This window comes from Streptomyces sp. RB17, assembly GCF_009604455.1.
Lineage (GTDB): Bacteria > Actinomycetota > Actinomycetes > Streptomycetales > Streptomycetaceae > Streptomyces.
Genome location: NZ_WEGL01000004.1, coordinates 400,712 through 516,054, shown reverse-complemented (window position 1 = coordinate 516,054; position 115,343 = coordinate 400,712). Strand labels below are relative to the sequence as shown.

Annotated in this window: 101 protein-coding genes, 1 tRNA gene and 4 pseudogenes (2 of these 106 running past the window's edge); 62 read left to right on the top strand and 44 right to left on the bottom strand. The window is 71.8% G+C overall.

Features of this window, described 5'->3' with window-relative positions; all coding sequences use genetic code 11:
• The 4 genes from dnaJ to SRB17_RS20210 form a co-directional block, all read right to left on the bottom strand.
• On the bottom strand, positions 1-315 hold the 5' end (the start) of the coding sequence (dnaJ, locus tag SRB17_RS20225) for a molecular chaperone DnaJ (RefSeq protein WP_153540599.1). The gene continues 858 nt to the left of window position 1, outside the view; the window shows 315 of its 1,173 coding nt (coding positions 1-315); the start codon lies at positions 313-315; its stop codon lies beyond the left edge, outside the window.
• A 36-nt stretch (positions 316-351) separates the two neighbouring features.
• Positions 352-1,020: a nucleotide exchange factor GrpE gene (gene grpE, locus SRB17_RS20220; protein ID WP_323375981.1), complete on the bottom strand. Its 669-nt coding sequence runs from the start codon at positions 1,018-1,020 to the stop codon at positions 352-354.
• Positions 1,017-2,864, bottom strand: a complete 1,848-nt coding sequence (dnaK, locus tag SRB17_RS20215) for a molecular chaperone DnaK (RefSeq protein ID WP_153540597.1) — start codon at positions 2,862-2,864, stop codon at positions 1,017-1,019. Before dnaK ends, grpE begins: the two co-directional genes overlap by 4 nt.
• Positions 2,865-2,958: 94 nt before the next feature.
• Positions 2,959-4,002, bottom strand: a complete 1,044-nt coding sequence (locus SRB17_RS20210) for an MraY family glycosyltransferase (RefSeq protein WP_323375980.1) — start codon at positions 4,000-4,002, stop codon at positions 2,959-2,961.
• A gap of 189 nt (positions 4,003-4,191) precedes the next feature.
• Here SRB17_RS20210 and SRB17_RS20205 point away from each other — a divergent pair, with 189 nt between their 5' ends.
• Both SRB17_RS20205 and SRB17_RS20200 read left to right on the top strand, forming a co-directional pair.
• Positions 4,192-6,459, top strand: a complete 2,268-nt coding sequence (locus SRB17_RS20205) for a (Fe-S)-binding protein (RefSeq protein ID WP_153540595.1) — start codon at positions 4,192-4,194, stop codon at positions 6,457-6,459.
• 154 nt (positions 6,460-6,613) lie between these two features.
• Positions 6,614-7,351 (top strand): SDR family oxidoreductase, encoded by a 738-nt coding sequence (locus tag SRB17_RS20200; RefSeq protein WP_153540593.1) that lies wholly within the window; start codon positions 6,614-6,616, stop codon positions 7,349-7,351.
• 42 nt (positions 7,352-7,393) lie between these two features.
• Here the strand turns inward: SRB17_RS20200 and sigJ are convergent, their stop codons facing one another.
• A complete protein-coding gene (gene sigJ / locus SRB17_RS20195) occupies positions 7,394-8,308 on the bottom strand; it encodes an RNA polymerase sigma factor SigJ (protein WP_153540591.1) in 915 nt (304 codons plus the stop codon).
• 167 nt (positions 8,309-8,475) lie between these two features.
• Between sigJ and SRB17_RS20190 the strand changes: the two genes are divergently transcribed.
• Positions 8,476-8,976 (top strand): hypothetical protein, encoded by a 501-nt coding sequence (locus SRB17_RS20190; RefSeq protein ID WP_153540589.1) that lies wholly within the window; start codon positions 8,476-8,478, stop codon positions 8,974-8,976.
• Between the two features lie 294 nt (positions 8,977-9,270).
• Here SRB17_RS20190 and SRB17_RS20185 read toward each other — a convergent pair whose 3' ends face one another.
• Complete coding sequence (locus SRB17_RS20185) at positions 9,271-9,597, bottom strand: antibiotic biosynthesis monooxygenase family protein (RefSeq protein ID WP_153540587.1); 327 nt, start codon at positions 9,595-9,597, stop codon at positions 9,271-9,273.
• Between the two features lie 164 nt (positions 9,598-9,761).
• Positions 9,762-9,926: a hypothetical protein gene (locus SRB17_RS48085; RefSeq protein ID WP_323375979.1), complete on the bottom strand. Its 165-nt coding sequence runs from the start codon at positions 9,924-9,926 to the stop codon at positions 9,762-9,764.
• Between the two features lie 179 nt (positions 9,927-10,105).
• On the opposite strand from SRB17_RS48085, the pseudogene SRB17_RS48080 reads away from it, so the two are divergent.
• From SRB17_RS48080 to SRB17_RS45465, 6 genes and pseudogenes are all read left to right on the top strand, one after another.
• Positions 10,106-10,396, top strand: a pseudogene (locus SRB17_RS48080) (VCBS repeat-containing protein); the annotation flags it as partial.
• Positions 10,397-10,406: 10 nt separating this feature from the next.
• Positions 10,407-10,943, top strand: coding sequence for a hypothetical protein (locus SRB17_RS48075; RefSeq protein WP_323376054.1), 537 nt, complete (start codon positions 10,407-10,409; stop codon positions 10,941-10,943).
• 193 nt (positions 10,944-11,136) lie between these two features.
• Entirely contained in the window at positions 11,137-12,612 is a 1,476-nt protein-coding gene (locus SRB17_RS20175) for an FG-GAP and VCBS repeat-containing protein (protein ID WP_153540585.1), read from the top strand.
• A 136-nt stretch (positions 12,613-12,748) separates the two neighbouring features.
• Positions 12,749-12,877: a hypothetical protein gene (locus SRB17_RS47605; protein ID WP_267133439.1), complete on the top strand. Its 129-nt coding sequence runs from the start codon at positions 12,749-12,751 to the stop codon at positions 12,875-12,877.
• A 65-nt stretch (positions 12,878-12,942) separates the two neighbouring features.
• The gene (locus SRB17_RS20170) at positions 12,943-14,037 is read left to right on the top strand and encodes a Yip1 family protein (protein ID WP_153540583.1); all 1,095 of its coding nucleotides are present in this window, start codon (positions 12,943-12,945) and stop codon (positions 14,035-14,037) included.
• 245 nt (positions 14,038-14,282) lie between these two features.
• A complete protein-coding gene (locus SRB17_RS45465) occupies positions 14,283-14,723 on the top strand; it encodes a hypothetical protein (protein ID WP_194294067.1) in 441 nt (146 codons plus the stop codon).
• A 72-nt stretch (positions 14,724-14,795) separates the two neighbouring features.
• Here the strand turns inward: SRB17_RS45465 and SRB17_RS20160 are convergent, their stop codons facing one another.
• Positions 14,796-15,533 carry a hypothetical protein gene (locus tag SRB17_RS20160; RefSeq protein ID WP_153540581.1) on the bottom strand — a complete coding sequence of 246 codons (738 nt, stop codon included), beginning with the start codon at positions 15,531-15,533 and terminating at the stop codon, positions 14,796-14,798.
• Positions 15,534-15,917: 384 nt separating this feature from the next.
• Here SRB17_RS20160 and SRB17_RS20155 point away from each other — a divergent pair, with 384 nt between their 5' ends.
• Both SRB17_RS20155 and SRB17_RS20150 read left to right on the top strand, forming a co-directional pair.
• Entirely contained in the window at positions 15,918-18,506 is a 2,589-nt protein-coding gene (locus SRB17_RS20155) for an ATP-binding protein (protein WP_153540579.1), read from the top strand.
• Positions 18,507-18,569: 63 nt separating this feature from the next.
• A complete protein-coding gene (locus SRB17_RS20150; protein WP_153540577.1) occupies positions 18,570-18,893 on the top strand; it encodes a hypothetical protein in 324 nt (107 codons plus the stop codon).
• A 10-nt stretch (positions 18,894-18,903) separates the two neighbouring features.
• On the opposite strand, the gene SRB17_RS20145 is transcribed toward SRB17_RS20150, so the two are convergent.
• From SRB17_RS20145 to SRB17_RS45460, 3 genes are all read right to left on the bottom strand, one after another.
• Entirely contained in the window at positions 18,904-19,401 is a 498-nt protein-coding gene (locus SRB17_RS20145; protein WP_153540575.1) for a phosphoribosyltransferase, read from the bottom strand.
• Between the two features lie 13 nt (positions 19,402-19,414).
• The gene (dcd, locus tag SRB17_RS20140; protein WP_323375978.1) at positions 19,415-19,990 is read right to left on the bottom strand and encodes a dCTP deaminase; all 576 of its coding nucleotides are present in this window, start codon (positions 19,988-19,990) and stop codon (positions 19,415-19,417) included.
• A gap of 88 nt (positions 19,991-20,078) precedes the next feature.
• Complete coding sequence (locus SRB17_RS45460; RefSeq protein WP_194294066.1) at positions 20,079-20,237, bottom strand: hypothetical protein; 159 nt, start codon at positions 20,235-20,237, stop codon at positions 20,079-20,081.
• A 280-nt stretch (positions 20,238-20,517) separates the two neighbouring features.
• Here SRB17_RS45460 and SRB17_RS20135 point away from each other — a divergent pair.
• Positions 20,518-20,591: transfer RNA gene (locus SRB17_RS20135), tRNA-Gly, on the top strand.
• Positions 20,592-21,274: 683 nt separating this feature from the next.
• On the opposite strand, the gene SRB17_RS20130 is transcribed toward SRB17_RS20135, so the two are convergent.
• The 4 genes from SRB17_RS20130 to SRB17_RS20115 are packed head-to-tail and all read right to left on the bottom strand — an operon-like array spanning position 21,275 to position 23,902.
• The gene (locus tag SRB17_RS20130) at positions 21,275-21,673 is read right to left on the bottom strand and encodes a PIN domain-containing protein (RefSeq protein ID WP_323375977.1); all 399 of its coding nucleotides are present in this window, start codon (positions 21,671-21,673) and stop codon (positions 21,275-21,277) included.
• A complete protein-coding gene (locus SRB17_RS20125) occupies positions 21,670-21,957 on the bottom strand; it encodes a hypothetical protein (protein ID WP_153540573.1) in 288 nt (95 codons plus the stop codon). The genes SRB17_RS20130 and SRB17_RS20125 overlap by 4 nt, the downstream gene beginning before the upstream one ends.
• Positions 21,958-22,001: 44 nt before the next feature.
• Positions 22,002-22,676 carry a response regulator transcription factor gene (locus SRB17_RS20120; RefSeq protein ID WP_323375976.1) on the bottom strand — a complete coding sequence of 225 codons (675 nt, stop codon included), beginning with the start codon at positions 22,674-22,676 and terminating at the stop codon, positions 22,002-22,004.
• Positions 22,673-23,902, bottom strand: coding sequence for a sensor histidine kinase (locus tag SRB17_RS20115; RefSeq protein ID WP_194294065.1), 1,230 nt, complete (start codon positions 23,900-23,902; stop codon positions 22,673-22,675). Before SRB17_RS20115 ends, SRB17_RS20120 begins: the two co-directional genes overlap by 4 nt.
• A 275-nt stretch (positions 23,903-24,177) precedes the next feature.
• On the opposite strand from SRB17_RS20115, the gene SRB17_RS20110 reads away from it, so the two are divergent.
• Both SRB17_RS20110 and SRB17_RS20105 read left to right on the top strand, forming a co-directional pair.
• Positions 24,178-24,933 (top strand): ABC transporter ATP-binding protein, encoded by a 756-nt coding sequence (locus SRB17_RS20110; protein ID WP_153540569.1) that lies wholly within the window; start codon positions 24,178-24,180, stop codon positions 24,931-24,933.
• A gap of 18 nt (positions 24,934-24,951) precedes the next feature.
• Positions 24,952-25,692 carry an ABC transporter permease subunit gene (locus tag SRB17_RS20105; protein ID WP_153540567.1) on the top strand — a complete coding sequence of 247 codons (741 nt, stop codon included), beginning with the start codon at positions 24,952-24,954 and terminating at the stop codon, positions 25,690-25,692.
• A 136-nt stretch (positions 25,693-25,828) separates the two neighbouring features.
• On the opposite strand, the gene SRB17_RS20100 is transcribed toward SRB17_RS20105, so the two are convergent.
• From SRB17_RS20100 to SRB17_RS20090, 3 genes are all read right to left on the bottom strand, one after another.
• A complete protein-coding gene (locus SRB17_RS20100) occupies positions 25,829-26,977 on the bottom strand; it encodes a tyrosine-type recombinase/integrase (protein WP_153540565.1) in 1,149 nt (382 codons plus the stop codon).
• Complete coding sequence (locus SRB17_RS20095) at positions 26,977-27,189, bottom strand: helix-turn-helix domain-containing protein (RefSeq protein ID WP_153540563.1); 213 nt, start codon at positions 27,187-27,189, stop codon at positions 26,977-26,979. Before SRB17_RS20095 ends, SRB17_RS20100 begins: the two co-directional genes overlap by 1 nt.
• A 131-nt stretch (positions 27,190-27,320) precedes the next feature.
• The gene (locus SRB17_RS20090; protein WP_153540561.1) at positions 27,321-27,578 is read right to left on the bottom strand and encodes a helix-turn-helix domain-containing protein; all 258 of its coding nucleotides are present in this window, start codon (positions 27,576-27,578) and stop codon (positions 27,321-27,323) included.
• 482 nt (positions 27,579-28,060) lie between these two features.
• Between SRB17_RS20090 and SRB17_RS20085 the strand changes: the two are divergent.
• The 16 genes and pseudogenes from SRB17_RS20085 to SRB17_RS20015 all read left to right on the top strand — a co-directional run bounded on the left by SRB17_RS20085 (position 28,061) and on the right by SRB17_RS20015 (position 41,485).
• Positions 28,061-28,908: pseudogene (locus SRB17_RS20085) on the top strand (helix-turn-helix domain-containing protein).
• A 7-nt stretch (positions 28,909-28,915) separates the two neighbouring features.
• Positions 28,916-29,603 (top strand): annotated as a pseudogene (locus SRB17_RS20080) (hypothetical protein).
• A 628-nt stretch (positions 29,604-30,231) separates the two neighbouring features.
• The gene (locus tag SRB17_RS20075; RefSeq protein WP_323376042.1) at positions 30,232-30,723 is read left to right on the top strand and encodes a plasmid mobilization protein; all 492 of its coding nucleotides are present in this window, start codon (positions 30,232-30,234) and stop codon (positions 30,721-30,723) included.
• Positions 30,720-32,456 carry a relaxase/mobilization nuclease domain-containing protein gene (locus SRB17_RS20070; RefSeq protein ID WP_153540557.1) on the top strand — a complete coding sequence of 579 codons (1,737 nt, stop codon included), beginning with the start codon at positions 30,720-30,722 and terminating at the stop codon, positions 32,454-32,456. Before SRB17_RS20075 ends, SRB17_RS20070 begins: the two co-directional genes overlap by 4 nt.
• A 276-nt stretch (positions 32,457-32,732) precedes the next feature.
• Positions 32,733-33,122 carry a hypothetical protein gene (locus tag SRB17_RS20065; RefSeq protein ID WP_153540555.1) on the top strand — a complete coding sequence of 130 codons (390 nt, stop codon included), beginning with the start codon at positions 32,733-32,735 and terminating at the stop codon, positions 33,120-33,122.
• Positions 33,123-33,285: 163 nt separating this feature from the next.
• Entirely contained in the window at positions 33,286-33,948 is a 663-nt protein-coding gene (locus SRB17_RS20060; protein WP_153540553.1) for an HAD-IA family hydrolase, read from the top strand.
• 79 nt (positions 33,949-34,027) lie between these two features.
• Complete coding sequence (locus SRB17_RS20055; RefSeq protein WP_228396143.1) at positions 34,028-35,257, top strand: helix-turn-helix domain-containing protein; 1,230 nt, start codon at positions 34,028-34,030, stop codon at positions 35,255-35,257.
• A gap of 216 nt (positions 35,258-35,473) precedes the next feature.
• Entirely contained in the window at positions 35,474-35,917 is a 444-nt protein-coding gene (locus SRB17_RS20050; RefSeq protein ID WP_153540551.1) for a hypothetical protein, read from the top strand.
• Positions 35,914-36,120 (top strand): hypothetical protein, encoded by a 207-nt coding sequence (locus tag SRB17_RS20045; RefSeq protein WP_228396191.1) that lies wholly within the window; start codon positions 35,914-35,916, stop codon positions 36,118-36,120. The genes SRB17_RS20050 and SRB17_RS20045 overlap by 4 nt, the downstream gene beginning before the upstream one ends.
• Positions 36,120-36,323: a hypothetical protein gene (locus SRB17_RS45455; protein ID WP_194294095.1), complete on the top strand. Its 204-nt coding sequence runs from the start codon at positions 36,120-36,122 to the stop codon at positions 36,321-36,323. The genes SRB17_RS20045 and SRB17_RS45455 overlap by 1 nt, the downstream gene beginning before the upstream one ends.
• A gap of 107 nt (positions 36,324-36,430) precedes the next feature.
• Positions 36,431-37,318: a glycosyltransferase family 8 protein gene (locus tag SRB17_RS20040; protein WP_323375975.1), complete on the top strand. Its 888-nt coding sequence runs from the start codon at positions 36,431-36,433 to the stop codon at positions 37,316-37,318.
• Positions 37,315-38,196: a phosphotransferase family protein gene (locus SRB17_RS20035; protein ID WP_228396142.1), complete on the top strand. Its 882-nt coding sequence runs from the start codon at positions 37,315-37,317 to the stop codon at positions 38,194-38,196. Before SRB17_RS20040 ends, SRB17_RS20035 begins: the two co-directional genes overlap by 4 nt.
• Positions 38,193-38,912, top strand: a complete 720-nt coding sequence (locus SRB17_RS20030; RefSeq protein ID WP_153540547.1) for a glycosyltransferase — start codon at positions 38,193-38,195, stop codon at positions 38,910-38,912. The genes SRB17_RS20035 and SRB17_RS20030 overlap by 4 nt, the downstream gene beginning before the upstream one ends.
• Positions 38,909-39,805, top strand: a complete 897-nt coding sequence (locus tag SRB17_RS20025) for a PIG-L deacetylase family protein (RefSeq protein ID WP_228396141.1) — start codon at positions 38,909-38,911, stop codon at positions 39,803-39,805. The genes SRB17_RS20030 and SRB17_RS20025 overlap by 4 nt, the downstream gene beginning before the upstream one ends.
• Positions 39,802-40,416 (top strand): hypothetical protein, encoded by a 615-nt coding sequence (locus tag SRB17_RS20020; protein ID WP_323375974.1) that lies wholly within the window; start codon positions 39,802-39,804, stop codon positions 40,414-40,416. Before SRB17_RS20025 ends, SRB17_RS20020 begins: the two co-directional genes overlap by 4 nt.
• 7 nt (positions 40,417-40,423) lie before the next feature.
• Positions 40,424-41,485, top strand: a complete 1,062-nt coding sequence (locus SRB17_RS20015; protein WP_153540545.1) for a glycosyltransferase — start codon at positions 40,424-40,426, stop codon at positions 41,483-41,485.
• On the opposite strand, the gene SRB17_RS20010 is transcribed toward SRB17_RS20015, so the two are convergent.
• Entirely contained in the window at positions 41,455-42,498 is a 1,044-nt protein-coding gene (locus SRB17_RS20010) for a phosphotransferase (protein WP_323375973.1), read from the bottom strand. The two genes, SRB17_RS20015 and SRB17_RS20010, sit on opposite strands and share 31 nt — an antisense overlap.
• A 653-nt stretch (positions 42,499-43,151) precedes the next feature.
• On the opposite strand from SRB17_RS20010, the gene SRB17_RS20005 reads away from it, so the two are divergent.
• Positions 43,152-43,304: a hypothetical protein gene (locus tag SRB17_RS20005; RefSeq protein ID WP_153540541.1), complete on the top strand. Its 153-nt coding sequence runs from the start codon at positions 43,152-43,154 to the stop codon at positions 43,302-43,304.
• 10 nt (positions 43,305-43,314) lie between these two features.
• On the opposite strand, the gene SRB17_RS20000 is transcribed toward SRB17_RS20005, so the two are convergent.
• Positions 43,315-46,416: an AfsR/SARP family transcriptional regulator gene (locus SRB17_RS20000; RefSeq protein ID WP_323375972.1), complete on the bottom strand. Its 3,102-nt coding sequence runs from the start codon at positions 46,414-46,416 to the stop codon at positions 43,315-43,317.
• Between the two features lie 297 nt (positions 46,417-46,713).
• Between SRB17_RS20000 and SRB17_RS19995 the strand changes: the two genes are divergently transcribed.
• The 16 genes from SRB17_RS19995 (at position 46,714) to SRB17_RS19920 (ending at position 76,834) form a co-directional block, all read left to right on the top strand.
• A complete protein-coding gene (locus SRB17_RS19995) occupies positions 46,714-46,902 on the top strand; it encodes a lysine biosynthesis protein LysW (RefSeq protein ID WP_153540539.1) in 189 nt (62 codons plus the stop codon).
• A complete protein-coding gene (locus SRB17_RS19990; protein ID WP_323375971.1) occupies positions 46,899-47,768 on the top strand; it encodes a RimK family alpha-L-glutamate ligase in 870 nt (289 codons plus the stop codon). The genes SRB17_RS19995 and SRB17_RS19990 overlap by 4 nt, the downstream gene beginning before the upstream one ends.
• A 14-nt stretch (positions 47,769-47,782) precedes the next feature.
• The gene (locus SRB17_RS19985) at positions 47,783-48,412 is read left to right on the top strand and encodes a DegT/DnrJ/EryC1/StrS family aminotransferase (RefSeq protein WP_153540537.1); all 630 of its coding nucleotides are present in this window, start codon (positions 47,783-47,785) and stop codon (positions 48,410-48,412) included.
• Positions 48,409-49,728 (top strand): DegT/DnrJ/EryC1/StrS family aminotransferase, encoded by a 1,320-nt coding sequence (locus tag SRB17_RS19980; protein WP_153540535.1) that lies wholly within the window; start codon positions 48,409-48,411, stop codon positions 49,726-49,728. The genes SRB17_RS19985 and SRB17_RS19980 overlap by 4 nt, the downstream gene beginning before the upstream one ends.
• Positions 49,721-50,788, top strand: coding sequence for an N-acetyl-gamma-glutamyl-phosphate reductase (argC, locus tag SRB17_RS19975; RefSeq protein WP_153540533.1), 1,068 nt, complete (start codon positions 49,721-49,723; stop codon positions 50,786-50,788). Before SRB17_RS19980 ends, argC begins: the two co-directional genes overlap by 8 nt.
• Complete coding sequence (locus tag SRB17_RS19970) at positions 50,785-52,641, top strand: M20/M25/M40 family metallo-hydrolase (RefSeq protein WP_153540531.1); 1,857 nt, start codon at positions 50,785-50,787, stop codon at positions 52,639-52,641. The genes argC and SRB17_RS19970 overlap by 4 nt, the downstream gene beginning before the upstream one ends.
• Positions 52,638-53,456 carry a 1-deoxy-D-xylulose-5-phosphate synthase N-terminal domain-containing protein gene (locus tag SRB17_RS19965; protein ID WP_153540529.1) on the top strand — a complete coding sequence of 273 codons (819 nt, stop codon included), beginning with the start codon at positions 52,638-52,640 and terminating at the stop codon, positions 53,454-53,456. The genes SRB17_RS19970 and SRB17_RS19965 overlap by 4 nt, the downstream gene beginning before the upstream one ends.
• Entirely contained in the window at positions 53,453-54,412 is a 960-nt protein-coding gene (locus SRB17_RS19960) for a transketolase family protein (protein ID WP_153540527.1), read from the top strand. The genes SRB17_RS19965 and SRB17_RS19960 overlap by 4 nt, the downstream gene beginning before the upstream one ends.
• A 49-nt stretch (positions 54,413-54,461) precedes the next feature.
• Positions 54,462-55,724, top strand: coding sequence for an ATP-grasp domain-containing protein (locus SRB17_RS19955; protein ID WP_153540525.1), 1,263 nt, complete (start codon positions 54,462-54,464; stop codon positions 55,722-55,724).
• Positions 55,721-57,022, top strand: a complete 1,302-nt coding sequence (locus SRB17_RS19950; protein WP_323375970.1) for a hydrolase — start codon at positions 55,721-55,723, stop codon at positions 57,020-57,022. Before SRB17_RS19955 ends, SRB17_RS19950 begins: the two co-directional genes overlap by 4 nt.
• Positions 57,019-58,266 carry an MFS transporter gene (locus SRB17_RS19945; protein ID WP_153540521.1) on the top strand — a complete coding sequence of 416 codons (1,248 nt, stop codon included), beginning with the start codon at positions 57,019-57,021 and terminating at the stop codon, positions 58,264-58,266. The genes SRB17_RS19950 and SRB17_RS19945 overlap by 4 nt, the downstream gene beginning before the upstream one ends.
• Positions 58,259-59,227: an NAD-dependent epimerase/dehydratase family protein gene (locus SRB17_RS19940; protein WP_153540519.1), complete on the top strand. Its 969-nt coding sequence runs from the start codon at positions 58,259-58,261 to the stop codon at positions 59,225-59,227. Before SRB17_RS19945 ends, SRB17_RS19940 begins: the two co-directional genes overlap by 8 nt.
• Positions 59,227-59,523 (top strand): putative quinol monooxygenase, encoded by a 297-nt coding sequence (locus tag SRB17_RS19935; protein ID WP_153540517.1) that lies wholly within the window; start codon positions 59,227-59,229, stop codon positions 59,521-59,523. The genes SRB17_RS19940 and SRB17_RS19935 overlap by 1 nt, the downstream gene beginning before the upstream one ends.
• A 98-nt stretch (positions 59,524-59,621) precedes the next feature.
• Positions 59,622-68,819 carry a type I polyketide synthase gene (locus SRB17_RS19930; RefSeq protein WP_153540515.1) on the top strand — a complete coding sequence of 3,066 codons (9,198 nt, stop codon included), beginning with the start codon at positions 59,622-59,624 and terminating at the stop codon, positions 68,817-68,819.
• 25 nt (positions 68,820-68,844) lie between these two features.
• A complete protein-coding gene (locus tag SRB17_RS19925) occupies positions 68,845-75,627 on the top strand; it encodes a non-ribosomal peptide synthetase/type I polyketide synthase (RefSeq protein WP_153540513.1) in 6,783 nt (2,260 codons plus the stop codon).
• Positions 75,628-75,703: 76 nt separating this feature from the next.
• Positions 75,704-76,834 (top strand): acyl-CoA dehydrogenase family protein, encoded by a 1,131-nt coding sequence (locus tag SRB17_RS19920; RefSeq protein ID WP_153540511.1) that lies wholly within the window; start codon positions 75,704-75,706, stop codon positions 76,832-76,834.
• A 412-nt stretch (positions 76,835-77,246) separates the two neighbouring features.
• On the opposite strand, the gene SRB17_RS46420 is transcribed toward SRB17_RS19920, so the two are convergent.
• From SRB17_RS46420 to SRB17_RS19905, 3 genes are all read right to left on the bottom strand, one after another.
• Positions 77,247-77,423 carry a transposase gene (locus SRB17_RS46420; protein ID WP_228396140.1) on the bottom strand — a complete coding sequence of 59 codons (177 nt, stop codon included), beginning with the start codon at positions 77,421-77,423 and terminating at the stop codon, positions 77,247-77,249.
• A gap of 717 nt (positions 77,424-78,140) precedes the next feature.
• The gene (locus SRB17_RS19910) at positions 78,141-78,650 is read right to left on the bottom strand and encodes a DinB family protein (RefSeq protein ID WP_323375969.1); all 510 of its coding nucleotides are present in this window, start codon (positions 78,648-78,650) and stop codon (positions 78,141-78,143) included.
• Positions 78,651-78,915: 265 nt separating this feature from the next.
• A complete protein-coding gene (locus tag SRB17_RS19905) occupies positions 78,916-79,176 on the bottom strand; it encodes a hypothetical protein (RefSeq protein WP_153540509.1) in 261 nt (86 codons plus the stop codon).
• Positions 79,177-79,626: 450 nt separating this feature from the next.
• Between SRB17_RS19905 and SRB17_RS19900 the strand changes: the two genes are divergently transcribed.
• From SRB17_RS19900 to SRB17_RS19870, 7 genes and pseudogenes are all read left to right on the top strand, one after another.
• Positions 79,627-80,139, top strand: a complete 513-nt coding sequence (locus SRB17_RS19900) for a DUF5994 family protein (protein WP_228396139.1) — start codon at positions 79,627-79,629, stop codon at positions 80,137-80,139.
• A pseudogene (locus SRB17_RS19895) lies at positions 80,136-80,459 on the top strand (STAS domain-containing protein); the annotation flags it as partial. The gene SRB17_RS19900 and the pseudogene SRB17_RS19895, both read left to right, overlap by 4 nt.
• 203 nt (positions 80,460-80,662) lie before the next feature.
• Positions 80,663-81,010, top strand: coding sequence for a MerR family transcriptional regulator (locus tag SRB17_RS19890; RefSeq protein ID WP_153540507.1), 348 nt, complete (start codon positions 80,663-80,665; stop codon positions 81,008-81,010).
• Between the two features lie 231 nt (positions 81,011-81,241).
• Positions 81,242-81,445 carry a cold-shock protein gene (locus tag SRB17_RS19885; protein ID WP_031482971.1) on the top strand — a complete coding sequence of 68 codons (204 nt, stop codon included), beginning with the start codon at positions 81,242-81,244 and terminating at the stop codon, positions 81,443-81,445.
• A 253-nt stretch (positions 81,446-81,698) separates the two neighbouring features.
• A complete protein-coding gene (locus tag SRB17_RS19880) occupies positions 81,699-83,213 on the top strand; it encodes a DEAD/DEAH box helicase (protein ID WP_153540505.1) in 1,515 nt (504 codons plus the stop codon).
• Positions 83,214-83,291: 78 nt separating this feature from the next.
• Entirely contained in the window at positions 83,292-83,699 is a 408-nt protein-coding gene (locus SRB17_RS19875) for a CBS domain-containing protein (RefSeq protein ID WP_153540503.1), read from the top strand.
• Positions 83,700-83,715: 16 nt separating this feature from the next.
• Entirely contained in the window at positions 83,716-84,003 is a 288-nt protein-coding gene (locus SRB17_RS19870) for an SCO5918 family protein (protein WP_153540501.1), read from the top strand.
• 28 nt (positions 84,004-84,031) lie between these two features.
• Here SRB17_RS19870 and SRB17_RS19865 read toward each other — a convergent pair whose 3' ends face one another.
• From SRB17_RS19865 to SRB17_RS19855, 3 genes are all read right to left on the bottom strand, one after another.
• Positions 84,032-85,987 (bottom strand): Ig-like domain repeat protein, encoded by a 1,956-nt coding sequence (locus SRB17_RS19865; protein WP_323375968.1) that lies wholly within the window; start codon positions 85,985-85,987, stop codon positions 84,032-84,034.
• A 219-nt stretch (positions 85,988-86,206) separates the two neighbouring features.
• Entirely contained in the window at positions 86,207-87,220 is a 1,014-nt protein-coding gene (locus SRB17_RS19860; RefSeq protein ID WP_323375967.1) for a M56 family metallopeptidase, read from the bottom strand.
• A 4-nt stretch (positions 87,221-87,224) separates the two neighbouring features.
• A complete protein-coding gene (locus SRB17_RS19855) occupies positions 87,225-87,626 on the bottom strand; it encodes a BlaI/MecI/CopY family transcriptional regulator (RefSeq protein WP_153541204.1) in 402 nt (133 codons plus the stop codon).
• Positions 87,627-87,775: 149 nt separating this feature from the next.
• Between SRB17_RS19855 and SRB17_RS19850 the strand changes: the two genes are divergently transcribed.
• On the top strand, positions 87,776-89,161 hold the full coding sequence (locus tag SRB17_RS19850; protein WP_153540498.1) for a glycosyltransferase: 1,386 nt from the start codon (positions 87,776-87,778) through the stop codon (positions 89,159-89,161).
• On the top strand, positions 89,161-89,934 hold the full coding sequence (locus SRB17_RS19845) for a polysaccharide deacetylase family protein (protein ID WP_153540496.1): 774 nt from the start codon (positions 89,161-89,163) through the stop codon (positions 89,932-89,934). Before SRB17_RS19850 ends, SRB17_RS19845 begins: the two co-directional genes overlap by 1 nt.
• Here the strand turns inward: SRB17_RS19845 and SRB17_RS19840 are convergent.
• From SRB17_RS19840 to SRB17_RS19810, 7 genes are all read right to left on the bottom strand, one after another.
• Positions 89,922-90,590, bottom strand: coding sequence for a response regulator (locus tag SRB17_RS19840; protein WP_153540494.1), 669 nt, complete (start codon positions 90,588-90,590; stop codon positions 89,922-89,924). The two genes, SRB17_RS19845 and SRB17_RS19840, sit on opposite strands and share 13 nt — an antisense overlap.
• Positions 90,587-91,855, bottom strand: coding sequence for a histidine kinase (locus SRB17_RS19835; RefSeq protein WP_153541202.1), 1,269 nt, complete (start codon positions 91,853-91,855; stop codon positions 90,587-90,589). The genes SRB17_RS19840 and SRB17_RS19835 overlap by 4 nt, the downstream gene beginning before the upstream one ends.
• A 58-nt stretch (positions 91,856-91,913) precedes the next feature.
• Positions 91,914-92,765, bottom strand: coding sequence for an ABC transporter permease (locus SRB17_RS19830; RefSeq protein WP_153540492.1), 852 nt, complete (start codon positions 92,763-92,765; stop codon positions 91,914-91,916).
• Complete coding sequence (locus tag SRB17_RS19825; protein WP_153540490.1) at positions 92,762-93,700, bottom strand: ABC transporter ATP-binding protein; 939 nt, start codon at positions 93,698-93,700, stop codon at positions 92,762-92,764. Before SRB17_RS19825 ends, SRB17_RS19830 begins: the two co-directional genes overlap by 4 nt.
• A gap of 731 nt (positions 93,701-94,431) precedes the next feature.
• Positions 94,432-94,764 carry a hypothetical protein gene (locus SRB17_RS45445; RefSeq protein WP_228396138.1) on the bottom strand — a complete coding sequence of 111 codons (333 nt, stop codon included), beginning with the start codon at positions 94,762-94,764 and terminating at the stop codon, positions 94,432-94,434.
• Between the two features lie 261 nt (positions 94,765-95,025).
• Positions 95,026-95,253 (bottom strand): hypothetical protein, encoded by a 228-nt coding sequence (locus SRB17_RS19815; RefSeq protein WP_153540488.1) that lies wholly within the window; start codon positions 95,251-95,253, stop codon positions 95,026-95,028.
• Between the two features lie 129 nt (positions 95,254-95,382).
• On the bottom strand, positions 95,383-96,201 hold the full coding sequence (locus SRB17_RS19810) for a TrmB family transcriptional regulator (protein WP_153540486.1): 819 nt from the start codon (positions 96,199-96,201) through the stop codon (positions 95,383-95,385).
• A 247-nt stretch (positions 96,202-96,448) separates the two neighbouring features.
• Here SRB17_RS19810 and SRB17_RS19805 point away from each other — a divergent pair, with 247 nt between their 5' ends.
• Complete coding sequence (locus tag SRB17_RS19805) at positions 96,449-97,720, top strand: S53 family peptidase (protein ID WP_153540484.1); 1,272 nt, start codon at positions 96,449-96,451, stop codon at positions 97,718-97,720.
• Positions 97,721-97,777: 57 nt separating this feature from the next.
• Here the strand turns inward: SRB17_RS19805 and SRB17_RS19800 are convergent, their stop codons facing one another.
• From SRB17_RS19800 to SRB17_RS19785, 4 genes are all read right to left on the bottom strand, one after another.
• Positions 97,778-100,036, bottom strand: a complete 2,259-nt coding sequence (locus SRB17_RS19800) for a transglycosylase domain-containing protein (RefSeq protein ID WP_153540482.1) — start codon at positions 100,034-100,036, stop codon at positions 97,778-97,780.
• A gap of 20 nt (positions 100,037-100,056) precedes the next feature.
• Complete coding sequence (locus SRB17_RS19795; protein ID WP_323375965.1) at positions 100,057-102,276, bottom strand: bifunctional polysaccharide deacetylase/glycosyltransferase family 2 protein; 2,220 nt, start codon at positions 102,274-102,276, stop codon at positions 100,057-100,059.
• 13 nt (positions 102,277-102,289) lie between these two features.
• Positions 102,290-102,952, bottom strand: a complete 663-nt coding sequence (locus SRB17_RS19790) for a hypothetical protein (RefSeq protein ID WP_153540480.1) — start codon at positions 102,950-102,952, stop codon at positions 102,290-102,292.
• Positions 102,953-103,050: 98 nt separating this feature from the next.
• The gene (locus tag SRB17_RS19785; RefSeq protein ID WP_153540478.1) at positions 103,051-103,512 is read right to left on the bottom strand and encodes a DUF1877 family protein; all 462 of its coding nucleotides are present in this window, start codon (positions 103,510-103,512) and stop codon (positions 103,051-103,053) included.
• Positions 103,513-103,908: 396 nt separating this feature from the next.
• On the opposite strand from SRB17_RS19785, the gene SRB17_RS19780 reads away from it, so the two are divergent.
• Both SRB17_RS19780 and SRB17_RS19775 read left to right on the top strand, forming a co-directional pair.
• The gene (locus tag SRB17_RS19780; RefSeq protein WP_194294062.1) at positions 103,909-104,541 is read left to right on the top strand and encodes an RNA polymerase sigma factor; all 633 of its coding nucleotides are present in this window, start codon (positions 103,909-103,911) and stop codon (positions 104,539-104,541) included.
• Between the two features lie 63 nt (positions 104,542-104,604).
• A complete protein-coding gene (locus tag SRB17_RS19775; protein ID WP_153540474.1) occupies positions 104,605-105,468 on the top strand; it encodes a hypothetical protein in 864 nt (287 codons plus the stop codon).
• Positions 105,469-105,493: 25 nt separating this feature from the next.
• Here SRB17_RS19775 and SRB17_RS19770 read toward each other — a convergent pair whose 3' ends face one another.
• The 5 genes from SRB17_RS19770 to SRB17_RS19750 form a co-directional block, all read right to left on the bottom strand.
• Positions 105,494-105,805, bottom strand: coding sequence for a hypothetical protein (locus SRB17_RS19770; protein ID WP_194294061.1), 312 nt, complete (start codon positions 105,803-105,805; stop codon positions 105,494-105,496).
• Between the two features lie 68 nt (positions 105,806-105,873).
• Positions 105,874-106,416, bottom strand: a complete 543-nt coding sequence (locus SRB17_RS19765) for a hypothetical protein (RefSeq protein ID WP_153540472.1) — start codon at positions 106,414-106,416, stop codon at positions 105,874-105,876.
• A 73-nt stretch (positions 106,417-106,489) separates the two neighbouring features.
• On the bottom strand, positions 106,490-107,689 hold the full coding sequence (locus SRB17_RS19760) for an NAD(P)/FAD-dependent oxidoreductase (RefSeq protein ID WP_153540470.1): 1,200 nt from the start codon (positions 107,687-107,689) through the stop codon (positions 106,490-106,492).
• Positions 107,690-107,833: 144 nt separating this feature from the next.
• Entirely contained in the window at positions 107,834-108,778 is a 945-nt protein-coding gene (locus SRB17_RS19755) for an RNA polymerase sigma-70 factor (protein ID WP_153540468.1), read from the bottom strand.
• Positions 108,779-108,906: 128 nt separating this feature from the next.
• Positions 108,907-110,817, bottom strand: a complete 1,911-nt coding sequence (locus tag SRB17_RS19750) for a PD40 domain-containing protein (RefSeq protein ID WP_194294060.1) — start codon at positions 110,815-110,817, stop codon at positions 108,907-108,909.
• 519 nt (positions 110,818-111,336) lie between these two features.
• Between SRB17_RS19750 and SRB17_RS19745 the strand changes: the two genes are divergently transcribed.
• Positions 111,337-111,867, top strand: coding sequence for a DUF2269 domain-containing protein (locus SRB17_RS19745; protein WP_323375964.1), 531 nt, complete (start codon positions 111,337-111,339; stop codon positions 111,865-111,867).
• 155 nt (positions 111,868-112,022) lie between these two features.
• Here SRB17_RS19745 and SRB17_RS19740 read toward each other — a convergent pair whose 3' ends face one another.
• Entirely contained in the window at positions 112,023-112,796 is a 774-nt protein-coding gene (locus SRB17_RS19740; protein ID WP_153540464.1) for a VOC family protein, read from the bottom strand.
• Between the two features lie 191 nt (positions 112,797-112,987).
• Between SRB17_RS19740 and SRB17_RS19735 the strand changes: the two genes are divergently transcribed.
• Positions 112,988-113,830, top strand: a complete 843-nt coding sequence (locus SRB17_RS19735; RefSeq protein WP_153540462.1) for an SCO2400 family protein — start codon at positions 112,988-112,990, stop codon at positions 113,828-113,830.
• A 70-nt stretch (positions 113,831-113,900) separates the two neighbouring features.
• The gene (locus tag SRB17_RS19730) at positions 113,901-114,401 is read left to right on the top strand and encodes a hypothetical protein (RefSeq protein WP_153540460.1); all 501 of its coding nucleotides are present in this window, start codon (positions 113,901-113,903) and stop codon (positions 114,399-114,401) included.
• 34 nt (positions 114,402-114,435) lie between these two features.
• Here SRB17_RS19730 and SRB17_RS19725 read toward each other — a convergent pair whose 3' ends face one another.
• Positions 114,436-115,343 carry the final stretch of a DNA repair ATPase gene (locus SRB17_RS19725; protein WP_153540458.1) on the bottom strand. It continues 3,928 nt past the right edge of the window, so 908 of the gene's 4,836 nt are visible here — the last part of the coding sequence; the start codon falls outside the window, past its right edge — the gene reads right to left on this strand; it ends in the stop codon at positions 114,436-114,438.

Sequence of the window (115,343 nt, the reverse complement as noted above, 5' to 3'; positions counted from 1 at the left end):
CCCGCCGCCTCCGAAGAGGTCGCCCAGGTCGAAGTTGAAGGAGCCGCCGGCGCCCGGCCCGGGGCGGAAGCCGCCGTTGCCGAACAGGGCGCGAGCCTCGTCGTACTCCTTGCGCTTCTTGGGGTCGCCGAGTATGTCGTTCGCCTCGGAGATCTCCTTGAAGCGCTCCTCGGCCTTGGCGTTGCCCTTGTTGGCGTCCGGGTGGAACTCGCGGGCGAGCTTCCGGTACGCCTTCTTGATCTCGGCCTCGGTGGCGTCCTTGGGGACGCCGAGGACCTTGTAGTAGTCCTTCTCGATGAAGTCCTTGGTGCTCATCCTCGACGCCCCTCCTTCCCCTTGAGTGTTCTCACGTCAGCCCTCGTCCGGGCCACCGTTCTCCTTGTCGGCTTCGGCCGCCGGGGTCTCCTCGGCGCCCTCCGACGTTTCCGCCTTGGCGGTCTGCGCGCCGGGCTGCGGCTCGGCGACGGCCACTCGCGCGGGGCGGATGGTGCGCTCGCCGATGCGATACCCGGGCTGCAGGATCGCCACGCAGGTCGTCTCGGTGACGTCCGGCGCGTAGCTGTGCATCAGGGCCTCGTGGATGGTCGGGTCGAAGGGCTCGCCCTCCTTGCCGAACTGCTGCAGGCCCATCTTGGCCGCGACGGTCTCCAGCGACTCGGCCACCGACTTGAAGCCGCCGAGCAGTTCGCCGTGTTCCCGCGCGCGGCCGATGTCGTCGAGCACGGGCAGGAGCTCGGTCAGGAGGTTCGCGATCGCGATCTCCTTGACCGCGATCCGGTCGCGCTCGACCCGGCGGCGGTAGTTCTGGTACTCGGCCTGGAGGCGCTGGAGGTCCGCCGTGCGCTCGCCGAGCGCCGTACGCACCTGGTCCAGCTGGGCCACCAGACCGGCGTCTGCGTGTCCGTCCCCGGCCGGGGCCGCCCCCTTCTCGGAGGAGGCGGCCTTCGGCTCGGCGTCGTCGGAGGTGGCGCCGGAGGGGACGTCGGGCTTCTCCTCGAAGCCCGGGGTCTCCTCCGTCACGCGGCACCGTCCTTGCGCTCGTCGTCCACGATCTCGGCGTCCACGACGTCGTCGTCAGCGGCCTTGCCACCCGGAGCGGCGCCCTCGGGGCCACCCGCGGCCTGCGCGGCCTGGGCGTCGGCGTACATGGCCTGGCCCAGCTTCTGCGAGACGGCCGCGACCTTCTCGGTGGCGGTGCGGATCTCGGCGGTGTCCTCGCCCTTGAGCGCGGCCTTCAGCTCCTCGACGGAGGCCTCGACCTCGGTCTTGATCTCGCCGGGGACCTTGTCCTCGTTGTCCTTGAGGAACTTCTCGGTCTGGTAGACCAGCTGCTCGCCCTGGTTGCGGGCCTCGGCGGCCTCGCGGCGGCGGTGGTCCTCCTCCGCGTACTGCTCGGCCTCCTGGCGCATCCGGTCGACCTCGTCCTTCGGCAGCGAGGAGCCGCCGGTGACGGTCATCTTCTGCTCCTTGCCCGTGCCCAGGTCCTTGGCGGTCACGTGCATGATGCCGTTGGCGTCGATGTCGAAGGACACCTCGATCTGCGGGACGCCGCGCGGCGCCGGCGGCAGACCGGTCAGCTCGAACATGCCGAGCTTCTTGTTGTACGCCGCGATCTCGCGCTCGCCCTGGTAGACCTGGATCTGCACGGACGGCTGGTTGTCCTCGGCCGTGGTGAAGATCTCGGAGCGCTTGGTCGGGATCGTGGTGTTGCGCTCGATCAGCTTGGTCATGATGCCGCCCTTGGTCTCGATGCCGAGGGACAGCGGGGTGACGTCGAGCAGCAGGACGTCCTTGACCTCGCCCTTGAGGACACCGGCCTGGAGCGAGGCGCCGATGGCGACGACCTCGTCCGGGTTCACACCCTTGTTGGCCTCCTTGCCGCCGGTCAGCTCCTTGACGAGCTCGGCGACGGCGGGCATCCGGGTGGAGCCACCGACGAGGACGACGTGGTCGATCTCGTTGATGGAGATGCCGGCGTCCTTGATGACGTTGTGGAACGGCGTCTTGCAGCGCTCCAGCAGGTCGGCCGTCAGCTGCTGGAACTGAGCCCGGGTGAGCTTCTCGTCCAGGTGCAGCGGGCCCTCGGCGGACGCGGTGATGTACGGCAGGTTGATCGAGGTCTCGGTGGAGGAGGACAGCTCGATCTTGGCCTTCTCGGCGGCCTCACGGAGGCGCTGCAGGGCCATCTTGTCCTTGCCGAGGTCCACGCCGTGGCCGGCCGCGAACTGCTTGACCAGGTAGTCGACGACGCGCTGGTCCCAGTCGTCACCACCGAGGTGGTTGTCACCGTTGGTGGCCTTCACCTCGACGACGCCGTCGCCGATCTCCAGCAGGGACACGTCGAAGGTGCCGCCACCGAGGTCGAAGACGAGGATCGTCTGGTCGTCCTTGTCGAGGCCGTAGGCCAGCGCGGCGGCGGTCGGCTCGTTGACGATGCGCAGGACGTTCAGACCGGCGATCTCACCGGCCTCCTTGGTCGCCTGGCGCTCGGAGTCGTTGAAGTAGGCCGGGACGGTGATGACCGCGTCGGTCACCTTCTCGCCCAGGTAGGCCTCGGCGTCACGCTTCAGCTTCTGCAGGATGAACGCGGAGATCTGCTGCGGGTTGAAGTCCTTGCCGTCGAGCTGGATCTTCCAGTCGGTGCCCATGTGGCGCTTCACCGAGCGGATGGTCCGGTCCACGTTCGTGACCGCCTGGCGCTTGGCGACCTCGCCGACGAGCACCTCGCCGTTCTTGGCGAAGGCGACGACGGACGGCGTGGTCCTGGCACCCTCGGCGTTGGTGATGACGGTGGGCTCGCCGCCCTCCAGAACGCTGACGACGGAGTTAGTCGTGCCCAGGTCGATGCCGACCGCACGTGCCATGGTTGATTCCTCCAGCTGACTTGAGTGGAACGGACTCAAGTGTGCATGAGGGCCGCCGCTGGGTCAACAGACCTGAGTCGAGCGGGCTCAAGTCTTATCCGTTCCTTACACGCAACTGGCTGGTCACCTGCCCTCTGACCTGCGTCGATGCCCCGGTCCGAGGCGCCTGGGCGGGGATACGGACACGGATACGGAGGAGTACGAGAACGGCGAGCAGCGCCCCTCCGGCCACCCACGCCACGGCCCCCTCTCCCGTCCACCCGGTGTGTACGAGCACCCCCACCAGCACCGAGGAGAACGAGCCGGCCCCCAGGAGAACGACCGAGCCCTGCGGGGTGAGCCCGAGCGGCCGCAGCCGGTGCACCAGATGGTCGGGGCCGCGCCGCGCCAGCGGACGCCGGGCCAGGCTCCGGGCGAGGACCACGAGGAGGGCGTCGGCGAGGGCCACCGCGCCGAGGCAGAACATCACCGCCGCGCTCGGCACGAGGGCGTACCCCGCGCGCGTGAAGACGAGGGAGGACGACAGCAGGAACCCGGTGAACAGCGAGCCGCAGGCGCCGAATCCGATCCGCGCGGGATGCCAGTTGTGCATCAGGAAGCCGGTGAGGGCGGCGGCGAGGACGCTCAGCAGGACGGCGAGCCCGTCCATCAGCTCGGCCGCCGCGCAGGCCCCGGCCCCGAAGGCGGTGACGACCCCGACGGTCCCCGCGAGCCCGTCCGCGTGGTCGAGCCCCTTGAAGGCGAGGGTGGCGAGGACGATCCACCCCACCGCGAGGATCCCGCCCAGCACCCCCGTCTCCCGGTACGGCACGACGAAGGCCGCCGCCACGGCCGTACCGGCGGCGAGCACGCGCGCGTGGAGCCGCCAGATGTCGGCTACCAGGCCCAGCCCGGCGACCGAGGCGGCGGCGACCAGCAGCTCGCCGACCCCCTCACCGAGCGGTGCGACCCGGGTCCACTGCCCCACCCAGGCGATGAGACAGGTGACGGCCACCACGGCGAGCCCGCCGAGCAGCGGCAGCCGCCGCTGCCGGCGCCGGTCGACGATGCCCGCCCGCAGCGCGGGCACCCTGAGCAGCGCCGAGAGCAGGGCGGCGAGGAGCAGGGCGGCAGTTGCGGCGGCGATCCCGTAGAGCACGGCTCTAAGGTAGGGGCGAATGTAGCAAATCGGTATGAATAACACGATCTGATGACCCGGGGATGACGCTCATCACCCCGCGCTCAGCTGCATCTCGACGGAAGATGGGGGTAGTCTCAGTCGAACTGGATAAGTTACCGCTTAGTAATGTCGCTCGGTCAATTCGAGGCCGTCGCCCCAGGAGCCCCAATGCAACTCGCCGCGATCATCGTGTCGCTGGTCCTGATCGTGGTCGGCGTGGCGCTGTTCGGCCGCGCCCTCCTCCAGCTCTTCAACTTCATGAGGCTGGGCCAGCCGGTTCCGGCCGGAACGCGGACCGACAACCCGTACCAGCGCGCCGTCACCGTGGTCCGGGAGTTCCTCGGCCACACCCGGATGAACCGCTGGGGCATCGTCGGTGTGGCGCACTGGTTCGTGGCGGTGGGCTTCTTCACCCTGCTGCTGACGATCGTCAACGCGATCGGGCAGCTGTTCAAGGCGGACTGGATCCTGCCGGTCATCGGCGAGTGGGCGCCGTACAACATCTACGTCGAGTTCATCGGCACGATGACGGTCCTCGGCATCCTCGTCCTGATCGCGATCCGTCAGCTGAGCCACCCGCGCACGCCGGGGCGCAAGTCCCGCTTCGCGGGCTCCAACTTCGGCCAGGCGTACTTCGTCGAGGCCGTCATCCTGATCGTCGGCGTCTGCATCTTCATGCTGCACGCCCTCGAAGGCGCCCAGCACCATGTGGACGGCTACGAGGCCTCGTTCTTCATCTCGTACCCGGTCGTGTCCTGGCTGAAGGGCATGGACGTCTCCACGCTCCAGAACCTCACCTACTTCTTCGCCGGCCTGAAGATCGCGACCTCCTTCATCTGGATGATCGTGGTCGCCCTGAAGACCGACATGGGCGTGGCCTGGCACCGCTTCCTGGCGTTCCCGAACATCTACTTCAAGCGCAACGCCACCGGCGAGACCTCCCTCGGCGCCCTGCTGCCGATGACCTCCGGCGGCAAGCCGATCGACTTCACCGACCCCGGCGAGGACGACGTATTCGGTGTCTCCCAGGTCGAGCAGTTCTCCTGGAAGGGCCTGCTGGACTTCTCCACCTGCACCGAGTGCGGCCGCTGCCAGTCGCAGTGCCCCGCCTGGAACACCGGCAAGCCGCTGTCCCCGAAGCTGCTGATCATGTCCCTGCGGGACCACGCACACGCCAAGGCGCCGTACCTGCTGGCCGGCGGCGGCAAGACCGTGGAGGGCGAGGAGAAGGCGTCCGAGGAGCAGCTCGCTTCGGTGCCTGCCGCCGCGCTCGCCGAGGCCGAGCGCCCGCTGATCGGCACCGCCGAGGAGAACGGCGTCATCGACCCGGACGTGCTGTGGTCCTGCACCACCTGCGGCGCCTGCGTCGAGCAGTGCCCGGTCGACATCGAGCACGTCGACCACATCGTCGACATGCGCCGCTACCAGGTCATGATCGAATCGGCCTTCCCCTCCGAGGCCGGCACGATGCTCAAGAACCTGGAGAAGAAGGGCAACCCCTGGGGCCTGGCGAAGAAGCAGCGCCTGGAGTGGACCAAGGAGGTCGACTTCGAGGTCCCGGTCGTCGGCAAGGACATCGAGGACCTCACCGAGGTCGAGTACCTGTACTGGGTCGGCTGTGCGGGCGCCCTGGAGGACCGTGCCAAGAAGACCACGAAGGCCTTCGCCGAGCTGCTGCACATCGCGGGCGTGAAGTTCGCGATCATGGGCGGCGACGAGAAGTGCACCGGTGACTCCGCCCGCCGCCTGGGCAACGAGCCCCTCTTCCAGGAGCTCGGCATGGAGAACGTGGCCGCGCTGAACATGGCGTTCGGCGAGGACGACGAGGACGAGTCGACCAAGAAGCCGAAGTCCGCGAAGAAGATCGTCGCCACCTGCCCGCACTGCCTCAACACGATCGGCAACGAGTACCCGCAACTCGGCGGCGACTACGAGGTCATCCACCACACCCAGCTGCTGCAGCACCTGGTGGACGAGGGCAAGCTGGTCCCGGTCACCCCGGTCGAGGGCATCATCACGTACCACGACCCCTGCTACCTGGGCCGCCACAACAAGATCTACACGCCCCCGCGCGAGATCATCGGCAAGGTCCCGGGCCTGCGGAACGAGGAGATGCACCGCCACAAGGAGCGCGGCTTCTGCTGCGGCGCCGGCGGCGCCCGGATGTGGATGGAGGAGCGGATCGGCAAGCGCATCAACAACGAGCGCGTCGACGAAGCTCTTTCGTTGAACCCGGACATCGTCTCGACGGCCTGCCCGTTCTGCCTCGTCATGCTCACGGACTCGGTGAACGGCAAGAAGAACGAGGGCAAGGCCAAGGAGTCCATCCAGGTCGTGGACGTGGCCCAGCTGCTCCTCGACTCGGTGAAGACCCCGGTCGACCCGGCCGGCGAGGCCGAGACGGAGAACGAGCCGGAGCCCGCGCCGGTCAAGTAACAGCTCCACGACGTACGACGCCCCCTGCCCCGCACAGGCAGGGGGCGCCTTCGTTCCCGCCGTCGTTCCACCGACGGCTGAGCCCGGCTGTCACAAACCCGGCCGCTGCGCTGTCCTGCTGATGTAGGCAAGCATTCAGCGAACGGAGACAGTGATGAGGATCGTGGTTGTCGGCGGTACCGGGCTCATCGGCTCACAGGTGGTCGCGCGACTGCGCGCCGGAGGTCACGAGGCCGTGCCGGCCACTCCCTCCACCGGCGTCAACGCCGTCACCGGCGAGGGCCTGGCGGACGCGCTCGAGGGCGCGGACGTGGTCGTGGACGTGTCGAACTCCCCCTCCTTCGACACCGAGCCGGCACTCGACTTCTTCACCCGCTCGGCGCAGCACCTGTTCGAGGCCGAGAAGGCGGCGGGCGTCCGCCACCACGTCACGCTCTCCATCGTGGGCGTCGACCAGGTACCCGACTACGGCTACTACCGGGCCAAGGTCGCCCAGGAGGAGGCCGTCCGCGCCGGCGGAATCCCCTACAGCCTGGTGCGCGCCACCCAGTTCTTCGAGTTCATCGCCCCGGTGATGGACATGTGCACCGAGGGCAAGCAGGTGCACCTGCCGTCCAACCGGCTGCGCCCGATGGCCTCCGCCGACGTCGCCGCCGCCGTCGCCGACGCGGCGCAGGGCGAACCCTCGCAGGGCATCCGCAACATCGCGGGTCCCGAGGTGCACCGGCTCGACCGGCTCGGCGAGCTGACCCTTGCGGCGAAGCCGGACGGCCGTTCCGTCGTCACCGACGAGTCCGCGAGCCCGTTCGCGGGCATGCCCGACGTTCTCACCGGCGACGACACCGCGCACATCGCGGCCACCCGCTACGAGGACTGGCTGAAGCACAACTGACCGAGGCGCTGTGGTCGGTCCTGCGGGCCGACCACGCGGCTCCTACGACCGCCCCGTGGCCCTGTGTACGGACCTCTCGTACGCCCTGAGCTTGGCGGGCGCCAGGACCCAGTAGAGCCCGTCGATGCCGTCCGGTCCCACCGTGAAGGACACCAGGGCGACGGCGGCACCGTCCTGGACGAGCAGCAGGCAGGGGCGGCCGTTGGCCTCGACCACGCCGTACTCGGCGCCGGGGAAGAACTTGTGCGCGAAGGCGCTGGTCCTGGCCACGCGCTCGGCGCCCACGATCGCCAGCCGGGCCACGCCGCGCATCCCGTTGCCGTCCGCGTAGGCGACGGCGTCGGCCGACAGCACGCTCTCCAGCGCGGCGACGTCGCCGTGCCGCGCGGCGGCGACGAAGGCCTCCACCAACCGCCGGTGCTGTGCCGCCTCGACGGGCTCCCGGCGCTCGGCGGACAGGCGCTTGCGGGCCCGGCTGAGGACCTGCCGCGCGTTGGCCTGGCTCAGCTGCAGCATGCTCGCGATCTCGCCGTACGAGTAGTCGAACGCCTCCCGCAGCACATAGGCCGCCCGCTCCACGGGGTTCAGCTTCTGCAGGACCAGCAGGACGGCCAGCTCCAGCGCCTCGCCGCGCTCGGCGCCGACCTGCGGATCCACGCTGGTGTCCACGGGCTCCGGCAGCCACGGCCCGACGTACGCCTCCCGGCGGACCCGGGCCGACTGGGCCACGTTGATGGCCAGCCGTGTGGTGACCGTCGCCAGGAACGCCCCCGGATCGAGCACCGCGCTCCGGTCGGTGCCCTGCCAGCGTTCCCACGCGTCCTGCACCACGTCCTCGGCCTCGGACACGGTGCCCAGGATGCGGTAGGCGACGCCGAAGAGCCGCGGCCGCAGCCCCTGGAACACCTCCGCCGCTTCGTCCAGCGAGTCACCGGTGCGCCGCGGCTGTTCGCCCATGATGCCCTCTCCCGGTGGCGGCCGATGGAGGATAGTGCTACCCCATCCGGTGGCTTATGGACGCCACAGTGTTATTTAATCCTCCGATTTCCTATTCATTCCACTATCCAATTATTGGTACTGGCCTGCCTGTCGCCATGCCGAACAAGTCGAGGAGAGTGGAAGAGATGACGACATCGCCGCCACGATGGAGATCTGTCCTGGCCTCAGCAGCCACGGCTGCTGCGCTGTTCACAGCAGCCCTGGGAGGCGCGGGGACCGCCTTCGCGGATGACGCCCCCTACCGGAGCGGGGGCGCCTACCCGCCGCATCCGTCGCACACGCCGCACCACGACCACGACGAACACGGTCACGGCGAACACGGACACGACGACGAGCACGGAGACGACAACGAACACGGAGACGACAACCACGGGCACGACGACGAACACGGGCACGACGAGCACGGGCACGACGACGAGCACGGAAACGACGACGAGCACGGGCACGACGAGCACGGGCACGACGAGCACGGGCACGACGACGGGCAGGGCGGCCCGGAGAAGCCGCACCTCGCGCACACCGGTGCCGACCACACCCAGGAGATGGTGCTGGGTGGAGTGGCCGCCGCGCTGATCGCAGCAGGTGCCGGCACCATCGTGGTCGCCCGCCGTCGTAGCAACTCATGACCTGTCCACACCACGACTGTCCCTCCCCCTGAGGAGGTCCGGTCACACGCCGGACCCCCTCCGAGCACGTCAGCGCGTTCCTGGCCCGCGGGCCAGGAACGCGCTGCTGGCCGCACTGCGGAACCGGCCTGGAGCGGCTGTGGTGGCTGGTTCGGAACCGCGCCGGCTGTGGCGGCGCTCCTTCTCAACCCCCACTACGTGGCACTTCTCGCCGCACAGTGGACCCACCTGACGCAAACCCGCAGGTCGCACGCTCGCGGGGCCGGCGTCGGACGGAACAGATCCGCCCATCACCTACGCCCCCTTCGGCCCCGCCTGCTGCACCACCTCGAAGGACCACAGGGTCGAACCGGAAGCCGCGGGCTTCGGGCGTTCGGCGCCCTCTCCGCCGCCCTGGTGCGCGGACTTCATCGGCCCCTCCATCCAGGCCTGGAAGGACTCCTCGTCACGCCAGCGCGTGTAGACGAGGTAGGTGTCGGTGCCCTCGACGGGACGCAGCAGCTCGAACCACTCGAAGCCGTCGGAGCCCTCCACCGCGTGGGCCCGGGAGGCGAACCGCTTCTCCAGCACCTCCCGCTGCTCGGCGGGCACGGTCAGCACATTGATCTTGACTACGCTCATGTACCCATCCTGGCCCACCGCCCCCGCGCTCCGCCGCCGCCCCGGGGTGTCGCGGCAGGTCGAACGCGTGCAGGATTGCGGGGACGTTGTGGGCGGGGCGGGTGAGGGGGACGGTGACCGCGCCGAGAACGCGGGAAGCGGGAAGGGCCGGGGCCACAAAGCCGTCACCCACCGCCCCCGCCCGACTCCCCGTCCCGCCGGGCAAGGGCAGCAGGGTTCCCGACGACTTCAACGGCGACGGCCACCGCGATCTCGTCCTCGACGACCTCGTCGAGGCGCAGCGCCACGCCGACGACGCCGGTATCGGGATCGTCTACGGCAGCCCGCACGGACTCGCCTCCGGTGCACGGCAGTTGCTCACCGCGAAGAGGCAGCCGCCCCCGGCAAGGGCCGGCTCCCGGCCGTCTTCGACGCGGAGGAGAGCTGCGACCTGAACGGGGACGGCTTCACCGACCTGATCGTGTCGACCGACCCGCCGTACGACGGACGGGGCCGGCCCCCGGTGCCGATGCAGATCCTCTTCGGCTCGCCGGCCGGGCTGACCGGACGGGTGGTCCAACTCGTCGTCCCGGCCCGCGCCCGCTTCGGCGACGACTGGCCGGACCAGCCGGTGTGCGGTGACTTCGACGGCGACGGCAGCGAGGACCCGGTGCTGCGCGAGTCCGGCGGCAGACTGACGTCCCTGCGCGGGCCGTCCGGCCGAAAAGGAGCCCCGTACACGGCGGGCGTGCCGCTGCCCGCGCCCGGGGAGGTGCCCACCGGTCCTGCGGCCGATGTGAACGGGGACGGGTACGACGACCTCCTCGTCCGTGCCGCCGAAGCCCCCGGCAGGGCCGCCGTCGTGCTCGGCGGACCGCGCCGGCCCGGCCCGCACCGGCGCGGTCCTGTCCGCCGGCGGCGCCGTGGCCCTCGGCCGGTTCGGCGGCGGTGTCGCCCTGGACGCGGCGATCGGTGGCACCGCGGAAACGTCCCTGCGCTACGACCTCCCGGTCCCGTCTGCCCACGGCACCCTCCGCTCCCCGGCCCGACGCTGGACGCCGGCGACTTCGACGGGGACGGGCGCGACGAGCTTCTCGCCGGCGGTTCACGGCTGCGCGTCTTCCGCGCCGCCGCCGGTGCCGGGGGACTGTCGGCGGCGGGAGCCGTCACCGTCGTACCGCCCACGCCCGGGACGACGTGTCCTCGCGGTCGGCGACTTCGACGGGGACGGGCGGGCGGACCCGGTGGCGCGGACGTACCGGGGCGAGACGAAGAACATGGTCGCCCTCTACCGGGGTACGGCGAAGGGCCTGCTCGCGGCCCGGTCGACGACCACCTTCTCGACCTCGGAGTTCCTGGCGCCGTGACGCGTCGACCCGACACACACAGCAGTCACATAAATTTACCGAGATCACGTACAACCCTTACGTATCCCGGTGGGTCTCCTGATCGCCGACCGGCTGGTGAACCGTGGGAGAACTCACGGCAAACGGGGACGGTCCGCACCCATCGACTCTGGATGCCGGCCAGGCATCCCGCATGCCGCAGGAGAAAACCCGCATGCACAAGCCTCTGCGACTCGCCCTCGCCACGGCCACCGCGGCCGCGCTGACGGGCGGTCTGCTCACCTTCTCGGCCGCGACCGCGACGGCCGCCGACTCCACCACCGTCCCGCAGGCCGACTTCAACGGCGACGGCATCGGTGACGTGGCCTTCTCCGCCGACGGCGCCTACGTCAGCGGCCACAGCGCCGCCGGCCAGCTCGTCGTCCTCTACGGGACGAAGAGCGGCGTCTCCTCCACCAAGCGCTCCACGATCAGCCAGAACACCACCGGCAACCCCGGCACCGCCGAGTCCGGCGACCACTTCGGCGCCGAGACCGCGTACGCCGACTTCAACGGCGACGGCTACGACGACATCGCGGTCGGCTCCCCCGGCGAGGACGTCGGCACCGACAAGGACGGCGGCGGCCTCGCGATCCTGTGGGGCTCGGCCCAGGGCATCACCGGCAAGGGCGTCTCGATCGCCGACCCGGCCCCCACCGCGCACGACTACTGGGGCAAGAACCTCGCCGCCGGCGACTTCGACGGCGACGGCAAGGCCGATCTGGCCGTCGGCAGCTCCGCCGCCACGATCTATGTCTTCAAGGGCGGCTTCAACGCCTCCGGCGTGCCCGGCGGCAAGTACACGATCAAGCCCCCGATCATGGGCACCGACGCCGACGGCCCGCTCAACCTGACCGCCGGCGACATCAACGGCGGCCGGACCGACCTGGTGGTCGACGGCTATGAGACCAGCAGCGACTACGGCTGGAACCGCAACTACTACATCCCCGGCACCGCGAGCGGCCTGGACGTGTCCCAGGCCGAGGCCCTCAAGCCCGGCGTGATCACGGCGATCGGCGACATCAACGGCGACGGCTACGGCGACGTCGTCAGCGGCGCCTACTGGAACACCACCACCGAGGACGGCACCGCCGTGCCCGACTCCGGCAAGGGCGGCAAGGTCTGGGTGACGTACGGCTCCGACGGCGGCCCCCTCACCACGGCCGCCACCGGCATCACCCAGGACACCGGGAACGTCCCCGGTACGGCCGAGGGCAACGACTTCTTCGGCTACGAGCTCGACCTCGGCGACATCAACGGCGACGGCTTCCTGGACCTCGCGATCGGCGTGGCGGGCGAGAACATCGGCAGCGCGACGAACACCGGCTCGGTCACCGTCCTCTACGGCACCGCGAAGGGCCTGGACACCACCTCCGGAGCGCAGGGCTTCGCCCAGTCCACGCCCGGCGTGCCCGGCAACGACGAGAGCAACGACTACTTCGGCCAGGACGTCAAGCTCGACGACGTCACCGGCGACGGCAAGGCCGACCTGATCGTGGGCTCCCAGGAGAACGCCGGCAACGGCGCGGTGACCTACCTGCCCTCCGACGGCACGAAGATCATCACGACCGGGTCCCGCACGGTCTCCCCGAGCACCTCGGGCGTCTCGACGACGGGCACGCCGTACTTCGGCGCCAACTTCGCCGACTGACGCTGCGCTCGGGAGGTGCACTCCCCGCACGCTCACAGCGCGCCGGGTCCGCGACCGCGCGGGCCCGGCCGCCCTCGGCCCGATGCGCCCGGCCAGGCTCCAGCCGCCCGATCAGCCGACCCCTCGGAGAACCTCGATGCGTACAGCCGCCTCGGCCGTCCTCGCGGCCACCCTGCTCACGGCGGGGCTGACCCACGGCAAGGCCGACCTGGCGATCGGCCTGAGCGGCGGCGGCGTCCTGCAGCGCGGCGCCTTCCTGGACTGACCGGACCGGCCTCCTCGGGAAACCCTGGAAAACCCTGGGACCGTCCCCTGACGGTCCCTTAGGGGATGTCACAGGTCGGCCGCAAAGCCGGGCCCGGACAGCCGGGCCCGGCCCGTCACTCTCCTGGACCAGGTACGTTCGATGACGTGGCTGGATTCAGGATCGGACGCGGGGGCCGGGACAACCGCACCCCCCAAGGACAGCAGGCGCCGCAGGGACCGTCGTACGGCCGGCCCGGACCGCAGCACGGTCAGCCGGGGCCGTCGTACGGGCAGCCCGCGGGGCCCGCGTACGGCTACCCGCAGGCGCCGCAGCAGTCGTACCCGCAGCAGGGACCGCGCTCGCACCCGCAGCCGGGACAGCGGTCGTACCCGCAGCAGGGGCGGCAGCCGTACGGCCGGCCGCGCCAGTCCTACGGCTACCCGGGCCCCGCAGACGACGGACCGGAGTACTTCGGGGACGGCGGCGGCTACCCGGGCGGCGGCGCTCCCGGGCCGGACCCGTACGCGGCCGACAACCCGGGCCACACCCAGGCGTTCTCCATCGACGAGGCCGCCGGTTACACGCAGGGCGCGACCTACCAGGCCGGTTCGGCCGCGGCGCCCGCCGCCCCGCTGGGCCCGCCGCTGCACTGGAAGCAGCTGCTGAAGGGGATCGTCCTCTCCCCCGACCAGACCTTCCTGCGCATGCGGGACTACACGATGTGGGCCCCGGCGCTCATCACCACGTTCCTCTACGGCCTGCTGGCCGTCTTCGGCTTCGACGGCGCCCGTAAGGACGCGATCGGCGCCACGCTGTCCAACGCGGTGCCGATCGTGCTGATCACGGCGGTCGTGATGGTGCTCGGCCTGTTCGTCCTGGGCGTGGTCACCCACACCCTGGCTCGTCAGCTCGGCGGCGACGGCGCCTGGCAGCCGACGGTCGGCCTGTCCATGTTGATCACGGCCCTCACGGACGCGCCACGGCTGCTGGTCGCCATGTTCGTCGGCGGCGACGCGACCTTCGTCCAGCTGCTCGGCTGGGCCACCTGGATCGGTGCGGGTGCCCTGCTGACCCTGATGGTCTCCCGGTCGCACGACCTGCCCTGGCCGCGGGCGCTGGGGGCGTCGGCGATCCAGCTGATCGCGCTGCTGTCGATCGTGAAGCTGGGCACGTTCTAGTTTCTCGTCGATCTTTCTCGTCCCGCTCTCCCCATGATCGCGAAAAGGGCCTCCGGCATGACAGCCGGGGGCCTTCTCACATGCATGTGGGTCGAGCAGCGGCAGGATTTCTTGGGCTGTACGGGGGCTGCACGGGGGAAAAGGCGGACGCTGCAGCGTGCCTAGTAATCGTTCAACGCCTGCCTCCACCATCCTGTCCAGCAAAGCCCGAGTTTCTGCACCAGGGACGACGAAAGGTCGGTCGAGTGACGTTCGCCAAGCGTTTCACCACGATCAGCGCCGCTGCGGTGGCGGCGATTCTCCTCAGCGCCGGCGGCGCCCAGGCTCAAGGCGACGGGGGACTCAGGTCGCTGCTGGGCACTATTCCACTCCTCCGGGCCTCCAACCCGATGGAAATGGCCGGACAAGGCGGCGGTGGCAGCACCGGAACTCAGACGACCAACAATAAGAACAACAATAACAACAACGCGGGCAGCGGTCCGAACAACAACAATAACAATAACGGGGGCGGGCCCAACAACAACAATAACAACAACAACGGCGACACCCAGGCCCAAGGAACCGGGGGCCTGCTGCCACTTCTGGGCAAGTCACTCATCAATATCCAGGTCTGTTACCCGATGGGGCAGGTCGGATCGGGCAACACTCTCACCGGCAATCAGAACATCAACTGTCACCAAGACTGAGGCGCCGGAGCGCGCGCAAAAACAGTCCGGCGGCCGGGTGAGTTCACACCATCGGCCGCCGGGCTGTGAAGTTCAGCCGTTGTTGTTGTTATTGTTGTTGTTCGCCCCTCCGCCGCCGTTGTTGTTGTTATTGTTGTTGTTCGCGCCTCCGCCGCCGTTGTTGTTGTTATTGTTGTTGTTGTTCGCCCCGCCGCCGTTGTTGTTGTTGTTATTGTTGTTGTTCGCGCCTCCGCCGTTGTTGTTGTTATTGTTGTTGTTGTTCGCCCTCCCGCCGTTGTTGTTGTTATTGTTGTTGTTGTTCGCGCCTCCGCCGTTGTTGTTGTTATTGTTGTTGTTCGCGCCTCCGCCGTTGTTGTTGTTATTGTTGTTGTTGTTCGCCCCGCCGCCGTTGTTGTTGTTATTGTTGTTGTTGTTCGCGCCTCCGCCGTTGTTGTTGTTATTGTTGTTGTTGTTCGCGCCTCCGCCGTTGTTGTTGTTATTGTTGTTGTTGTTCGCCCTCCCGCCGTTGTTGTTGTTGTTATTGTTGTTGTTGTTGTGACGGCCCTTGTGCTTGCCGCCGTTGTTGTTGTTATTGTTGTTGTTGTTCGCCCTCCCGCCGTTGTTGTTGTTATTGTTGTTGTTGTTGTTCCCGCCTCCGCCGTTGTTATTGTTGTTATTGTTGTTGTTTCCGCCGTTGTCATTCGGCGCCATCACGTGAGCGCCTGTGGGCGTCGGGGCGGCGAAGGCGGCGGAGGGTATCAGGGCGCCTCCCGCGGCCAGAGCAGCCGATGCGGTCAGCACTGCGGTACGCTTCGCGATCTTCTTGAGCATGACGTTCCCTTTTCGGTGAGTTCGGAACCGTGCCGATTCGGAGCCCAATTCGATGACGGCCATCCGTTCGGCCTGATGACTCAATTAAGCCCCGCCACTCCGCCCGCGTCATTCCCCGAAATCTCGGGACTTGACAAAGGCGGCAGCCCGATGTCTCCTCCGCAGGGCCCGATTTGAGTCGGCAGAACCGGGGAATCCGAATCTGGGATCCGCCCGCCAGCATGCGCTGTTGCAGTCGGGGTCACATCGGGTGCACGCCCCAATTTCCGCCCGGCACACCCCACATCCCATCCGGAATCCCGCGGAAACACCCCACCAGCCGACCCCGCTTGATCGATCTGGATCTTTTGCGCGGCTCCCGCCACAGAGGGAAACTGGCGGGTGATGGACCTGCTAGAGCGAGAGGCTGTGCTCCAGGACCTCACCGGTCACCTGCAGGATGCCGTGAGCGGCCCTGGACGCCTGGCCCTTGTGCGCGGCGAGGCCGGCATCGGCAAGACAGCGGTCGTCAACTGTCTGGCCCAGCTGGCCGATCCCCCCATCCGGGTCCTGGTCGGCGCCTGTGACCCACTGGCCACCCCCCGTCCCCTGGGCCCGCTGCTGGACCTGGCCCCGCGCCTGGGCCCGGCGGTCCGCACCGCCCTGACCGGGGCGCCGGCCGGCACCTGCCGTACCGACGAGGTCTTCGACTGCCTGCTCGCCGACCTTGGCTCCTACCCCAGCCTGCTCGTGGTGGAGGACGTCCACTGGGCCGATGAGGCCACGATGGACCTGCTGCGTTACCTGGTCCGGCGCCTGCCGAGCGTTCCGGCGCTGGTCGTGGTCACCTACCGCGACGACGAGATCGGCCGCACCCACGACGTGACCGCCCTCCTCGGCACCCTGGCCGGCTATCCGTGGGTGTACCGCCACGACCTGGCCCCGTTGAGCCGCCGGGCCGTGGCCCGACTGGCCACCGGGCACCCCGTCGACGCCGAGCAGCTGTATCAGGTCTCCGCCGGCAACCCGTTCATCGTCACCGAGATCCTGGCCGCCCCTGACGAGACCATCCCGGCCACCGTGCGCGAGGCCGTCGCCGGCCGCCTTGCCGGTCTGTCGGCCGCGGCGCGCAGGGCCGTCGACGAGCTGGCCGTCCTGGGGCGCCGGGTCTCGCTGCCCCTGCTGGCCGGCATGCTGCCGGCGCCGGAGGAGGCGCTCGACGAGGCCGTGGCCTGCGGAATCGTACGGGCCGACGGGCAGATGACCGAGTTCCGGCATGAGCTGACCCGGCTGGCCGTACTGGAGTCCGTCCCCGCCGCCCACCGTCTGCGGGTACACCGGCAGGCGCTCGCGGCGATGCGGACCCGCCCCGTCGCCGCGGACGAGCTGGCGCTGCTCGCCGATCATGCCGAGGGCGCCGGGGATCCGACCGCCGTGCTGGAGTACGCGCCCGCCGCGGCCGCCCACGCCGCCGCGTCGGGCACGCACCGGGAGGCAGCCACCCAGTACGCCCGCGCTCTGCGGTACGCCGACCGTCTGCCGCCCGCCCAGCAGACCTTCCTGCTGGAGGGGCATTCGCAGGCCTGCCTCCTGTCCGGTCGGCTGGACGAGGGGGTCGCTTCCCGTCGCAGGGCGGTGAAGCTGCGCCGTGCCCTGGGCGACCGGCTGCGCGAGGGGGAGGACCTGCGCTGGCTGTCGTGCTGGCTGTGGCCGGTCGGGCGGACCGTGGAGGCCAGACGGACCGGGCTGGACGCGGTGCGGGTGCTCGAAGGGCTGGCGCCGAGCCGGGAGCTGGCCCGGGCGTATCTGAATCTCTGTCAGCTGGCCTGCTACGAGCACGACGGCGTGGCGGCGGTCGCCGCCTACGCCGAGAAGGCGATCGCCCTCGGCGAGCGCTTCGGCGATGCCGGAGTCGTCGTCCAGGCCCGCTTCCACGCTGCGGCATCACGCACGCTGAGCGAAGGGTCGGGCCCGGAGGTCTGCGAACAGGCGGTGTCCAGCGCGATGGCGCAGGATCTGCCGGAGGACGCGGGCTTCTTGGCGCTCATCATGTGCTGGTTGACCGCGCTGCAGCGTGATACCGCCCGGACCACGGCGGCCGTGAACCGCGCGGAAGCCTATTGCCTCGATCGCGACCTGGTGTCCTACCTGCTGTGCACTCGGGTCTGGGGCAGCTGGGGGCTGCTGAGCCGGGGCCTGTGGCCGCAGGCCGCCGATGCCGCGCAGAACGTCCTGTCCCATCCCGGCTCGCCACCGATCGTCCGGGCCCTGGCCCTGACCGTCCTTGCCCTGGTGCGGGCCCACCAGGGCAAGGGGCGGGTGTGGCCGCTGCTGGAGCGGGCGGCGAGCCTGGTCGACGCGGACTGTCTGCTGGACACGGGCCTGGGGTGGGAGGCCCGGGTCGAGGCGGCCTGGCTGGCCGGCGATCACGAGCTGGTGCGTACGGAGGCACAACGCGGTCTGGACGCACTGGCGGAACGTACCCATCCCTGGCTGTCCGGGCCGTTGGCCTGCTGGATCCGCCGCGTCGGAGGAACGCCGCCGCAGGTGGCCGCGGCCGGACCCTACGCGCTGGAGCTGGCCGGCGACTGGTCCGGCGCCGCGGCCCAATGGGACAGGCTCGGCTGCCCGTACCACGCCGCGCTGGTCCGCCTGTCCGGTGACCCGCCCGCGCTGCACCAGGCTCTGACCGCCTTCGAGGCCCTCGGCGCCCGGCCGGCCGTGACCCACACGCGCGCCGTGATGCGTGCCCGCGGTGTGCGCCCGATCCGGCGTGGTCCGCGGGCGGCCACCCGGGCCAATCCGTACGGGCTGACCATCCGGGAGATGGACGTCCTCAAGCTGCTGGACGAGGGCCTGTCGGATGCCGAGATCGCCGCCCGCCTCTACATCGCCCCCAAGACCGCCGGGCATCATGTGGGCGCGGTGCTGACCAAACTCGGCGTCCACACCCGCCAGGAAGCGGCCCGAAGACTCCACCATTCCGAGCGCTGAAGTCCACCTGCGACTTTACGGGTGATGAGAATGCAGAAAGCAGCCTTGCGGAGCGTCGGCCTCGTGACCGCGGCCTCCTGCTTCCTGGTGGTGGCGCTCGGCGCGGGGGGCGCGGCAACGGCCGAAGCAGCTGCCCTGCCCCAGAACCCGCAGGCCCTGCCGGAGAAGTCGGAACCGCAGTGCTACGCGACAGACCGCGAGCCGGGCGTGATCGTGTGCTACCGCACTTCGTGGAAGGCCGAGTACAGGCACGGCGACGTGGTCTATGTCCCCGTTCTCATCCAGGTGCCCACGCCGTCGCAGCCGCCGTCCGTGACGATCGTCGACAGTCTGAACGACATCCACCCGACCGGCACGAGTCCGGGCGAGGCTCCCGGCAGCACCTGACGCGGCCGGCTCAGGCGTCGAGAACCTGCCCGGCCCGCCTCACGACGGGAGGCAGGACACTCCATGGGAAGTTGATCCAGTCATCGGTCCGCTTCCAGACGTACTCGCACTTCACGAGGGAGTGGGACTTCTCATAGATCACCGCGGAGCGCACCTCGGCGACGGTGTCGAGGCAGAAGTCGCGCACCAGCTTGAGCGTCTTGCCGGTGTCCGCGACGTCGTCGGTGATCAGCACCTTCTTGTCGGAGAAGTCGATCACGTTGGGGACGGGCGCGAGCATGACCGGCATCTCGAGCGTGGTCCCCACGCCGGTGTAGAACTCGACGTTCACGAGGTGGATGTTCTTGCAGTCGAGGGCGTAGGCGAGCCCGCCGGCGACGAACACGCCGCCCCGCGCGATGCTGAGCACGATGTCGGGCTCGTACCCGTCGTCGGCGATGGTCTGCGCCAGCTCGCGGACGGCACCGCCGAACGCCTCGTAGGTCAGGTTCTCCCGCACTTCACTCATGTTGCTGTGGCCCTCACACCTGGGTCCGATGGAAATTGACGTAGGACCGCGAGGCTGTCGGCCCGCGCTGCCCCTGGTACCGGGAGCCGTAGCGCTCACTGCCGTAGGGGAACTCGGCGGGCGAGCTGAGCCGGAACAGGCACAGCTGCCCGATCTTCATCCCGGGCCAGAGCTTGATCGGCAGGGTGGCGAGGTTGGACAGCTCAAGGGTGACGTGCCCGCTGAAGCCCGGGTCGATGAACCCGGCGGTGGAGTGCGTGACGAGCCCGAGCCGCCCGAGCGAGGACTTCCCCTCGAGCCGCGACGCGAGATCGTCGGGAAGGCTGATGACCTCGTACGTGGAGGCGAGCACGAACTCCCCGGGGTGCAGGATGAAGGGCTCGTCGCCCTCCGGCTCGACCAGCCGGGTCAGATCGGGCTGCTCGACCGAGGGATCGATGTGCGGGTACCGGTGGTTCTCGAACACCCGGAAGTAACGGTCCAGCCGAACATCGACGCTCGACGGCTGCACCATGGATTCGTCGTAGGGATCGATCCGTACCCGCCCGGCGTCGATCTCGGCCCGGATGTCCTTGTCTGAGAGAAGCACGTAGCGAGGATACGCAAGGCGCGCGGAGCCGTGACAATCGTGACGACTCCGCGCGCCTGTGTTACTGCTGCGTTTGCTGTCGCCTGTGCTAGCGCTTCTCCAGGGCGACCGGCACCACACTGCGGAGCCGGGCACACCGGGGGCACCTCATGAGCCGGCCGGGGCCGAGCCGCTCGGCCTGCTGCATCGGGAGCGAAGCGGTGCTGAAGACGTGCCCGTCCGCACAGCGGACCACGGTGCGTTCCATCAAGTCCCTTAAGTCCCTTCCCCAAGAGCCTCGTCGGGCGTTCCGCCCCGACGACAAAAGCCACGTTACGGGATCAAAGACACGACTCTCCAGGCGGCACTCCGGCCTCGTCCGACCCCTCCGCCAGGCCTCCACGGTACGCCCCAACTCGGCCCACCCGCAGCCGGATCCACCCCTGAAACGGGCTCAGACCCCCGGGCCTCGGCACCGGGGGTCTGCGATGATGTACAGTGAGCAAGCGTCCGGACAGGACTCCGCGAGGATCATCGTCCGTACTTACGCGGGTGTAGTTTAATGGTAGAACATCAGCTTCCCAAGCTGAGAGCGCGAGTTCGATTCTCGTCACCCGCTCCAGAGAGAAACCCCAGGTCAGTGGCCTGGGGTTTGCTTATTGTCTAGACCATTTTCGGGGCGTCGTGCCCTTCACGTGCCCTAAGTCGCGCCAACGCGACACCGGAAGGCATACCGAAAGGTGGTTCCTGGCGGTGCGTCAGCCGATCATCTCGAATGGTGAGACGCATTTTCTGTGACCTGCGCCACTTGCGGGCGTGGAGGTGGTGAAGTCGCATACGCAAAACGTCAGTTCGCGCTGGGGGAGAGGCGGAGTGGGTCGCAGTCGGCGAGGTCGTGGAGGACTCGTTTGTGGGCTCGTGCGAGGTGCCTCGCTGTGAAGGAAGAGCGCGCCACCGGGGCAAGGGTCCTGGTGGCTGTCGGCCGTCGCTCGAGTGCGGCGGGTACGTCCTCCGTAAGCACACACCGCTGCCATGCTCGCTGCCCGGAACATCGCCAGGCCGTCCAAGCTCTGAGCGGACCACTTGTCCAGGCTCTGCACAGAGAGTCCGAGCGTTTCCTGAGTGAACAGAGCGAGCGTCCACTGAGTGAACACCGCTCCCGTTTCCTGAGTGAACGGCTGGGCCGCGGTGGCCCCGGCGGTCGCAGCGCCCAGGACGCCGGCGGTGGCGTAGTCGCCGACGTCGACCTTGCGGCGGCGGGCCGGGCGTCGGTGAGCACGCCGGTCGGTGACGCGGCTCGGTTCCTTACACCTTCTCGGCCAGCACGCGTGGATGTCCGGCGGTGAGCAGGCCGATGTCCTCGACGTCGGAGGTCAGGATCGTCACGCGGCCGGGGTGCTGGAGCGCCGTGGCGCACAGCATGGCGTCGATGGCGTACTTGTGGCCATGCAGCCCCGCTGCTCGCAGCAGAGCGGCGGCGGAATGTGCCACGCCTTGGGTGACCGGCTCGACCCGGAGCCGGGAGAGGGTCCACTTCAGCGCGGCGTCGTTGATCTTGGGGTGGATGACCTCGACGAGAACGGCGGCGGAAGTGATGACCGGCAGATCGGCGTCACGGGCGGCCGTCAGCCACTCGTGGACCTCCCGGTCCCGCTGCACCGCCTTCGCCAGGCCCTCGCTGTCCAGGACCAGAGCACCACTCACGCGGCCGCTCCGGCATCCGAGGTGCCACCGGTGAGCCGGGCCCGCTTGGCCGCCACGGCCTCCGGGTCGGCCGGTCCGTACACCTTGTCGAAGTCGGCGACCAGCTCGTCCAGGTTGTCCCGCTCGATCTGCCGCTGCGCCGCCCTCTCCAGGTACGCCGAGACGCCCCGCTTGCCGACCCGCTCACGGATCGCCTGCAGGGTGCCGGCGGTCAGGGTGACGGAGATACCACTCGTGGGGCCGTCACCGGGGAGGAAGTCCACGTCATCCATGTCGTCAGCCATGACACGAGTATGGCATTGAAAGTGGCATACGCCGAAGCCTCGCACTACAGCGACTTGGCCAGGCCGCTTCGGTGGGCGAAGACGACGAGCTGGGCGCGGTCGCGTGCGCCGACCTTCACCATGGCGCGATTCACGTGCGTCTTCACCGTGGCGGGGCTGAGCACGAGGTGCGCGGCGATCTCGTCGTTGGAGAGGCCGGTCGCGACGAGGGTCGTGATCTCGCGTTCGCGGTCGGTGAGCGACTCCAGTCCACGGCGGGCCGTCTCGTCCAGGGGCCGCGGCGCGGCGGGCGTGTCGAGGAAGCGGCTGATGAGGGTTCTGGTCGCGGTGGGGGACAGCAGTGCGTCGCCGCGGCTGACCGTGCGGATGGCCTGGAGCAGTTCTTCCGCGTCGGCGCTCTTGCCCAGGAAGCCGCTGGCTCCGGCGCGCAGTGCTTCGAAGACGTACTCGTCGATCTCGAAGGTGGTGAGGATCAGGACCTTCACCCCTGCAAGGTCCTCGTCCCCGGTGATCAGACGCGTCGCGGCGAGGCCGTCCAGGACCGGCATACGGATGTCCATCAGGACCAGGTCCGCCTGCGCGGTCTTGGCCAGGCGCACCGCCTCGCGCCCGTCGCCGGCCTCGCCGACCACCTCCAGGTCCGGCGCCGGCTCGATCAGGGCCTTGAAGCCTGTGCGTACCACGGGCTGGTCGTCGGCGATGACTACGCGGATGGTCACGGGGCGGGCTCCGGGGCCAGGTCGAGGGGCTGGTAGGGCAGGTCCGCGGTCACCTGGAACGTCCCGTCCGGGCGCGGCCCCGCGGTGAAGCGGCCGCCGAGGGCGAGGACCCTCTCGCGCATGCCGACGATGCCGTGCCGACCGGCCGGGAGGTGCCCGCCACCGAGTTCACGCGTGGCGGCCGTGGTGGTCCCGGCCGAGAGGTCGTCGACGGTGATGCGGAGTTCGTGACGGTCGTAGGTCAGCGTCAGGCGTGCCTGCCGTCGGCTGGAGTGTTTGTAGACGTTGGTCAGTGACTCTTGGATCACGCGGTACGCGGTGAGATCGGCCGCCGGTGCCAGGGAGGTGGCGGCGCCTTCGGTACGGCGGTCGATGTTCAGGCCGGAGGCGCGCAGTGAGGCGAGCAGTTCGTCGAGGCCGTCCAGGCCGGGCGCGGGGATCGCGGTGGGGGCGACGGGGTCTCCGGGTTGTCTGAGCAGACTGACGGTGTCGCGCAGTTCCCCCAGGGCCTTGCGGCTGGCGGACTTCACGTGGGCGATGGCCTCGCGGGCCGCCGTGGCATCGTGGTCGAGCGCCTGCCCGGCGACGTTGGACTGCACGCTGATGAGCGCGAGCTGGTGGCCCACGCAGTCGTGCAGGTCGCGGGCGATGCGCAGCCGTTCCTCGGCGATCCGGCGTCGCGTGTCCTGCTCGCGTTCGCGTTCGGCGCGGTCGGCGCGCTGCTCGATCTCGGCGAGGTAGGCGCGGCGGTTGCGGGAGGAGTCCCCGGCCGCGATCGCCAGGCCGCCCAGTGCGATGAACGCCAGGTTCTGCGGGCCGAGCAGTGCCGGTTTGTGTACCGCGTGGATGAGGGCGAGTGCGGCCACCGCTCCGCCGCCGAGGAGCAGGCCGGGGCGGCGTTCGACCAGGTCGGCGACGGTGTAGAGGGCAATGAGCGGGGCGAGCAGGACCAGTACCCCGCCGGTGCCGCCGCTCTCGGCGAGGAACACCTCTGCGGCCACCGCGCTGACCGCCAGGATCGCCAGTGGGCTGCGGCGGCGTCCGGCCAGCACCCCGCAGGCGAGCGCGGCGGCGATGAGCGCCACGGCGCGGTTGCCTCCGGTTGTGCCGGAATGCCCGGCGAAGGTGGTCAGCACGGTGGCGGCGAAAACGGCCAGGGCGATCGCCGCGTCCGACAGATGCGCATGGCGGCGGGCGGCGCGACGCAGGTGGCCGAAGGCGTTCATGCCTTCACGATAGGCAGGCGCGCCCGGACTGCCGTCGGCTGTGCGCGGCAGCACGGAATACCGCGGTCGCGGTACATGGCCGCGTGAGGACCGCGTGCGCGGTAGCCACGGTTGCCGTATTAGGGCGACGACATACGGCGGGCCGGCCGGGAGGGTGATGACGGCGTCCGGGTGCCGGGCGCCGTCAGCCATTCCTTTGCCCATTCCTCGACGCCACCGAAACGGAGAACCCCGATGCACTCGACCCTTGCGCCGATGCCACGCCGGAGGACGCGATGAACGGCGGCATCACGATGGACGGCCTGACCAAGCGGTACGGCGCCGTGACCGCGGTCGACCGGCTGACCTTCGACGTGGAGCCCGGGGTGGTCACTGGGTTCCTCGGCCCGAACGGGGCCGGCAAGACCACCACGCTGCGCATGCTCCTGGGCTTGGTGACGCCCACCGCGGGCCGGGCCCTGATCGACGGCCGCCACTACGCCGAGCTGCGCGAACCCAGGCGGGTCGTCGGTGCGGTGCTGGAGGCAACCGGGTTCCACCCCGGTCGGCGCGGCCGCGATCACCTGCGGATCCTCGCCCAGGCCGGGGACATCCCGGGCTCGCGGGTCGAGGAGGTGCTGGACCGGGTCGCTCTGGCCGATGCCGCGGACCGGCGGGTGGGCGGCTACTCGCTCGGCATGCGCCAGCGGTTGGGCCTGGCCTCCGCCCTGCTCGGCGACCCGAAGGTGCTCATCCTCGACGAACCCGCCAACGGGCTGGATCCCGCTGGCATGGCCGACCTGCGGGACCTGCTGCGCGAGCTGGCCGGCGAAGGTCGCACGATCCTGATGTCCAGCCATGTGTTGAGCGAGGTGGCGCAGACCGTGGACCGCGTGGTCATCGTCGCCGGCGGCACCCTGCGCTACGCGGGCCCCCTGAGCGAGCTGACCGCGGCGAAGCGGGAGACGCTCGAAACTGCGTTCCTCCGACTCACGTCGAACCCGGACACCGACCCCGCGACCGGCGCCACGACGGCACCGGCCCGCAGCTGAACGCGAGGAACGAGCACCATGCACACCCTGATCCGCACCGAGGTGCTGAAACTGCGCACCGTCCGCAGCCCGTGGCTGCTTCTCTCCGCCTCCCCCCTGCTGGTGATCGCCGGTGTCAGCGGTCTGGTGGTCTCCAGCAAGCAGCCGCTCGACACGCCCGCGCAGAGCGGCGCGCTCGCGCACGTCGGCCTGACCTCAATCCTCACGCTGGTCTTCGGGATCCTCGCGGTCGCCGGGGAGTACCGGCACAAGACGATCACCGACACGTACCTGAGCACTCCGGCACGCGGCCGCGTCATCGGCGCAAAGCTCCTGGTCCACGCGGTCTTCGGCGTGCTGTCCGGGGTCGTGAGCAGCCTCGCCGGCCTCGGCGTCGCCGCCGCCTGGTGGTCCGACAAGGGCGTGTCCTTTGCGTGGTCGGACTCGACGATGTGGGCCACGATCGGCGGCGGCATCGCCTGGAACGCGGCGTTCGCCGCCATCGGCGTGGGCGTGGGCGCGCTCATCCGCAGCCTCGTCGGCGCGGTCGCCGTCGCCCTGGCGTGGGTCGCCCTGGTCGAGGGCATCGTCGGCCAGCTGATCGGCGACCTCGCCCGCTGGCTGCCGTTCAACGCCGGCCAGGCGCTCGGCGCCGGAGCCAAGGCCATGACGACCGGAGACCTGCTGCCGCGCTGGGGCGGTGGCGCCGTCCTGGCCCTCTACACACTCGCCTTCGCCGTGCTCGCCGTCACCACGTCCATGCGACGCGACGTGTCCTGACGCCGTCGCGCCCATGCCGCCTGGCCCCGTGCATGGCATGCCGGACACCAAAAAGACAGTCCCGCCGCCAACCCGGACAGCTCGCTGCACCGCCTCAGCGGCAGCGTGCGAGTCGGCGGCGGGAAGGAGCATCCGGCTATGCCTGACGGGCCTGTTGCCCCGCTGCGGCCTCGCCCAACTGCTGGCGCACCTCCGCGTCGATGCCCTGCGCCAGCTTGCGCTGGTGCTTCGCCGTGGAGTGCTGGTAGATCAGCTGGGCCCGCTCGGAGGACTGGCCGGCGCGGACCATGAGGTCCTTCAGCTTGGCGCCGGTGTCGGCGGCCAGGGTGTTACCCGTGTGCCGGAGGTCGTAGAAGCGGAAGTTGTCGGGCATTCCGACCTTCTTCCTGGCCTTGCGCCACTTACGGCCGAAAGTCGAGCGGCGGAACGGGGCTCCCTTCTCTCCGACGAAGAGGAGGCCGTTCGGCTCCTTCTCGGCGAACCACTGCAGGTGGCGGCGCAGCTCGGGCAGCAGGAAGTCGGGCAGGTAGACGGTGCGCTTGCCCGCCCGCGACTTCGGGTCGCCGGTGACCCGTCGTCCGTTCGTCAGCTCCGGGGAAGCCTGCGTGATGCGCACGGAGCATTCGTCGAGATCGACACCACGACGGCGCAGCTCGGCCAGTTCCTCGGGGCGGAGCGAGGCGAACGCGCCGAGCAGGACCATCAGGCGCCAGCGCGGGCCCATCGCGTCGGCCAGGTCGAAGACCTGCTCGATCGTGGCCGTTGGACGCTCGTCGGCCTCCTCCTTGCCGGCGCCCTTGATACGGCACGGGTTGCTGCGGAGCAGGTCGTCGTCGACCGCCGTCTGCAGGACGGCCTTAAGCAGCCGGTACGACTTCGCGACCGTGGTGGCGCCAGTGGCCTTCAAGCGCTCAGCCCGCCAGGTGCGAACGCTGGGCGAGGTGATCTCGTCCAGGTTCTTGCCGCCGAAGGTCGGCAGGATGTGCAGGTGCAGCAGACCGCTGTAGCGGTCGACCGTCGTCGGGGCCAGCCCGCGCTCCTTCAGCCAGCGCAGGGCGTACTTCTTGAAGTTGACCGCCCCGGCATCCGGGTCGCGCCATTGGTTGCGCTCGATGTCGGCGCGGGTGAGGTTGAGCCACTCCTGCGCGTCGGACTTGGTGTCGAACGTCTCCGGCGCGGTGTAGCGCTGCCCGTCCGGGCCCAGGTAGCGGGCCTGCCACCGAGCGGATGGAAGCTTGCGCACCGTGCCGAACTCGCGCCGCCGCTGCGGCTTGCGTCCCGCCATCAAGCCGCCTTCCCGTAGCGGGCACGGATGCGGCGGACCGGCTCGACGGTGCGCGCCTCGATGTACTCGGCGATCGCGCTTTCCGGGATGCGCACCGGGCGACCGAGCTTGACGTAGCGGATGCGGCGCTCGGCGATCAGACGGCGAACGAAACGCTCGCCCGTACCGAGCATGTCGCCGGCCTCGGCCACCGTCAGGAGGCGGTCAGCCATTCGCGATCACCTCCTTGGCGGTGCGCTGGGGGTAGGGAAGGGCAGGGGGTATTGCGGGTTGCCGCAAGGGCGATACGTCCTTTACTCGGGGAGGTGGTTTCGAGGCAGCAGTCGGGCCGAGGCACACGGGCCTACGCGGCATGAACCCCGTGGAGAAGAGCCAGGGGTGAGACGCGGAGGGCCTGAGCGAGAGCGACAAGGTCGTCTATGTCGCAGCGGCGCTGGGCGCGTTCGATGCGGGACAGCATCGTGTTGGACATCGGACGGCCGAGGGCGGTGACACGGGCGGCGAGCTCACGCTGGGCGAGGCCGCGCTCGGTACGGAGGGTTTCGATGGTGCGGGCCGTCCGTATTCCGGCCGGACCTATTTCCAGGGATCGTGCTGCCATGGCTCCAAGTTGTAACTTGCATTCGCCGGTTTGGATAACCGGCGATCGTCGGCTATGTTTCGCCCCGCGCGCGGCCGGGCGTTGCCTCCAGGCGGGGTTCTGGGTATCCGACAGTGGTTGGCTACACCAGCCCGACGAGGTGCTCTGACGTGGGGTGTTGTGTTGTAGCTTGCGCCGCAGCGACGGTCAACGGTTTCCCGATGTGATCCTTCTGGCTCGGCATGCGGGGCAACTTTTTTGTCAACCGGCGATCCGGGCTTATCGTTTAGTAATTGCCTCGTGCAGGACACGTTCGCCGTCGGCTGTCTGATTTCCCCGGCGGAATGCTGGACTTGCGCGGCATCCATGTGGCTGTCTTGGCTATGCGACGCCACCAGCCCGCTCCGGCGCCTTCGAGCGGAGAGCCGCGCGCCGCCCTCCCCGCGCAACGCCCCACGAGGGCCAACCACACCTCCCCGACCTGACCTAGGAGCCGCCACCCCATGAGCCACGACGCCCGCGAGTGGGTGTGGGACCACAGCCACAGCAAGGGCACCGCCCGCATGGTGCTCGCCCTGATCGCCGACCGCTGCCGCGACCGGCACTGCATCGCGTACGCGTCCGTGCCCACCCTCATAAAGCGCGCGAACGCCTCCCGCACTGCCGTGCGAGACGCGCTGGACAAGCTGATCGCCAGTGGTGAGCTGGTGCAGCTCGCCGGCCGCAAGGGGCCACGTGGAGAGACCTACTACCACCTCCCGGCCGCCGCCCGGTTCCTCGCCGAACAGACCACAGAGGGGGGCCGGAATCCGACCCTCCCCGGGGATCAGAATCCGACCCCCGGGGGACCGGAATCCGACCCTGCCGACCCCTTCGAGGGGGACCGGAATCCGACCCGGGAGAGCGGAATCTGGCCCCCGGGGGGTACGGATTCCGACCCGGAGGGGGCACGGATTCCGACCCCCAGAACAATAGAGAACCGAAGGTGAACGGTAGTAAGAGCAGCAGCACCTCTGCCCCGCTCATCGCAGCCACCGAGTGGCGGATCGACGACGACGCCCGTGCCTGGCTGCAGCACCACGGCCACCTTGACCGGCTCGGCGAGCGCGCCTTGCAAGCGGCCGACGAGAAGTGGCGCTCGTACCGGGCGGCGTGGGCGCCTCGCACTGCCGCCGCGTGGGCTGCCGACTGGCGCGCGTGGATCGCCCGTGAACGCACACCCGCCCCTGGCCGACCGAACCTCTACGCCCTGCCCGGCGGCACCCCCACACCCACGGCTGGCATGACCCGTGCCGAGGCCCACACCGCCGCCCTGCTCGCCGCCCTCGACGAACCGACTGGAACGGAGTGACCCGCCCTTGGACCGACGCGAAATCGCCGCCATCCTCGCCTACATCGGCCGCCTCGACCCCCGCACCACCCACACCGGTACGGGCGAAGCCCGTGACCAGATCGCCCGGTGGCACGAGCTACTCCACGACGTACCCTTCGCCACCGCCCACGGCTGGGACGTCCGCGAGGCGATACGAGCACACATCCTCGACTCCCCGTACCCGATCCTGCCGGTGGACGTCGCCCGCACCTGGCGCGCCTACCGGCGCGACCGCCTCAATCGGCACACCGATCCCACACCGGCCGCCGACCCCGACGACCCAGCCGCCTGGCGCGCCGAACTGCTTGGCACCCGGCACGCCGTCGCCGTCGGGCAGACCGCACCCTCGACGTACCGGCAGATCACCGGCGGTAGCCCCCGTCCGGACACCGAGGCCCGCCTGCGCTCCGTCGGATCGTGCATCCCGCCGGCCGTCCGCGCACAGCTGGCTCGCTACCGGCCAGCCCGTACCGCGCGCGAAGCCGCCGTCGCCGACGGGCGCCCGGACGCGCTCAGCGTCCGGTGCGGGTGGTGCCACGCGCGCGCGGGCGACCCGTGCCGTCAACGGCGCGTGGGCCCTGAGCACCACCCGAAGCAATGCCGTCCGCGCCACTCCCCACCCCTCGCGCGTCGACCTCGCCGCTGCCCGGCTGGACCAGCAGCAGGCTGCGTGACCCACTCCAACATGCCTCGCTCCTCACCGCCATGGTCCCCGCAGTCCGGTACCCGGCGGTCCCCGGCAAGCCGTGCGCGGCAGGTGGGGACCGTCCCGACGAACACCATGCGGGACCGCGTCTCGGGGACTGAGTTCACCGCAGCCGGGGACCGTGACGACAGCTCCTCCGGGGACCAGCAGGGACACCGACGGGGACCGGTTCCCTGAGAAACCCCTGCTCAGGGCGCTATGAGGGCGGTCCCCGCAACGGTCCCCAACCACGGGGACCGGTCCCCACGAACGTCGCAGCCTGGTCCCGGAGCGGTCCCGGGGACCGTGAACGGCACCGTTTCGGGGACCGGTCCCCACAGTCACGGACGCATCTCCAGCGCCGGCCGAGAACAGCAACAGCCCCCTACCCCGGTCCCCGTCCCCGCCCCTCACCCGCCCGGAACGACACCCCTCGCTCGCGACGCACCACCACCCCCTCATCACACACCCCCGGAGTACCGCACGTGCACAACCAGCACCATGAATGCCCCGCCACTCAGCAGGAGATGACCACCACGCCGACCTCAGCCGGAGCAAGTTGGAGGTTCGGGCACTCCCCCGCAGGGGGAGTGCCCGAACCCGGTCCCGCCCCGGGGGTGGCGGGGCCCGTCCAGCGCCAGGGGGCGCCGGACGGAAAGGTTGCGGCCGAAGCCGGACCGCACCTGGGTACGGCCAGCCGCAAGGGCAAGACCAAAAAGGGCAAGGCGCGTCCGCGTGACAAGAAGCAGCGCCCCGCCCACAGCGTCCGCCTCAACAACCAGGAACTCGACATCATCCAGTCCGGTGCCGACCACGTCGGCATGAGCGTGGCCGGGTTCCTGGCCCACTCCGCGCTCGCCGCTGCCCGCGACCAGTCCCGCACCGCAGCGGCCATCGCCACCGAGCGGGACATCCTGACTGCCCTGTTCGGTGTGCGCCGTCAGCTCGGCTGGGCGGGCAGCAACGTCAACCAGATCGCCAAGGCCCTCAACTCGGGTGCCGACGCACCGCACTTCGCCGCTGCCCTCGCCGACCTGCAGCGTGCCGCACAGGCCGTCCAACGGGCAGCCGACAGGGTCGCCAACGGGCAGGAAGGCGAGGCGGCTTGATCCCCCGGATCCACCAGCAGGGCAGCAACACCCTCGGGCTCTTGCACTACCTGTACGGCAAGGGCACCCACGAGGAGCACATCGACCCGCACCTGGTCGCTTCCTTCTACGGCATGGCCCCCGACCCCGGCCGCGACCCCTCGGCCACGAAGAAGGACCTCCAGCACCTCCTCGACCAGCCCCTGTCCCTGCTCGACGCGGACCGGCGTCCCGACAAGCACGTCTGGCACTGCTCGGTGCGCGCCGCGCCCGACGACCCGATCCTGTCCGACGAGCAGTGGGGCGACATCGCCCGCCGCATGGTCGCCGCCACCGGCATCGACCCTGGCGACGGCGCCGGCTGCCGCTGGGCCGCCGTCCGGCACGCCGACGACCACATCCACATCATCGCCACCCTGGTCCGCGAGGACGGCCGTCGCCCCGACCACCACCGCTCCGGAAAACGCGCCCAGGCCGAGTGCCGGCTGATCGAAAAGGAACTCGGCCTGCACCAGGTCGCGCCCGGGGACGGCACCGCCGCCAAGCGGGCCACCAGCGCAGAGCGGCACAAGGCCGAACGCGTGGGCAGGGAGCGCCCCGCGCGCGAGGAGCTGCGGGAGACCGTACGGCGCGCGGTCGCCGGCGCCGCCAGCGAGGAGGAGTTCTTCGACCGGCTCGCCTCCGCCGGTCTCCTCATACGCCAGCGCATCGCCCCGTCGGGAGACCGCCTCGGCTATACCGTCGCCCTCCCTGGGGACCGAAACAAGGACGGCGAGCCAGTCTTCTACTCCGGGTCCAAGCTCGCCCCCGACCTGTCCCTGCCCCGCATCCGCGAACGGTGGACCCCTCCCGCAGATGCCGCCACTGCAGCGGACGCATCCCGGCCGGAGAAGCCGGCCGTGCCGGACGTGACAGGTCCCGCGTTCGCACGGCGCCGGGCCACCGCCGCCACGTGGCAGGCCCTGCTGATCATCGACCACGGCGACGACAGCGCAGCAGCAGCCCAGATCGCCGCCGCAGGGGAGATCCTCGACGCCCTCGCCAAGACCTCCGCCGCCCACACCCGCACCGAACTACGCGAGGCGGCCTTCGCGTTCGAGCGGGCAACCCGCTCCCACATCAAGGCCGTCCGCGGGTACGACTGCGCGCTGCGCCAGGCGGCCCGCGACCTCGTCCACAGCGGGCCGGCCCTTGGCCGCGGCGAGGACGGCGCCACCACCGCCATGCTCATCGACATGGCGTTCTTCCTCGCCATCGCGGCGGCGAACTGGCATGCCAAGAGGCACCACGCCCAGCAGGCGCAGGCCGCCCGCCAGGCAGCCGAGCACCTCCGCGCCGCCTACCAGGCCGCCGCAACCCAGCCCATGGACGTGCTCCGGCAGCGAGGCCGCCGCATGCCTCAGCTCCTGCGGCACCGGCAGGTGGCCATCCTGCGCCACGCAGTCCCCGACCTGGCCGAACAGATCCTGGCCGAACCCGGCTGGCCCGCGCTCGCCGCCACCCTCGCCGACGCGAAGGACGCCGGCCACAACCCGGCCACCCTGCTCACCGAAGCCACACGACGTCGCGAACTCGACACCGCCACCTCCATCAGCGACGTCCTCGTATGGCGCCTGCGCCGCAGCGCCCACCTGCCCGCCGCCCCGGAAAACCCCCACGCCACGACCACCCGAGATAAGCGGCACGTCCCTTCTCCGGCGCCCGCCGCACAACCCCCGAACAGGGCAGCGAACGGCGCAGCCCGCCGGCGCTGACCGGACAAGCGCAGGCGGAAGGTAGCCGACGATCCCCGGTTACCGAAACCGGGGATCGTCCGGAGCATCTGATGTCCACAAACCCCACGCCACGCCCCTGGCCCCGCCGTCCCCACCGCAGTCGAGCGCGCATCGCGCCCACCGCCGGCCCGCGCCCGGCAAACACCCCAACGTGAAGGCCCCCGCACCTCATGCCCCGAGCACCACCTGCCCGCACACCCCCGAACCGCACACCAGCACCAACCGATCTCACGACACCACACAAGGAAACCGCCCGTGCCCTCCGCCGTTCGCCCGGAAGTCGTCCTCCTCATCACCAAGGTGGACTTCAGCCACCCCGACATCCGGACGCGCCCGTACCACCGCGACGGACGCCCGTTCACCCGCGCCGAGCGCGACCTGCTGGTCACCTTCACCCCGGAGGAAAAGGCCGCCGCGAAGGCGCAGATACAGCTCGAAACCGAATGGCAGCGTGAACTCGACGAAATGAAGGACGACTTCGTCGCACTGCTCATGAAGTACTTCGCCAAGCTCCCCAAGGGATCCGTGGTCGACGACGCCGTCGCCATCATGCCCGACGAGGACTACGCAGAGTTCGCACGCCTCACCGAGATCGTCACCGCGGAAGACACCCTCGAATACCGCGCCTTGCACGAAGACAACTGACCGACCGCGCACCAACGGCGGCCCACAAAGTGGGCCGCCGTTGCGACGACAGCATCCAGGCAGATGTGTCGGAGTCGCCGGAGGAAGTGCAAGGCTTGTCGGCATCCGCGTTCTCAGCGCGCGGTAGCGTCTTTGTGAGGCCAATGGAGAGGGAGCACGCAGAATGCCACAGCCCGTGGGCACTACGAACCCCCAAGCCAAGCATGGGCTCATCCTGGACTTCGCCGGGGTGCTGACCGCTGATCCGCTCCCCGTGCACCGCGCGTGGTGCGAGTCGGAAGGGCTCCCCCCGGAAGCGTGGCGTGCCACCCTCAACGATGACCCTGAAGGCCGGCGGCTCTACGCGGCCCTGGAGGTCGGTGAGATCGGTCAGGCGGAGTGGAACAAGCGCACTGCGGCCCTTCTCGGACCGCAGGTCGCGCCGGACAACCTGATGGGGCGTGCATGGTCTGCGGTGCCGACAGCTCGGCGTATGGCCGCGCTCGCGCGCGCGGCCAAGGGCGCGGGATACCGTCTCGCTCTCTTGTCGAACAGCTTCGGCACGGACCCGTTCAACCCGTACGACCGAGCAGGGATTTGGGGCCTGTTCGATGTGCACGTCATCTCGGAGCAGGTCCGTATGGCGAAGCCCGACCCTGCCATCTATCAGCTGACAGTGGAGCGTCTCGGGCTTCCTGCACAGGCATGCGTGTTCGTTGATGACCACCCTCGGAACCTGCCGCCGGCCGAGGCCCTCGGTATCACCACCATCCTCGCGACGGACGAAGCGGCCACCGTGGCCGAGCTTGAGGCACTCCTCGGTGTGAGCGCCGCGCTTTCCGTCTAGCGGCGACTTCCAGCCAACTCACTGTTCCTGTAGTGCCCATGGGTGTTGCCGGTCGTAAAGCAGTGGGTACGGTCCGTGCTTGGCCGACCGGGGAGGAGCTGCTGCCATGCAGTGGTCCGAGTACAGCACCGCTGAACGGCTCAAGACGCTGCGCGGCGCCATGACGCAGGAGCAGTTGGCCGAAGCCGCCAACGTCTCCGTGGGGGTGGTGCGGAAACTGGAACGGGGCGGCACCGCTTCCCTTCCTTCGCTTCTGTCCATTGCCTCTGCACTTGGGACGGACATCGCCGTGCTCCTCGGCCAGCAGGCGCCCCGTCGCTCCATGGACCGCGACGAGCGGGCAGCGCTGCGCACGCTGTCTGCTGCCACGCACGATGCCGCGATCGGCATCCCCACCGACACCGAGCCGGGCACCGTCGAAGAGCTCCGTGGTGTCGTTCGGCGCGCTGATGCGGCCTACTGGGCGGGCCGCTACACCGAACTCGGGGCGCTGCTCAGCGCCTTGCTGCCCGAAGCCCGCGCCCGATACGACGTGGCGGAAGCCGACGAGCGGGAGGCCGCGGCCAGCGTGCTGGCCGATGTCTTCCAGACTGCCGGGATGGCCGCGAACGTGTGGGGTTCACGGGACCTCGCCTATGCGGCGCTCACCTACGGCCGGCAGATCGCCGTGCAGGCCGGAGACGATCTGCGGGATGCGCACCTGGCCGCCACCACAGCGTGGGTGAATCTCCGCGACGGGCGCACGGCGCAAGGGTTCGCGCTCGCTGCGGCTCAGGCCGAGCGGATCGAGCCGAAGATGTCCGAGCACGATCCGGACCGGCTGTCGGTGTACGGGCAGCTCGTCACGAACGCTGCTGTGGCCGCGTCCCGGGGTGGCGCCTCGCCGGACACCGCCCGGGAGTACCTCTCCCAGGCGCATGCGGTCGGCGCCCGCATCGGGGCGGAGCATGCTCGTGGTCGGCATGCCCAACCCTTCGGGCCGCTCTATGCCGCCACGCAGGCGATGAGCATCGCCGTTGCCCTCGGCGACACCGGCGGTGCGCTCCGGCTCATGGACACAGTCCGGCTGGACGACACGGTGCCCCTCGCCACTCGGGCCCGGTACGGCCTCGACATGGCGTTGACGCACGTGGAGTGCCGTCGGTGGGACCAGGCTGCCGACACCCTGGAAAAGGTCTGCGGCATGGCGCCGGGGTGGGTGCGGCACCAAATGCTGCCCGGAGTGATCATCTCTCGCCTCGCCGGAGTGTCCGTCGCGCGGCTCCGCGGGCTCGCCCACGCGGCCGGCGTGCCCCTCGCCGTCCGCTGACCGCCTGCCGCCTGCCGCCTGCCGCCTGCCGCCTGCCGCCACGACCCATAGCAGCTCCCGCGGCCGCCGCCAGCCCGACTGCCACGCTCCGTTGCAGTCCTGCTGAAGGACGAGCGTGTAGCAGCACGGGACGTGGCAGTCCGCCGTGTCATGACTTCGTGGCGCCGCCACGAGCCGGGCCTGTCCCGGGCACACCACCGACAGCACGCTGACTGCATGCCGAAATCCCCTTCCGGCGGCATCGGACACGTGCCGGTTGCCGTCTACTCCTGTGCGGCCGAATCGGCCGCTGTCCGCGATGCCGAGCGCCGCGCACGCCACTACGCCGACGCCCGGCACTGGCATGTGGCCGGCACCTGGTCCGACAAAGACCCGTGTGTGCCGCTGGACGCCCGCCCGGCTTGGGCGGCTGTCACGAGCGCACTGTCCTCCGGCCTGGTCCGCGGCATCGTTGTCGCGGGAATCTCTCACCTGGCCGAAGACGTTGGGCAGTTCGCCGCGCTCGGTGTCCTCGTTCGTGACCGGGGCGGTTTCCTCGCCGAGGCGACGTCGCCGTCGGCCCGCCAGACGCCGGCGCAGCACGAACGCCGCCGCATCCTCCTCGAAGCCTCCTCGGGCTGGTGGCTGTGGGACGGCCTCGTGCCGGGAGCCGCCTCGTGACCCGGGCACGGGCGGAGGTCGGTGACCTGGTCTCGGACGCTAACGGACGTCGCGCCATCGTCACCGACATCAGGCAGGGCACCGACTGGGTCCTGCGTCCGGTGTCGGGCAGCCCCACGACTGAGTGGGAGACGGATGAGCCCGGCACCCTCGACGTCATCGAGACGCGCGCATACCGCCTGATCCGAGAGAAGACCACCTGATGCGCAGCCGTCGCAAGGCCCGTGGCGGGGCCGTCGATTCCGTCAAGCGGTTCTGCGTCGGCGTGTGGTTCACCGGGCACCTCGCTGCCGCAGTCACGCTCGGCACGCTGATCACCAGCGACCATCAGGACCTCGCCTCCGGCCAACGGCCGACGGTCAGCCAACCGGACGCCGGCCCGGACGAGGCCGACCGCGCGTTCTAGCCCCCTGCCATTCGCTGCCAGCTCAGCCGCAGGGCAGGCGGGCACTGACGACTCACAGCTCATCACCAGATCACTTCCACGGACCACGCCCGGAAGGCGGACCCGCCGTGTACGCGTTCGGCATCTGCATCGACCGGCACTACCTCACCCCCGGCCTCGCCGCGATCACCTCTCTGGCGGACAGCCTCAGCCCCCGTGCCCGCAAGGCCGCAGCGCTGCGCTTTCTCACCTTCGACCTCGGAGCGTCGCAGGTGCAGCTCCTGACCCACCTCACCAAACGGGTCGGCTTCGGCTCCTTCGCCTTGGCCCGTCGCACCCCGCTTCGCTCCGCACGGATGGCGGACACCTCGTACATCACCGTCACCACCTATCTGCGCTTCGAGTTCACGCCCAACTTCGTCCGCCGCCCGTACCTGATCTACGTGGACGCCGACGTCCTGGTCCGCGACGACCTGACCACCCCGCTCGATGCTCTCCGTCCCGGCGAGGTCGGCGCCGTACGTGACGAGTTCAACCCGGCAGTCGGTCGCTGTCCCGCCCTACCGGGTGCCGTGGACCGCTGGCCGCGTCTGAGGGACCGCCCGTACTACAACGCCGGTCTCCTGTGGGCCCACACCGCCGATCTGCCACGTATCCGCCGGGGCGTCGAACAAGCCCTGGCCAGACATCGACAGCACATCCTCCACAACGACCAGGACGCCCTGAACCTGTGGCTCCTCCGCACCGGCCGCGTGCGGGCGGCCGACGCCGTATACAACCGGTTCGAGGTGGGCCGGTACCTCGAACGCGGCGACTGGGTACGCCGCGTCGTCACCCGCCCCCTACGACCGGACCCGGACGCCCGCCTCATCCACTTCGTGGGCCCGGAGAAACCGTGGCAGGCAGCCTGTCCCGGCACGGCCGAAGTACGGGAGTACCGCACTCTCCTGAAGCGGACCCTGCGACACGTCCGCGCGCTGGGCGCCGCCCATCCCGAGCCGGCGGGGCTTCGATGACCACGCCGCCCGCCATGGTCTCCCGCGCGTGCAGCACCCTCCTCGGAACACCCGCCGAGAGCGCGGAGCGCCTGTCGGCGGGCTCCCGGACGGCCGTGTTCCGGTCCGGCCTCAGCGACGGCCGCAGCGTGATCGTGAAGCTGTACGACCACACCGCCCGCCGCAACGCCCTGACCGAGGCCGCCGCCATCCGGGCGGCCGGCGTCGCTGTGCCCGTCCCGCAGGTGCTCGGCAATGGCACCATCTCCAGCCAAGGGGCCACCGCGCTCATCACCTCTGACCTCGGCGGACACACACTGGGTGCCGCCGTTCGTTCCAGCCTCATCCCGCATGCCCAAGCCCTCAAGGACCTCGGCGGCCTCCTCGCACGCCTGCACCGAGCACCGGTCGAGCAGGCAGTTCCCCGCCGCCCGTTCTTCGACTCGGTCTCCTCCCTGGCCCGCCGCTGCCCACCCGAACTGCTGAACCGAATCGGCCCCGCCCTCGCCGTCATCGCCGACACGCCGGAGCGAGCACCCAGCGTGTGGTGCCACGGCGACATCCACTTCGACAACGTCGTCCTCTCCGGCCCGCGCGGCACGCGCTACCTGGTCGACTTCACCGATGCCGCGCCGGGCCGGCGAGAGGCGGACGTCGCCCACGCCCTCGTCATGACCGCGACCCACACCCCATGGGACCGCCGCACACTGCTCGACGCCTACGCGGCGCCCCTGAACGACTCCCGGCTCTCGGCGTGGGTGGTGGTCCACACCGCGCGCTGCTGGATCCACGCCACGCCTGGTACCAGCCGCCGCTTGTGGTCGGACCGCCTGGCCGACCTGACCCGTCAGACACCGCACCTCTTCCGCACGCCCCGCAGCGAAGGGACACCCCGATGACCAGCCCTGGACTGACAGTGGTCATTCCAGCCCACAACGAAGCCGCCTACCTGCCCACCGTCCTCGCCTCCCTCGAACGCTGGCAGGAGATAAGCAGCGAACGAGGGGAGGTCATCGTGGTGGACAACGCCTCCACCGACGCCACCGCCGACATGGCCGCCTCCTTCGGCGTCCGAGTGATCAGCGAGACCGTCCGCAACATCGGCCGAGTACGCAACACCGGCGCGGCTGCCGCCGAAGGCCGCTGGCTGTTCTTCACGGACGCCGACGTCGCCCTGCCCATGGAGGCCATCACCGCCGCGGCCACCGCCGTGGACAACGGCGCCGCCGGCGGGGCCATCCCACCCCTCTACACACCCAAGCGGCTCGGTGCACGACTGCTGTGCGCCTACTGGGACCACTACCGCACCAACCACGGCGGCGCACAGGGCGTCGCCCAGTTCGCCACCGCAGCGGCCTTCCAAGCGGTCGGCGGGTATCGCGACGACCTGTTCATGAGCGAGGACGTCGAGTTCTTCGACCGCCTGACGGCCCACGGCCGCATCAAGAACGCACCGGTGGTGATCCTCGACGAGCTGCGCGTACGCCCCTCCACCCGCCGCTACGACCAGTGGTCCAGCCTCCGGATGCTGTGGTGGCAGAACCCCGTCACCGCCCGGCTGCGGCTCAACTCCCCGCGTATGTGGCGCCACTGGTACCAGACCACTGTCCGATGACCCCGGAGTCCGCCATGACCGTGACGCCGCCCATACCGGACCTGGACGGGATCTACACCTTCCCCGACGACCTCATGCGCGCCCACCAGCAGTGGACCGAGCGCCTGGCAGAACGCCACGGCGCCCACGACCACCGGATCATTGAGCTCAAGGCCCCGCACAGCGGGCACCGCTACTTCATCGAGATGCGCCGCCCCGTCGGCCGCCCGGTGCTCGCCATCGAACCGCACCACGACGACTTCGCCTTGTCCGCCTCCGGAACCTTCCTTGCCCATCCCCGACCGCTCACCGTGGCCACGGTGTTCACCCGCTCGACCAGCGTCCACCCGGCCTTGGAGGACACCTACGGCACCGAGGCCGTCGTATCCGACCTGCGCAGCCGGGAAGGAGCGGCTGCCCTGGCGCCCTTGGCCGCCGACCGGATCCTCCTCGGCCATCAGGACGCCGAGCCGCCGTACCGCCCCTTCGACCAGGACCGCCTGGACCGGATCACGGACGAACTCCGCGAGATCGTCGAAGCCCACCCCGAGGCCGAACTCCTCGCTCCGGCTGCCGTCACCCGCCACCCCGACCACGTCCTCGTACACGCGGCAGCAGTACGCCTCGGATGTCGCTGGTTCTGGGAGGACCTCGCGTTCTGGCCCACCTACGCCCTGGCCGGCTGCGACCAGCACCTCTTCCGAGCACGTACCGGGCCCGCCCTGGCCCCCGAGATCGTCGACATCACCGACGTCGTCCTCGACAAGACCACGGTCCTCCACATGCACGGCTCGCAGATGCACCCAGCACGGAAGATGTACCGGCCGATCCGGCACGCGTGGACCACGGCGGCCGACCTCCTGAGCGGCACGGGAGCCTTTGCAGAACGCTTCTACCGGACGGAGTCGCTGTGAAGATCATCGCGCTCGAAGGGCCCTCATACGCCGGGAAGTCCACCGCGATCCGACACCTGCGCACGGGCGGCATCGAGGAGCGGGCCTTCGTCTCGGACTGCTACGTCCAGCACATCGCCCGCCGCGCCGACATCCCACCCGCCCGTACCGCATCCGCAGCGGAACAGCTCGCCGCGTTCGAGACATTTATGGGCATCGAAGGCGCTCGCGTGCGCCGGGCGCTCGTCAACGCCAAGCCCGTCGTCCTCCTCGATCGTTCGGTGGACACCCTCCTGGCCCACGCCCACGCGCTCGACGCCCTCTTCGGCTACGACGTCCACCACCGCCTGCGCGACCGCCTCCAGGAACTGCCCTTCCTGCGCCCCCACCACACCCTCTACCTCGACGTGCCGGCCGAAGAACTGGCCCTGCGACGAAAGGCCGCCGGGCACACGGCGGCTGAGTCCGAGTACTTCCTTCACGAGCCGGCGTTCCTCGCGCACGCTCGGGACTACTTCGTCTCCGCAGCGCAGCCACCCGTGTCGCGGGAAGTGACGGTCATCCCCGCCGACACCAGCCCAGACGCGGTCGCGCACGCGGTGGAAGCCCTCGTCACGTACTGGGCCAGGTGACCGGCCGATGCCTACAGCTCTCTTCGCCTGGCGGCGTACCCCGCCTCCGTTCCTCATCGGCGGAGCGGAGGTCACCCAGCAACTCCTCGCCGAAGAACTCGCGGCAGCCGGATGGCGCACCGTCTACCTCGGCTCCCACCAAGCACCCTGGGACCAGGCCCCACAGACCGCCCAGATGCGGACCTTCCTCGACGAGCACAACACCGCATACGAGGAGACCCAGGAGGGCCTGCGCTACAGGTGGAACGGAGTGGACTGCCTCGCCGTACCGCAGCAGCGGATCACGTCGGCTCTCCGGGACCTGCTGCCCCAGGCACGACCGGATGTGGTGTTCACCTCACAGGAAGGCGCGGCCGGCATCGCTGCCCGAGCCCGGCCCGCCGCCCTCGCAGCAGGCATCTTGCACTCGGTCTCCAAGACGGGACTCGGCGTCCTCGCCGGCCGCCCGCACCACGGACTGGCCGTTTCCGAATTCGTTCTCCGGCAAGCGCCCCCGACCGACGGCACACAGCTGTCCGTCCTGTACCCGCCCTTCACGCCGCCCAGGCCAGGGCAGCACCGCCACGAGCGAACCAGGGCCGTGCTCATGGTCAACCCGATCCCGGCGAAAGGCGCCAACCTCCTGCACCAGCTCATCCGCCACATGCCCGAACAGCGCTTCACCCTGGTGGAAGGCTGGTGGAACACGGCCGAGCAGTTCGCCGGCTACCCCAACGTGACCTACGTGCCCCGGGTCTACGACATGAGCCCCCTCTACCGCAGCCACCGCTTCCTGCTCGTGCCATCCACGGTGCAGGACGCATTTCCCCGCGTGATCATCGAAGCCGCACTGCACAGGACCCCAAGCATCGGCAGCGATCGGGGCGGCATCCCAGAAGCCATAGGCAACGCGGGCATCGTGCTTACCGCCGAGGCCGGCGCGGAGGAGTGGGCGGAGGCCATCCGCGCCACTGACCACCACACCCTGGGAGAGCAGGCGCGGCGACGAGCGACCGCCTTCACCCGCCCCCGCCTGCCGGACCTCGAACGCCTCGGGATCTACCCTGCGGCGAACGCGTCCTCGACCTGATCCAGCCGATCCGTCCACCAGTGCAGCAGCGCCTCGTCCGCGGTGAACAGGTTGTCGAAGGAGAAGTCACCGCGGTTGTAATGGAACTCCAGCGGCCAGAAGTCCGTCATCCGCTTCCACCACAGCCGACGAGCACCGTCCACCAGCGCAGACGGCTCCAGCGGCACCACCGACCGATACCCGCCGACGAAGGCAGACACCCGCGCGAGGTCGAACACCCCACCCACTCCGAACTGCACCTGCGCCGTCCGCACGACCTCTTCCGCGTACGGGCGCACCGCGATCCGGTCCCAGTCCAGGATGGCGGCGAGTTCCCCGCCTTCCCAGAGCAGATTCCGGTACTGCACGTCGCCATGCGTCCACCCATGGTCACCCTCAGGCGCGGCGGATCGCGGACGATGATCGGCGTACTTGAAGACGCGGGCCCGTCGGTGGTCCAAGGCAGAGGCGACTTCCTTGTCGAAGCCGCTGCCTGTGCCCTTGTCGCGTACGGCTGCGGACAGCCGCTCGGCCTTCTCCACCGCTCGCTCCGGCGAGGTGACGTCTGCAGTGATCGTCTCGGGCACATCTGGCAGCAGCCCTCGGCCGCAAGCCCTGCCCAGGCTCACATGCAGGCACCCCAGGTGCGCGCCCAGCGCACTCACCCGGGCCGGGCTGAGATCAACACCCCGGACATGTGAGCCGGCCACCCACGGAAACAGGCACCAGGCACCACCCCCGACCTGCGCCACCAGCGAACCCGAGGTCGTGGGAGCAGGGGCACTCACCGGGACGCCGTCGGCGGCGAGGGCGGGCAGCACGCCGAGATTGCGCTGCAACCGCTCCAGCGAGGCATCCGTGACCCGCTTCAAAGCGAACTGCCCGGCCGGGGTGTCCAGCCTCCAGTTCGCATTCATCAGCCCATCAGCGAGATAGAGACGCTCCCGCACGTCTCCGAGGCCGAAGGCATCGATCAACCCTGAGAGCACACTGTCGGCGATATCGCTTCGGGCCGCCACGGTGGCATCAATCACCCCAAGGACGATACGCGAGCACACCCCACCCGAGCACAACGATCACCGGGCGCCTCTCGCTTCCGGGCGCTTCCACCCGGTCGTCAACAATGCCAACCTCAGTCACTCATTTAGGTGATCACTGGCCTGAATCAACTCCGTAGAGGCCGACAGCGTCGCGACATTCGCGGGTGGCGGGCACAACATCGCGCACCACAGGCGGCCCCGACTCCTCCCCGGACAATGAAGCCGTCCCCGCAGGCAGGGCTTCGGCTGGCACCGGCCGCGTACGGCCCCCCGTGCGCTGGGTGCTCGCACCTCGGACGACGTGGCAAGCGCGCCGTTTGGCGGCCAGGTTCGGGAACAGGTCAGTGGTCTGAGGGTTGCATTCCCCCTGACAGGACGGCGCGGCGCCGAAGAGGCGCAAATCCGCCAAATTGCGATCCCACGGACCCCTCCCGCTCTGGCCGGTAAGCCCGTCACCCGAATGGAGTAGCCACCATCACAACCAGCCCGGCGGACAGGTGGGCGCACCACCCGGCACCGCATCCGAGAAGGGCTCGCGAACGAGCTGCTGCGCAGTGCTGCGAAGGTATCTCTTTGGAACGGAAACGGTCTGTGCTTGCTTGAAGATCGGTTGTGTTCGAAGAAACTTCCGTACTGAGGGGGAAAACATGCGGAGTAAGCTCGTCGGCCTGATCGGCATTGTCGCCTTGGCCGTTGCCGTCGGCACCGGAGTGGCGGTGCACGACTCCGAGGCCGCCACGGCCGGGAAGAGTGTGCGCATTCTGGCCACCAATGAGGGGCCGGGGTCCAGCAGTCAGTGACGAGGACGAGCTACTGACCCATGTCCTGCGCCTGTGTGCCACAGCAAAAGGAACCAAGCGTGCAGCACACAGGCGCACGGTCGGAGGACCCCAGGATGGCTCGGGGAATGTTCATGGCAGCGAACAGTTCTTCGGCGCTGCGCAGATAATCCCGGGCGACTTCATGATTTCCCAGCAACTGCTCGGCTTTCGCCATGCCGTGCAGTCCCTGTGCCGTACCCATGCGGTATCCGATACCCAGCGCCCTCTGATGGGCACTTCGGTGCAGGCCGAGGGCCTTCTCGTGATTCCCGCCGCGCTGGTGGACCAGCCCCGCGATGTTCTCGACCTCGCACTGCCATGTCACCGTACCGAGGGGGCCGACGAGCGCGAGTGCCTGGTCGACGTACGTCATCACCTCGTCGCCCTGTCCGTTCCGCTGGTGCAGAACGGCGCGCAGCGCCAGTGACATGGCCCGGTTCCTGGGCATGGCGGAGTCCTCGCCGAGGGCCAAGGCCCGGTCGAGGTACCTCTGTGCCGACGCGTCGTCGCCCCCGTCCAGGTGGGCGATGACGAGGTCGTTGAGGGCGGCGACCTCGTGCTCCTGCTCTCCGACCTTCCGGCAGAGCATGACGGCGCGTTCCGCGGCGGCGATGGCCTCCGCGCTCCGGCCCTGCCACAGGTGCAGGGTGCTCAGGTTGCACAGCGCGATGGATTCCCGCCTGAGGTTTCCGAACTCGCGGTGCAGCCGGATGCCCCGCAGCAGGAGGTCGTATCCCTCGGACAGGCTGCCGAGCACGATGTGTGCCCAGCCGAGCAGGTCCAGGAAGGCCGCCTCGCTGATGGTGTCCCCGTGCGACCGGGCCACCCGCAGCCCTTCCTCCGCGACCTCCGTCGCCGACCGGAACTCTCCGAGTATCTGGTGCGCCGAGGCCAGGTTGGCCAGGCTCAGGCACAGAGCCTGGGTGTCCGCCGCCCGGCGGGCCGCCGACACTGCGACCTCCGCCAGCTCCCGGAAGTCACGGATGGCTCCCTGCGCGTGCAGGTGGAGCACCGTGTTCCTGGCCAGGTAGCTGGCCAGACGATGGAAGTCGTGTTTCTGTCCCAGCCGGACAGTGGCCTGCAGGCCCCTGCTCTCCCGGTCGTACCACCGGCGGGCGGTCTGCGCGTCGCGGAACGCGGGCAGCCCCGGCGCGTTGCCGGCCGGCGCGGACGCGTACTGGCGCAGCCCTGGAAAAAGGATTCTGCACGCCTCGTTGGTCGCCCGCAGGTAGTAGTTCATCAGCCGGCCGACCGCGGTGTCCTTCTCGTGCCGCACGGAGTCGTCCCAGAGGCTGAGGGCGAAGCTGCGGACGAGGTCGTGGAAGGAGTACCGCCCGGCCTCGTGCTGCTGGAGCAGCTGTGAGTCGAGCAGGTCTTCCAGCATCTGCTCCGCGTCCTTAGGCGTCATGTCCGTGAGGGCCGCGGCCGCGTGCGGGTCGAAGTTCGGCCCGGGATGTACCCCGAGGAGCCGGAACGCCCGGCGGTGCTGCTCACCCAGGGATTCGTAGGAGAGCTGGATGGTGGTGGCGACGCTGCGTTCGGTAGAGCGCAGCTCCGTGAGCAGGGCGTCCTCCTCGCGCAGCCGGTCGACGAAGTACTGCAGCGACCAGCGGGGGCGGTTGTGGAGCCTGGCGGTGGCGATGCGCAGGGCGAGCGGCAGGTGCCCGCAGAGCGTGGCCAGTGACTTCGCGGCCTCTGGATCGGCGGCCACGCGTTCCTCGCCGAGCGTCCGGGTGAGCAGCGTCGCGCTGTCCTGCGGCGGCAGTGTCCCAAGCGATATCCAGTGCGCCCCGTCGAGGTCGAGCAGTCGGCAGCGGCTGGCCACCAGGACCAGGCACTGGGGGGCGGCGGGCAGGAGCGGGCGTATCTGACAGGCGTCCGCCGCGTTGTCGAGAACGAGGAGCAGCCGCCGCGAGGCCGAGGTGGCCTGCCACATCGCGAGTCGGCTCCCGGTGTCGTCGGGGATGGCGTTGTCGGGTGTCCCCAGGGCGCGCAGCAGGATGCGCGTCGCCTCCTCGGGGGCGAGGGGCCGTTCCCCCGGGGTGAAGCCGCGCAGGTCGAGATAGAGCTGGCCGTCCGGGTACGAGGCGGCCAGGCGGTGGGCCGCACGCACGATGAGGGTGGTCTTGCCGACGCCGCCCATACCGTCGACGGCGACGATCCGCACTCCTTCGCCGGCCTGGCCCCGCTCGAGCAGGCGCCCGAGTTCCAGCTGCCGCCCGGTGAAGTCCGGCAGGTCGTACGGCAGGGTGCACGGGGCGTTCTCGGCGGCACGCGGACCGTCCGACGGCTGCGGGGAGGAGGCCGGGTGCGGTGGTGCGGGCGTGTCCAGCTCGGGGCTGGCCCGAAGTATCTTCTCGAACAGGCCGGCCAGTTCGGGGCAGGGGCTGATCCCCAGCTCCTCCGCCAGCAGGTCCCGCACCGCGGCGTACTCGTGGAGCGCCTCCGCCTGCCGGCCGGCGCGGTACAGGGCGAGCATCAGCTGGGCGCGTAGCCCCTCGCGCAGCGGGTAGGCCTCGGCGAACTCGCGTATCTCGCTGACGAGTCCACCGTTCTCGCCCGTCTGGAGCCTGAGAGCGAACAGCTCCTCCACCGCGGCCAGGCGCCGTTCCTCCAGGACGGTGGACGCCGCGTCGAGGACCGGACCGCCCGTCCCGTTCAACACCGGGCCGCGCCACAGCGCCAGGGCCTTGCGCAGTTCCCCGGCCGCCGCGCCGAATTCTCCCTCGGCGCGGTCGGACGCGGCCTTCTGCACGTGCTGCGAGAAGACGTGCAGGTCGACCTGGAGCGGCTCTACGGCCCCGCGGTACCCGGCGTCCTCGGTCACGATCAGCGCCGGACCACCGGGCAGGCGCCGCCGGAGGTCGGCGATGGCTTTGCGGACCTGCTGCTTGGCGGTGTCGGGAGCGGTTTCGCCCCAGGCCGTCTCGATGAGGCGCTCGATGGGCACCGTCCGCCCGGGCTCCAGCAGCAGTGACGTCAGAATGCGCTCCTGAAGCGGGCCGCCGAGTCTGATCCGGTGCCCGTCGGTCAGGCATTCCAGAGACCCGAGAACGTTGAACCGCAGCCCGTGGTCTTGCCCATCCGTCACTGTGCGCCTGCCCCCCTGCGTGCCCCCCGGCGGTGCCTGGAAAGTACCAGGTCAAACCACTTGCGGAGATCAAGCTTAGGCGACCGCCGCAGCAAGCGGTACCTGCGCGGTAGGTGAGTGGTATCACCACCCGGCAGGCTCCTTGTCGCCATCGAAAGCGGCGCTCCTCCGTGCATCCCAAGGCATCCACAGGCGCCGGAGGGGCGGCGGACCCGGATGCGTGCGGACGAAATCCGTGCGCGAGCAACGGCGTCGAGACATCGTGCGACGCCATTTCCACGTAAAGGAGTCATCAGCATGACACTTGCGACTGCTGTCGCCGGCTGTCTCGTGTGCGACACCGAGTTCGAGGTGCGCGACGACTGGGAGAAGGGCGAGATCACCGAGTGCGCGGCCTGCGGCCAAGAGCACGAGGTCGTCGAGAAGTCCGCGGCCGGCGTACGCCTCGACCTCGCCCCTGAGGTGGAAGAGGACTGGGGCGAGTGACAGCCTCCGACCAGGTCCTGCTCTCGGTCACGATGCTGCGCCCGGAGGAGAAGCTGCTCCTCGCCGCGCTGCGTGACCAGGGTCTGACGGCGCGACCGCTGCTCATGGAGGATCTGGCCGAGGTCGTGGCGGGCCACACCGGCCCGCCCGCTCTCGCCCTGATCAGGAACCTCTCCCACCGGGACGCGATCAACGTCTCCCGCCGCCTGGAACACGCCGGCGTCCCCACCCTCAACCGCGCGGCGACGATCGAGACCTGCAACGACAAGGGACTGCAGGCGCTGCTCTTCGCGCGGCACGGCATCCCGCACCCCACCACCCGGCACGCCTTCAGCTTCGACCAGGTCCGCAAGACCGTCGCCGACCTGGGCATGCCCGCCGTGGTCAAGCCGGTCAGCGGCTCCTGGGGACGGGGGGTCAGCAAGATGACCCACGCCGACTGCGTGGAGGCGTGGGCCGCGGGCCGAGAGTCCGCCGACGCCACGGGCAAGCAGTTCCCCGTCGTCGTACAGGAGTACATCGACAAGCCCGGCCACGATCTGCGGGTGGTGGTCGTCGGGCGGACCCCGGTGGTGGCCATCCAGCGGGTGTCGGACGACTGGCGCACCAACACCCACCTGGGCGCCGAGGTCCGGCGCGTGGAGGTCACCGCGGTGATGGAGAAGCTCTGCGGCCAGGTCGTCGACGCCCTCGGCCCCGGCTTCTACGGGCTGGACCTGGTCGAAGACCGGTCCACGGGCGAACTGCTCGTGCTCGAAGTGAACGCCAACCCGGAATTCGCCCGTTCCTCCGCCCGGCACGGAGTGAACGTGGCCGGCCACCTCGCCGCCTACGTCGCCGAGGCCCTCACGGCCTCAGCCGTGTGACACGGAGAAGATCCATGGAACTGTTCGACACCGCAACGGTGCTCGCCCGCGTCCTCACCACCGGCGTGGTCATGAGCATCGAGAAGAGCGACCGGGAACTGCCCGGCCTCGAACGACTGCTGACCAAGCAGACCGGACGTACCCGAGCCGTCCTCGTGAACAGCCGCAGCGCCGCGATCCACACGGCGCTCGCCGGCCAGGGCATCGGACACGGTGACACCGTCGCCGTCCCCGAGCCGGACGCGGCCACCAGCCGCTTCCTCGACTGGCTCGGCGTCAGCGTCGCGGACCGGGGGCCGGCCGCGTACGACTACGTGTCGCTGGACTCCGCCAACGCCGACCGGCTGGCCGAGCTGACCCGGACCGCCACCGCCCCCGCCCTCGTCGTGGACCTCACCGGACTCGGCTTCGGGCCGGCCGCCGCCGTCCTCACCGACGACGACCGGGTCTGGGCCCGGGCCGAGCGGCTGAAGATCTTCGGCGCGTACGACCTGCGGACGATGTGGACGCAGGAGGAGGCCGACGCCTCCCTGGTGCCCGGCGTCCAGTTCAACTACCGGCTCAGCCCCCTCGTGGCCGCCTGCGTGCGGATGGCCCTGACCCAGGCGGCACGTCCCGCCACTCCCACCGGAGCGCGCTCATGATCACTGATTTCCCGGCAGCCCCGCTGCCCCTGCCCGACCCCGCCGAGGTCGACTCCGAACTCGCCGCCCTCGGCGGCGGGGCCGTGATCCCCAAGGCGTCGCGTCGCACCCTCTTCCCGGTCATCACCAAGGAAGACGTCTTCAACCTGATGCTGGCCCAGCGGCAGGCGCCCGAGAAAGTCGTCGCCGACTTCGCCGAGGCGTACCGCTCCTACGTCGGCGCGGCGCACGCGCTGCCCACCGCCAGCGGCACCTCCAGCCTGCACATGGCGCTGGTGGGTGCCGGTGTGCAGCCCGGCGACGAGGTCATCGTGCCGGCGTTCACCTTCATCGCGACCGCGCAGGCCGTCGTCGCCGCGCACGCCGTCCCCGTGTTCGTGGACATCGACCCGGTCACCTACTGCATGGACCCCAAGGCCGCGGCCGCCGCGATCACCGACCGCACCCGCGCGCTGATGCCGGTCCACGTGCACGGCCTGCCCGCCGACGTGTCCGCTCTGCGCGCCCTTGCCGACCGGCACGGCATCGCCCTGGTCGAGGACGCCTCGCACGCCCACTCCGCGAAGATCGGCGAGCAGGTGGCCGGCTCCTTCGGGGACGCCGCCGGCCAGAGCCTGATGGCCGACAAGAACTTCCCGCTCGGCGGCGAGGGCGGCATCGCGTTCTTTGCCACCAAGGAGAGCTACGAACGGGCCCGCGCCTACCTGGAGCGGCACGGCATCGACTACGGCATGTCGTGGGTCGCGGCGGCCTTCGGCGCCAGCCAGCTCAAGCGGCTGCCGTACTACGACGAGATCCGCGCCCGCAACGCCGCGCTGCTCGGCCACGCTCTGCGCGAGACCGGCCTGTTCACCCCGCCGCACGTACCCGACGGGCACGTCCACGCGTACAACATGTACCGCGTCACCCTGCACCCCGAGGCGGTGGGCCTGGACGACATCCCGGTGTTCGCGGTCAAGGAGGCCGTGCACGAGCTCCTGGTCGCCGAGGGCGTCCCGGCCCGCGAGTGGCAGAACACCCCGATCCCGTGCCACCTGCCCTTCCAGCACCGGGACGGCTTCGGCAACGGCTACCCGTTCACTCTCAACCCCGGTGCCGTGCGCGACCACCGGCCCGAGGACTTCCCGGTCACCCTCGGCATGCTCGACAGCACCCTCGTCCTCTGCCGCGAGCTGCGCTCCCCGGTGGAGTACGAGCGGATCCTGCGCTACGCCGACGCCTTCCGGAAGGTCGCCCGCCGTCCGGACGCCATCCGCAAGCTGGTCGAGACCCGCGACTACCGTCGCCCCTACGACAAGGCGGCCCGCCTTGGCTGACGCAGCGCACGAGAAGATACGCGTCGCCGTCCTCGGAGCCAGCGGCTACACCGGCGGTGAGGTGATCCGGCTGCTCCTGGAGCACCCGCGAGTGGAACTCGCGTTCCTCTCGGCGGAGCGCGCCGCGGGCACCACGGTCGGCAGCAGCCACCCCTGGCTGCGCAACCACCCTAAGGCGGCCGGCCTGACGTTCCAGCCGCTGGCCGGGCTCGCGGACACGGACACCGTCGATGTCGCCTTCGGCTGCCTGCCCACCGGCGCCCTGCCCGAGCAGCTGCCGCTGGTCGCCGACCGGGCCAAGCGCGTGCTGAACCTGGGCGGTGACTTCCGGCTGCGCGACGAGAAGCAGGTCAGCAAGCACTACCCGGGGACCGCGGCCCACCCGCCGCTGGAGGACTTCGCGTACTACGTGCCGGAGTTGAGCCCCGGCGTCCCCGACAGCCGGTTCGTCAGCCTGCCCGGGTGCATGGCCGTCACCACGATCTACGCCCTTTACCCGCTGTTCGCCGGCACCGAGCCACTGGTCTTGGACCGGGTGGTGGTCGACGCCAAGACCGGGTCCACCGGCGGCGGCCGCGGCGGCGGTGAGCAGCCGGCCGAGCGCAGCGGCAACTTCCGGGTGCACAAGCTGCACGGCCACCGGCACGCGCCGGAGGTTCAGCAGGCCCTCGCCGACTACACGGGCGCCACCGTCGACCTGCGGTTCTCCACGCACAGCCTGGACGTGGCGCGCGGCATCATGGTGACCGCCTACTCCGAGCTGCGGCCCGGGGTCAGCGCCCTCGACGTCAAGCGCGCCTACGCCAAGGCTTACGTCGGCAAGCCCTTCGTACGGGTGCGCCCGGCGCCCAAGGCGCCGCAGGACTTCCCCATGCTCAAGGCCGTCGCCGGCTCCAACGTCGCCGAGGTGGCGGTCGCCGTCCGCGACGGTCAGTGCGTCACAGTGGCCGCCCTGGACAACCTGATCAAGGGCGCGGCGGGCCAGGCCATCCAGGCCATGAACCTCATCCACGGCTTCGACGAGACGGCCGGGCTGCCGATCACGGCGGTGTCGCCATGACCCGACCGCTGTATGTCATCAAGGTCGGCAGCGCCACGCTCGACCGCGAGACCGTCCACAAGGAGATCGCCGACGTCGTCACGCGGGGCGCCCGCGTGCTCCTGGTGGCCGGCGGGGCCACGGGCATCGAACGCCACTACGCGGCCATCGGCCGCCCGGTCCCCACGCTCCGGCTGACGGGCGGCGACGTGGTGCGCTACTGCCCGCCCGAGGAGATGGACCACCTGGTCGACGCCTACGAGCGGGTGACCCTGCCCGCAGTGGCGCACGGCCTGCGGGCCCTCGGCCTGAAGGCGTTCACGGCCGTCGCCGCCCGCAACGGCCTGGTCGTCGGCCGGGCCAACCGCCCGCTGAAGGCGGTGTCGGCCGAGGGCCGCCCGATCGTAGTCCGTGACCACCGGGCGGGCGTGCCGGCCGAGGCCGACACCGAGGCGCTGAACGCGCTGCTCGACGCGTACGACGTGGTCTGCCTGTCCCCGCCGGTCGCGGACCGGGACGGCGGCGCCGCGCTGAACGTGGACGCCGACGTGCTGGCCGCGGTGCTCGCGGTGGCCCTGGACGCCGACCACCTCCGGCTGGTCACCGGCACCGCCGGACTGCTGACCGACCCGGCCGACCCGGACTCCACGCTGACCGACGCCTACCCGGGCGACGGCGCACGGTACGCCGGCGGGCGCATGCGCCAGAAGGTGCGCGCGGCCGAGATCGCCTTGGAGGGCAGCGGCGCCGACGTGGCCATCACCGGTCCCCACACCATGAGCGAAGCCTCGGGCTGGACCCGGTTCTGGCGCACCCGGGGGCCCGCCGACGACCTCGACCTGCTCACCCACGCGGTCTGCGTGCCGTCGGTCTCCGGCGACGAGGCGGAACTCGCCTCCTGTCTCGCCGAGTGGTGCCGGGGGCGAGGCATCGAGGCCCGTATCGACGCGGCGGGCAACCTCGTCGCGTCCCGGGGCACCGGCTCCCGCCGGCTGCTGCTCCTGGGCCACCTCGACACGGTCCCGCACCGCTGGCCCGCCGAGTGGCGCGACGGTGAGCTGTGGGGGCGCGGCAGCGTCGACGCCAAGGGCAGTCTCGCCGCCTTCCTGGAAGTGCTGGCGGACGCGGACGTACCCGAGGACGACCAGCTGGTCGTGGTCGGAGCGGTCGAGGAGGAGATCTCCTCCTCGAAGGGGGCGTTCCACGTACGGGACCACTACCCGGCCGACGCGGTCGTCATCGGCGAACCCAGCGGCTCGCAGAAGCTGACCCTCGGCTACTTCGGGCTCTTCAAACTGGCGGTGACCGCCTCCGTGCCCACTGGCCACTCGGCCGGCCTGGACGCGGTGTCGGCCCCGGACCGCCTGACCCGCGTCCTCGGTGAGATCCGCGCGTCGGTGCTCGCCGAGGCACCAGAGGCGCTCAGCGCGGTCATCGACATCAAGTGCGAGCGCGGACGCGAGCGCGACCGGGCGCACGGCATCCTCAACTTCCGGGTGCCGCCGGGAGCCGATCTCGACGCGCTGCGCACCGCCGCGCTCCAGCACGCCGGTGACGGCGTCGACATCGAGGTGCTGCGTGCCACCCCTGGCCACCAGGGCGGCCGTTCGGGCCCGCTGGCCAAGGCGTTCACCCGGGCCTTCGCCGCAGCCGGGATCAAGCCGCGCTTCGTGGTGAAGAAGGGCACGTCGGACATGAACACCCTGGCGACCACCTGGCACGACGTGCCGATGGTGGCGTACGGGCCGGGCGACTCCGTCCTCGACCACACCGACGAGGAACGCATCGGCGGCGAGGAGTACCGGGCCGCCCGCGCACTGCTCGCCGCCGCGGTGGACCGCTGGTTCGCCCTTCCGGAAGGGAGCCGCCGATGACCGCCGTACTCGACACCCCCACGGCCGCCGGGACGGTCGTGTCCACCCTGGCGAAGCGGTCCCTGCAGGCCCGACGGCTGGTCGTCGACATGGCAGCGTCCGAGCGCGGCTGCCACCTGGGCGGCAGCCTGTCGGTGCTCGACATCCTGGTCGCCGCCCTGCACCGGGCCTCCGCCGGGGACGGCACGGAGGTCGTGCTGAGCAAGGGGCACGCCGCCGCGGGCCTGTACGCCGCGCTGTACGTCAGCGGCATGCTGCCGGAGAACCCGGCACCGCTGTACGGCCGGGCGGGCCGGCCCTACACCGGCCATCCGGGCCCCAAGGTGCCCGGTGTGCGGTTCCCCACCGGGAGCCTCGGGCACGGCGTGCCGTACGCGGCGGGCTGGGCCCTGGCCCGCCGGATCGGCGGGCTCAGCGGCCTGGGCATCGCCGTCGCGGGCGACGGCGAGTTGCAGGAAGGGCTGGTCTGGGAGGCCTGCCAGGTGGCGGCGGCGCAGGAGCTGAGCAACTTCGTCCTCGTCGTGGACCGCAACGGCGGGCAGAATGACGGACTCGTCGCGGACATCTCGCCGCTGCCCGGACTCACAGAGCGGTTCGCTGCCTTCGGGTTCGAGGTCGTGGAGGCGGACGGGCACGACCTCGTGGCGCTGTCCGAGCTGTTCGCCGGGGACCGGTCGGCCGCACGCCGCCCTCTCGCCGTCGTCGCCCACACCGTCAAGGGCAAGGGCGTGCCAGCCGTTGAGGGCAGAGCGGGTTCGCACTACGTGACCATCGACGCCGCCCGCGCCGCGAAGTGGAAGCGAGCGATCCGATGACTCTCTCCGGCCGTGACGCCTACCGCGACGAGCTGACCGCGCTCGCCGCCGAAGACCCCTCCCTCGTCTGCCTGGAGGCGGACCTGGGCGGCAAGAACCACCCCTTCCAGACCGCGCACCCGGACCGGTTCTTCAACGTGGGGATCGCCGAGGGCGCCATGATCGACATGGCGGCGGGGCTGGCCGCCGGCGGCTACAAGCCCTTCGTCAGCACCTTCGCCCCCTTCGCGGCGCTGCGGGCCGCGGAGAGCCTGAAGCTGACGCTGGGCTACCTGAACGCCGGGGTCACCGTCGTGGCACCGTACGCCGGCGTGTCCGGTGCCTGGTTCGGCACCACGCACCACTGCCTGGAGGACCTCGCGGTGCTCCGCAGCGTGCCTGGTGTGACCATCGCGGCCCCCTACGGCGAGGCCGAGATGCGCGCCGTGATCCGCTCCGCGGCCCGCAGCGGCAGGCCGCACTACATCCGCACGGGCCGCAACGCCGTGTACGAGTCGATGCCCGTGCCTGGCACCGGACTGCCGCCGGTCAACTGGGAGTCGGAGGGCGACCCCGACGACGTCTGCCTGGTGTCGGTGGGCGAGGAGGGCACCCGGCTGTCGCTGGCCGCCCGCTCCACCACCGGAGTCGCCCACGCCCACCTGGTGTACCTGGACCACGAGCACCTGGCCGAGTCGGCCGCGGAACTGGCGCGCCAGCACACCCGGTTCGTCGTCGTCGAGGAACACCGCAGCCAGGGCGGAGTGGCCGAGGCGCTGGCGCTGGCGCTGCCCAGCTGCGAGGTCACCTCGGTGGCGGCCGGCCGGCAGTGGCCCTCGACCGGCGGCGACCACCAGGAGGTCATGGCGACGCTCGGCCTCGATCTGCCCGCAGTGCTCGCGGCCGTGGCGAGGGCGCGGCGCGGCCGGCCGACAGCCATGGCCGCCGGCCGGCACGCCCGCGCTTGCGTCCGCTGAACCCGCCGTCCCGGGCCGCCCCCCACCCCCAGGAACCTACGGAGTGAACATGCACATCCTGATGATCGAATGCAACCCCAACGGCATCGCCGGCATCGCCAACGCCCTGGAACTGGGCCACGACGTCACGCTGGTGTCGGTGGACCCCGACTTCTACCTCGGCGTCTCCCCGCTGACTGAAGCCGCCTACGCCCACCCGAACTGCCGGGTGGTCAAGAGCGAACAGGCCTTCTCCATCGAGGAGCTGACGACGCTGGCGCGCCGGCTGCATGAGGAGAACCCCGTCCACGGGGTGACCACCTACAGCGAGTACCACACCGTCCACACGGCCGCCGTCGCCGAGGCGCTCGGCCTGCCCGGCATGAGCGTCGAGGGCGCCCGCAACGCCCGGCACAAGCACCTCACCCGCCTCACCCTGGACGGCACCGGGGTCCGCCAGCCGCGCTTCGCGCACGTCGCCGACGCCGACGACCCCGCAGCCGTCGAGGCCGCCGTCCGGGAGATCGGCTTCCCCTGCGTGGTCAAGCCCTCCGACGGCACGGCGAGCCTGCACGTGCTCCACCTGAAGGACGAGGACGACCTGCGCGCCTACCTCGCCGACCTGGCGGACGTCGCCGACTACGGGCGCGGCGTGCGGCGCATCCCGGACGTGCTGATCGAGGAGTTCGTCACCGGCGAGCTGATCTCGGTCGAGTCCTGCGTCCTCGGCAAGGGCGAGGTGGTCAACCTCGGCCTGACCGACCGTCCGCTCAGCGGCTTCCCGTACTTCATCGAGATGGGTGCCACCTACTTCAGCGGACACCCGCTCCAGGACGAGCTGTTCGCCATGACCACCCGGGTGCTGAACGAGCTCGGCGTGGACTTCGGGTTCATCCACACCGAGTTCCTGCTCGGCCCGAGCGGCCCGGTGCTGTGCGAGGTCAACGGCCGTCTCATCGGCGGGATCGTGCCGACGCTGATGCAGCTCAGCTCCGGTGTCGACCCGTACCTTGAGGTCATCCGGCAGGCCCTCGGCGAGCGCCCCGAGCTGCCCTTCCCCGGCGAGACCACGGCCGGCGGCCACTGGTTCGGCGCCCCGGTCGCCGGCACGGTCGAGCACATCGGCTTCGACGCACTAAAGGACCTGCCCGGCTTCCACGACGCCCTCGCCTACAAGAAGCCCGGGACCGCGGTCACCCGCCTGTCCACCAGCAACTTCGACTGGATCGGACACGTCATCTTCACCGGAGCGGACCGCACCGAGGTCAACAAGCGGTGCGAGGAGGCGCTGGACCTGATCGACCTCAGGATGAAGGTCGAGGTCGCCCGGTGAGCCGCCAGGAACTGTCCGGCGTCGCCGTCCCCAGCCTCGACGCCGGCACGGTCTTCGACGTCACTGTCGAGGACGGTCTCTTCACCCGCATCGAGCCCACCGGGACCCGCCGCGGAGGCGAGACGGAGCTGTGGCCCGGCTACACCGAGACCCACGCCCACGTGTCGCTCCCCGCCAACTGGGACGACACGGCCGACGACCCGCGGATCGTCGCGCTGCAGTACGTCTACCACGGCGTCACCCACGTGGTGGACATGTTCGGCTTCCCGCTGGTGGCCGATGCCTGGGCGACCGGGCGCGCGGCCTCCGCGGTGCCCTACCCCGAGATCGTCCACTGCGGCTACGCGGTCACCGCGACGACGAACGCCGCCGGTCTCAACGGCCACGGCGTGGAGTTCCCGGCCCCCGTGTACATGATCGCCACCGAGGCCGACCTGGAACACGCGATACGGTCGAACGTCGAACGCGGCGGCACCTTCCTCAAGGTGATGTTCACGGACGGCACCGAACAGCCGGACAGCCCGGTGAAGTTCTCCCGGCTGTCCCGCCGGGTGCTGGAGTTCACCGCCCGGATCGCCGCCGAGCGTGGCCTCACCGCGGTCATCGACTGCAACACCCTCCAGGAGACCCGCTGGGCCTACGAGTGCGGCTTCCGCCTCTTCGCCCACAGCGTGCGCGACCGGACGCTCGACGCGGCCGACTGGAAGGAGTTCGAGGGTGCCCGTTTCGTCTCCACCCTGGCCGGCCTGCGTCCGATGGTCATGACGGGCGAGGAGTTCGAGGCGGAGTACGGGCGCGAGGGCTTCGCCGAGACCCAGGACGTGCGCAACCTGGAGTTCGCCCGCACCATCGAGAAGCCTTACGGCATCGAGTACGGCTGCCAGGAGACCCGTACGGCGGCACTGGCCGACATGCGCCGCAACGCCCTGGCCACCCTGGCGCAGGGCAGGTTGCTGATCGGTACCGACTCCGGCAACACGGGCGCCTACCACGGTTACTCCTTCCTGAGCGAACTGGACCTGCTGCGCGGCGACGACGCCTCGCTCGACGAACGGCTGCGCCACCAGGCGACGGTCGGGGGCCGCCGCTACTTCGACGAACTGAGCGGCGACAAGCGCGACATCCACCCGCTGAGCGTCGGCGAGGCCGCCACCTACAACCTGCACGCTCCGGGCCGGCCGCTGTCCGCCCTCCCGCTGCGCACGGCCGTCCGGGGTGTGCCGATCGACCGGCAGGCCGTCGCCCGCACCATCGCCGAGCTCCGTGCCGCGGGCGCGGACCGGAAGGAGGAGCGATGACCAGGGAACGCAGGCGCGCGCTCGTCGGGGTGGTCGGCGGCATCCTCCTGGCGAACACCGGGAGTTACATCTGGTTCCCCGTGCTCGTCGCCACCCTCGGCGGGTCCGACAGCGGGTTCTGGGCGGGCGTGGTCATGTGTATGACGTACGTCGGCCGGCTGCTCGCCACCTTCTGCTACGAGGGGGTCGCGGCACGCTCCGGTGTCCGTACGGCCGTGTTCCTTGGCACCGCGCTGGAAGCCGTGGCGCTCGGGCTGATGGGGTTCTTCGACGGCGTGCTCGCGTACAGCGTGCTGGCGTTCTTCATCGGCTTCGGCTCGGGGACCTCCTTCCCGGGCCTGAAGAACGTCCTGGTCTCCTTCCCCGAGGACGAACGGCCCAAGGCGTTCTCCGCGTTCCAGATGGCGGGGCAGGTCGGCCTCTTCGGCGGCGCGCTGCTGGGCGCCGTCCTGGCCGATGTGGAGCTGCGGACCCTGTTCACGGTGGTGTTCGTGTTCTTCGTCGGCTTCTGCCTGATCACCTCGGCGCTGATCCCCCGGGACGGCTCCGAGCGGGCGCCGGACACCGCGGGCGGACGCGTCCCGCTGTTCAGCCTGGCCGCGTTCAAGGGCATCGAGGTACGCGGCGCCACCCGCTACTTCCTGCTGTCCGCCGCGTTCTGGTTCCTGTCCCTGGGCTTCGTGGTCGGCATCCCGCTGCACATGGAGGAGTACGTCCCGGGGTGGGCCCCGTCCGCGCCGTTCTGGATCACCGGCCTGAGCATCCTGGTGCTCCAGTACCCGCTGTTCCAGCTGTTCAGCAAGCGGTTCAGCCCGGGGGCGGTCATGGCCGTCGGCCTGGCCGGAATGACCGTCGCGTTCCTCGCGTTCGGGGCCGGCCGCACCGCCCCCTGGGTCGTGGTCGGCTGTCTGACGGTCGTGCTCGGAGAGATCCTCTTCGTGCCGTCGTTCGACCTCTGGATCTCCCGCAGGGTGCCCGAGCACCGGCTGGCCAAGGCCATGGGCGCGATGCACTTCTTCCGCAGCGCGGGGAACATGGCCGGCTCCCTGGCCGCGGGCATCCTGTTCGACCTGTCGCGCTCCCTCGGCGTGGCGGGCGGCAACTGGTACGTCGCCGCCCTGCTGGCGGCGGGCTGCGCACTGGTCTGCCTGAGCGGTCGGCACTCCGGCGCGGCCGACGGCAGCCGGCGGACCGAGGACGCGGAAGCCACGGAGAACGAAGGAACAGTGAGAGAAAATGTCTGACATCTGCGTCATCGGGGGCACCCGGTTCTTCGGAAAGCTGCTGGTGCACAAGCTGTTGGCGGACGGGCACCGGGTCACCCTCGTCAACCGCGGGCAGACCCCCGACCCGTTCGGCGACGCGGTTCGGCGGCTGCGCGCCGACGTCAACGTCCCCGGCGAGCTGACCGCCGCGGTGGCAGGGGAACGGTTCGACGCCGTGATCCACCAGATGTGCTACACGCCGGGCGCGGCCGTCGAGGTGTGCGAGGCGTTCGGCGAACGGGCCGGGAAGATCGTCATGACCAGCACCATCGAGGTGTACAACAAGGACACCTTCCGCTGGCGGTTCCCGGCCCCGCCGTTCAGTGCCCGGGCCCGGGAGGAGGAACTCGACCCGGCGGACTACGACTTCGACACCACTCTGCCCTGGGACGCCCCCGGCTACCTGGACGCCCACTACGGCGAGGGCAAGCGCCAGGCCGAGGCCGCTCTTACGCGCTGCGCGAAGGTGCCGGTGCTGCTGGCCCGGGTCGCCCATGTGCTCGCCGCCGAGGGCGACTTCACCGGCCGACTCCGGTTCCACCTCGACCGGGTCCGGGCCGGACAGCCCGTCGTCGCCCACACGGCGCCTGGCCGTACGTCACTGGTACGGGCCGAGGAGGCCGCCGACTTCCTCGCCTGGGCGGCCCTCTCCGACGCCACCGGAGCGGTCAACGTCACCTCTCCGGACACCGCGGACGTCTACGACGTCTGCGCCGCGGTGGAGAGCGCCACCGGACTCACGGCCGACGTGATCGAGAAGGAGGACCCCTCCGGCGATCCCGGTCTGTCCCCGTTCTCCTGCCCGTCCGACTTCGGCATGGCGAGCGACCGGGCGGCGGCCCTCGGCCACCCCTTCACCCCGATCGCCCAGTGGCTCCCCACGGTCGCCCGTGACGCCCTCGCCGGCCCGGCCAGCCTCCCCCACTCCAAGGAGCAGTGATGTTCGACCTCCTCGTCATCGTCCGAGTGCCCGAGTCCGACGAGATCCCGGCGGTGGCCGACGCCCTGGCCCGGATGCGGCCCCTGTGTCTCGCCGAAGACGGCTGCGTCAGCTGGGAGGCATACCAGTCGCAGGACGACCCCAGCCGTTTCGTCCTCGTCGAGCGCTGGGCGAGCCGCGCCCACTGGGAGGCGCACGACTCCGGCGACGCCATCCAGAAGATCTACATCCCCGAGCTCCTGCCGCGCATCGAACGCGAGGTGCACCCGAGCAGTCCGGTGAGCAGCGCGCAGTAGCAGACGACAGGGCGACGGGGTGTGGGCCGCCTGCGCGGGCGGCCCCGTGCCCCGCCACGGGACCCGCCACTCGGCAGAGACACTGGAGTGCATCAACGATGGGAAGTGCTGGTCACGGCGTGCGTGAGGGCGACTCACGCGCGGTCGCGGTCGTAGGGATCGGCTGCCGGTTTCCACAGGCGGACGGGCCGGAGGCGTTCTGGCGGCTGCTGCACGGCGGCGGTGACGCCATCACCGGCCGGCGGGACGGCCGGGGGCCGGAGCGCGGCGGGTTCCTCGATCGGGTCGAGGCGTTCGATCCCGGGTTCTTCGGCATCTCGCAGCGCGAGGCCGCGGTCATGGACCCGCGGCAGCGGCTGGCCCTCGAACTGGCCTGGGAGGCCCTGGAGCACGCGAGGACCCCGCCGGACGGCCTCCGGGGCAGCCGGACGAGCGTGTTCCTCGGGGCGATCGGCGACGACTTCGCGATACTCCTGCACAGCCTGGGTCCCGACGCGGTGACCGGGCACACGCTGACCGGAGTGCAGCGGGGAGTGATCGCCAACCGGATCTCCCACGCGCTGGGCCTGAACGGCCCGAGTCTGGTGGTGGACACCGGGCAGTCCTCGTCGCTGGCCGCCGTGCACCTGGCGTGCGCGAGCCTGCGGGACGGCGAGAGCGACCTGGCCCTGGCCGGTGGAGTGAACCTCATCCTCGCCCCGGAGAGCACCCTGGCCCTGGAGCGGGCCGGGACGCTGTCGGCGGACGGGCGCTGCTACACCTTCGACGCCCGCGCGAACGGCTACGTCCGGGGTGAGGGCGGCGGGATCGTCGTCCTGAAGCTGCTGGACACCGCCGTCCGGGACGGCGACCGCATCCTTGCCGTGATCCGCGGCAGCGCCCTGAACAACGATGGTGCGACCGAGACGCTGCCGACGCCGGGCCGTGCGTCGCAGGAGCGGGTGATCCTCGCCGCCTGTGCCGACGCGGGCGTCGAGCCGGGCGAGGTCCGGTACGTCGAGCTGCACGGGTCGGGGACGCGGGTCGGCGACCCGGTCGAGGCCGCCGCACTCGGTGCGACCCTGGGTTCGGCGCGCACCGGGGACGCCCCGCTGCTGGTCGGGTCGGTGAAGACGAACATAGGCCACCTGGAGGGTGCGGCCGGGATCGCCGGGTTCATCAAGGCCGTCCTGTGCGTCAGCGAACGCGAACTCGTGCCCAGCCTGAATCACTCCGGGCCCGGTGAGGCGATCCCGCTCGACGCGCTGCGGCTGCGGGTGAACACCGAGACCCGCCCCTGGCCGGCGCCGGAGGAACCGCTGCTCGCGGGCGTCAGCTCGTTCGGGATCGGCGGCACCAACTGCCACGTGATCGTCGCAGACTGGCCGGGTGCGGAACCCGCCGGCGGTGAAGCCGGCACCGGGGCACTGCCTTCGGCCCTGTCCGGACCCGACGACGCCGGGACGCTGACCTGGGCCCTGTCGGCACGCGGCGAAGCCGCGCTGCGTGAGCAGGCCGACCGGCTGCGCGCTCATGTGGAGGCGCGGCCGGACCTGGACGTGGCCTCGGTGACCCGGTCGCTGGCCGTCACCCGCACCACGTTCGAACACCGCGCCGTCGTCGTCGCCGACGACCGGGACCGCTTCCTCGCCGGACTTCGCGCACGGTCGGCCGGGCAGCCGGCGGCGGCCGTGGTGGAGGGCCGGCACGACGGACCGCCGGTCCGGCCGGTCTTCGTCTTTCCCGGCCAGGGCTCGCAGTGGACCGGCATGGCGGCGGAGCTGATCGACACGTCCGCGGTCTTCGCCGACCGCATCGGCGCGTGCGACGAGGCTCTGCGCCCGTATGTGGACTGGTCGCTGCCCGACGTCCTGCGCGGTGTGCCCGGTGCGCCGCCGCTGGAGAGCGACGAGGTGATCCAGCCCGCCCTGTGGGCGGTGATGGTGTCGCTGGCTGAGCTGTGGCGCTCGGCCGGGGTGGAGCCCGCCGCCGTGGTGGCCCACTCGCAGGGCGAGATCGCCGCCGCCACCGCCGTGGGCGCCCTGTCCCTCAAGGACGGGGCGCGGATCGTGGCCCTGCGCAGCCGGACGCTGAACCGGATCGCGGGCCGCGGCGGGATGCTTTCGGTGGAGCTGCCGGCCGAACAGGTGCGGCGGGACCTCGCGACGGTGGCGGCCTCGCTCTCGGTCGCGGCGGTCAACGGCCCCGCGCAGACGGTGGTCGCGGGCCCGGGGTCCGCGCTCGACGCGCTGGCCTCGCACTACGGGGACCAGGTGCGGACCCGGCGGCTGCGGATCGACTACGCCTCGCACAGCGCGGATGTCGAGGACCTGCGGGAGGACCTGCTTGCCGCCTTCGCCGGGATCACTCCGCGCTCCGTCGCCGTGCCGTTCTACTCGACCGTCACCGCCGCACCGGTCGACACCGCCGAGCTGGACGCCGGGTACTGGTTCCGCAACATGCGCGAGCCGGTGCGGTTCGGTCCGGCCATCGAGAAGCTGCTGGACGCGGGCCACTCGACGTTCCTGGAGATCAGCCCGCACCCGGTGCTGGCGACGGGCGTCCGGCAGACGATCGACACGCACGGCGGGGACGGCGCGGCGCTGTCCACGCTCCGGCGCGGTCACGGGGGCCGGCGCCGGTTCCTCACGGCGGCGGCCGAGGCCTTCGTGCGCGGCGTCGCGGTGGACTGGACCGCGCTGCTGCCCGGTTCCTCGCCGCTGACCGACCTGCCGACCTACCCGTTCCAGCGCGTCTCCTGCTGGCCGGCCGGACTGCCCGGAGTCGCCGGGCAGGCGCCCGACCCGACCGGGGTCCGGGCCCCCGCGCCGGCCGCCGGCGGGGACGGCCCGTCGGCGCTTGAACTGGTCCGAAGCCTGACGGCGGTCGTACTGGGCGCCGCGTCGGCCGCCGACGTCCGCCCCGGCCGGTCGTTCCGGGAGCTGGGCCTGGACTCGGTGATGACGCTGGAACTGCGCGACCGGCTGTCGGCCGCGACCGGGCTGCACCTGGACAGCACCGTCCTGTACGACCATCCGAGCCCCGCCGCCCTGGCCGCCGCCGTCGACGAGCTGAAGACGGGCACGTCCGCCTCGGGTGCCCCGGCGGCCGTGCAGGACCGGGCCGACGACGACCCCGTGGTCATCGTCGGCATGGCCTGCCGCTTCCCCGGCGGAGTGAACTCGCCCGAGGACCTGTGGCACCTGGTCGACACCGGAACCGACGCCATCGGCGACTTCCCCGACGACCGCGGCTGGGATCTGGCGACGCTTCACCACCCGGACGCTGAGCGGGTCGGGGCCTCGTACGTTCGCCAGGGCGGCTTCGTACGGGACGCGACGGACTTCGACGCAGAGTTCTTCGGGATCAGCCCGCGCGAGGCCCTCGCCATGGACCCGCAGCAGCGGCTCCTGCTGGAGGTCGCGTGGGAGGCGCTGGAGCGCGCCGGGATCGACCCGACGGCACTGAAGGGCAGCCGGACCGGCGTGTTCGCCGGGGCGATGCACTCCGGCTACGGGCCGAGCATGGAGGCGGCCGGGCACGGCGTCGCGGGACACCTGCTGACCGGCACCAGCGTGAGCGTGATCTCCGGGCGGATCGCCTACGTCCTCGGCCTGAACGGGCCCGCGCTGACCGTGGACACAGCGTGCTCGGCGTCGCTGGTCGCGCTGCACCAGGCGGTGCGGGCGGTGCGCGCCGGGGAATGCTCGCTCGCCCTGGCCGGCGGGGTCACGGTCATGGCGACCCCCGGCATGTTCGTGGAGCTGTCGCGCCAGCGGGTGCTGGCCGCCGACGGCCGCTGCAAGGCCTTCTCGGCCCAGGCGGACGGCACCGGATGGGGCGAGGGCGCGGGCATGGTCGTGATCGAGCGGCTCTCGGACGCCCGCCGCCAGGGCCACCCCGTGCTGGCGGTCGTCGCCGGCAGCGCCGTGAACTCCGACGGCGCCTCCAACGGGCTGTCCGCGCCGAGCGGCGTCGCCCAGCAGCGCGTCATCGCGGACGCGCTCGCCGACGCGGGGCTCGCGCCGCGGCAGGTCGACGCCGTGGAGGCGCACGGGACCGGCACCGCGCTCGGCGACCCGATCGAGGCCAACGCCCTGCTGGCCGCCTACGGGCGGGACCGGGACCGGCCGCTGTGGCTGGGGTCCCTGAAGTCCAACATCGGACACGCGCAGGCGGCGGCGGGCGTCGGCGGCGTCATCAAGATGGTCCAAGCCCTCCGGCACGCGACCCTGCCCGCCACGCTGCACGCCAACGAGCCGTCCCCGCACGTGGACTGGACGTCCGGATCGGTGGCTTTGCTCGACCGGGCCCGGCTCTGGCCGGACACCGGCGAGCCCCGGCGCTGCGGGGTCTCCTCGTTCGGGATCAGCGGCACCAACGCGCACGTGATCCTGGCAGAGCCGCCGGCCCAGGCCGGACCCGCCGAAGAGCCGGTACGGCCGCCGGTGGTGCCGCTGGTGCTGTCCGCCCGGACCCCGGACGCGCTGCGGGAGCAGGCCCGGCGACTGGCCGTCGAGCCGCTCGACCCGGTCGCCGCGGCACCGGCCCTGACCTCCAGGGCCGCCCTCGGCGAGCGCGCCGTGGTGATCGCCGGTGACCGGCAGGAGGCCGACCGGCGCCTCGCGGCGCTGGCCCGCGGCGAGGAGAACCCTTGCGTCGTCATCGGCCGCGCGGGCGAGCCCGGCCGGACCGTTCTGGTCTTCCCCGGACAGGGCGGCCAGTGGCGGGGCATGGCAGCGCAGCTCGCCGCCGAGAGCCCCGTCTTCGCCGCCCGCCTCGCCGAGTGCGAGCGTGCACTCGCGCCCTACGTCGACTGGTCGCTGGCCGACGTCCTGGCCGGGGCGCCGCTGCTCGACCGGATCGACGTCGTACAGCCCGCGCTGTGGGCCGTGATGGTGTCGCTGGCCGAGCTGTGGCGGTCGGCCGGGGTCGTCCCGGACGCCGTGGTCGGCCACTCCCAGGGCGAGATCGCCGCCGCCGTCGTGGCCGGGGCGCTCTCCCTGGACGACGGTGCCCGCGCCATCGCCCTGCGCAGCGCCGTGGCCGTCGACCTGATGGGCACGGGCGCGATGGCCGTGATCCCGCTGCCCGTGGAGCGGGTACGGGAACGGCTCGGCACGCTCGACGTCGCCGCGGTCAACGGACCGGCCACCACCGCCGTGGCCGGAGCCGCGGACACGATCGCCGATCTGGTCGACGCCTACCAGGCTGAGGGCGTCAACGCCCGCGTGATCCCGGCGGCCTTCGCCTCGCACTGCCCGGCGGTCGAGCCGATCCGCGAGCGGATCCTGGCCGAGCTGGCGTCGCTGACGCCGCGCACCGGCGAGATCCCGCTGATGTCCTCGGTCACCGCCGACTGGCAGGAGGGCGGCGCGCTCGACGCGTCCTACTGGTACCGGAACCTGCGGCACCCCGTGCGCTTCCAGGAGGCGGTCGAGGCGCTCATCGCTTCCGGCCACACCACGTTCGTCGAGGTCGGCCCGCACCCGGTGCTGACCGGCAGCATCGGCCAGATCCTGGAGGAGGCCGGGGCCGACGGGATCGTCACCGGCTCGCTGCGCCGCGACGACGGGGGCCTGCGCCGGTTCCTCACCTCCGCCGCGGTGGCCTACGTCCGGGGCCTGCCCCTCGCGTGGGAACGGCTCACCGGAACGGCCGCCGACCACGTCGAGCCGCCCACCTACCCCTTCCAGCGGCGGCGCTACTGGCTCACCGGCAGCTCCGGGCCGTCCGGCACGGCCGAGCTGGGCCAGGCCCCGGCGGGTCATCCTCTGCTCGGCGCGGCCGTCGATCTCGGTGACGGGGAGACGGTGTTCACCGGGCGGCTCACCGCCCGCTCCCATCCCTGGCTGACCGACCGCACCCTGTCCGGCACGATCGTCGTACCGCCCACCGTGTTCCTGGAGACGGCCCTGCACGCCGGCACACGTGCCGGCACGCCACGGATCGAGGAGCTGACGGTTTCCGCGCTCATGGAACTCCCGGAGAACGGCGCCGTCGACCTGCGCGTCCGGGTGACCGGCGAGGACCGCGACGGGCTGCGGGCCTGCCGGATATCCGGCCGGGCGACCGGCGGGGAGTGGACCGAGTACGCCACCGGCACCCTCGGCCCCGCCCCGGCCCCGGCCCCGGCCCCGGCCCCGGCCCCGGCCCCCGTGAACTGGCCGCCGGCCGGCGCGACACCGGAACAGCCGGCCCTCCTGTACGAGGACCTGGCCCTGCGCGGCTACGAGCACGGGCCGGTGTTCCGGGGACTGCGCGCCGCCTGGCGACGCGACGGCGAACACTTCGCCGAGGCCGTCCTTCCCGAGCCGGAGGCCGCGCACGCCGGGGCCTACCACCTGCACCCCGCCCTGCTCGACGCGTCCCTGCACGGCCTGATCGCCGACGCCTCGGCCCGCGACGGGCAGCGTATGCAGCCGCTGCGCTGGCGCGGCGTGTCCCTGTCCGGCACGGGCGGCCACACGTCCCTACGGGTGCACGCGGGGCCCGCCAGAGCCGGAGTCCTCCCCCTGACCCTGCTCGACGGCTCGGGTGAGCCGGCCGGTCTGGTCGAGTCGCTGGAGCTGTGCCCGGTCGCGGCGGGCCCCCCGGCGGATCCCGCGGCCCTGGCGCGCGGCTCCCTGTTCGCGCTGGACTGGGAACCGCTGCCCGAGCCGGCAGCCGACTCACCAGCCGGCCCGGTGCCGGTCCCGTGGGACGCCTTCGCCCCGGACACCCTGGCTGCCGAGCCGCCCGAGCACGCCGTCGTGGCCTGCCCAGCCGGTGAGAACGGAACCGACCCGGCGACGGCGGCAAGGAACGCGGCCCGCCGAGCGCGGGATCTGCTCGGCCGGTGGCTCGCCGAGGACCGGCTCGCCGGGTCCCGGCTGGTGCTGGTGACCCGTGGGGCCGTTGCCGTCCGGCCCGGCGAGACCGTCCGGGACCTGGCACAGGCTGCGGTCTGGGGCCTGGTGCGGACGGCACAGGTCGAGCACCCGGGCCGGTTCGCCCTGGTGGACCTCGCCCCGGACGCCGTCGAGGTGCCGGCCGGGGCACTGGTGCCGGACGAGAACCAGGTGGCGGTCCGGGACGGCGCCGCCCTGGTGCCCCGGTTCGTGCCCGCGGCGGGTGACCCCGCCCTGCCGCTCCCCGCCACCGCGTCCGACTGGCGCCTCGACATCCCCGAACGCGGCACCCTCACCGCCCTGGAGCTGCGGCCCTGCCCCGAGGCCGCCGAACCCGGCCCCGGCCAGGTCCGGCTCGCGGTGCGCGCCGCCGGGCTCAACTTCCACGACGTCCTGGGCGCGCTCGACATGCACCCCGGCGATCCGGGCCCGCTCGGCCTGGAAGGCGCCGGCGTGGTCACCGCGACCGGGCCCGGCGTCACCAGCCTGGCCCCCGGCGACCGGGTGATGGGCCTGTTCTCCGGCGCGTTCGGCACGGTCGCCCACGCCGACCACCGCACCCTCGTCAAGATCCCGGAAGGCTGGTCGTACACCCGGGCCGCCGCCGTACCGGTCGCCCATATGACCGCCCTGCACGCGCTGGTCGAGCTGGGCGGCGTACGCCCGGGCGACCCCGTGCTGATCCATGCCGGGGCGGGCGGCGTCGGCATGGCCGCCGTCCAGCTGGCCCGGCACCTGGGCGCGGAGGTCTACGCGACCGCGTCTCCCGCCAAGTGGCCCGCACTGCGTGCCCTCGGCGTAGCCGGCGACCACCTGGCCTCGTCCCGTGAGCCCGGATTCGGCGAGCGCCTCGGCGCGGGCGGCCGGCGCATGGCGGTTGTCCTGAACTCGCTGACCGGCGAGCTGGTCGACGAGTCGCTGCGCCTGCTGCGTCCCGGCGGGCTCCTGGTCGAACTGGGCCGGACCGATCCGCGCGACCCGGCCGAGGTGGCCGCCGCTCACCCCGGAGCGCGCTACCAGGCCTCCAACCTCCTGCGATTGCCGCCCAAGCACCTCGCCCGCCTCCTGAACCGGGTGGTCGAGTTGTTCGCCGAGGGCGCGTTCGCCTGGCCCGCCGTAACCGACCTGGACGTCCGGCGCGCCCCCGAGGCCTTCGGGCTGCTGCGCCAGGGTGCCCACGTCGGCAAGGTGGTGCTCACCGTCCCGCCGGTCCTCGACCCCGACGGCACTGTCCTGATCACCGGCGGGACCGGCGCCGTCGGCCGGGCCGTCGCACGGCACCTGGTCACCGCACACGGCGCACGACGGCTCCTGCTGGCCGGACGCCGCGGCGGTGACGCGCCCGGAGCCGCCGAGCTGGCGTCCGCCCTGGAGGCGCTCGGCGCCCAGGTGCGGTTCGCGGCTGTGGACGTCGCCGACCGGGACGCCGTCGCCGCGATGATCGAAGCCGTACCCGACCTGCACCCGCTGACCGCCGTGGTCCACGCCGCGGGCGTGGTGGACGACGCGCCGGTCACCTCGCTCACCGCCGAACAGATCGACCGGGTGATGCGCGTCAAGGCCGACGGCGCCTGGCATCTGCACGAGCTGACCGCGGGCCACCCGCTCACCGCATTCGTCCTGGTCTCCTCGATCATGGGGACGCTCGGCGGCGCCGGGCAGGGCGGCTACACCGCCGCCAACGCGTTCCTCGACGCACTCGCCCGGCACCGCCGCGCGCAGGGGCTGCCCGCCCTCGCGCTGACCTGGGGGCTGTGGGACGACCCGGACGGCATGATCGGAGCCCTCACCGCCGCCGACCGTGCCCGCTTCGCCCGGGCCGGACTGGTGGCGATGGCTCCCGAGTACGGCCTGGCCCTGCTGGAGGCGGCGCTGCCGTCACCACACCCCGTCCTGGCGCCTGCCCGGCTCGACCGTGAGGCCCTGCGCGACCTCGGACGGGACCTTCCGCCGGTGCTGCGCGGGGTGGTGGCCGCCGGAGCGGGCCGGCCCGGGAACCTCCCCGGGCACCGGCGGCAGCGGCCGCTGCGGGAGGAGCTGACCGCCCTCGCGGCCTCGGACCGCGCTGCGGTTCTCTCCGAGGTGGTCCGCGGTCACATGGCCGCCGTCCTGGGTTCCCGGCCCGAGGCGATCCTGGACGACAGGTCGTTCGGTGACCTCGGGTTCGACTCGCTCACCTCGGTAGAGTTCCGCAACCGCCTGAACGCGGCGACGGGCCTCACACTCCCCCTCACCCTGCTGTTCGAAGCGCCGACGCTGCCCGAACTCGTCGCCGTCCTGAACAGCGAACTCGTACCGGCCGAGGAGGCGCCGGCCGCACCGGAGGACGTCTCCGGGGACCTCGGAGCGGACGTGGCGGCGCTCGTCGAAGCCGCGACCGCCGAGGAACTGCTCGACTTCATCGACCGCGAGCTCTCCGGCTCCTGACCGGCCCACGGAGGACCGATCCGTCATGGGATCAGAAACGAACGAGAAGCTGCTCGGATACCTCAAGCAGGTCACCCTGGAGCTGCACCAGGCACGCGAGCGCCTGCGCGAACGTGAGGAGAGGGATCGCGAGCCGATCGCGATCGTCGGCATGGCGTGCCGGTATCCGGGTGGCGTCGACTCGCCGGACGCCCTGTGGCGGCTGCTGGCCTCGGGCGGGGAGACCGTCGGCGCGTTCCCCCGGGACCGGGGCTGGGAGGACGGCCTGTACCACCCCGAGAACGGCGGCCGCAGTCTGACGCGCTCCGGCGGCTTCCTCTACGACGCGGCCGACTTCGACGCCGGCTTCTTCGGCATCAGCCCGCGCGAGGCCCTGGCCATGGACCCGCAGCAGCGGCTGCTGCTGGAGAGCACCTGGCGGGCCTTCGAGGACGCCGGGATCGACCCGGAGTCGGTGCGCGACACCGAGGTCGGCGTGTTCACCGGGCTGTCCTGCAACGACTACGGGCTGGGGCGCGGCGACGTGCCCGAGGAGGCCGAGGGCTTCCTGACGACCGGGACAGCCGGCGGCGTGGCGTCCGGCCGGATCTCTTACACGCTCGGCCTGCGCGGCCCGGCGCTCACCGTGGAGACGGCCTGTTCGTCCTCGCTAGTCGCGCTGCACCTGGCCGTCCAGTCGCTGCGCCGCGGCGAGTGCACGATGGCGCTGGCGGGCGGCGCGACGATCATGGCGACCCCGCAGCTGTTCACCGAGTTCACCCGCATGCAGGGCCTATCGCCGGACGGCCGGTGCCGCCCGTTCTCGGCCGCTGCCGCGGGCAGCGGGTTCTCCGAGGGCGTGGGCGTCCTGCTGGTGGAACGGCTGTCGGACGCGAGGCGGCTCGGCCACCGCGTGCTGGCCGTGGTGCGCGGCAGCGCGGTGAACCAGGACGGCACCAGCAACGGCTTCACCGCGCCGAGCGGGTCCGCGCAACAGCGGGTCGTCCGGCAAGCGTTGCGGGACGCGGGGCTGTCGCCCGGGGACGTCCAGGTGGTGGAGGCGAGCAGCACTGGCACCCCGCTCGGCGACCCTATCGAGGCGCGCGCCCTGCTGGCCGCCTACGGGCGGGACCGGGACCAGCCCCTGCGGCTCGGTTCGCTGAAGCCCAACATCGGGCACTCCCAGGCGGCCGCGGGCGTCGCGGGAGTCATCAAGACGGTGCTGTCGATGCGTCACGGCAGGCTCCCCGCCACCCTCCACGTGGACGAACCCACCCCGCACGTCGACTGGTCGACGGGCGCGGTCGAACTCGTCGCCGAGGAGACACCGTGGCCGCAGACGTCCGGGCCGAAACGCGCCGCGGTGTCCTCGCAGGGCATCAGCGGCACCAACGCCCACGTGATCCTCGAAGAGGCTCCGCCCGCCGCGGAAGCCGGAGAGCAGGCCGCACCCGCCGAGCAGGACGGGCCGCGCCTGCTGACCCTGTCGGCGAAGACCCCGGCCGCGCTCGCCGAGCTCACCGCGCGCTACGCCGACCTGCTCGCCGACGGCGCCGACGGCGATCCGCTCGCCTCGGTCTGCCGGACCACGAGCCTCGGGCGGGCCCACTTCACGCACCGGCTCACGGCCGTCGCGTCCTCCCGTGCCGAGCTGCGGGACCTCCTCACCCGGACCCGCCCGGGCGAGGCGCCGCCGCCCGGCGTCCGCGTCGGCCGGCGGACCCCGGAGACCAGCCGGGGCCCGGTGTTCCTGTTCAACGACCGCCCGGACGCACGGTACGCCGAGGTGGCCGCCGAACTGTCCGAGACCCAGCCGGAGTTCGGCGCCGCCCTGAGCCGGTGCGCCGAGGCGTCCGCCGAGCTGACCAGGACCCGGCCAGAACTCCGTCACGCCCTGGCCCCGTACGCCGACGCGGCCGGCGACCGTACCTCGTCGTTCGCCGTCGCGTACGCGCTCGCCGAGCTGTGGCGGTCGTGGGGAGTGGAACCCGCCGCCGCTGTCGGCCACGGCGTCGGCGAGCTGGTGGCCGCGTGTGTCGCGGGCACGATGAGCCTGGAGGACGCACTGCGGGAGGCCGCCCGCACTCCGGCGGACGCCGCCGGACCGGGCCGGTTCGCCGACGAGGTCGCCACGCTGCTTCGGGACGGACACCGCACCTTCCTGGAGATCGGGCCGGCCTCGCCGCTCCCCGACCGGGTCCGGGCGACCGAGGACACCGCGTTCCTGCCGTCGCTGGGCGAGGGGGAGGACGTCCGGCGCACGCTCCTCGACAGCCTCGGCGCGCTCTACACCCGAGGCGTCCGGATCGACTGGGCCCGCGTGCACGGCGAGCCCGGCGGGCCGCCCGCCGCGCTGCCCGGCTACCCCTTCCAGCGCGAGCGGTACTGGCTGTGGACGGGAGCCACGAGCACCCAGCAGGTGCCGGCTCATGGCGGGCAGCTGGTCGCGCAGGTACGGCTCGTCGGCGCCGACGGAACGCCCGTGGCGCTCGCCGATGGCGTGCGCCTGGAAGCGGTGCCCGGCGCCGCCGAGGCCCCCGCACTCGGGACGGGACGGCCGGCCAGCCCCGGGACGCGAGAGCCGGCCGCGCGCGGGACCGAGAGCGCCGCGGAGCTGGTGGTCGGCATCGTCAGCCGGGCGCGCGGGGCGGCTGTCAGTGACGATGATCTGCACGTACCACTGCGGAGCCTGGGCATCGACTCGCTGATCGCGATCGACATCCGGCAGACCCTCGCCCGGCGGCTCGGCGTCGACGTTCCGCTGCCCGACCTGCTGGACGGCCGGAGCGTCGCGGAGATCGCGCGGACCGTTCAGGCCGCCCGCGGCCGCGCGGACCGCACCGGCGAGCCCGCGACGACGCCGGTCGCCGACCCGGCGGCCCGCTACGAGCCGTTCCCGCTCACCGACCTCCAGCAGGCTTATCTGGTCGGCCGCACCGACGCCTTCGAACTCGGCAATGTCTCCACCTCGTTCCTGGTCGAGGTCGACCTGGAGGAGACCGACCTCGACCAGCTCGCCGCCTCCTTCCGGCACCTCGTCCACCGACACGACATGCTCCGCGCGGTCGTCTCCAGGGACGGGCAGCAGCGGGTACTCGCCGAGGTCCCCGACTACCGGATCACCACGCTCGACCTGCGCGCGTGCGACGACGTCGAACGGGCCCGCCGCCTGACGGAGATCCACGAGGAGATGCGGCACCAGGTCTTCAACACCGAGGTTTGGCCGCTGTTCGACATCCGGGCCACGCTGCTCGACGCCCGTACCACCCGGTTGCACCTCAACTTCGACGCGCTGGTCGTGGACGGCCGCAGCTCCGGGCTGCTGTTCCAGGAGTGGGCGGAGGCCTACCGCTCCGGGGCGCCCTCGACCCCCGCCCCACGCCTCACCTACCGCGACTACGTGCTCGCCGCCGCGAAAGCGGACGCCGCGCAGCGGGAGAAGTCGCTCGCCTACTGGCAGGCACGCGTCGCCTCCCTCCCGCCCGCTCCCGCCCTGCCGCTGCGCCCGGGACCCGCGCCACGGCGGCCGGTGTTCACCCACCGCACAGCCCGGATCGCGCCGGAGACCTGGAAACGCTTCAAGGACCACGCCGCCGCAGCGGGCATCTCACCCTCGGCCGCCCTGTGCACCGCGTACGCGCAGGTGCTGGGCGCCTGGAGCGCCTCGCCGCGTTTCACGCTCAACCTGCTGGCGTTCAACCGGCGGCCACTGCACGACGACGTCGGCAGGATCGTCGGAAACCTCAGCGCGACGACCCTGCTGGAAGTCGACACCACCCCGGTCGAGGACTTCGCCTCGGGTGCCACGCGGTTGCAGAGGCAGCTGCTGACCGACCTCGAACACGGGCACGTGAGCGGCGTCGAGGTGCTGCGCCAGATCAACCGCACCCGGGGCGGGACCGGCCTGGCCGGCATGCCCGTGGTCTTCACCAGCACGATCGGCTTCGCGGGGCAGGGTGACGGTGAGCGCGGCGCGCTCACGGCACTGACCACGCTGGGCACCTCCGGCAGGCTGGCGTCCAGCTCGGTCCGGACACCGCAGGTGTGGCTCGACCACCAGGCCCTGGAGGAGGCCGGGGAACTGGTCCTCAACTGGGACGTGGTGGAGGAGATGTTCCCCGACGGCGTCGTCGACGGGATGTGGGAGGCCTACCTGGACCTGGTGCGGGACCTGTGCGGCGAGGGGGCGTGGCGCCGTCCGCCGTCCGTGCTCGCGCCGGTGGCCGACCTGGAGCTGCGCAGGGCCGTCAACGCCACGGACGCCCCCGTCCCCGCCGAGCTGCTGCACGACGGGTTCCTGCGGCAGGCGGAGAGCCGGCCGGACGCGCCCGCTGTCATCACCGCCGGCCGGACCCTCAGCTACGGCGAGGTGGATCGCCGCTCCGACCGGATCGCCCGGTGGCTGATCGACCGCGGCGCGGGCCCGGGCGTGCTCGTCGGTATCGTGATGGACAAGAGCTGGGAGCAGGTCGTCGCGGCGCTGGGCATCCTCAAGGCCGGGGCCGCCTACGTGCCGGTCGACGCCGCCACGCCCGACCGCCGGCTCCGGGTGATCATGGAGACCGCCGGTATCGGTCTGGTGCTGACCCGGTCGGCGGTCGCGGACGTGCTCGACCTGCCCGACGGCATCCGCTCGCTGCACGTCGACACCGAGCCGGAGGACACCGGGGCGAGTGGCCCCCTGCCGCCTTCCCCGGCCCGTCCCGACGACCTCGCGTACGTCATCTTCACCTCGGGCTCCACCGGGGTGCCCAAGGGCGTGATGATCGAGCACACCGGCGCGGTCAACACCATCCAGGACATCAACGACCGGTTCGGCGTAACCGCCCGCGACCGCGTCCTGGCCCTGTCCGCGCTCCACTTCGACCTCTCGGTCTACGACGTGTTCGGCCTGCTCGCGGCCGGCGGGGCCGTGGTCCTGCCGGACGCGTCGGCGCAGCGCGAACCGGCCGCCTGGCTGGAACTGGCGAACCGACACCGCGTGACGATCTGGAACAGCGTCCCCGCGCTGATGGACATGTTTGTCGCACATGTGCGGGCGCTCGGCGGTCCGCCGTCGCTGCGCGTGGTGATGATGAGCGGCGACTGGATCCCCGTCACCCTCCCCGGAGCCATCGCCTCGCTCCTGCCGGACGCCCGGGTGTTCAGCCTGGGCGGCGCGACCGAGGCGTCCATCTGGTCGATCCAGTACCCGATCACCCATGTGGACCCGGACCGGACGAGCGTTCCGTACGGCACACCGCTGCGGAACCAGCGCTTCCATGTGCTGGACGGGGCGTTGCGCCCGCGCCCGAGCTGGGTCCCCGGCGACCTGTACATCGCCGGTGCCGGCCTGGCCCGCGGCTACCTCGGCGACGAGACGAAGACGCGCGCGGCGTTCCTGCGCCACCCGGTGACGGGCGAACGGCTCTACCGGACCGGTGACCTCGGCCGGTATCTGCCGGACGGCACCATCGAGTTCCTGGGGCGCGTCGACTCCCAGGTGAAGATCCAGGGGCATCGGATCGAGCTCGGCGAGGTCGAGGCGGCGCTGCTGCGCCGGCCGGACGTCCGCGCGGCGGCCGCAGTGGCCGAGGGCGAGCGGGGCGGTCCCCGACGGCTCGTCGGGTACGCCGTGTCGGACGCCTCGGAGGAGGAGCTGCGCGAGGCCCTCGGCCGGGAACTGCCCGGCTACATGGTGCCCGCCCGCATCGTCCTCTTGGACGAGCTGCCGCTGACCGGCAACGGCAAGGTGAACCGCCGGCTGCTGCCGTCGCCCGAGGAGACGGCCCCGCGCTCCGGTGCGGCGGTCGCACCGCGCGACGCGGCCGAACGGCTCCTGGCCGGGATCTGGGCCGAGTTCTTCGGGCCCGTCGGCGAACCGGTCGACGTTACCGCGAACTTCTTCGACCTGGGCGGCGACTCGATGCTCGCGGTGCGGATGATGGCCCGCATCCGGCAGGCCACCGGCCGGTCCCTGCCGGTGGCCACGCTGCTCGCCCGGCCGACCGTCGCCTCGATCGCCGAGGTGCTGCGCGAGCAGTCCGGCGACGAGGGCCGGCCGGCCCTGGTCACGCTCCGGGACGCCGGGACCCGACCGCCCCTGGTCCTGGTCCACCCGGTCGGCGGCGACGTGCTCTGCTACGCCGGGCTCGGCGCCCTCCTGGACGACGACCAGCCGCTGTACGCCCTCCAGTACCCCGACGTCGAACCGGCGCCGCTGACCGTGGTCGGCCTGGCCGCGCACTACGCCGACGCGCTCACCGAACGGTTCCCGGACGGCCCGTACCGGCTCGGCGGCTGGTCCATGGGCGGCGTGATCGCCCTGGAGACCGCCCGCCTGCTCACCGGGCGGGGCAGGACCGTCGAGCTGGTCGCGGCGGTGGACCTGCTCGAACCGCCCGGCCGCGCCGAACCCGCCTCCGACGCGGCGCTGCTGGCCCGGTTCGCCCGCGACCTGGCCGGACTGGCGGGAAGCGACTGGAACCCCGGGCCGGCCGAGTTCGAGCCCACGCACCAGCGGTCCCCGGTCGAGGAGCTGCTGACGCGGGCCCGGCAGGCCGGCGTCCTGCCGGCCGAGATCGACGCCGCAACCCTGGAACGGCTCGCGAGCCGGTTCCTGCGCCTCGGCCGCGCGCTGGCCGACCACGAGCCCACCCCGTACCGAGGCCGGGTCCGGCTGCTGCGGGCCATGGACGGGGCCACCGCCGCGACCACCCGGCAGTGGCTGGACCTCCTCGGCGACCAGGCGGAGAGCATCGACGTGCCCGGCGACCACTACAGCATCATGCGCCCCCCGAACCTCCGGACGTTGGCAGCCGAACTCGGCAAGGCCCTGGAGGACCTGTGACCCGAACCCGCCGCCCGACCCGCCCGCCCCGCCGAACCCGCCGGGCCGGGAGCAACAGCCGTACCAGGAGGACCGGATGACCGCCATCGAACTGCCGACCCGGGCCGGGACGGACCTCACCGCCGCATCGGTCATGGCCCGGGTACGGGCGTACGCCGCGGGCCTCCCGGCGAGCGCGCCGGAGATCGAGCGCACGGGCCGGATCCCCGGTGACGTCCTCGACGGCCTGAAGGCCACCGGGCTGCTGCGTGCCGCCCTGCCGCCGGCCCTGGGCGGTGTCGAGATGACCGTGCCGGAGCTCACGCGGGCGGTCGATCTGCTGGCGGAGGGAGACGCCTCGGTCGCCTGGTGCGCGGCTGTCGCGCTGAACGCCGCGCTGGCCCAGGTCTCGCTGCCCACTGAGGTGTTCACCGAGCTGTTCCCGGAGCCGGACCTGATCACCGCGACGGTGCTGCCGCCGACGGGGCGGGCGGTCCGGCAGGGCGGCGGCTACCTCCTGTCGGGCCGCTGGACCCACGCCAGCGGGATCACCCACGCCGACCGGGTGATGGCCGGGTTCCAGACCCCGGACGGCACCCCGGCGATCGCCGTCTTCGACGCCGCGCACGCCCGGGTGCTCGACACCTGGCACACCACCGGGCTGCGCGGCACCGGCTCCCACGACTTCGAGGTCGCCGACCTGTTCGTCCCGGAACGGCACACCTTCCGTCTCGTATCGCCCGGTACCCGGCAGGAGCCGCTCCATCTGCGCGCCGACAACCTCGCCCTCAAGATGGCGGGCGTGCCGCTGGGCATCGGCAGGGCCGCGCTGAAGGCGGCGCGTGACATCCTGGCCGCCCGGCGTTCGGCGCTGCCCTGGCCGGGCGTCCCGGCCGACCTCGCGCACGCCGAGTCGCTGATCGGCGCGGCGGACGCCTATGTGTACTCCACGCTGGAGAAGGCGTGGGCCGCACAGGCGGCGGGCCTGACACCCGAACGCGGCACGGCCGCACTGGCTCGCCGATTCGCGCACCGCGCCTGCCGGGAGGCGGTTCAGCTGCTGTACGACGCCGTGGGGACGGCCTCGGTTTACACCGAGCGCACCCCGCTCGACCGGTGCCTGCGCGACCTCATCACCGCGAGCCGCCATGTCGCGTCCTCGGAGAAGATCCTCGACGGGGTCGGCGACCTGCGGCTCGGCGGCGACCCGGCCTCACCCCACCTCTGACCCGGCGCGCGGCGACCGTCACTCGCGCGGCGTGACGCCGAGGCCGGCGAGGAGGCCTTTCCCGGTTGGTGATCCCGTCGATGCCCTGGAAGCAGGCCGGTGGAGATGTCCGGGAGTCGTGTCTGTCACCTGCTTCAGCAGCCTCATGATCGAGCCCTCTTGGTACGCCCGCACTCGTGACGGTGTCCAGCACGCCATGCTCGGCGCCGCGCGCCTGCGCTTCCTCACCCTCACCGGAATTCGAACCGCACGTGCGAGCGGTCACCGGAGGCCAGGAGTCGACGTTCACATCCCAGGTGATCAGGCCCCTCGCGTCGGCCTGCGCTTGGAGCTGGGTGATGATGCGGGCCCAGGTGCCATTCCACTGCCAGCGCCGGAGCGAGTCGTACACCCGGTCCCACGGGCCGTACCGTTAGGCCGCATCCCGCCACGGGGCGCCCGTCCGCGTCCGCCGCCGTATGCCGTCTATAAGTTGCCGCCGGGGCCAAGCCGGAGACCGCCCAGGCTTCTTGCGTTGTGGCAGCAACGACTCCGTCTGGGCCCACTTGCGCCAGACAGGAACCACGTCGGCCGATTGCGTGAGCAACATCGCCCCGGATACGCCTCATCGGACCTGGTCTGATGCACCTCGCCACCGGCAAGATGGCGCCACCGAGCGGCGCAGGCCGAGCCCGTGCCCAATCCGTGCCCGTAAGACAGGGCAACCACGGTCAACAGCGGTGCGACCGGCCCTCGCGTTCACGCCGCCACATCCACATTCGAGCAGGTCAGCGACCATGCGACCTGTGAAGCGCCGTCGCTTCCCAAGCTGAGAGCGCGAGTTCGATTCTCGTCACCCGCTCCACAGAGAAACCCCAGGTCAGCGACCTGGGGTTTGTTTTTGCCCAGACCAATTTGGGGGCGGCGCGCCCTCGCCGTGCCCTAAGAGGTTCCGCAGGCGACGGAAGCCGTGCGGCCAGGCGATCGTCCGTTCGACGACATACCCCCAACTGGGACGACAACGCATACCGCGCCGGCCAGTCGGTGAAGCCGCAGTTCCGCAAGGCGGGCACCAGCACCTACGCCACGGTCAAGGCCGGCACTGCCGGCAGCACCGGCACCCTGAGTGGGCGCTGGTCCCGGCTGTGGTCAGGCACGGCCGGGATTCGGCGCACCGGAGGTCTGCCTGATGCCCTCCAGCGAGACGGTGCGGCCCAACGGGCTGGGTGACGCACAGGCCGGGGCCGGCATGAGGGCGGGCCGGTCGCCCGTACCGATCACGCCCTCCCCCTCAGTGCCCGCGAAGTCGCCTACGGTGAGCGGCGGATCAGGCGCCGACCGTGCCGTCCACGCCCTCGCGGAGGAAGTCGGCGTGGCCGTTGTGGCGGCCGTACTCCAGGATCATGTGGAGCATCACCATCCGCAGGGACACGTCCTCGCCCCAGCGCGGCTGGTGCCCGGCGAGGTCCAGGGACGCGGCCTCGCGCTCGATGCCGCGCGAGTGCTCGACCTCGGCCTCCCACACCGCGAAGGCCTCCTCGGCGCTCGCGCCCGTGGTGTCGTAGGCGGCCTGGAAGTCGAACTCCTTCTCCGACCAGACCATCGGGGCGGAGTTGTCGTCGAACACCCGGCGGAACCAGGCGCGTTCGACCTCGGCCATGTGGCGGACCAGGGCGAGCAGGGAGAGGTTCGACGGCGGACTCGACCGCTCCTTGAGCTGCTCCTCCGTCAGTCCCTCGCACTTCATCGCCAGGGTCGCCCGGTGGAACTCCAGGAACGCCCGCAGCGTTTCGCGCTCCGTGCCGAAGAGGGGCGGGCCAATGCGTTCGACGGTCACGGTGGTGTCCTCTCGGAGGGCGAGCCAGGGCGTCGAACGTACCGCGCCCCTCAAGCCGCCGGGACGAGGGTGTGGGAGTGGGCGCCATGACCGACATCGAGACGATCACGGTGCCCGGTTGTCCGGCCCTCTGAGTGACCCGGTTTTCTCGAAGCCGGTCAGGGACTGTCTCAGGAGCCGGCACCAGAACCCGGAACATGCCGGGCGGCAAGACCGGAACGGTGTCGTCGGCGAGCAGTCGACGCTGCAGGCGCCGGGCGAGGTTTCAGGCACGGTCCCGGTGCTCCCGGCGCACACGGGACGGGACGACGATGCCGGCGACGACGAAGAACCGGCCGGAAGCGGTGCGGCGGAGCAGGGTCGCCGGAGGACGGCAGTCGAAGTGCTCCCGCGTCGGACCGGCGCCGACGACGGGGAACCCGTAGGCGCATCCGAGATGCCGCGGAAAGGAGGTGTGCACCTGGTTCCATGCCCAGAGGTCGCCGCCGAAGCTCTCCGCGCACTGGGCGCCCCAACTCCGCCGCACGGTCCTCGACCTGGCAACGCCTCAGGGAACGAAGACCGACCTTCACGCTCCCGGGGGCGATAGTTCCTTCCACCCCTTCGACCGACCCGGCGCGCTCGTGCGTGGCCTGCCCGGTACGGGCCGGGGCGCGGGGATGTCCGAGGCCGTCGGGAGGAACAGGTGCGCGGTCAAGGGGCGGACCCTGACCCGGGCACGGTCGGTACGCAGCGTGCCCTCAATACCGTCCACCGTACTCCCGGCACTGCCGGCACTCCCGGCACTCCCGGCCGACGCGGGCATCCGTCCGTATCCGCCGGCGGAAAGGTCCGGACGGCCGAACCGCTCGCTGTTCAGGGATCAGGGATAGCCTGGGAGCACCGAGAGCTTTCGCGCAGCGCGACCGGCGGTGCCGTTCCCGGCGAGTGACGAAACGGGCGGTCGTCCGACGGCTCCCCGGGACGGGACCGCACGATGGAACCCAGCAGTACGCCGGCCGGCAGCCCGGCACCGTCCGACGCCCACACGTACCGTATGCCCCTGCCCCGCCTGACCCTCACTCCGGAGGTCAGCCATGGCCCACTGGACGGGGCCTGGTGGCCGCGCTGCGACGCACTGGAGATCGAACTTCCCCCGCTCATCGGCTCGTTGGAGCCGGACTCGGACACGGTGGTACGGGTGACGGTGGATCCCGCCGAGTGGCCCGACGCGCCGCACACGGTCATGGCGCCCGGCCGGGAGATCACCGTGGAGCCGGCCGGGCCCGGAAGCGAGGCACACGTCATCACCCTGGACTGCGGCACCGTGGGACGCTGGGTCCTCCTGGTCGTACCGCCCGCGGAGCCCGCCGGAACAGCCGCCCGGCTGCTGAGCGCCGCCGCCGACCCCGAGAACCCGCTGACCGCCGCACGGATGCTGGCACTCGCCGAAACCGGACGCCTGGAGGGCACGGCACGCCTGGAGGGCACGACAGAGGAGGCGCAATGAGGCACGTGACTCCTCGCACGCCCTCGGTCTTCGAGGAGTGCCGCATCGTCCGCGCACGCGGCGAGCTGGACGCGCAGACCGTGGCGCCACTGGTCCGCGCCCTGGCCGTGGCGCGCGCGGCCCGGCCCGGACGGCTCCTCCTCATCGTGGATCTGAGCGAGGTGACCTTCACCGACTGCAGCATCCTGCCGCCGCTGTGCGAGGCGTGGAGCGACTGCCGCGCCCGGGGCGGCTGGATACGCATCGTCTACGACAACCACACGACCGACCTGGTCTTCCGCCACACCGGCCTCCTCGACCGCTTTCCCGCTCACGCGAGCGCACAGGACGCCTGGGAAGGAAGCACCGCAGGGGATGTACGGCGGCCGGTGCGGCCGCACGCGGAAATCCGTCACGGCGAGGCCAGTTTTCCGCACCTGGCGGAGTTAGGGTTGTCGTACGAGGCAGATGGCGCTGGGTCTTCGGAGCGCGGGTGCCGCGCATGCCCTGGGTTCCCCCGCCGCGGCCCCGAAACGAAGGTGTTATGCCCGCCGAGAACGCCCCTGTCGCCCCTGTCGCCGGCAACCTCGACGACGACGACTACCCCGCCTACACCATGGGCCGGGCCGCGGACGTTCTCGGCACCACCCCCGCCTTTCTCCGGGCCGTCGGCGAGGCCGCGCTGATCACGCCCTTGCGTTCGGACGGCGGCCATCGCCGGTACTCCCGCCGCCAGTTGCGCGTCGCCGCCCGCGCCCGTGAGCTGGTGGACCAGGGCACTCCCGTCGAGGCCGCGTGCCGCATCGTCTCTCTCGAGGACCAGCTCGACGCGGCCCTCCGCACGAACCGGGACATGCGCCGGAAGCTGGACGCGCGCGGAGCGGATACCTAGTCCCGCCAGTACAGACTTACGGGCCGCGGTGACGCCAAAATTATTCGGACTCGCCGGAAAACGTATGGGTGCCGCCACCCGGTCTGTGTTAGCGTGATACCAGTTGCAGTTTTGGTTGCCAGAGAATTTTTCTTTGCAGAGCTTTCCGGATCTTTCCGGAGGGGTGATCATCGCGGCGACTCGGCTCCGCAGGGTGCGGAGTCCGGTACTGCCCCCCGAGGGAGATTCAATATGGCATCTGGCACCGTGAAGTGGTTCAACGCGGAAAAGGGCTTCGGCTTCATCGAGCAGGAGGGTGGCGGCCCCGACGTCTTCGCCCACTACTCGAACATCGCCACCCAGGGCTTCCGCGAGCTTCAGGAAGGCCAGAAGGTGACCTTCGACGTCACGCAGGGCCAGAAGGGCCCGCAGGCCGAGAACATCGTTCCCGCCTGACGCTGACGCGAACCGTCGCGAGCCAGTAGCTCGCGCATGATGTGGCTGGGGCCCGCGCTCTTGGGGTGCGGGCCCCAGCTCATTGGTTTTCCCGTTTTTCCAGTTTTCCGGATTTTCCGGACCGCCGGCCGTCCCCGCTCCAGCGCCACGAGCCCGGCTCTTCTTTTTTCTTCGGCTCATTCTTGCGAATCCTCGTGCGGCCATCGCCGCTGGACGGAATTCCTCGATACGCCGCATCGAGGAAGGTTCTTCCATGAACCGCACCCCCCGTCGCGCCGGCACCACGTCCGGCAGCCGCTTCCGTACACAGGGGACGGGCCGCCAGGGTCCCCGCCCGGGCACCGGCCGAAAGAGTGGCCAGGGCGCACGCCCCACCCCGCGCCGACAGGAATTCGCCCTGCCGGTCACCCTCACCGAGCCGCTGCCGGCGGTCGAGACGTTCGCCGAACTGGACATGCCCGCACGGCTGTCGGCCGCCCTCGACGCCGAGGGCGTGACCGTGCCCTTCCCGATCCAGGCGGCCACGCTGCCGAACACGCTGGCCGGCCGGGACGTCCTGGGCCGGGGCCGTACCGGCTCGGGCAAGACGCTCGCCTTCGGCCTGCCGGTGCTGGCACGCCTGGACGGGCAGCGGGCCCAGCCCCGGCAACCGCTCGCCCTCGTCCTCGTCCCCACCCGGGAACTGGCCCAGCAGGTCACCGACGCGCTCACCCCCTACGCCCGCGCCCTGCGGCTGCGGCTCGCCACCGTGGTGGGCGGCATGTCGATCGGCCGGCAGGCGAGTGCGCTGCGCGGCGGCGCCGAGGTCGTCGTCGCCACGCCCGGCCGGCTCAAGGACCTCATCGAACGGGGTGCCTGCGGGCTCGACCAGATCGCCGTGACCGTCCTGGACGAGGCCGACCAGATGGCCGACATGGGTTTCATGCCGCAGGTGACCGCACTGCTCGACCAAGTCCCCGCCGGCGGCCAGCGGTTGCTGTTCTCGGCCACCCTGGACCGCAACATAGACCTCCTGGTACGCCGCTACCTGCACGACCCCGTGGTGCACTCGGTCGACCCGTCCGCGGGAGCCGTCACCACCATGGAGCACCACCTGCTGCACGTGCATGACGCCGACAAGGACACCGCCGCGACCGAGATCGCCGCACGCGACGGACGCGTGATCATGTTTCTCGACACCAAGCACGCGGTGGACCGGCTGGCCAAGCACCTGCTGTCCGTCGGGGTGCGTGCCTCGGCCCTGCACGGCGGCAAGTCCCAGTCACAGCGCAACCGGACACTCGCCCAGTTCAAGGACGGCCACGTCACGGTCCTGGTGGCCACCAACGTCGCCGCCCGCGGCATCCACGTCGCGGGCCTCGATCTGGTCGTGAACGTCGACCCTCCCGGCGACCACAAGGACTATCTCCACCGCGGCGGCCGTACCGCACGAGCCGGCGAGTCCGGCACGGTCGTCACCCTCGTGCTGCCGCACCAGCGGCGCGCGATGGACCGCCTCATGGCCGACGCCGGAATCGCTCCGCACGCCGTCCGGATCCGCCCGGGCGAGGACGAGTTGCAGCGCATCACCGGCGCCCGGAGCCCCTCCGGCGTACCCGTCGCCCTCGGCGCACCGGTCGACGGACGTCACGAGGGCAACGGATCCGCCGGCCGGCATCGCCGGGGCCGGGCCGCCGGCCGTTGGGGAAGCGGCCAGGGCGCCGGCCGTGGCGGGAGCGGGCGGGCCACCCCCCGGGGCCGTCGGCCCGCACCGAGGAACAACCCGTAGCCCGACCAGGGGAAACGCTCCCTGCGGTCGGGAGGCGCCGTCGCCCGTTCTGCCCGCCCCGACGAAGAGGAGAAGCCCTTGACGCCGTTTCCGCCCCTCGCACTGCAGGCCGACAGCTCCGACGGCACCGGTCTGACCGCCCGCGACGCCATGCACGCTCCCGGGCCGCAGGTCGACGACCACATGGCGGTCGACGTGGCCCTGTCCGTGCTCATCGGTGCGCGCGTCCCGCACCTGCTCCTGCGGGACGCGGACGGGCGGTGTGCGGGCCTGGTCACCCGGGCCCAGCTCGCCGCACACCGCGGCGGCTCGTGGTACAGCGACCGGACACGGCTGCGGGACATACCGCTCGACCGCGGACCGTTCACCTCGTCCACGTCCGTGCTCAGCGAGGCGGAGGCCGCCATGCGGGTCCGGACGCTGGACGTGTCCCCCGTGATCGACGAACACGGCTACGCCCTCGGCGTCCTCGCTCTCGCTCCCTGACCCTGTGGAGGCACCCATGCGCTGTGTCATCGCCCGGTACCCCTTCGATCTGACCAAGATCGAGGTCGAACAGACCATGACCGGCATCACGCCCGAACCCGTCACCGGCGTGTCCGTCACCATCGACCACCGCGTCTACCCCGTGATGCAGGTCGGGGAAGTGATCACCAGGCAGAACCGCCGCGATTTCACGGTGACCGAGATGCGCCGGGCGCTGACGCGGCTCGGCTTCGCCTGCCACGACGCGCGCCCGGTCGCGTCACGTTGGGATGCGCCTGGCGAGGACGACGCGCTCGGCTGGTGAACGCTCTCGGGATCGACGGCGCAGCGCCTCAGCTCGTGAAGGTGAAGTACTTCCAGGCGCCGTACGTCGTCGTGTTCACGCTGTCACCCGAGCCGCTGATGTACGAGTCTCGGACCCGGAAGCGGTAGCCGGTGGGCGGGGTGCCGGTGAGCGTGACGACGGACTTGCCCGTGGAGCCGAGCGTGAAGTACTGCTTGGCCGTGGTCTGCCAGATGCCGCCGGAGTAGATCTGGACCTGCAGCAGCTGCTTGCGGCCCGGGTACGGCGTCATCGTGGTCGTGACGACCGGGTCCTTGGACTGGTGGAAGTAGGAGTACGTGTGGTTCCACGCGTACTTGGTCTTGTAGGAGCCGCCGAGCGCCGTGGACACCTGCACCCTCGCGCCGACCGTGCTGGTCGTCGTCCTCGGCGCGTAGCGCGCGTCGCCCGCGAACTTCGCCGTGAGCTTGGTCTTGCGCGTCAGAGTGAGGGTGACGGACAGGTTGCCGCTGGAATTGACCGTGCCGGACTTCACCAGGGTGTCGGGCTTGTCGGCGCCGTACGGGTTGGCCCAGATCTCGACCGTGCGGTTCTTGTACGTGGTGCCGAGGTGCGCCGTGAACGTGACGGACTTGGCGTAGTCGTACACCTTGCCGTTGTTGTTCAGCGCCAGCGTGGGCGTGGCGCGCGAGACGCTGACCGAGTCCGAGGCCGTCGCCGCGGTGTGCGCGGTGTCACCGGCGTACTTCACCGTGTACGTGACCTTGCCGCCGGCCGGCGGGGTGTCCGTGAAGGAGTACGCGCCGCCGCTGCCCAGGTACTTGGTGCCCAGGGACTTGCCGTTCGGCGACTCCAGGTCGGTGCGGGTGACCTGCAGGGGCGTACCCGCGGGCAGCGCCAGGTCGGCGGTCAGCTTGCCCTTGACGGTGAGGGACTTGGCGCGGGTCGCCGTCGACGGGGCGTCGACCGTCAGGGTGGAGGCGTACTTGCGGGGCTCGTCGACGGTCTGGAACTGCATGTCGTCGCTGGACCCGGTCAGCACGAACAGCCGCGAGCCGTCGGCCGACCAGCTGGTGGAGTGTCCGCCCCACGGCATCCAGGCGTGCGACAGGTTGCGGACGCTGGTCGGCCGGGCGGGGTCGGTGCTGAAGACGTAGGTGTCGCCGACGTCGTCGGTGTCGAGGACGGTGGCCGCGACCGTGCCGTCCGGGGCGACGCTGACCGTCTCCGGTTCCGAGACGGTCGGGAAGGTGCGCACCTCGGACAGGTCAGAGAGGCGGTACTCGGTGAGCGCCCGGGTGCCCGGGCCGGCGACGACGACGTTCTGGCCGTCCGGGGTGAGAGCGGCGTCGTGGTAGAAGCCGCCCTTCTCGGCGGAGACGCGGATCACCGGGGTGCCGGAGGAGATGTCGTAGACGACGATCGGGCCGGAGCTGATACCCCCGTCGAGGGCGAGCAGCGTGCCCGGGTTGTCGGGGTCGGCGTAGAGCATCGGCGGGCTCGCGAAGTCGTGGCCGGCCGCCAGGTCGAGGGTCACCGTGGGCGACTCGGCCGTCAGGTCGACCTCGCCGAGCCCGGAATCCCACTGGTCGCCGTAACCGAACCACAACGTGCCGTCGGCGTAGGCGAGCCGGGAGGGCATCGTCTTGTCGCCCGTCGGGTACTCGGCGGTCTGCGTGAGCTGTGCGGTGTCGATGGCGACGATCTTGTCGGCGCCGTAGACCGCGGCGTACAGCGTGCCGGAGTCCGGGCTCAGCTCCAGGTCGCGGACCTGGGAGAGGCCGGTGAGCTTGGTGACGAGCTTGCCGGTGAGGTCGGTGACGACGATCTGGTTGTCGTAGCTGTCACTGATGAAGACCCGCTGGTGGACGCCGTCCACCACGGTGTCGGCCGCGCCCCGGACCGGTATGGACGTGCTGGAGTCGGCGGACGCCGGTGCGGCGAGCACCACCGAGCTGAACAGGGCCGCCAGGGCTGCGGCGGCCGCAAGAGTGCGCAGACGCACGGTGTTCGAACCCCCCGGAACGAAGGTGAGCGCAAGTGGGTGCCACCCGTGCGTCCGGTGTGTGTGAACCGTGGGCCGTGTGTGGCAAGTGAGCGAAGACTAAGTGATGTTGCGGGAAACCGCAGCACAGTAACCCCCTTCGCCCTTCCCGGTGTCGGCGCCGGTCCCATGGCTCGCCCCGGACCGGCCGGAACAGGGCCGTCCCGCACCGCCCCGGCGCTATGAGCGGTGTTCCCCGTGCCGGCCCCGGTGGTGGTGACCGCAGCAGAGGTCGATGCGTCGGTCGCGGTCGACCGGCGACGGTGCGGTCGCGTTGGCCGGCAGGGCCGCGCACTGTGCACGTTTCGCGCTGTCGACCATGTCGTCGCTGTCCGACGCCGCGTTGGCGAGGCTCGCGCAGCACACGGTCAGCAAGAGCGCGCCGGCGAGGAAGGGCAGGCTTCGGCGGGCGGGGGGCGGAGCCAGCAGGGCCCGTACCCGCTGGGGTACTTCCCCACCGGTCGCGGCGAGGGCGGGACGGAAGGCGCCTGCGGAAGCGAGGGCGGCGCGGCCCACCGCGCGGGCGACCACGGTACGGTCGCCGATCCTCGCGGCGGCTTCCTCGTCGGCCCAGCGCTCCAGGACGAAGGCGCCCGTGCGGGCAAGAGGGCGCAGCAGTGGGTTCAGGGCCGCCGTGAGCCGCCACAGGCCGAGGAAGAGGTGGTGCCTGCCGCGAAGGTGGGCCCGCTCGTGCGCCAGGAGAGCCTCGCGTTCGTCGTCGCCGAGGCAGCGCAGCATGCCGCTGGAGACCACGATCCGTCCGGTCACCCCCGGCAGGGCGAAGGCCAGCGGGGCGGCGGCGTCGAGGACGGCCAGTTCCGTGTCACCGGGCAGCGCGGCGCACTCCCGCCGGGTCCGCACGACCTGGCGGACCTGGCGGAGGGCAGCCACGCCCAGAGAGGCGACGCTCGCCGCCAGGGCGAGCGCGCTGACGGCCGCAACGGCGAGGTAGACCGGGTCCTCGGCGCGCAGAGCGGTCACGGACCAGTGGCCCTCGGCCGCGACCTGGGGTATCTGCGCGATGCCGGTGAAGGCCAGCAGGGCGAGCGAGCCGGTCCAGCCCACCGCCGTGACGAGAGCGGCGCAGGCCAGGGCCCAGGCGGCAGGACGGGGGCTGAGCCCACGCGCCAGGCGCGGCGCGAGCAGCGTGAGGACGGCCGTGACGGCGAACGGGACGTAGACGCTGATCAGCACCGGCTCACTGCCTCCCGTCGGAGCCCTCGCCCCGGGCTTCGTGCCCGGACAGGAGCTGGTGCAGCAACTGCTCGTCCCGTGCGGAGAGTTCGGACACGAAGCGGGTCAGCACCGCCTCGCGGTCGGAGCCCTCCTCCAGCAGCGATCGCATCCGCCGGGCCGTGTGCGACGCCTCGTCGCGGACCGGCGCGTAGGCGAATCCGCGGCCCTCCCGATGCCGGACGAGCATGCCCTTGTCGTGGAGACGGGACAGGATCGTCAGGACGGTGGTGTACGCCAGGTCTCCCGGCAGGCGCTTCAGAACCTGGCGTGCGGTCAGCGGGCCGTCGGCGGCCCACAGCGCGGCCAGCACGTCGCTCTCCAGCTCGCCGCGCGCACGTCGGCCCGGGTTCTCCCGGTGGTTCAGTTCGCTCACCGTCCGCTCTTCCTCACTCTTGGTCCGGACAGGCTACCCGCTCATCTCCTACTACTTGTAGGAGGTATGCTCCGGGCTTCGACACGAGCTACTACATCTTGTAGTGCTCCTCGCTCTCCCGACGGCCGGAGGACCAGCCCATGCCCCACGCCGGACGCACGCTCCCCGTGCCCGCACTCGCGGGCGCCGTACCGCGCCCGCGAGGCGAGGCCGCTGCCTCCCGCCGGGTCGCGATCATCTCCGCGAGTGTCGGCGCGGGGCACGACGGCGCCGCGGCCGAACTGGCCCGCCGCCTCGACGCAGACGGCTTCACCGTCGACCGTCACGACCTGCTGGACCTGCTGCCCGCCCGGCTCGGTCGAGCCGTCCAGCAGAGCTACCACCGGATGCTCGTCCGGGCACCGTGGGCCTACCAGCGGATCTACGCCGGCACCGAACGCGCCGGCGGTGGCGGCCCGGCGGCGCGGGCGCTGCTGCGCTCCGCCGAGGACCGGGTGCTGCGCGCCCTCGCCCCAGGCACCGGCGCGGTCGTCTCCACGTACCCCGGGGCCAGCCGGGTGCTGGGCAACCTGCGCCTCTCCGGACGGCTGACCGTTCCCGCCCTCACGTACCTGACGGACTTCTCGGTGCATCCGCTGTGGGTGGCGGACGGCGTGGACGTGCACCTCGCGGCGCACGCGATACCCGCCGCCCAGGCGCGCGCCGTCGGCGCCCGGGACGTACGGGTCTGCGGACCGGTCACCGATCCCCGGTTCACGCCCGGCGGCAGCCGGGAACGCGAGCGCGCGCGGGCCTGGTTCGGGCTGCCGCCGCACAGCCCGCTCGCCCTGCTGGTCGCCGGATCCTGGGGCGTCGGACCGGTCCGGAGGGTGGCCCAGGAGGTGCGCGACTGCGGCAGCGCGGTACCGGTCGTCGTCTGCGGCCGGAACGAGGCCCTGGCCGGACAACTGCGCGCCGACGGCATCGAGCACGTCTACGGCTGGACGGACGACATGCCCGGCCTGATGCACGCCGCCGACGTCCTCGTCCAGAACGCCGGCGGGCTGACCTCCCTGGAGGCGTTCGCCGCGGGCCTGCCCGTCGCCAGTTACCGCTGCATACCCGGCCACGGCCTGACCAACGCCGCCGCCCTCGACGAAGCCGGCGCCGCGGTCTGGATCCGCGACCCGGCCGATCTGAAGGCCGTACTGCACGATCTGGTCGACGGCCCGCGCGGCAGACACCAGCGCCGGACGGGGCTTGCCCTGTTCGCCGGTGCGCCGGACGCGGGTCCGGCGGCGGAGATAGCACGCGTGCACCGCTCGGGGCCCCCACAACCGGGTCCGCGGCCCGCCGCGCGCCGCCACCCCGCCACTCGCCGGCTCGCCACCACCGTCGCGGTCGGGTGCGCCGCATGGGCGTGCGCCGTCGGCACGGGGATCGCGACGGCGTACGACGGCCCCGGGCTGGCGCGCGCGATCAGCCACGGTCTCGACCTGGACGACCGCGCCCCGCAGCACGTCCCCCAGCCGGAGGGGCACCACTGATGACCGCTGCCCGCACACTGCGCACGGCAACCCTGGCCGCCCTCCCCGTCCTCGCCGCCGCACACGCCACGCCCGTCGTCTCCACCTTCGGACCCCTGCGCAACCGCGTCATGCCCCGGCTCTCCGGCCGAGGCCGCCCGGGCCACGTCGCCCTGACCTTCGACGACGGACCCGACCCCGTCTCCACCCCGCACTTCCTGCGCCTGCTCGCCGCGCGCCGGGTACACGCCACCTTCTTCCTGCTCGGCCAGCAGGCACACCGTTCCCCCGCCCTGGTGCGGGAGATCGCCGCCGCCGGCCACGAGATCGGCATCCACGGCTGGCTGCACCGCCCGCTGCTCCTGCGCGGCCCGCGGGCCACCTACGACGACTTCGCCCGCGCCCGCGACACCGTCGCCTCGATCACCGGGCGGCAGCCCACCCTGTTCCGGCCGCCGTACGGCGTCATGTCCACCGCGGCCCACCTGGCAGCCCGCCGCCTCGGTCTCACACCCGTCCTGTGGACCTGCTGGGGGGAGGACTGGACGGCACGAGCCACACCGGAGTCCGTCCACCGCACCGTCACCCGTGATCTGGACGGCGGCGGAACCATCCTGCTCCACGACTCCGACTGCACCTCCGCCCCGGGCGCCTGGCACGCGGCGCTCGGCGCCCTGCCCCGCATCCTCGACACCTGCGCGGAGCGGGGCTTCGAGGTCGGGCGGCTGCGTGACCATGGCCGGCCCCGGCACGGCGCGTGCCGCCCAGGGGCGCCCGCCGCTCAGTCCGCGTGAGGCCGGGCCAGGCCGTGGTCGTAGGCGAAGATCACCGCCTGGATGCGGTCGCGGGCGCCGATCTTGGACAGGACGCGGCCGACGTGCGTCTTCACCGTGGACTCCGACAGGACGAAACGCGCGGCGATCTCGCCGTTGGTCCAGCCCTTGCCGATGGCGACGAGGATCTCGCGTTCGCGGTCGGTGAGGGCGCTCAGGCGCGGATCCTCGGCGGAGCCGTCGCCGCCGGGCGGCACGAGACGGGTGAACTCCTGCAGCAGGCGGCGGGTGAGCGCGGGCGCGATCACCGCGTCGCCGACGGCCACGGCCCGGATGCCGGCGAGGAGTTCCTCGGGGCGGGCGTCCTTGAGGAGGAAGCCGCTGGCTCCGGCACGTAGGGCCGCGTGGACGTACTCGTCCAGGTCGAAGGTGGTCAGGACCAGGACGCGGGAGCGGTCGCCGGCGGCGACGATACGGCGCGTGGCCTCGATGCCGTCCATGCCCGGCATGCGGACGTCCATGAGGACGACGTCCGGGCGGAGTTCGGCAGCCTTGCGCACGGCCTCGGCACCGTGCGCCGCCTCGCCGACCACCTCCGTCTCGGGCACGGAGTCCAGGAGCATGCGGAAGCCGTAGCGCTGCAACGGCTGGTCGTCCACGACGAGCACCGTGGTCATCGGGCACCGCCCTGGGGAGCGAGGTCGAGGGTGACGCGCACGGTCCATCCCGGGCCCGCGGGCCCCGCGCTGACGTGTCCGCCGTAGAGAGCCGCTCGTTCGCGCATGCCCACCAGGCCGTGTCCTTCCTCGTCCGCCGTGCCCGGACGGTCGGCCGGTGCGGGCGGGCCGGAGTCCTGGACGGTGATGGTCAGCCGTGTGTCCTCCACGACGATCGCCAGGTTCGCACGGGCGGCCGCGCCGGCGTGTTTCAGGGTGTTCGTCAGGGCCTCCTGCACGATGCGGTAGACCGTGAGCTGCACCCCGCTGTCGAGGGCGTCGACGTCACCGGCGGTGCGGTAGACGACCTCCAGACCGGCTGCACGTACCCCCTCGCACAGCGCGTCGAGGTCCGTGAGGCCGGGCTGCGGGCTCAGTTCGGGCTCGCCGCGCGGGCCGTCCGCCTCACGGAGTACGCCGAGCACCCGCCGCAGTTCGCTCAGGGCCTGGCGACCGGTGTCGCCGATGAGGTTCAGGGCCTCCTTGCCCCGCTCCGGGGCGGCGGCGGTGGCGTAGGCGCCCGCGTCGGCGAGGGTGATGATGACGGACAGGTTGTGGCCGACGATGTCGTGCATCTCGCGGGCCACCCGAGCCCGCTCGGCCGCGACGGCGAGCCTGCCCCGCTGGTCGCGTTCGATCTCCAGCCGGGCCGCGCGGTCCCGCAGTCCGGCCAGCTGGGCCCGCCGGATGCGGACCATCAGGCCGAGCGCGAGGGCCGCGGTCGCCGTACTGAGCAGGAAGAAGAGCGCGTCCCAGATCGGCACCGCCGCCGAGACCCGCGCCGCGACCAGGCCCAGCGCGCCCGCCATGACCGCACAGGCCCACGGCAGCTGCCGTAGCCGCCCGTGCAGGGCCAGGCTGTACAGGGCGACGAAGAGGGCGACGTCCGCACGGAGTGCGGCGCCGAGGGACCACTGGACGACGAACACGGCCGCGACGGCGCCGAAGGCCAGTGCGGGTGCCCGCCGCCGCCACAGCAGCGGCAGCACCAGCCCGGCCTGCAGGGCCAGCATGCCGGCCGCGGGCAGTCGGGTGAAAGCCATTCGGAAGCGGCGCGGGCCGTCGCCCTCCCCGCCGATCGCGCTGACCGCGTGCAGCAGATCCGGCAGGCAGAACAGCACGAAGACCAGCACCACCACCGCGGTGTCCAGCACCCACGGACGGGTCCGGTCGGCGCGCCGGAGCCGCTGGCCGACCCGGCCGAGCCGGGCGACCAGCGGCCCCATCCCGCTGAGATCTTCGGTGGTCACGGAACTCACCCGTCCATGATGCGGGTGCCGCTTCTCAGACGTCGCTGCGCAGCAGCCGGTACGCCGCCCCGGCCAGCGCCAGTGCCGTCCAGCCGAGGAAGACCAGAAGCCCGGCGGAGGGCGACAGGGTGGTCGAGTCGTGGGTCAGCGCGAAGATCGACTCGCCCGCGTGGCTCGGCAGGTAGGGGTCGATGTCGCCCTGCCACGAGGTGGGCAGCAGGGAGACCAGTCCGGGCACCAGCATGAGGGCGGCGACCAGCACCGAGATGCCGCCGGCGACGGACCGCAGCAGCGCCCCGAGGGCGGCGCCGATCACGCCGACCAGACCGAGGTAGAGCCCGGCGCCCAGCAGGCTGCGTACGACGCCGGCGTGACCGAGGCCCATCGCGGCGGGCGTGCCGGACACGATCTGGCTGCCGACGAGGAAGGCGACGAACGCGCCGACCGTCGCGACCACCAGGGCGACCAGGCCGTACACCGCCGCCTTGGACCACAGCACGGGCAGCCGGCGCGGTACGGCCGCGAGGGTCGAGCGGATCATGCCGGTGGAGTACTCGCCCGCCATGACCAGCACGCCGAGCACGCCGAGGGCGAGCTGGGCGAAGTTCGTGCCGAAGAGCGACAGGCTGACCGCCGTCGCGGAGGCGAAGTCGCCGTCCATGTGCCGGCCGGAGTCGATGTTGGACTTGTAGTGGCTCGCGGCGATGACGCCGAAGGCCACGAGGAAGAGCAGGCCCAGGCCGAGGGTGATCCAGGTGGAACGCAGGGACCAGAGCTTGGCCCACTCCGAGGCCAGCACGCGCCGTCCGGTCACCCGGTAGGCGGGCCGGGCAGGAGCGGCCGGGGCGGTCTCGGGGGTCTCGGGGGTCGCCGTGAGGGTGCTCATGCGGCGCTCCCGGAGGTCTCGATGCCGGTCGTGGAACCGTGGTACTCCACGGCGTCCCTGGTCAGTTCCATGAATGCCTCCTCCAGCGACACCGCCTTCGTGGTCAGCTCGAACAGGGGGATCCCGTGCTCGGCCGCCTTCAGCCCGATCTCCCGGGCGGACGCCCCGGTGACCTGCAGTTCCTCGGTGCCGACGCGGCCGGTGACCTCCACGCCCGGCCCGGCCAGCACGTCCCGCAGCCGCGCGGGGTCGTCCGTCGCGACCTTCACGGTGTCGCCGCCCGCCTCGCGGACCAGGTCCCGCACGGTCGTGTCGGCCAGCAGCCGGCCACGCCCGACGATGATCAGGTGGTCCGCCACCAGCGACACCTCGCTCATCAGGTGCGAGGAGACGAACACCGTGCGCCCCTCGGCCGCGAGGGAGGTCAGCAGGTTCCGGATCCAGAGGACGCCCTCGGGGTCCAGCCCGTTGACGGGCTCGTCCAGCATCACGGTCTGCGGATCGCCCAGCAGCGCGGCCGCGATGCCGAGCCGCTGTCCCATACCGAGGGAGAAGGCACCGGCCCGCTTCTTCGCGACGCTGCCGAGACCGGCGAGTTCGACGACCTCGTCGACCCGGCGGCGCGGAATGCCGTGGGTCAGCGCGAGCGCGCGCAGGTGGTTGTAGGCCGAGCGGCCCGGGTGGATCGACTTCGCCTCCAGGAGCGCCCCGACCTCCTGCAGCGGCGCCTGGTGACGGGCGTAACGGTGGCCGTTCACCGTGACGGAGCCGCTCGTCGGCGCGTCGAGTCCGACGATCATGCGCATCGTCGTGGACTTGCCCGCACCGTTGGGGCCGAGGAATCCGGTCACCGTGCCTGGCTTCACGGTGAAGTCCAGACCGTCGACGGCGGTCTTCTCCCCGTACCTCTTGGTGAGCTGCTGTGCCTCGATCATTCGCGTTTCTCTCTCTCGGACTACGGCGCCCGGCACGCCCGACGCCTCCTCCGCCACGCTAAGTCCGCGATCTCCCGGATCCGGTGGTACCGGGGACTGAACCCTGCCGGGCCGGTGGTACCGGGGTACTACGGCTCTGTCAGCCGGTGGTCGGCGACCGCTTGATCCGATGGGCCGGTGTCCGTGCAAGGGCAGTGGCGCTGATCAGGTCCGCGACCGGCCACTGGATTCGGGCATGCGAAACCCCCGGGTCGGGGACCCGGGGGTGCGGTGTGGTGTTGCGCCTGCCCGTGAGCGGTGACCGTGGCCCGGGCGGCTTCGACGGCGCGCTATTGGTCGTCGTCGTCCCGCTCAGCCGGCTTGTCCGGCGTCGGCTTTGCGAAAATGGGGCGCCCGTCCCTGCCGTTCTTCCCTCTCCTGCCGGGACGGCCAGGCCTGCCGGGACGACCGGGTTTCCCGTGCCGCCCCTCTCTGCCCGGCGGACCGAGGGGGCCGGTCGGACCGGGGCGACCCGAGGGGCCCACCGGGCCGCGCACGGTGTCGTGGGCCTGGAGGGCGACGCGTCGTGCCTTCAGTTCGTCGAGCTGGTCATGGTGGGCAACGATTGCGGCTGACTGCGCGACGAGTGCGACGGTCAGCATTGCGCCGAGCACAAGGCGGCGCCGCGGGCTGTGCGACGCCTCGTTTACGTCACTCACATTATTCCTCACACTGTGTGACGGCGAAAGTCTCTAACTCGAGGCCGGCGGGCAGACGGCGTCCTTCCCGTTGGTGCCGTCCTTACCGTCACGCCCATGGTCTCCGTTCTGCCCGTCCTGCCCGTCCGTCCCGTCCTTGCCCGGCGGTCCGATGGGGCCGGGAGGACCGGTGGGGCCGGGAGGACCTGAGGGGCCGGCCAGGAGACGTTGCTGCTGGAGATCGACGGGCTGTACCTGCAGATCGTCGATCTGCATCTGCTGGGCGATGAGCACGGCTGACTGGGCGACGAGTGCGATGGTCAGCACTGCGCCGAGGACATGGCGGCGCCGCGGGTTGCTACGCAGCGCTTCGATCACGCTTCTCACATTGCTCCTCACGCCGTGTGACGGAGAAAGCGTAAATGATGAAGACTTTGCCATGGTGGGATCCGCGCCGAGTTCCGTCCCAGGGCAACCCCGAAGGCCCAACGCACGGCGGCACGTGCGTGAAGGCCCCGGACCGGTCATGGTCCGGGGCCTTCGGCATCCACTTCACACGTGAAGACAACCGGCCACTGACGGCCGGGCGGGCGGGCGGCGGGCCTGTGGCCCGGGCGCCGAGATCATTGCGGTGAGCCGGTTGACCGGCTAGCACTCGGTGAACTGTGCGCCTGGACTGCCCTCGCCGTTCAGCAAGTTGCCGGCGAGGCCGTTGGCGATGCCCACTTCACCCAGGATGTCGACGCACCCGCCGCGAGGCGCGACCGCGCCTTGGGCGGTGGCGGCGGTGGCGGCGGTGGTGGCGGTGCCGGTGGCTATGAAGCCGACGCTAGCGATGACCGCGGCCGCGACGGCGGCCTTGGAGAGCTTGCGCATGTGTCCTCCTTGTGTCGAGTGGAGCGCGCCGTCGAAAGATCCATTTCGCGCCCAATTCGGAGGCTAATCCGATATACATCACAGCGCCCATCGGTAGCGCCATCCGGCGCACAGGGCCGGACTGCCGTGTCAGACGGGCAGGTCGCCCCCTCCCGGTGCGGCGTCCCTCCACACCGTGTGGAAAGCCAGTCGCAAGCAGGCCGCCAGGGCCGGGTGTTCGATGAAGAGGGTGGTGGTGGAGTCGGCGCCGGCCACCGGGTCGGGCATGTCGCACAGCACGAGGGAGGCGTCGGCGATGACGAGTTTCAGGGGCAGTTCGGGGGCGAACCGGGCCTCCTCCCCCGCCGCGGCGAAGCGCCGTACGTGGTCCACCGTCTCGGGGTCGCCCAGGGCGTCGTCGAGGTAGATCGCGCGGACGGTGCCGCCCGAGCGGTGCAGTCGGTGGACCACCGCCAGGCCGTCCGCGTTCTCGGTGGGGGCGACGAACGGCGGTTTGCAGAAGGTGAGCAGCTCGTGCCGCGCCTGCCGCTGGATATCGGCGAAGCGCTCGGCGATCGCCTTCGGGTCGCGCAGGATCTCGATGTAGTCCAGCGGGTCGGTGTGGTCCCGGCCCTGGGACCACAGGGGTTGGAGCACACCGGCCAAGTCCTGGGACACCCGGTCAAGTCGGTCGACGGATTCCCGTTGCGCGGCCATCAGGCGGGCGAGGGCCAGCTCGGGCGTGACGGCGGAGTACGTGGCCACCCGCCCGGGGTGGGTGGTGGCCAAATGCCGTCGTACCAGGGCGTCCAGCACGTCGTACACGCGCTGGCGCGGTACGTCCGCCTCCCGGGCGACCTCGGCGGCCGTGTAAGAACCACGCCTGATGAGCGTCAGGTAGACCCGTGCCTCATACCGGGCCAGGCCCAGCGACATCAGGTCGTTGATGGTTCCGTCTTCAAGCTCCATGGCTGCACAACCTAGTGGGCCGTGCCGGGAGTTGAGCCGAAGGATTTTACCAACCGGCTCTGTTCTCTTCGGCAAATTGTCCATAGCCTCGTCTGTAGCCACCACTGACCGGGGTGGCAGCATCAGAAGGATGCCCGAATCGACTCCGCCCGGCCACCCCCAGCGGAAAGCGTTTGTCATGGGCATGGCGACAGACGCTTCCGGCCGTCGGTGCGGAGCCACCCATCCCCCCACGGAGGGCAGTTCATTGCAGTCTCATCGCAGAAGGAACCCGATACGCCGCGGCGCGCCCGCGCTCCTGTCTGCAGCGGCTCTGATCACCGGCGGCCTGGCCGTCGCCACACAGACGTCGGCCTTCGCCACGACCACCGCCGCATCGGCCGCGACCACCACCGCCTCGTCCACCGCCTCCGCCGTGCACACCCGCCCGCTGTGCGCGGAGCCCAGCAAGCCCGGCTACATGGCCTGCCAGGCGGTCGTCCGCACCGACCTCGCCCCGCAGAAGTCCCTCGGCCGGCACGCCGCGCCCAAGGGCTTCGGGCCGGCCGATCTGCAGGCCGCCTACAACCTCCCCAAGGACGGCGGCAAGGGCGCCACCGTCGCCATCGTCGACGCCAACGACGACCCGAACGCCGAGAAGGACCTGGCGGCCTACCGCTCCCAGTACGGCCTGCCGGAGTGCAGCACCAGCAACGGCTGCTTCAAGAAGACCGACCAGGACGGCGGCACCAACTACCCCGCGCCCGACGCCGGCTGGGCCGGTGAGATCTCCCTCGACGTCGACATGGTCAGCGCGGCCTGCCCGCAGTGCCACATCCTGCTCGTCGAGGCCAAGTCCGCCAGCATGGAGGACCTCGGCGCGGCCGTGAACCAGGCCGTCAAGCAGGGCGCCAAGTACGTCTCCAACAGCTACGGCGGCGGCGAGGAGGCCAACGACACCTCCGCCGACGACCAGTACTTCAAGCACCCCGGCGTCGCCATCACCGTCAGCTCCGGCGACAGCGGCTACGGCACCGAGTACCCGGCCGCCTCGCAGTACGTGACGGCCGTCGGCGGCACCTCGCTCAAGAAGGACAGCAGCACCCGCGGCTGGTCCGAGTCCGTGTGGGGCACGTCCGCCGGCGGCGAGGGAGCGGGCTCGGGCTGCTCGCAGTACGACGCCAAGCCGTCCTGGCAGAAGGACACCGGCTGCGCCAAGCGCGCCGTCGCCGACGTCGCGGCCGTCGCCGACCCGGCCACCGGTCTCGCCGTCTACGACACCTACCAGGCCAGCGGCTGGAACGTGTACGGCGGCACCAGCGCCTCCGCGCCGTTCATCGCCGGTGTCTACGCCCTCGCGGGCGCCCCGGGCACCGGTGACGTCCCGGCCTCCTACCCCTACGCCCACCCGGACAAGCTGAACGACGTCACCGCAGGCTCCAACGGGTCCTGCGGCAACTACCTCTGCACGGCGGGCAAGGGCTACGACGGCCCGACGGGTCTCGGCACCCCGAACGGCGTCGCCGCCTTCACCAAGTAGCACGAGAACCGGACACACCGCTCCGCCCCGCCGGTCTCCCGGCGGGGCGGAGTGCTGTCAACGGCACTTGTGCCCGTGGCACTTGGGGCCCGATGCAGGAAGACCCGGCCTGGGGGTGACCGTGGTGGTCGTCCGCTTGCCCGGCTTGCCGGCATGCCCGGTGGGGGCCGGGGTGGGCTTCGGGGAGGGGAGGCCGGGTTCGTCGCTGCCGTGGCCCAGGGACGCCGGGGCGGGGAACGGCAGGTCGGGCAGGCCGGTCAGCGCGTCGCGCATGTACCGGGTCCAGATCTCGGTCGGGATGTCCCCGCCGAACACCTTCTGCAGACCGCCGACGCCGGCCAGGGACTGCAGCTGCGGGTGGGCCGGGTCCTCCTTGAACAGGACGACGGACGTGGCGAGTTGGCGGGTGTAGCCGATGAACCAGGCCGAGCGGTAGTCGTCGGTCGTTCCGGTCTTGCCCGCCGCCGTACGGCCGAGGGCCTGGGCCCTGGTTCCGGTGCCCCGGGCGATGACGCCCCGCAGGACGTCGGTCACGTTGTCGGCGACGGCCGCCGGCAGGGCCCGTACGGGGGCGGGCGCCGTGAATCCGGGCAGGACCGCCCCGTCGTGCGTCACCCTGGTCACCGAGTACGGCGTGGCCCGCATCCCGGAGGCGGCGAACGTCGCGTACGCCCCCGCCATGCGGATGGCGCTCGGGGTGGAGGTGCCGATGTAGAAGCCCGCACTGGGTGCGGCGAGGCTCTCCGGGCGCAGGCCCAGGGTCTTCGCCGTCCGGGCCACGTCGCCGTAGCCGACGTCCTCGCCCAGTTGCACGTACGGCGTGTTGACCGACTGCTCCATCGCCTGGCGCAGCGTGATGTACCCCCAGCGGTGCGGGGTGTCGTTGTGCTGGTGGAGGAGTCCGGTGGGGTCCTTGTCGTCGGTGACGTAGTTTCCCTGCCGGTCCTTGATCTGGATGCCGTCGTCGCCGTCGAACCTGCTGCGCGGGGTGATCGGCGCCGGGGGCGTGCCGGGCTTCAGGACGGCCCCGTACTGGAGCGCGGAGGCGAGGACGACGGGCTTGAAGGTCGACCCCACCGGGACGCCGGACGTGTCGGCGTTGTCCGAGTAGTGGGCCTGCTGGTAGCCGGGGCCGCCGTAGACGGCCAGGATCCGGCCGGTCGCCGGATCCACCGAGGCGGCGCCGACCTGGACGTCCCGGTCGGCGGCCCGGTGGGCGGCATCGAGGCGGTCCGCACGCACCTTGGCGACGGCCCTGGCCAGTTCCGCCGTCCTCCTCCGGTCGAAGGTGGTGCGGATCTGGTAGCCGCCCCGGCTCAGTGCGCTGTCGGTGACGGAGGGGTCGTGCGCCTGGACGTACGACCGGGCCAGCTGGACCAGATAGCCGCTCTGGCCGGTGAGCCCCGAGCCGGGGGCCCACTTCCTGGGCGCCGGGAAGCCGGCCGCCGCGACGCGGGCGCGCTGCTGCTGCGTCAGCCTGCCCGTCGTGACCATCCGGTCGAGCACCCAGGACCAGCGGGCCTGCGCCTGCTTCCGGGCCCGGGGGTCGGTGTCCGCGTACTGCAAGAGGCTCGGCTCGTTGACCGCGGCGGCGAGGAACGCGCCCTGGCTCACGGTGAGCTTCTCGACCGGGAGGCCGTAGTACACGCGGGCGGCAGCCTGGATGCCGTTGGCCTGCCGGCCGAAGTAGCAGGTGTTCAGATAGCCCTGGAGGATCTGCTGCTTGCTCATGCTCGCGCCGATCTTGGCGGAGATCAGCAGTTCCTTGAACTTGCGGGAGAGCGTCTGCGACTGGTCGAGGTAGGTGTTCTTGACGAACTGCTGGGTGATCGTGGAACCGGACTGGACGGAGCCGCCCTCGGCCATGTGCACGACGGCGCGCGCGATGCCCTGCGGGTCGATGCCCGGGTCGGTGTAGAAGGAGGCGTTCTCGGCGGCGATGAAGTCCCCCTGCACGTCGGCGGGGACCTGCGCCAGGGTGACGTTCTCCCGGTTGACGCTGCCGTCGGTCGCCAGCACGGTGCCGTCGGACCAGTAGTAGACGTTGTTCTGGAGCAGCGTGGAGGGGTTCGGGTCGGGGATGGTGACCGTGGCGTAGGCGTACCCGACGGCCGCGGCCACCCCGCCGACGCAGAACAGGAACGAGGCGAGCGCCTGCCGCCAGGACGGCAGCCAGCGGCGCGGGCCCGTCCGGTCCGCTCGCGGATAGTCGATCCAGCGTTTCCGCGCGCCGCCACGGCGCCGCCGGCCGCGGCCGGCCGCCGCACGGCTGCCGGAGCCGGTGCGCTGCGGCGGTCGGCGCCGGGTTCCGCTCATGGGCTCGGATCACTTTCCTCTCAGTACCGCTGGGTGGTGTCGTGGGGGACGGGCTGCCGCTGGCCGGTCCGGACCGGGGCCGGCGGGGCCTGCAGGCTGCCGTAGCGCTCCATGCGCTGCCAGCGCAGACGGGAGCCGGACACGGCGGTGAAGACGGACTGGACCACCACCAGGTACATCAACTGGCGGTAGACGAACTGCTGCAGCGGCAGGCTCCACAGCGGGCCGGGGCGTTCGCCGTCCAGGCGGAAGGCGTACAGGCCCATGCCGAGTTGCAGCAGCAGGAAGGCCAGCCACAGGCCGGCGATCCGGAGCGGGTCGAGGAAGACCAGGCCGTACACGGCGAAGATGTCCACGACCGGCGCGAGCAGCGGCAGCAGGACCTGGAAGATGAGGAGGTGGACCAGGCCCCGGCGGCCCAGTTTGCCGGCGGCGCCGCGCTGCACCAGCGCGCCGCGGTGCTTCCACATCGCCTGCAGGGTGCCGTAGCACCAGCGGTACCGCTGCCGCCACAGGGCGTTCAGGGACGCCGGTGCCTCGGTCCAGGCCACCGCGCCCTCCTCGTACACCACGCGCCAGCCGCCGCGGCACAGCGCCATGGTGAGGTCGGTGTCCTCGGCGAGGGTGACGTCGCTGACGCCGCCGAGGCCCAGCAGGGCCCGGCGGCGGAACGCGCCGACCGCGCCCGGCACGGTCGGCATGCACTCGGCGAGGTCGAACAGCCGGCGGTCGAGGTTGAACCCGATCACGTACTCGATGTGCTGCCAACGGCCCAGCAGACCACCGCGGTTGACGACCTTGGCGTTGCCCGAGACGGCACCCACCCGGGGGTCGGCGAAGGGCTGCACGATCGTGCGGACCGTGTCGTGTTCGAAGACCGTGTCGCCGTCGACCATGACCACCAGCTCACAACTCGCCGCGGCGAGCCCGGTGTTGAGCGCGGCCGGTTTGCCCGCGTTCTCCTGCCGGATCACCCGCACGCCCGGCAGCCGCAGCGACTCCACCAGGTCCGCGGTGCCGTCCGTGGAGCCGTCGTCCACCACGATGACCTCCACCGGGTGGTCCGAGGCGATCAGGGACCGCACGGCGGCCTCGATCCCCGCGCTCTCGTTGTACGCAGGGACGATGACGCTGACCGGTCCGGTCACCGGCGGCCCCCAGGAACGGCCCCGGCGCCCCGTCCGCAGCCTTCGGTGCCGGCGGGCCGCGACCAGCACGACCGCCGCGCGCAGCACGCTGATCGCTCCGGCCGCGTACATCAGCACGCCCAGCAGCCGTACGGCCCATTCGCCGGTCCCCAGCACCGCGATGAGGGCCATGCCCTGGAGGTGGTCGCCGAGGCCGGCGCGCTGGACGGGGCCGGCCATGCCGACCGCCGCGCCGACCGTCGCGAACCGGAAGCCGTGCGCCTTGAGCCGTGGGATCAGGGTGTTCAGGGCGGCGACGGTCTGGGAGCGGTCACCGCCGCCGTCGTGCATCAGCAGGATCTGCCCGGGGCGCCCGTGCGGGGTCGCGTTCGCGAGGACGCGGGCGGTGCCGGGTCGCTGCCAGTCCTCGGCGTCCTGGGTGGAGAGCACCGTGACATAGCCCGCCCGGTCGGCCTGCTTGAGGACGGACCAGTCGGCGTCGTCCAGCGCGGCGTTCGACGAGGAGTACGGCGGCCTCAGCAGGGCCGTGGTGACCCCGGCCGCGCCGGCCACCGCCAGTTGTGTCTCGCGCAGTTCCAGCGAGCGCTGCCACGGGGCGAGGCGGGTCAGGTCGGGGTGGGTGAAGGTGTGGATGCCGATCTGGTGGCCGTCGGCGACCATCCGGCGGACCAGTTCCGGGTGGTCGACGACCTCGGTGCCGACGACGAAGAAGGTCGCGCGCACGTGGTTGCGGCGCAGGACGTCGAGGATGCGCGGGGTCCAGACGGGGTCGGGGCCGTCGTCGAAGGTGAGGGCGATGGTGCGGTCCTTCACCCGGACGGTGTGCGCGGAGGTGGCGGCGTCCGCGATCACCGGGCCGCCGTGGGTCACCCGGCCGGGCACCGCGTCGTTCCGGCCGGGGGCAGCGGTCACGTCGTCCGAGGTGATCCCGAACATGTGGTGGGTGTAGCCCTGCAGCAGCAGGGCCGTCGACAGGGTCACCGCGAGCACGCTCAGCAGCAGCCAGTGGGTGCGGGGGGCGATCTGGCGGGTGCGGCGGCGGGCGGGGGCCTTGCGGCGGGAGGGGGCGGCGCGGCGTCGGCGGTCGGTCACGGCAGGCCTTGGATCACTTCACGGGCTTGTGGGACGAGCCGAGGGCGCGACCCTTCGAGGAGGGGACAGGGGCGGAGGTGGAGGGCGCGGCGGTGGTCCTGGTGGGCGCCGCGGTGGGCCCGGCGGTGGCTCTGGGGGCGGTTGCGGCCGCCGCCGTCCGGCCGGACGTCTTCCGGGCCGTGGGGCGGGGGCTCGCCTGGACCGCGGCGGGGTTCGCGCTCCCCGCCGGGCGCCCGGTGCCGGACGGGGAGTCGGGGTTGGTCACGCGGGGAGCGGCCGGGTGCGTGCCGTCCGGCCGCGGGACGAACGGGGCGCTGATGCTCGGGCCGCCGAGCAGGGTGCTGAGCAGCAGGGCGACATAGCCGCCGGCGGGGATCATCAGCAGCCGGGCGGCGCGCAGCACGCGGCGCTGGCGTCGCCCCGAGGAGTCCACGAAGACGGGCCGCTCCGGCTCGCTCACCGGCGTGCGCGGCTCCCTGTCCCAGGCCGGTTCCGTGGCCCAGCTCTGTCCGGCGTCCCAGGCCGGTTCCGTCACCCAGCTCTGTCCGGCGTCCCAGGGCAGTGTGGCCGTGTCGGTGAAGGTGCCGTTGGCCGAGGGGCCGTGGGCATACACGTACCCGGCATCGCCGTACGGCTCCTCGCCGTACGTTCTGCCGCTGTCGTCCGTCCACTGCACGAGTCGTGCCCCCTGTCCCGGCCGACCGACACGGTCGTCCGCATGGACAGAGCGCGGCGGCCCGGAACTGTTACACCTCACGCCTCAGTGGCCACTCCTCACTCCTCGGCCAGCCACTTCACCACCGCGTCCCCGCGCTCGGCGGTGTGCGTGTAGAACGCCTTCAGCTCCTGGTGCGCCGCCGCGAACGCGCCCCACGTCTCGGGCTCGGCCCGCACGCCGCCATAGCGCGGCAGCAGGGCGTCCCGGGCGAAATCCCACAGGGCGTCGAAGTCGGCCGTCGCCAGGAACCCGGACACCCGGCGGGCCTGGGCCGCCGTCAGCACCAGCAGCGGGGGTTTGTGCCGGTCGGCGCGGAACACGGGCCGGCCGCCGAGGACCACCTGGGTCTGGGGCCGGTCCTGGGTGAGGGGATGAGGGGAAGCGCCGGCGTAGATGCGCTCCTGGTCCCGGTAGCGGCGGACGGTCTCCGAGTCGCCCTCGAAGAGCCGTTCCAGCCAGGTCGAGCTGTTGCGCAGGGCCGGCGGCGGCACTGCTCGCAGACGGAGGTACGCGCTCATGCCAGGAGGAGCGCACGAAGGTGCGGAAGCGTCACGGGCCGGACGGGCGCAGGGCGCAGGGGCCGGACGCCGATCCGCCACCGGCCGCCCGTCCCTCTCCGCGCCGCCCAAGGGGGGAGTCGCGGGCGCCGCGGAGAGGGGTCCGGAGCGGAACGCGGCACCGGCGCAGACGGGCGGGCGGCCCACGCGGTACCGCACCCGGCACCCACCCAGCGCACGGCCCACGGGAAACGTCACCCGGCCGGGCCGCAGGTCACCGGCGCCGCCGTGCCGGCCTCCCGGCGCGTTGTGACATTTCTGTGAGCGCGGACGCTGGTCACTGTGGGGGCCGTCGATGCGACCGAAGCGCGGCGGACGGCACGAGCTCGCTATGAACCGGTGCGGACGAGGACAATCTTGGGCCAGGTACGGCAACCCCGGCGCGTACAGGCGTACGACGGGGAACTCGGCGCGGCGGTCGCCCGGGCCCAGGAGGGCGACGAGGCCGCCTTCGCGATCGCCTACCGGTTCGTGCAGCCGGGACTGCTCGGCTATCTGCACGGCATCGTCGGCGACGACGCCGAGGACGTGGCCGCCGACGCCTGGCTGGACATAGCCCGCGACCTCGGACGGTTCAAGGGCGACGGCGCCGGGTTCCGCGGCTGGACCGCGACCATCGCGCGGCACCGGGCGCTGGACCATCTGCGCCGCCAGCGGGTGCGGCCCCGGGCCGGCGGGACCGAGCAGGACGTCCTCGACCTGCCCGGTCCGCACAGCACCCATGAGCAGGCCCTGGAGTCCCTCTCCACCGAGCGGGCCCTGGAACTGGTCCGCGGGCTGCCCCGGGACCAGGCCGAGGCGGTGCTGCTGCGGGTCGTGGTCGGCCTCGACGGTCCCGCCGCCGCACGCGTCCTCGGCAAGCGCCCCGGAGCGGTGCGTACGGCGGCCCACCGGGGCCTGAAACGCCTCGCGCGTCAGCTCGGCGTCGGCGGCGAGGCGGAGCAGGGTGTGACGGATGGGGCTTCCCGCGCGCTGGGGGAGTCGACATGAACGACTCCTGCACGGAACGCGTCGAACACGGCCGGACAGGAACGGACGGGAACGGAAACGGACATGGGTGAACGGCTGAGCGGCGACGGAGTCCAGGGCCGTCGACGTGTGCGGCCCGGCGCCGTGTCCGGCGCGCCGGACACGGCTGAGGCCGCCGCGCTGGAGACGGTGCTGGCCACCGTCCTGCGCACCGGCGAGCTCGACCCGCGGGCCGAGCGGCTTGCCGTGGCCGCGTTCCGCGACGCCCACGCCACGGGCGCGCACCGGGCGCGTACCCGGCGGCGGGACGACTGGCGGCCGGCCGCCCAGCGGCGGGCCCGGCGCCCGGTGAGACTGACGTTCGGCGCGGTGTTCGCGAGCCTCGCCCTGGGTGGGGTCGCCGTCGCGGCCATCGGCTCCGCCGGGTCGTCGACGCACGGTTCCGGTGCCGGCCCGAAGGCCGGGCACCCCTCGGCGGTCGCCTCGGAACGGCCGGGCGGTACGGCGTCCTCGGCTCCCTTCGACGGGTCCCGGCCGGCGGGCCGGCCGGCGTCCGCCCAGGACACCGAGGCCCACTGCCGCGCCTACGAGCACGTCCAGGGCCGGGGCAAGGCGCTCGACGCGACGGCCTGGCAGCGGCTCGTCACGGCCGCCGGTGGCAAGGACAAGGTCGCCGCGTACTGCTCCGAGCAGTTGGCGCGGGCGACCGCCACGCCGAGCGGCCCGGCCGGCACGGGCAAGTCCGGCGACGGTGCCTCGGGCGGCAAAACCGGCACCGCCGGCAAGGGCACCTCGGGCGACGGCTCCTCCAGCGGGACCGGGACCTCCGGCAACGGCTCGTCGGGCAAGGGCACGTCCGGCAGCAGCTCGGGCGGCACCTCCGGCGGCACGGACAACACGTCCGGGAGTGGTAAGACGGGCGGCGGCCGGAGCGGCGGGAAGCACTAGCCGCACGCTGCGGGCCCCGCCTCCGTCAGGGCGTGCCGCTGGGGATCACGCAGTTCTTCGGCTGTGGGTGGCCGGTGGGCCGGCCGAGGCCGACGAACTTCAGCGTCCCCTCGCCCGACCGGCCCGGATCCAGTTCGACCACCGCCACCGGCCTGTCGTACGGGTTGCCGGCGCCGGTCAGGCAGATCAGGCCGCTGGTGCCCTGCACCCGGTGCCGGGACTGGAGTTGGGACCACTCCCCGACGACGTCGTCCAGGCTCGGCGTCGTCCCGGCGCCACCGCTCTGCACCTGGTGCAGCGCCGTGCCGATGGTGACGAGGCCGTCGTGGACGAGCATCGTCCGGGAGTCCTCCAGGTTCGGGGCGGAGCCGAGATCCGTGTCCTTCGTGGCGCCGATCAGCTTCTTCAGGCGGTCCGGGGCCGCCGCGGGCTCGGTGAGGTACTGGGGGAGCTCGTCCGCGGTGGGCTCGCGAAGATGGCGTCCAGCAGCGCGGTGCTCACCGAGGCCGCGTACGGGTCGAGCGCCTGCCCGGACAGGGTCGTCAGCAGGTTGCGCAGGGCGCCGCGCGGCGCACCCCGCCAGAAGTCACCCGTGCCCAGGCCGCGCAGGCGCTGCCTCTGGGCCACCTCCTCGTAGCGTTCCACCTCCGCCGCGACCGCCTCGGGGGTGCCTTCCGTGACCCCGGTCGCGATCATCGCGAGGCCCGCGAAGAGCCGGGGGAAGGCGAACGAGCCGCCCGTCCCCTGCCGGCCGGCCGGCCGCCGGGCGGCCTCGGCCAGGACCTCGGTCGTGGCCGAGCATGCGCCCGGCTCCGGCTCCGCCCGGTCCGCGTACACCGGTGAACCGCGGTCCAGGTAGATCACCGGCACCTTGGTGGCGAACCGGTCCCGCACGGCCCGCGGCAGCCGGCCCTTGCCCATGCCCGGGCCGCCGGTGAGCAGCACCACGGGCAGATCCGGTGTCCGGACAACGATGCTGCGGTGAAAGGACGTTGGGGATGGGGGGGTGTGCGGCGGGGAGTCAGGCCCGGGCCGTGGCCGTCGCACCCGTCCGGGCCGGCTCCGGTACGACGCGGCGGCGCCGGGTCGGCATCCCGAGCATCGGATTGGCGACGCCCCAGGCCGCGCCCTTGCAGACCAGCTCCTTGTAGACGGCGGCGGCCCGTCCCGTCAGGGCCGCCCGGACGGCGCGGTCGTCGGCGGTGACGTACTGGATCAGGCCCTCCCTGCGGCCCAGCGAGATGCACTGGTTGAAGTAGCGGATCGCCACGTTCGGGAGCTTGCCGCCGGTCAGGCGCGCCGCGATGGCGTCGGCGGCCTGCCACGCGGTGAAGCCGCCCGAGGCGCAGGACATCCGCAGCGGCTTGTCGCCGGGGCCCATCGCCATGGCCGCGTCGCCGACGGCGTACACGTCCGGGTGCGAGACCGAGCGCATGGTCCGGTCGACCACGATCTGGCCGGTGTCGTCCGTGACCTCCAGGGTGGTGGCCCGGGCGAGGGGATGCACGGCGAAGCCCGTGGTCCACACGGTGACCGCGGCCGGTACGGACGTGCCGTCGGCCGTGACGACGTGGCCGGCCTCGACGGCGGTGACGGCGGTGTGCTCGTGCACGGTGATGCCGAGCCCGCCGAAGACCTTCCGCAGGTGCGTGCGGCCCTTCGGGGAGAGCCAGTCGCCGAGGCCGCCGCGGGCGACGAGGGCGACGTCGAGGTCCGGGCGGGCCTCGGCGATCTCGGCGGCGGCCTCCACGCCGGTGAGGCCGCCGCCGACCACGACCACGGGCCGGCCGGCGTCCAGGGCTGCCAGGCGCTCGCGCAGCCGGAGCGCTCCGGCGCGGCTCGCGAGCTGCTCGGCGTGCTCGGCGGTGCCGGGGACGCCCTGGTCGTCCCAGCCGCTGCCGAGGGCGTACACGAGGGTGTCGTACGCCAGCTCCTCCGCTCCGTTCACGCCGGTGACGGCGACGGTCCTGCGGTCGGCGTCGATCCCGGTGACCCGCGCGAGCTTCAGTTCGACTCCGGTGCCCGCGAACATCTCGGCGAAGGGGCGGGGCCTGAGGGACCGGCCGACCGCGAGCTGGTGCAGCCGGACGCGTTCCACGAAGTCGGGGTCGGGGTTGACGAGGGTGACGGCGACGTCCTCGGGGCGCAGCCGCCTGGCGAGGCGCCCGGCGGCGATGGCTCCGGCGTATCCGGCTCCGAGGACGACGATGCGGTGCTGCATTTCCCGGCTCCTGTCTGCTGCTGTCTTTCAGCGGCTGTGATCAGCGGCTGTCTTTCAGCTGCCGCCTTCTGCGGATTCGCCCCTTGAACCGGACGGCCCGCCGATTCCTGACAGGAGTCGGGTGTGAAGCGGATCACATGTGGATCAGAAGGCGCGGAGCAGGGGTTCGCCGTGGTCGGCGGCGGCCCACCGCCGGCTCGCGCGTTCGAGCTTGTCGGGGTTGACCTGGTTGCGGAACCCGGCGATGCCCTCGGCGCCGATCTCCAGGCACATGACGCCGATGACCCGGCCGTCGAAGACCGCCACGAGGGCGGGGTCGCCGTTGGCGGTCGTGGCGTACACCTCGGCCGAGCCGCCGACGAAGCGGCGCTTGGCCTCGCTGGGCTTGAACAGACCCCGCATGAACTTCGCGACCGCGAGGGCGCCCTCGAACGCCTTGGCCCGGGCCGGGACCTTCCCGCCGCCGTCGCCGACCGCGACGGCGTCCTCGGTGAGCAGCCGTACCAGCGGCTCGGTCCTCCCGCTGGTGGCGGCGGCGAGGAACTCCTCGACGACCCGCCGGGCCGCGGCCCGGTCGATCTCGGTACGGGCCCTGCCCTCGGCGACGTGCTTCTTGGCGCGGTGGAAGATCTGCTGGCTGGCGGCCTCGGTGAGGTCGAGGATCCCGGCGATCTCCCGGTGCGGATAGCCGAAGGCCTCCCGCAGGACGTACACCGCCCGCTCATTGGGGGAGAGCCGCTCCAGCAGGGCGAGGACCGCGTACGACACCGACTCGCGCTGTTCGGCCGTGTCGGCCGGCCCGAGCATCGGGTCCCCGGCGAGCAGCGGCTCGGGGAGCCACTGGCCCACATAGGTCTCGCGCCGCGCGCGGGCGGAGGCGAGCTGGTTGAGGCACAGGTTGGTGAGCACCTTCGTCAGCCATGCCTCGGGCACCTCGATGCGCTCGACATCGGCGTCCTGCCAGCGCAGGAACGTCTCCTGCACGGCGTCCTCGGCCTCGCTCGCGGACCCCAGCAGTCGGTAGGCGATGGCCTCCAGCCGGGGCCTGCACGCCTCGAACCGGTCCACGTCGCTCATGGTCAGGGCCATGCCCGGGATCCTAGCCCGCGCGCGGCGCGGGGACGGGCGCATCACGGCCGCCGGACCCGTGCGCAACCCCCGGGCCGGGGAGGACCCGGGGGTTGCCGGGGGTTGCGCAGCGCGGACCGTCCCGCCGGCTAGCGGGCGGTGTGCGCGTCCGGTGCGGGCAGGTGCCGGCCGGGGACCACGGTGGGGTCGGGTGCCGGCCGGGTGCCGGTGGTGGCGGGGACGGACTCGGTCCCGAAGGACTGGGCGGCCTTGGCGGTCGCCGACGGCAGATCGCCGTTCGCCGCCCAGTAGGTGGTGGTCCAGGCGCTGCTCGCGGCGATCGCCGAGGCGATGGCGGTGCGGTTGGCCGGCGGGTACGACGTGTTGCCGCCGAAGGTCTGCACCACCCAGATGCTCGCGGCCTCCTGGCCCAGGTAGTACGAGGCCGGTGCCGAGAGCGTGGACTCGCCCGACCAGAGCATCGGGCCGTACGTGGCCGTGGCGGCGCCGCCCGCGACCGCGTTCTGCCAGGTCCAGGTGTCCTCGACGGCGGCCTGCGTCGGCGAGGTCCACCAGAAACGGGCCAGGTTGGCGGCGACGTCCTCATGCGTCTTGCCGCCGATCGTCCAGAAGCTCCACGACTTGTTCAAGGTCACGTGCTCCATCGCCTGGGTGGCGTTGTAGCCGACCGTCACCATGTTCGTGGTCGCCGGGTTCAGGGCGTTGAGGTAGTTCTTCACCGAGGTGGGAACCGTCTTGCCGTTCGTCAGCAGGACCACGCCGGTGCCGTGGTAGCCCAGCGCGCCGGCGGCCGTGGAGGCGGCGATCGGGTCGTGGTAGTCGGCTCCGTCGGCGACGAAGATCCAGCTCGGGGTCGCGCTGATCTGCTTGGCGACGCGGGCCGACAGCGAGGAGAGGTCGGGGGCGTCGAGACGCAGCGGCTTGTAGCCGAGCGCCTGGACCTGGCTCGCCACCTTGGAGCCGAGGATGCGCGTACTTCCGTTGAGGTAGACGGTGCTGCCCTTGGGCAGGGAGCGCTTGAGCTCGGTGGCCGCGGCGGAGTCCAGGCCGCTGCCGGAGGTCAGCAGGACCGGGCCCTGCTTCTCGGCGGCCAGCGCGATCGCGGGGGCCGAGTAGGTGGCGTTGCCCTTGTTGACCAGCACCGCGGACTTGGCCGTGAGCAGGCCGGGTACGTGCGCCGCACCCACCTTGTCGAACGTCCAGCGCGAGGCGGCGCCGTCAATACCGACGGACCCGGTGCCGTAGACCCGGACCAGGCTGTTCTTCCGCAGCGGCTGCCAGGCCGGCTTGGCGCCCTTGCCGGCGCCGGTGACCTCGGCCGACGTACCGCTCGCCAGGTCCAGGACGCGCACCGTCTGCACGTCGTCGGACCAGCCGGCGTGCGAGCTGTGCGCCTCGTAGGCGATCCGTCCGCCGGCCGGGTCCCAGGTCGGGGACAGGTGGTCGGTGGCGTCGGTGGTGACCTGCTTGACGTCGCTGCCGTCGGCGTTCGCCGTGAACAGCTGGGTCCAGCCGTCCACTTCGCGGGTGAAGACCAGCTTGCTGCCGTCCGCCGAGAACACCGGCGAGGAACCGGAGGCGATGATGTTCTTCAGCGCCTTGGTGGACGGGTCGTAGGTCCAGATGCCCTGGCTGTCGTAGCAGCCGTAGTTGTGCTGCCGCTCGAAGGCCAGTGTGCCCGTCGGGCTCGCCGTCGGGTGGATGTCACAGACCGTCGACGGCTCCTGGGTGTCCGTCAGCAGCGGCTCCGGCGCCCAGGAACCGTCCGAGGGCCCGTAGGCGAGCTGGCCGCCCGTGCTGAACACCACGTACCGGCCGTCCAGCCAGAACGTGGGGTCCTCGTACGACGCGCTGGAGCGCACCTTGGTGGCCCACGGCAGCGTGACGAGCGAGGTGGTGCCGGTGACCCGGCCGGTGGACAACTGGCTCCAGCCGGCCACGACCCTGCTGCCGTCCGGCGCCCAGTTCGGGGTGTATCCGAAGTTCGGGATGTTGGGGACGGACCGCAGCCCCGTCCCATCCGCGTTGACGGTCTCCACCCCCGAGGAACCGCCGTACAAGCCGATCTGACCAGCCGTTACATCATCTGTCCCGGCCGCGGCCTGCGCGCCTGGCGCCGCCGCACCGAGCAGGCCGGCCGCAAGCGATGCGGCCGACGTGAGCGCCGCGAGACGACGGCGCGTGCGAGATCTCAACGAGAAGCCCCCCTGAAGAGTGCCTGCTTGACCGCCGCGAGCGCCCCGCCCCCTCGCGCCCCTCGCGAACTCGTGCACGGACCGGGCGACTTCGGCGCGCGCGTGCCTGCGCATCGCGCTGCGCTCCGGGTGACAGCGATCACTCGTCGGCAGCAGGACCGTATGTGATGAAGCGCGGGGGGCACCGGAAAGCGCGTTCGAACAGTGGGTGAACAAAGGGCGGTGCCTGAGCGGCAGCACGGGCGCTCGGTGTTGGCGGTACTCGGCTCGGCGCAGCCGACGTTGCTTCCGCCGGCGGACGCGGCGGGCCGGCCGGCCGGGGACGCTGGACGGGCGCCCGTAGCCGGACCCGGAGGAAGTGAAGTGAGCCGTCGACTGTCACCGAGGGCCCGCAAGAGCTGGATCGTCGTGCATGTGGTCGTCTCCGTCGGCTGGCTGGCGCTGATGCTCTGCCTGCTCACCCTGGGGGCCACAGCACTGACAACCGACGACGCGGACACACTGCGGACCGCGTACCGCGCGATGGGAATGCTGGGCGACGCGCTGATCGTCCCGCTGAGCCTGCTCACCCTGCTCAGCGGAGTGGTGCTGAGCCTCGGCACGCCCTGGGGCCTGTTCCGCCACTACTGGGTCGCCACCAAGTTCTGGCTGACCCTGGCGGCGACGGCGGCCTCGGTCTTCGCTCTCACCGCCCGGCTGCACGACGCGGTGCACGCCGTGGCCCGGCACCCGACCGGCTCGATCGCGGCCATGCACCTGGGGGTCATCCGCTACAACACCGTGATCGTGCCGTCCGTCGCGCTGCTGCTGTACCTCTCGATCGTCGTGCTGTCCGTCTTCAAGCCGTGGGGACGGAGGGCCACCGACGATCGCGTCCGCGTCGGCTGCCGGTAGCCGGCCTGCCGACTCCTCCTGTGCGCGGTTTGCACTGCGCCGGAACCCGCGTCCCTCCCACCCGGCGTCGAAGCGGGCCGAGGAGGCCCGGGAGGGTGGAACAACGCCGGCCGGCCCAGGTGCCCCACCTTGACGCGGCAGCGGCCCAGTCGACGTCAGGTCTGACGCGGATCCGGACGGAGTACGGCGAAGACCGCCCGGGCCGGGTCGGAGAGCCAGGCGATGCGGCCGACGCCGGGGACGTTCGCCGCCGGCATCAGGACCGAGCCGCCGCTGTCGCCCGTCGCCGCGACGATCGCGTCCGCGTCGGCCACGGCGAAGTACGGCACCCAGCGGGCGTCCTCCCGGTCGTCCTGCAGCGGGGCCACACCGCCGAAGGAACCCTCCTGCTGGTCGCCCTCCCCGATGCTGAGGACCTGGTACGTCATGCCCGGCGCCTGCATCTCCTGCGACCGCCAGCCGAACAGGTGGCGGTAGAAGCCGATGGCCGCCTGCGGGTCGCCGACGTGCAGTTCCGCCCACACCAGCGCGCCGACCTCCGACGCCCGCTGCAGGCCCTGCCCGTTCTGCAGCACCGCGAACTGCGCGCCCTGCGGGTCGGTGAACTGGGCGAAGGTGGTCTCGCCCATGCTGACCGGCTCGGCGCGCAGCCTGCCGCCGGCGTCGGTCACGGCCCGGGCCGTGGCCCGGGCGTCGTCGGTGCGGAAGTACGTCATCCAGGCGGATCTCGCCCCCTGTTCGGTCAGCGGGCCGAGGCCGGCCACCATGCCGCCGTTCTTCTGGAAGAAGCCGTAGCCGCCGCCTGCCGGGCCCGCCGAGGCGAACTCCCAGCCGAAGACGGCGCCGTAGAAGGCGACGGCCGCCTCGGTGTCGGGGCTGCCCAAGTCGATCCAGATGGGCGAGCCGGTGCGGAAATGTGTGCCGAGCATGCGTCTCCTCCTGCCGGTCCGGTGTGCGAGCCGCCCGCCACTATGCCGAGGTGCACGGCCCGGACCCGGCCGGGACACAGGAAAAGACCCGCCGAATCTGTGCAGGAGTGCCACACGGGCTGCACACAGCCTTTCGAAAGGCTCGTTACCGTGACGGTCGCCCGCTCCCCCTGGACTCAGGAAGACCACACATGGACTACTGCTCCTCGTGCCGCCGGCACCTCAATGGCGCCCTGGTCTGCCCGGGGTGCGGTGCCTACGCCCCGGACATAGCCCCGCCCCGCTCCACCACCGGCCGCACGGCGGCACCATTCGCCGCGGACAGCTGGTTCGGTGCCGGGGAACCTGCCGCCGAGCTGCCCGGCGACGACATCGCGGACACGGCCACGGACGTACCGCCCGCCGACGTCACCGACGCGCCGGCCGCCCCGCAGGGACGCGCCGCACGGCGCCGGCAGCGGGCCCGCTGGAAGAAGAGCCAGCGGCGGGCCGTGGTGGCGACCGCCGTCGCGCTCGTCGGCGGCGGCCTGACCCTCGCCTCGCTGGACCGTGGCAACGCCGACCGCGCCCAGGCGGCGACCGCGCCGGACAACCGGAGCATGGGCCTCACCGAGGAGCCGTCGGCCGCGCCCAGCAGCCCGGCGTCGTCCACACCCGCGTCGCCCGCCACCACACACCGGCACACCCCCGCCACACCGACGGCGGCACGGACGCCCGCCGCGAACGCCCCCCGGCAGCAGTCCCTCGCCCCCGCGCCCGACGCGGCCCGGTCCGCCGCCCACCCGCACACCGCCGTGGCGGCCCCGCAGCGGACCGCACCGGCGGCCCCGGCCGCACCGCAGCCGGCGAGCACCCCGGCGACCTCGTCCGGCACGAGCACGGGCACCTCCGGCACCGCGCCCCAGCCGACACCCTCCACGGGCACGAACAGCGGGACGAACACCGGGACGAACAGCGGGACCTCCACCTCACCGACGTCCCCTGCGTCGACCCCCTCCAACCAGCTCTGCCTGGTCCTGCTCTGCCTCGGCTGACGAACTCCCCCAGAGAGGCGTCCCCCGTCGATCGGCTACGCTACGCGTCCGGCGACGGGGGGAGAGACACATGTTCGACACGAAGTCCGTCAAGCGACTGCGTACGGCCGGTGTGACGGCGCTCCTGCTGGCCGCCCTCGCCGCGTGCGGCGGCGGCCACGGAGGGGACGACTCCGGCCCCGACCCCGTCTACGGCCTCAAGGACTCGCTCCGCCACGTCACCAGGAAGACCACGCAGGCCACCCGGCCGCACATGGTCAAGAGGTGCACCACCGGCACCCACCAGGTCCGCCACACCTCCCGCTCCGGCTCCGGCAGCCACCGCAGCACCCGCACCTGGTACACCACCGAGCACTACCAGGACTGCCACAAGGTGCAGTACGGCACCGAGCGCTACCGCAGGGAACTGCGCCCGGAGCGGTGGTGCGTCCGCCTGGACGACGTGAACGGCAACCGCAAGCGGGACGACGTCTGGTACCGCGTGGACCGGGTCGACTACAACCACACCCTGGACGCCGACGACCACACCCGCGTGACGTTCGTGCCCATCTCCTCGAGCACGGGCTGCTGACGGCGCCGTAGACACCCGCACCCGGCAGCCGACCTCACCCCTCCCCCGCCGAGCGGATCGCCGACTCCACCGCCGCGATCCGGTCCGCCAGCAGTCCCAGCGCGGACACCGCCCGGCCGACCGGATCCTCCTCGTGTCCGCCGAGGGCGCGGGCGCGCGCGTGGGCGGTCTTGACCTCGGTCCAGCGGGCGGCCTGCGCCGGGCTCAGCGAGCCGCGCAGTTCGGCGAGTTTCAGCAGGCTGGCCTCGGCACCCGTGCTGAGGGTCTGGGCCTCGGCCGTGTAGTGGTCGTCGACGACGGCCTCGCGTTCGGCGTCGTTCATGACCGGGCGCAGACGCTGGGCGATCCGGTTCATGTCGCGGTACGAGCCCTGGAGACGGAAGGGAGGTTCCGTGCGGGCGGCCTCCGACTGGGCGGCGGAGGCGATGTAGGCCTCGTTCACCTTCAGCACCGTCTCGCGGACCGCGTTCACATGCCGCAGCACGGCCACCGCCGCCTGAAGTTCCGCCGGCGGCATCGGCCGGGTCAGACGGTCGGCACCCCCGAGCGCAGCGAGATGGGGGTCCCCCCGGACGGAGTCCGGGCGAGGGTCGGCGTCGGCCAGCCGGACCAGGAGGTCCAGGTCGGCGCGGTCACGCGCGGCGAGCGGGGCCAGCACCGGGTTGGCGGTGAGGGCGTTCTCGACGAAGCTGAGCGCGAAGACGTCCTCCTTGCCGGTGAGGACGTCGCCGAGGTTCCACACGTCGGCGCGGCTGGCGAGCATGTCGGGGATGCGGAAGCGTTCGCCGGACTCGGTGTAGGGGTTGCCGGCCATGCAGACCGCGAAGCGCTTGCCGCGCAGGTCGTAGGTGCGCGGCTCGCCGTCCCACACGCCCTCCACCCGCCGGGTGGCGTCGCACAGCGGGATGAACTTCTGCAGCAGTTCGGGCGAGGTGTGCTGGA

Excerpts from the sequence above, each read along its gene's own strand:
- dnaK (WP_153540597.1), bottom strand. The coding sequence starts at position 2,864 with ATGGCACGTGCGGTCGGCATCGACCTGGGCACGACTAACTCCGTCGTC.
- SRB17_RS20205 (WP_153540595.1), top strand. The coding sequence starts at position 4,192 with ATGCAACTCGCCGCGATCATCGTGTCGCTGGTCCTGATCGTGGTCGGC.
- SRB17_RS20200 (WP_153540593.1), top strand. The coding sequence starts at position 6,614 with ATGAGGATCGTGGTTGTCGGCGGTACCGGGCTCATCGGCTCACAGGTG.
- sigJ (WP_153540591.1), bottom strand. The coding sequence starts at position 8,308 with ATGGGCGAACAGCCGCGGCGCACCGGTGACTCGCTGGACGAAGCGGCG.
- SRB17_RS20190 (WP_153540589.1), top strand. The coding sequence starts at position 8,476 with ATGACGACATCGCCGCCACGATGGAGATCTGTCCTGGCCTCAGCAGCC.
- SRB17_RS20185 (WP_153540587.1), bottom strand. The coding sequence starts at position 9,597 with ATGAGCGTAGTCAAGATCAATGTGCTGACCGTGCCCGCCGAGCAGCGG.
- SRB17_RS20175 (WP_153540585.1), top strand. The coding sequence starts at position 11,137 with ATGCACAAGCCTCTGCGACTCGCCCTCGCCACGGCCACCGCGGCCGCG.
- SRB17_RS47605 (WP_267133439.1), top strand. The coding sequence starts at position 12,749 with ATGCGTACAGCCGCCTCGGCCGTCCTCGCGGCCACCCTGCTCACGGCG.
- SRB17_RS20170 (WP_153540583.1), top strand. The coding sequence starts at position 12,943 with ATGTCACAGGTCGGCCGCAAAGCCGGGCCCGGACAGCCGGGCCCGGCC.
- SRB17_RS20160 (WP_153540581.1), bottom strand. The coding sequence starts at position 15,533 with ATGCTCAAGAAGATCGCGAAGCGTACCGCAGTGCTGACCGCATCGGCT.
- SRB17_RS20155 (WP_153540579.1), top strand. The coding sequence starts at position 15,918 with ATGGACCTGCTAGAGCGAGAGGCTGTGCTCCAGGACCTCACCGGTCAC.
- SRB17_RS20145 (WP_153540575.1), bottom strand. The coding sequence starts at position 19,401 with ATGAGTGAAGTGCGGGAGAACCTGACCTACGAGGCGTTCGGCGGTGCC.
- SRB17_RS45460 (WP_194294066.1), bottom strand. The coding sequence starts at position 20,237 with ATGGAACGCACCGTGGTCCGCTGTGCGGACGGGCACGTCTTCAGCACC.
- SRB17_RS20125 (WP_153540573.1), bottom strand. The coding sequence starts at position 21,957 with ATGGCTGACGACATGGATGACGTGGACTTCCTCCCCGGTGACGGCCCC.
- SRB17_RS20115 (WP_194294065.1), bottom strand. The coding sequence starts at position 23,902 with ATGAACGCCTTCGGCCACCTGCGTCGCGCCGCCCGCCGCCATGCGCAT.
- SRB17_RS20110 (WP_153540569.1), top strand. The coding sequence starts at position 24,178 with ATGAACGGCGGCATCACGATGGACGGCCTGACCAAGCGGTACGGCGCC.
- SRB17_RS20105 (WP_153540567.1), top strand. The coding sequence starts at position 24,952 with ATGCACACCCTGATCCGCACCGAGGTGCTGAAACTGCGCACCGTCCGC.
- SRB17_RS20100 (WP_153540565.1), bottom strand. The coding sequence starts at position 26,977 with ATGGCGGGACGCAAGCCGCAGCGGCGGCGCGAGTTCGGCACGGTGCGC.
- SRB17_RS20095 (WP_153540563.1), bottom strand. The coding sequence starts at position 27,189 with ATGGCTGACCGCCTCCTGACGGTGGCCGAGGCCGGCGACATGCTCGGT.
- SRB17_RS20090 (WP_153540561.1), bottom strand. The coding sequence starts at position 27,578 with ATGGCAGCACGATCCCTGGAAATAGGTCCGGCCGGAATACGGACGGCC.
- SRB17_RS20060 (WP_153540553.1), top strand. The coding sequence starts at position 33,286 with ATGCCACAGCCCGTGGGCACTACGAACCCCCAAGCCAAGCATGGGCTC.
- SRB17_RS20050 (WP_153540551.1), top strand. The coding sequence starts at position 35,474 with ATGCCGAAATCCCCTTCCGGCGGCATCGGACACGTGCCGGTTGCCGTC.
- SRB17_RS45455 (WP_194294095.1), top strand. The coding sequence starts at position 36,120 with ATGCGCAGCCGTCGCAAGGCCCGTGGCGGGGCCGTCGATTCCGTCAAG.
- SRB17_RS20035 (WP_228396142.1), top strand. The coding sequence starts at position 37,315 with ATGACCACGCCGCCCGCCATGGTCTCCCGCGCGTGCAGCACCCTCCTC.
- SRB17_RS20030 (WP_153540547.1), top strand. The coding sequence starts at position 38,193 with ATGACCAGCCCTGGACTGACAGTGGTCATTCCAGCCCACAACGAAGCC.
- SRB17_RS20025 (WP_228396141.1), top strand. The coding sequence starts at position 38,909 with ATGACCCCGGAGTCCGCCATGACCGTGACGCCGCCCATACCGGACCTG.
- SRB17_RS20015 (WP_153540545.1), top strand. The coding sequence starts at position 40,424 with ATGCCTACAGCTCTCTTCGCCTGGCGGCGTACCCCGCCTCCGTTCCTC.
- SRB17_RS20005 (WP_153540541.1), top strand. The coding sequence starts at position 43,152 with ATGCGGAGTAAGCTCGTCGGCCTGATCGGCATTGTCGCCTTGGCCGTT.
- SRB17_RS19995 (WP_153540539.1), top strand. The coding sequence starts at position 46,714 with ATGACACTTGCGACTGCTGTCGCCGGCTGTCTCGTGTGCGACACCGAG.
- SRB17_RS19985 (WP_153540537.1), top strand. The coding sequence starts at position 47,783 with ATGGAACTGTTCGACACCGCAACGGTGCTCGCCCGCGTCCTCACCACC.
- SRB17_RS19980 (WP_153540535.1), top strand. The coding sequence starts at position 48,409 with ATGATCACTGATTTCCCGGCAGCCCCGCTGCCCCTGCCCGACCCCGCC.
- SRB17_RS19970 (WP_153540531.1), top strand. The coding sequence starts at position 50,785 with ATGACCCGACCGCTGTATGTCATCAAGGTCGGCAGCGCCACGCTCGAC.
- SRB17_RS19965 (WP_153540529.1), top strand. The coding sequence starts at position 52,638 with ATGACCGCCGTACTCGACACCCCCACGGCCGCCGGGACGGTCGTGTCC.
- SRB17_RS19960 (WP_153540527.1), top strand. The coding sequence starts at position 53,453 with ATGACTCTCTCCGGCCGTGACGCCTACCGCGACGAGCTGACCGCGCTC.
- SRB17_RS19955 (WP_153540525.1), top strand. The coding sequence starts at position 54,462 with ATGCACATCCTGATGATCGAATGCAACCCCAACGGCATCGCCGGCATC.
- SRB17_RS19945 (WP_153540521.1), top strand. The coding sequence starts at position 57,019 with ATGACCAGGGAACGCAGGCGCGCGCTCGTCGGGGTGGTCGGCGGCATC.
- SRB17_RS19940 (WP_153540519.1), top strand. The coding sequence starts at position 58,259 with ATGTCTGACATCTGCGTCATCGGGGGCACCCGGTTCTTCGGAAAGCTG.
- SRB17_RS19935 (WP_153540517.1), top strand. The coding sequence starts at position 59,227 with ATGTTCGACCTCCTCGTCATCGTCCGAGTGCCCGAGTCCGACGAGATC.
- SRB17_RS19930 (WP_153540515.1), top strand. The coding sequence starts at position 59,622 with ATGGGAAGTGCTGGTCACGGCGTGCGTGAGGGCGACTCACGCGCGGTC.
- SRB17_RS19925 (WP_153540513.1), top strand. The coding sequence starts at position 68,845 with ATGGGATCAGAAACGAACGAGAAGCTGCTCGGATACCTCAAGCAGGTC.
- SRB17_RS19920 (WP_153540511.1), top strand. The coding sequence starts at position 75,704 with ATGACCGCCATCGAACTGCCGACCCGGGCCGGGACGGACCTCACCGCC.
- SRB17_RS46420 (WP_228396140.1), bottom strand. The coding sequence starts at position 77,423 with ATGTTGCTCACGCAATCGGCCGACGTGGTTCCTGTCTGGCGCAAGTGG.
- SRB17_RS19900 (WP_228396139.1), top strand. The coding sequence starts at position 79,627 with ATGGAACCCAGCAGTACGCCGGCCGGCAGCCCGGCACCGTCCGACGCC.
- SRB17_RS19890 (WP_153540507.1), top strand. The coding sequence starts at position 80,663 with ATGCCCGCCGAGAACGCCCCTGTCGCCCCTGTCGCCGGCAACCTCGAC.
- SRB17_RS19885 (WP_031482971.1), top strand. The coding sequence starts at position 81,242 with ATGGCATCTGGCACCGTGAAGTGGTTCAACGCGGAAAAGGGCTTCGGC.
- SRB17_RS19880 (WP_153540505.1), top strand. The coding sequence starts at position 81,699 with ATGAACCGCACCCCCCGTCGCGCCGGCACCACGTCCGGCAGCCGCTTC.
- SRB17_RS19870 (WP_153540501.1), top strand. The coding sequence starts at position 83,716 with ATGCGCTGTGTCATCGCCCGGTACCCCTTCGATCTGACCAAGATCGAG.
- SRB17_RS19850 (WP_153540498.1), top strand. The coding sequence starts at position 87,776 with ATGCCCCACGCCGGACGCACGCTCCCCGTGCCCGCACTCGCGGGCGCC.
- SRB17_RS19845 (WP_153540496.1), top strand. The coding sequence starts at position 89,161 with ATGACCGCTGCCCGCACACTGCGCACGGCAACCCTGGCCGCCCTCCCC.
- SRB17_RS19840 (WP_153540494.1), bottom strand. The coding sequence starts at position 90,590 with ATGACCACGGTGCTCGTCGTGGACGACCAGCCGTTGCAGCGCTACGGC.
- SRB17_RS19835 (WP_153541202.1), bottom strand. The coding sequence starts at position 91,855 with ATGGGGCCGCTGGTCGCCCGGCTCGGCCGGGTCGGCCAGCGGCTCCGG.
- SRB17_RS19830 (WP_153540492.1), bottom strand. The coding sequence starts at position 92,765 with ATGAGCACCCTCACGGCGACCCCCGAGACCCCCGAGACCGCCCCGGCC.
- SRB17_RS19825 (WP_153540490.1), bottom strand. The coding sequence starts at position 93,700 with ATGATCGAGGCACAGCAGCTCACCAAGAGGTACGGGGAGAAGACCGCC.
- SRB17_RS19815 (WP_153540488.1), bottom strand. The coding sequence starts at position 95,253 with ATGCGCAAGCTCTCCAAGGCCGCCGTCGCGGCCGCGGTCATCGCTAGC.
- SRB17_RS19810 (WP_153540486.1), bottom strand. The coding sequence starts at position 96,201 with ATGGAGCTTGAAGACGGAACCATCAACGACCTGATGTCGCTGGGCCTG.
- SRB17_RS19800 (WP_153540482.1), bottom strand. The coding sequence starts at position 100,036 with ATGAGCGGAACCCGGCGCCGACCGCCGCAGCGCACCGGCTCCGGCAGC.
- SRB17_RS19785 (WP_153540478.1), bottom strand. The coding sequence starts at position 103,512 with ATGAGCGCGTACCTCCGTCTGCGAGCAGTGCCGCCGCCGGCCCTGCGC.
- SRB17_RS19775 (WP_153540474.1), top strand. The coding sequence starts at position 104,605 with ATGGGTGAACGGCTGAGCGGCGACGGAGTCCAGGGCCGTCGACGTGTG.
- SRB17_RS19770 (WP_194294061.1), bottom strand. The coding sequence starts at position 105,805 with ATGCTCGTCCACGACGGCCTCGTCACCATCGGCACGGCGCTGCACCAG.
- SRB17_RS19760 (WP_153540470.1), bottom strand. The coding sequence starts at position 107,689 with ATGCAGCACCGCATCGTCGTCCTCGGAGCCGGATACGCCGGAGCCATC.
- SRB17_RS19755 (WP_153540468.1), bottom strand. The coding sequence starts at position 108,778 with ATGGCCCTGACCATGAGCGACGTGGACCGGTTCGAGGCGTGCAGGCCC.
- SRB17_RS19740 (WP_153540464.1), bottom strand. The coding sequence starts at position 112,796 with ATGCTCGGCACACATTTCCGCACCGGCTCGCCCATCTGGATCGACTTG.
- SRB17_RS19735 (WP_153540462.1), top strand. The coding sequence starts at position 112,988 with ATGGACTACTGCTCCTCGTGCCGCCGGCACCTCAATGGCGCCCTGGTC.
- SRB17_RS19730 (WP_153540460.1), top strand. The coding sequence starts at position 113,901 with ATGTTCGACACGAAGTCCGTCAAGCGACTGCGTACGGCCGGTGTGACG.